The organism is Sphingomonas sp. R-74633, from assembly GCF_013416555.1.
GTDB lineage: Bacteria > Pseudomonadota > Alphaproteobacteria > Sphingomonadales > Sphingomonadaceae > Sphingomonas.
In genome coordinates this window covers 218,922-328,064 of sequence record NZ_JACCFG010000003.1, presented here as the reverse complement: position 1 = coordinate 328,064, position 109,143 = coordinate 218,922, and the positions used below count along the sequence as shown (strand labels likewise).

General features: G+C 67.4%; 113 protein-coding genes, 1 tRNA gene and 1 other RNA gene (2 of these 115 running past the window's edge). 69 read left to right on the top strand and 46 right to left on the bottom strand.

Annotation, left to right across the window (positions count from 1 at the left end):
• The 5 genes from HZY97_RS11745 to HZY97_RS11725 all read right to left on the bottom strand — a co-directional run.
• A protein-coding gene (locus HZY97_RS11745; protein WP_180143764.1) for an SDR family oxidoreductase crosses the window boundary here: on the bottom strand, positions 1–802 show its 5' portion. Its footprint begins 14 nt before the window's first position; 802 of the gene's 816 nt are visible here — the first part of the coding sequence; the start codon lies at positions 800–802; its stop codon lies beyond the left edge, outside the window.
• Entirely contained in the window at positions 799–1,485 is a 687-nt protein-coding gene (locus tag HZY97_RS11740; RefSeq protein ID WP_180143763.1) for a sensor histidine kinase, read from the bottom strand. The genes HZY97_RS11745 and HZY97_RS11740 overlap by 4 nt, the downstream gene beginning before the upstream one ends.
• Before the next feature lie 124 nt (positions 1,486–1,609).
• Positions 1,610–2,239: a response regulator transcription factor gene (locus HZY97_RS11735; RefSeq protein WP_180143761.1), complete on the bottom strand. Its 630-nt coding sequence runs from the start codon at positions 2,237–2,239 to the stop codon at positions 1,610–1,612.
• Positions 2,240–2,310: 71 nt separating this feature from the next.
• Complete coding sequence (locus HZY97_RS11730) at positions 2,311–2,682, bottom strand: response regulator transcription factor (RefSeq protein WP_180143759.1); 372 nt, start codon at positions 2,680–2,682, stop codon at positions 2,311–2,313.
• Between the two features lie 288 nt (positions 2,683–2,970).
• Positions 2,971–3,061 (bottom strand) — tRNA-Ser (locus tag HZY97_RS11725).
• 66 nt (positions 3,062–3,127) lie between these two features.
• Here HZY97_RS11725 and HZY97_RS11720 point away from each other — a divergent pair.
• Complete coding sequence (locus HZY97_RS11720) at positions 3,128–3,973, top strand: peptidylprolyl isomerase (RefSeq protein WP_180143758.1); 846 nt, start codon at positions 3,128–3,130, stop codon at positions 3,971–3,973.
• A 3-nt stretch (positions 3,974–3,976) separates the two neighbouring features.
• Here HZY97_RS11720 and HZY97_RS11715 read toward each other — a convergent pair whose 3' ends face one another.
• From HZY97_RS11715 to HZY97_RS11700, 4 genes are read right to left on the bottom strand one after another with little or no spacing between them, the layout of a single operon-like run.
• Entirely contained in the window at positions 3,977–4,576 is a 600-nt protein-coding gene (locus HZY97_RS11715; protein WP_180143756.1) for an ABC-type transport auxiliary lipoprotein family protein, read from the bottom strand.
• Positions 4,577–4,584: 8 nt separating this feature from the next.
• On the bottom strand, positions 4,585–5,550 hold the full coding sequence (locus tag HZY97_RS11710; protein ID WP_180143754.1) for an MlaD family protein: 966 nt from the start codon (positions 5,548–5,550) through the stop codon (positions 4,585–4,587).
• Positions 5,550–6,413 (bottom strand): ABC transporter ATP-binding protein, encoded by an 864-nt coding sequence (locus HZY97_RS11705; protein ID WP_180143752.1) that lies wholly within the window; start codon positions 6,411–6,413, stop codon positions 5,550–5,552. Before HZY97_RS11705 ends, HZY97_RS11710 begins: the two co-directional genes overlap by 1 nt.
• Positions 6,410–7,522 (bottom strand): ABC transporter permease, encoded by a 1,113-nt coding sequence (locus HZY97_RS11700; RefSeq protein WP_180143750.1) that lies wholly within the window; start codon positions 7,520–7,522, stop codon positions 6,410–6,412. Before HZY97_RS11700 ends, HZY97_RS11705 begins: the two co-directional genes overlap by 4 nt.
• Before the next feature lie 61 nt (positions 7,523–7,583).
• Between HZY97_RS11700 and HZY97_RS11695 the strand changes: the two genes are divergently transcribed.
• Together HZY97_RS11695 and HZY97_RS11690 are read left to right on the top strand one after the other, a co-directional pair.
• The gene (locus HZY97_RS11695) at positions 7,584–8,255 is read left to right on the top strand and encodes an HAD family phosphatase (protein WP_180143748.1); all 672 of its coding nucleotides are present in this window, start codon (positions 7,584–7,586) and stop codon (positions 8,253–8,255) included.
• Between the two features lie 48 nt (positions 8,256–8,303).
• A complete protein-coding gene (locus HZY97_RS11690; RefSeq protein ID WP_180143746.1) occupies positions 8,304–8,750 on the top strand; it encodes a pyridoxamine 5'-phosphate oxidase family protein in 447 nt (148 codons plus the stop codon).
• Positions 8,751–8,795: 45 nt separating this feature from the next.
• Here the strand turns inward: HZY97_RS11690 and HZY97_RS11685 are convergent, their stop codons facing one another.
• From HZY97_RS11685 to HZY97_RS11675, 3 genes are read right to left on the bottom strand one after another with little or no spacing between them, the layout of a single operon-like run.
• Positions 8,796–10,055 (bottom strand): DUF445 domain-containing protein, encoded by a 1,260-nt coding sequence (locus HZY97_RS11685; RefSeq protein ID WP_257215011.1) that lies wholly within the window; start codon positions 10,053–10,055, stop codon positions 8,796–8,798.
• A 37-nt stretch (positions 10,056–10,092) separates the two neighbouring features.
• Positions 10,093–13,245, bottom strand: a complete 3,153-nt coding sequence (locus HZY97_RS11680) for an efflux RND transporter permease subunit (protein WP_180143744.1) — start codon at positions 13,243–13,245, stop codon at positions 10,093–10,095.
• Between the two features lie 12 nt (positions 13,246–13,257).
• Positions 13,258–14,430 (bottom strand): efflux RND transporter periplasmic adaptor subunit, encoded by a 1,173-nt coding sequence (locus tag HZY97_RS11675; RefSeq protein ID WP_180143742.1) that lies wholly within the window; start codon positions 14,428–14,430, stop codon positions 13,258–13,260.
• 263 nt (positions 14,431–14,693) lie between these two features.
• On the opposite strand from HZY97_RS11675, the gene HZY97_RS11670 reads away from it, so the two are divergent.
• Complete coding sequence (locus HZY97_RS11670; RefSeq protein WP_180143740.1) at positions 14,694–14,954, top strand: GlsB/YeaQ/YmgE family stress response membrane protein; 261 nt, start codon at positions 14,694–14,696, stop codon at positions 14,952–14,954.
• Between the two features lie 78 nt (positions 14,955–15,032).
• A complete protein-coding gene (locus tag HZY97_RS11665; protein WP_180143738.1) occupies positions 15,033–15,755 on the top strand; it encodes an SIMPL domain-containing protein in 723 nt (240 codons plus the stop codon).
• A 71-nt stretch (positions 15,756–15,826) separates the two neighbouring features.
• On the opposite strand, the gene HZY97_RS11660 is transcribed toward HZY97_RS11665, so the two are convergent.
• The 3 genes from HZY97_RS11660 to HZY97_RS11650 form a co-directional block, all read right to left on the bottom strand.
• Positions 15,827–16,087: a GlsB/YeaQ/YmgE family stress response membrane protein gene (locus HZY97_RS11660; RefSeq protein WP_180143736.1), complete on the bottom strand. Its 261-nt coding sequence runs from the start codon at positions 16,085–16,087 to the stop codon at positions 15,827–15,829.
• Between the two features lie 177 nt (positions 16,088–16,264).
• Positions 16,265–16,564: a DUF1153 domain-containing protein gene (locus HZY97_RS11655; RefSeq protein ID WP_116839339.1), complete on the bottom strand. Its 300-nt coding sequence runs from the start codon at positions 16,562–16,564 to the stop codon at positions 16,265–16,267.
• A gap of 104 nt (positions 16,565–16,668) precedes the next feature.
• Positions 16,669–16,863, bottom strand: a complete 195-nt coding sequence (locus HZY97_RS11650) for a hypothetical protein (RefSeq protein ID WP_373684343.1) — start codon at positions 16,861–16,863, stop codon at positions 16,669–16,671.
• A gap of 191 nt (positions 16,864–17,054) precedes the next feature.
• On the opposite strand from HZY97_RS11650, the gene mnmA reads away from it, so the two are divergent.
• Both mnmA and HZY97_RS11640 read left to right on the top strand, forming a co-directional pair.
• The gene (gene mnmA, locus HZY97_RS11645) at positions 17,055–18,164 is read left to right on the top strand and encodes a tRNA 2-thiouridine(34) synthase MnmA (protein WP_180143733.1); all 1,110 of its coding nucleotides are present in this window, start codon (positions 17,055–17,057) and stop codon (positions 18,162–18,164) included.
• 225 nt (positions 18,165–18,389) lie between these two features.
• Complete coding sequence (locus HZY97_RS11640) at positions 18,390–18,869, top strand: nuclear transport factor 2 family protein (protein ID WP_180143731.1); 480 nt, start codon at positions 18,390–18,392, stop codon at positions 18,867–18,869.
• A 137-nt stretch (positions 18,870–19,006) separates the two neighbouring features.
• On the opposite strand, the gene HZY97_RS11635 is transcribed toward HZY97_RS11640, so the two are convergent.
• From HZY97_RS11635 to pdxH, 3 genes are read right to left on the bottom strand one after another with little or no spacing between them, the layout of a single operon-like run.
• Positions 19,007–19,798, bottom strand: a complete 792-nt coding sequence (locus HZY97_RS11635; RefSeq protein ID WP_180143729.1) for a PhzF family phenazine biosynthesis protein — start codon at positions 19,796–19,798, stop codon at positions 19,007–19,009.
• A complete protein-coding gene (locus tag HZY97_RS11630; protein ID WP_180143727.1) occupies positions 19,799–20,707 on the bottom strand; it encodes a cation diffusion facilitator family transporter in 909 nt (302 codons plus the stop codon).
• Positions 20,704–21,282 (bottom strand): pyridoxamine 5'-phosphate oxidase, encoded by a 579-nt coding sequence (gene pdxH, locus HZY97_RS11625; protein WP_180143725.1) that lies wholly within the window; start codon positions 21,280–21,282, stop codon positions 20,704–20,706. Before pdxH ends, HZY97_RS11630 begins: the two co-directional genes overlap by 4 nt.
• 90 nt (positions 21,283–21,372) lie before the next feature.
• On the opposite strand from pdxH, the gene HZY97_RS11620 reads away from it, so the two are divergent.
• Entirely contained in the window at positions 21,373–22,230 is an 858-nt protein-coding gene (locus tag HZY97_RS11620; protein ID WP_180144533.1) for a Ku protein, read from the top strand.
• Positions 22,230–24,644 (top strand): DNA ligase D, encoded by a 2,415-nt coding sequence (gene ligD / locus HZY97_RS11615; protein WP_180143723.1) that lies wholly within the window; start codon positions 22,230–22,232, stop codon positions 24,642–24,644. The genes HZY97_RS11620 and ligD overlap by 1 nt, the downstream gene beginning before the upstream one ends.
• Here the strand turns inward: ligD and HZY97_RS11610 are convergent.
• Positions 24,623–25,771 carry an acyltransferase family protein gene (locus tag HZY97_RS11610; RefSeq protein WP_373684342.1) on the bottom strand — a complete coding sequence of 383 codons (1,149 nt, stop codon included), beginning with the start codon at positions 25,769–25,771 and terminating at the stop codon, positions 24,623–24,625. The genes ligD and HZY97_RS11610 overlap by 22 nt on opposite strands.
• A 207-nt stretch (positions 25,772–25,978) precedes the next feature.
• Here HZY97_RS11610 and HZY97_RS11605 point away from each other — a divergent pair, with 207 nt between their 5' ends.
• Both HZY97_RS11605 and HZY97_RS11600 read left to right on the top strand, forming a co-directional pair.
• Positions 25,979–28,141: a TonB-dependent siderophore receptor gene (locus HZY97_RS11605; protein WP_373684341.1), complete on the top strand. Its 2,163-nt coding sequence runs from the start codon at positions 25,979–25,981 to the stop codon at positions 28,139–28,141.
• 62 nt (positions 28,142–28,203) lie between these two features.
• A complete protein-coding gene (locus HZY97_RS11600) occupies positions 28,204–28,830 on the top strand; it encodes a DUF4198 domain-containing protein (RefSeq protein ID WP_180143719.1) in 627 nt (208 codons plus the stop codon).
• A 21-nt stretch (positions 28,831–28,851) separates the two neighbouring features.
• On the opposite strand, the gene HZY97_RS11595 is transcribed toward HZY97_RS11600, so the two are convergent.
• From HZY97_RS11595 to HZY97_RS11585, 3 genes are read right to left on the bottom strand one after another with little or no spacing between them, the layout of a single operon-like run.
• On the bottom strand, positions 28,852–30,636 hold the full coding sequence (locus HZY97_RS11595) for a M48 family metalloprotease (protein WP_180143717.1): 1,785 nt from the start codon (positions 30,634–30,636) through the stop codon (positions 28,852–28,854).
• The gene (locus tag HZY97_RS11590) at positions 30,633–31,037 is read right to left on the bottom strand and encodes a hypothetical protein (RefSeq protein WP_180143715.1); all 405 of its coding nucleotides are present in this window, start codon (positions 31,035–31,037) and stop codon (positions 30,633–30,635) included. The genes HZY97_RS11595 and HZY97_RS11590 overlap by 4 nt, the downstream gene beginning before the upstream one ends.
• Positions 31,034–32,617, bottom strand: coding sequence for a CHASE2 domain-containing protein (locus HZY97_RS11585; RefSeq protein ID WP_180143713.1), 1,584 nt, complete (start codon positions 32,615–32,617; stop codon positions 31,034–31,036). Before HZY97_RS11585 ends, HZY97_RS11590 begins: the two co-directional genes overlap by 4 nt.
• 267 nt (positions 32,618–32,884) lie before the next feature.
• On the opposite strand from HZY97_RS11585, the gene HZY97_RS11580 reads away from it, so the two are divergent.
• From HZY97_RS11580 to HZY97_RS11540, 9 genes are all read left to right on the top strand, one after another.
• Complete coding sequence (locus HZY97_RS11580; RefSeq protein ID WP_180143712.1) at positions 32,885–35,368, top strand: circularly permuted type 2 ATP-grasp protein; 2,484 nt, start codon at positions 32,885–32,887, stop codon at positions 35,366–35,368.
• Positions 35,368–36,258 carry a transglutaminase family protein gene (locus HZY97_RS11575; RefSeq protein ID WP_180143709.1) on the top strand — a complete coding sequence of 297 codons (891 nt, stop codon included), beginning with the start codon at positions 35,368–35,370 and terminating at the stop codon, positions 36,256–36,258. The genes HZY97_RS11580 and HZY97_RS11575 overlap by 1 nt, the downstream gene beginning before the upstream one ends.
• Positions 36,259–36,312: 54 nt before the next feature.
• Positions 36,313–37,257, top strand: coding sequence for a DnaJ C-terminal domain-containing protein (locus HZY97_RS11570; RefSeq protein WP_180143707.1), 945 nt, complete (start codon positions 36,313–36,315; stop codon positions 37,255–37,257).
• Between the two features lie 6 nt (positions 37,258–37,263).
• Positions 37,264–38,211 (top strand): YihY/virulence factor BrkB family protein, encoded by a 948-nt coding sequence (locus HZY97_RS11565; RefSeq protein ID WP_180143704.1) that lies wholly within the window; start codon positions 37,264–37,266, stop codon positions 38,209–38,211.
• Positions 38,208–39,011, top strand: a complete 804-nt coding sequence (fabI, locus tag HZY97_RS11560; RefSeq protein WP_180143702.1) for an enoyl-ACP reductase FabI — start codon at positions 38,208–38,210, stop codon at positions 39,009–39,011. The genes HZY97_RS11565 and fabI overlap by 4 nt, the downstream gene beginning before the upstream one ends.
• Positions 39,011–39,538, top strand: a complete 528-nt coding sequence (locus HZY97_RS11555; RefSeq protein ID WP_180143700.1) for a GNAT family N-acetyltransferase — start codon at positions 39,011–39,013, stop codon at positions 39,536–39,538. Before fabI ends, HZY97_RS11555 begins: the two co-directional genes overlap by 1 nt.
• Positions 39,535–40,605 (top strand): chorismate synthase, encoded by a 1,071-nt coding sequence (aroC, locus tag HZY97_RS11550; RefSeq protein ID WP_180143699.1) that lies wholly within the window; start codon positions 39,535–39,537, stop codon positions 40,603–40,605. The genes HZY97_RS11555 and aroC overlap by 4 nt, the downstream gene beginning before the upstream one ends.
• 71 nt (positions 40,606–40,676) lie before the next feature.
• Positions 40,677–41,189, top strand: a complete 513-nt coding sequence (locus HZY97_RS11545) for a hypothetical protein (protein ID WP_180143697.1) — start codon at positions 40,677–40,679, stop codon at positions 41,187–41,189.
• A gap of 205 nt (positions 41,190–41,394) precedes the next feature.
• Positions 41,395–41,658: a hypothetical protein gene (locus HZY97_RS11540; protein WP_180143695.1), complete on the top strand. Its 264-nt coding sequence runs from the start codon at positions 41,395–41,397 to the stop codon at positions 41,656–41,658.
• 70 nt (positions 41,659–41,728) lie between these two features.
• On the opposite strand, the gene HZY97_RS11535 is transcribed toward HZY97_RS11540, so the two are convergent.
• Positions 41,729–43,018, bottom strand: a complete 1,290-nt coding sequence (locus tag HZY97_RS11535) for an adenylosuccinate synthase (RefSeq protein ID WP_180143693.1) — start codon at positions 43,016–43,018, stop codon at positions 41,729–41,731.
• 214 nt (positions 43,019–43,232) lie between these two features.
• Between HZY97_RS11535 and HZY97_RS11530 the strand changes: the two genes are divergently transcribed.
• Positions 43,233–44,237 carry a fumarylacetoacetate hydrolase family protein gene (locus HZY97_RS11530; RefSeq protein ID WP_180143691.1) on the top strand — a complete coding sequence of 335 codons (1,005 nt, stop codon included), beginning with the start codon at positions 43,233–43,235 and terminating at the stop codon, positions 44,235–44,237.
• 149 nt (positions 44,238–44,386) lie between these two features.
• The gene (locus tag HZY97_RS11525) at positions 44,387–44,989 is read left to right on the top strand and encodes a methylated-DNA--[protein]-cysteine S-methyltransferase (protein ID WP_218943021.1); all 603 of its coding nucleotides are present in this window, start codon (positions 44,387–44,389) and stop codon (positions 44,987–44,989) included.
• Positions 44,990–45,110: 121 nt separating this feature from the next.
• Here the strand turns inward: HZY97_RS11525 and HZY97_RS11520 are convergent, their stop codons facing one another.
• Genes HZY97_RS11520 through HZY97_RS11505 form a run of 4 tightly spaced genes read right to left on the bottom strand, consistent with a single transcriptional unit; the run spans position 45,111 to position 51,631 of the window.
• The gene (locus HZY97_RS11520) at positions 45,111–45,644 is read right to left on the bottom strand and encodes a 2'-5' RNA ligase family protein (protein ID WP_180143689.1); all 534 of its coding nucleotides are present in this window, start codon (positions 45,642–45,644) and stop codon (positions 45,111–45,113) included.
• Entirely contained in the window at positions 45,644–48,985 is a 3,342-nt protein-coding gene (locus tag HZY97_RS11515; protein WP_180143687.1) for an error-prone DNA polymerase, read from the bottom strand. Before HZY97_RS11515 ends, HZY97_RS11520 begins: the two co-directional genes overlap by 1 nt.
• A complete protein-coding gene (locus HZY97_RS11510; protein WP_180143685.1) occupies positions 48,982–50,967 on the bottom strand; it encodes a DNA polymerase Y family protein in 1,986 nt (661 codons plus the stop codon). Before HZY97_RS11510 ends, HZY97_RS11515 begins: the two co-directional genes overlap by 4 nt.
• A complete protein-coding gene (locus HZY97_RS11505; RefSeq protein WP_180143683.1) occupies positions 50,882–51,631 on the bottom strand; it encodes an ImuA family protein in 750 nt (249 codons plus the stop codon). The genes HZY97_RS11510 and HZY97_RS11505 overlap by 86 nt, the downstream gene beginning before the upstream one ends.
• Positions 51,632–51,834: 203 nt before the next feature.
• Here HZY97_RS11505 and HZY97_RS11500 point away from each other — a divergent pair, with 203 nt between their 5' ends.
• From HZY97_RS11500 to HZY97_RS11475, 6 genes are read left to right on the top strand one after another with little or no spacing between them, the layout of a single operon-like run.
• Positions 51,835–53,106: a 3-methyl-2-oxobutanoate dehydrogenase (2-methylpropanoyl-transferring) subunit alpha gene (locus HZY97_RS11500; protein ID WP_180143681.1), complete on the top strand. Its 1,272-nt coding sequence runs from the start codon at positions 51,835–51,837 to the stop codon at positions 53,104–53,106.
• 14 nt (positions 53,107–53,120) lie between these two features.
• A complete protein-coding gene (locus HZY97_RS11495; protein ID WP_180144524.1) occupies positions 53,121–54,125 on the top strand; it encodes an alpha-ketoacid dehydrogenase subunit beta in 1,005 nt (334 codons plus the stop codon).
• Positions 54,126–54,130: 5 nt separating this feature from the next.
• Positions 54,131–55,393 carry a dihydrolipoamide acetyltransferase family protein gene (locus HZY97_RS11490; protein ID WP_180143679.1) on the top strand — a complete coding sequence of 421 codons (1,263 nt, stop codon included), beginning with the start codon at positions 54,131–54,133 and terminating at the stop codon, positions 55,391–55,393.
• A complete protein-coding gene (locus HZY97_RS11485) occupies positions 55,393–55,881 on the top strand; it encodes a GNAT family N-acetyltransferase (protein ID WP_218943020.1) in 489 nt (162 codons plus the stop codon). Before HZY97_RS11490 ends, HZY97_RS11485 begins: the two co-directional genes overlap by 1 nt.
• A 10-nt stretch (positions 55,882–55,891) precedes the next feature.
• Positions 55,892–56,716, top strand: a complete 825-nt coding sequence (locus tag HZY97_RS11480) for a protein phosphatase 2C domain-containing protein (RefSeq protein ID WP_180143677.1) — start codon at positions 55,892–55,894, stop codon at positions 56,714–56,716.
• Position 56,717: 1 nt separating this feature from the next.
• Positions 56,718–57,017, top strand: a complete 300-nt coding sequence (locus HZY97_RS11475) for a YciI-like protein (RefSeq protein WP_180143675.1) — start codon at positions 56,718–56,720, stop codon at positions 57,015–57,017.
• 5 nt (positions 57,018–57,022) lie between these two features.
• Here the strand turns inward: HZY97_RS11475 and HZY97_RS11470 are convergent, their stop codons facing one another.
• Positions 57,023–57,961, bottom strand: a complete 939-nt coding sequence (locus HZY97_RS11470) for a hypothetical protein (RefSeq protein WP_180143673.1) — start codon at positions 57,959–57,961, stop codon at positions 57,023–57,025.
• A gap of 113 nt (positions 57,962–58,074) precedes the next feature.
• Between HZY97_RS11470 and rarD the strand changes: the two genes are divergently transcribed.
• From rarD to HZY97_RS11445, 5 genes are all read left to right on the top strand, one after another.
• Positions 58,075–58,986: an EamA family transporter RarD gene (rarD, locus tag HZY97_RS11465; RefSeq protein ID WP_180143671.1), complete on the top strand. Its 912-nt coding sequence runs from the start codon at positions 58,075–58,077 to the stop codon at positions 58,984–58,986.
• 247 nt (positions 58,987–59,233) lie between these two features.
• Positions 59,234–59,572, top strand: coding sequence for a helix-turn-helix transcriptional regulator (locus HZY97_RS11460; protein WP_180143668.1), 339 nt, complete (start codon positions 59,234–59,236; stop codon positions 59,570–59,572).
• Complete coding sequence (locus HZY97_RS11455; RefSeq protein ID WP_180143666.1) at positions 59,565–59,960, top strand: VOC family protein; 396 nt, start codon at positions 59,565–59,567, stop codon at positions 59,958–59,960. The genes HZY97_RS11460 and HZY97_RS11455 overlap by 8 nt, the downstream gene beginning before the upstream one ends.
• Positions 59,957–60,400: an SRPBCC domain-containing protein gene (locus HZY97_RS11450; RefSeq protein WP_180143664.1), complete on the top strand. Its 444-nt coding sequence runs from the start codon at positions 59,957–59,959 to the stop codon at positions 60,398–60,400. Before HZY97_RS11455 ends, HZY97_RS11450 begins: the two co-directional genes overlap by 4 nt.
• Positions 60,393–60,929, top strand: coding sequence for an SRPBCC family protein (locus HZY97_RS11445; protein WP_180143662.1), 537 nt, complete (start codon positions 60,393–60,395; stop codon positions 60,927–60,929). Before HZY97_RS11450 ends, HZY97_RS11445 begins: the two co-directional genes overlap by 8 nt.
• Before the next feature lie 98 nt (positions 60,930–61,027).
• Here HZY97_RS11445 and HZY97_RS11440 read toward each other — a convergent pair whose 3' ends face one another.
• Positions 61,028–62,221, bottom strand: a complete 1,194-nt coding sequence (locus HZY97_RS11440; protein ID WP_180143660.1) for an acetyl-CoA C-acyltransferase — start codon at positions 62,219–62,221, stop codon at positions 61,028–61,030.
• A gap of 87 nt (positions 62,222–62,308) precedes the next feature.
• Between HZY97_RS11440 and HZY97_RS11435 the strand changes: the two genes are divergently transcribed.
• The gene (locus tag HZY97_RS11435; RefSeq protein ID WP_180143658.1) at positions 62,309–62,671 is read left to right on the top strand and encodes a DUF427 domain-containing protein; all 363 of its coding nucleotides are present in this window, start codon (positions 62,309–62,311) and stop codon (positions 62,669–62,671) included.
• On the opposite strand, the gene HZY97_RS11430 is transcribed toward HZY97_RS11435, so the two are convergent.
• From HZY97_RS11430 to HZY97_RS11410, 5 genes are read right to left on the bottom strand one after another with little or no spacing between them, the layout of a single operon-like run.
• The gene (locus HZY97_RS11430; RefSeq protein ID WP_180143656.1) at positions 62,661–63,437 is read right to left on the bottom strand and encodes a crotonase/enoyl-CoA hydratase family protein; all 777 of its coding nucleotides are present in this window, start codon (positions 63,435–63,437) and stop codon (positions 62,661–62,663) included. The genes HZY97_RS11435 and HZY97_RS11430 overlap by 11 nt on opposite strands.
• 39 nt (positions 63,438–63,476) lie before the next feature.
• Positions 63,477–64,076: a winged helix-turn-helix domain-containing protein gene (locus HZY97_RS11425; protein ID WP_373684340.1), complete on the bottom strand. Its 600-nt coding sequence runs from the start codon at positions 64,074–64,076 to the stop codon at positions 63,477–63,479.
• 49 nt (positions 64,077–64,125) lie between these two features.
• A complete protein-coding gene (locus tag HZY97_RS11420) occupies positions 64,126–65,004 on the bottom strand; it encodes a transposase (protein ID WP_180143655.1) in 879 nt (292 codons plus the stop codon).
• Positions 64,992–65,945, bottom strand: a complete 954-nt coding sequence (locus HZY97_RS11415) for a hypothetical protein (RefSeq protein ID WP_180143652.1) — start codon at positions 65,943–65,945, stop codon at positions 64,992–64,994. The genes HZY97_RS11420 and HZY97_RS11415 overlap by 13 nt, the downstream gene beginning before the upstream one ends.
• Positions 65,942–66,106, bottom strand: a complete 165-nt coding sequence (locus HZY97_RS11410; protein WP_180143650.1) for a hypothetical protein — start codon at positions 66,104–66,106, stop codon at positions 65,942–65,944. The genes HZY97_RS11415 and HZY97_RS11410 overlap by 4 nt, the downstream gene beginning before the upstream one ends.
• A 124-nt stretch (positions 66,107–66,230) precedes the next feature.
• Here HZY97_RS11410 and HZY97_RS11405 point away from each other — a divergent pair, with 124 nt between their 5' ends.
• The gene (locus tag HZY97_RS11405; protein WP_180143648.1) at positions 66,231–66,671 is read left to right on the top strand and encodes a PaaI family thioesterase; all 441 of its coding nucleotides are present in this window, start codon (positions 66,231–66,233) and stop codon (positions 66,669–66,671) included.
• Positions 66,668–67,042: a PaaI family thioesterase gene (locus HZY97_RS11400; protein WP_180143646.1), complete on the top strand. Its 375-nt coding sequence runs from the start codon at positions 66,668–66,670 to the stop codon at positions 67,040–67,042. Before HZY97_RS11405 ends, HZY97_RS11400 begins: the two co-directional genes overlap by 4 nt.
• On the opposite strand, the gene HZY97_RS11395 is transcribed toward HZY97_RS11400, so the two are convergent.
• Positions 67,043–68,275: a PQQ-dependent sugar dehydrogenase gene (locus HZY97_RS11395; RefSeq protein WP_180143644.1), complete on the bottom strand. Its 1,233-nt coding sequence runs from the start codon at positions 68,273–68,275 to the stop codon at positions 67,043–67,045.
• A gap of 137 nt (positions 68,276–68,412) precedes the next feature.
• On the opposite strand from HZY97_RS11395, the gene HZY97_RS21085 reads away from it, so the two are divergent.
• The 9 genes from HZY97_RS21085 (at position 68,413) to rbfA (ending at position 79,466) form a co-directional block, all read left to right on the top strand.
• Complete coding sequence (locus HZY97_RS21085; protein WP_180143642.1) at positions 68,413–70,362, top strand: S9 family peptidase; 1,950 nt, start codon at positions 68,413–68,415, stop codon at positions 70,360–70,362.
• 92 nt (positions 70,363–70,454) lie between these two features.
• Positions 70,455–72,344, top strand: a complete 1,890-nt coding sequence (locus tag HZY97_RS20965; protein WP_180143640.1) for a S9 family peptidase — start codon at positions 70,455–70,457, stop codon at positions 72,342–72,344.
• 392 nt (positions 72,345–72,736) lie between these two features.
• Positions 72,737–73,285 carry a ribosome maturation protein RimP gene (rimP, locus tag HZY97_RS11380; protein ID WP_180143638.1) on the top strand — a complete coding sequence of 183 codons (549 nt, stop codon included), beginning with the start codon at positions 72,737–72,739 and terminating at the stop codon, positions 73,283–73,285.
• Positions 73,285–74,895 carry a transcription termination factor NusA gene (gene nusA / locus HZY97_RS11375; protein ID WP_180143636.1) on the top strand — a complete coding sequence of 537 codons (1,611 nt, stop codon included), beginning with the start codon at positions 73,285–73,287 and terminating at the stop codon, positions 74,893–74,895. The genes rimP and nusA overlap by 1 nt, the downstream gene beginning before the upstream one ends.
• The gene (locus HZY97_RS11370) at positions 74,895–75,122 is read left to right on the top strand and encodes a 4-oxalocrotonate tautomerase family protein (RefSeq protein ID WP_180143635.1); all 228 of its coding nucleotides are present in this window, start codon (positions 74,895–74,897) and stop codon (positions 75,120–75,122) included. Before nusA ends, HZY97_RS11370 begins: the two co-directional genes overlap by 1 nt.
• Positions 75,123–75,185: 63 nt before the next feature.
• Positions 75,186–75,881: a DUF448 domain-containing protein gene (locus HZY97_RS11365; protein WP_180143633.1), complete on the top strand. Its 696-nt coding sequence runs from the start codon at positions 75,186–75,188 to the stop codon at positions 75,879–75,881.
• Positions 75,882–75,889: 8 nt separating this feature from the next.
• On the top strand, positions 75,890–78,613 hold the full coding sequence (infB, locus tag HZY97_RS11360; protein WP_180143631.1) for a translation initiation factor IF-2: 2,724 nt from the start codon (positions 75,890–75,892) through the stop codon (positions 78,611–78,613).
• Positions 78,614–78,630: 17 nt separating this feature from the next.
• A complete protein-coding gene (locus tag HZY97_RS11355) occupies positions 78,631–79,062 on the top strand; it encodes a PaaI family thioesterase (protein WP_218943019.1) in 432 nt (143 codons plus the stop codon).
• Positions 79,059–79,466: a 30S ribosome-binding factor RbfA gene (gene rbfA, locus HZY97_RS11350; protein WP_180143629.1), complete on the top strand. Its 408-nt coding sequence runs from the start codon at positions 79,059–79,061 to the stop codon at positions 79,464–79,466. Before HZY97_RS11355 ends, rbfA begins: the two co-directional genes overlap by 4 nt.
• Before the next feature lie 31 nt (positions 79,467–79,497).
• Here rbfA and HZY97_RS11345 read toward each other — a convergent pair whose 3' ends face one another.
• Positions 79,498–79,983 carry a hypothetical protein gene (locus HZY97_RS11345; protein ID WP_180143627.1) on the bottom strand — a complete coding sequence of 162 codons (486 nt, stop codon included), beginning with the start codon at positions 79,981–79,983 and terminating at the stop codon, positions 79,498–79,500.
• A gap of 53 nt (positions 79,984–80,036) precedes the next feature.
• On the opposite strand from HZY97_RS11345, the gene HZY97_RS11340 reads away from it, so the two are divergent.
• The 7 genes from HZY97_RS11340 (at position 80,037) to HZY97_RS11310 (ending at position 86,785) form a co-directional block, all read left to right on the top strand.
• Positions 80,037–80,612: a thymidine kinase gene (locus HZY97_RS11340; protein WP_180143625.1), complete on the top strand. Its 576-nt coding sequence runs from the start codon at positions 80,037–80,039 to the stop codon at positions 80,610–80,612.
• Positions 80,613–80,653: 41 nt separating this feature from the next.
• Positions 80,654–81,055, top strand: a complete 402-nt coding sequence (locus tag HZY97_RS11335; RefSeq protein ID WP_180143623.1) for a DUF6491 family protein — start codon at positions 80,654–80,656, stop codon at positions 81,053–81,055.
• Between the two features lie 31 nt (positions 81,056–81,086).
• Positions 81,087–81,980, top strand: a complete 894-nt coding sequence (gene truB / locus HZY97_RS11330; protein ID WP_180143621.1) for a tRNA pseudouridine(55) synthase TruB — start codon at positions 81,087–81,089, stop codon at positions 81,978–81,980.
• Between the two features lie 20 nt (positions 81,981–82,000).
• A complete protein-coding gene (rpsO, locus tag HZY97_RS11325) occupies positions 82,001–82,270 on the top strand; it encodes a 30S ribosomal protein S15 (protein ID WP_180143619.1) in 270 nt (89 codons plus the stop codon).
• A 172-nt stretch (positions 82,271–82,442) separates the two neighbouring features.
• Complete coding sequence (pnp, locus tag HZY97_RS11320; protein WP_180143617.1) at positions 82,443–84,827, top strand: polyribonucleotide nucleotidyltransferase; 2,385 nt, start codon at positions 82,443–82,445, stop codon at positions 84,825–84,827.
• 189 nt (positions 84,828–85,016) lie between these two features.
• The gene (locus tag HZY97_RS11315) at positions 85,017–85,598 is read left to right on the top strand and encodes an outer membrane protein (RefSeq protein WP_180143615.1); all 582 of its coding nucleotides are present in this window, start codon (positions 85,017–85,019) and stop codon (positions 85,596–85,598) included.
• A gap of 176 nt (positions 85,599–85,774) precedes the next feature.
• Complete coding sequence (locus HZY97_RS11310) at positions 85,775–86,785, top strand: sensor histidine kinase (RefSeq protein ID WP_180143613.1); 1,011 nt, start codon at positions 85,775–85,777, stop codon at positions 86,783–86,785.
• Here HZY97_RS11310 and HZY97_RS11305 read toward each other — a convergent pair.
• A complete protein-coding gene (locus HZY97_RS11305) occupies positions 86,782–87,675 on the bottom strand; it encodes a LysR family transcriptional regulator (protein ID WP_180143611.1) in 894 nt (297 codons plus the stop codon). The genes HZY97_RS11310 and HZY97_RS11305 overlap by 4 nt on opposite strands.
• Before the next feature lie 108 nt (positions 87,676–87,783).
• Between HZY97_RS11305 and HZY97_RS11300 the strand changes: the two genes are divergently transcribed.
• The 4 genes from HZY97_RS11300 to HZY97_RS11285 are packed head-to-tail and all read left to right on the top strand — an operon-like array spanning position 87,784 to position 90,578.
• Positions 87,784–88,773: an aldo/keto reductase gene (locus HZY97_RS11300; RefSeq protein WP_180143609.1), complete on the top strand. Its 990-nt coding sequence runs from the start codon at positions 87,784–87,786 to the stop codon at positions 88,771–88,773.
• A complete protein-coding gene (locus tag HZY97_RS11295; RefSeq protein WP_373684339.1) occupies positions 88,770–89,258 on the top strand; it encodes a cupin domain-containing protein in 489 nt (162 codons plus the stop codon). Before HZY97_RS11300 ends, HZY97_RS11295 begins: the two co-directional genes overlap by 4 nt.
• Positions 89,258–89,482 (top strand): tautomerase family protein, encoded by a 225-nt coding sequence (locus tag HZY97_RS11290; RefSeq protein WP_180143606.1) that lies wholly within the window; start codon positions 89,258–89,260, stop codon positions 89,480–89,482. Before HZY97_RS11295 ends, HZY97_RS11290 begins: the two co-directional genes overlap by 1 nt.
• Positions 89,483–89,516: 34 nt before the next feature.
• Positions 89,517–90,578, top strand: a complete 1,062-nt coding sequence (locus tag HZY97_RS11285) for an NAD(P)-dependent alcohol dehydrogenase (RefSeq protein WP_180143604.1) — start codon at positions 89,517–89,519, stop codon at positions 90,576–90,578.
• 57 nt (positions 90,579–90,635) lie between these two features.
• On the opposite strand, the gene ssrA is transcribed toward HZY97_RS11285, so the two are convergent.
• Positions 90,636–91,032, bottom strand: a transfer-messenger RNA (tmRNA) gene (gene ssrA, locus HZY97_RS11280).
• A 96-nt stretch (positions 91,033–91,128) separates the two neighbouring features.
• Here ssrA and HZY97_RS11275 point away from each other — a divergent pair.
• The gene (locus HZY97_RS11275) at positions 91,129–91,560 is read left to right on the top strand and encodes an Rrf2 family transcriptional regulator (RefSeq protein WP_180143602.1); all 432 of its coding nucleotides are present in this window, start codon (positions 91,129–91,131) and stop codon (positions 91,558–91,560) included.
• Here the strand turns inward: HZY97_RS11275 and mscL are convergent.
• Positions 91,557–91,985, bottom strand: coding sequence for a large conductance mechanosensitive channel protein MscL (gene mscL / locus HZY97_RS11270; protein ID WP_180143600.1), 429 nt, complete (start codon positions 91,983–91,985; stop codon positions 91,557–91,559). The genes HZY97_RS11275 and mscL overlap by 4 nt on opposite strands.
• A 155-nt stretch (positions 91,986–92,140) precedes the next feature.
• Between mscL and HZY97_RS11265 the strand changes: the two genes are divergently transcribed.
• From HZY97_RS11265 to HZY97_RS11245, 5 genes are all read left to right on the top strand, one after another.
• A complete protein-coding gene (locus tag HZY97_RS11265; protein ID WP_180143599.1) occupies positions 92,141–92,734 on the top strand; it encodes a LemA family protein in 594 nt (197 codons plus the stop codon).
• Between the two features lie 107 nt (positions 92,735–92,841).
• Positions 92,842–93,228 carry a TPM domain-containing protein gene (locus HZY97_RS11260; protein WP_180143597.1) on the top strand — a complete coding sequence of 129 codons (387 nt, stop codon included), beginning with the start codon at positions 92,842–92,844 and terminating at the stop codon, positions 93,226–93,228.
• Positions 93,225–94,097, top strand: a complete 873-nt coding sequence (locus HZY97_RS11255; protein ID WP_180143595.1) for a YgcG family protein — start codon at positions 93,225–93,227, stop codon at positions 94,095–94,097. The genes HZY97_RS11260 and HZY97_RS11255 overlap by 4 nt, the downstream gene beginning before the upstream one ends.
• Position 94,098: 1 nt before the next feature.
• On the top strand, positions 94,099–94,770 hold the full coding sequence (locus tag HZY97_RS11250) for a TPM domain-containing protein (RefSeq protein ID WP_180143593.1): 672 nt from the start codon (positions 94,099–94,101) through the stop codon (positions 94,768–94,770).
• Positions 94,767–95,291: an NUDIX hydrolase gene (locus HZY97_RS11245; RefSeq protein WP_180143592.1), complete on the top strand. Its 525-nt coding sequence runs from the start codon at positions 94,767–94,769 to the stop codon at positions 95,289–95,291. Before HZY97_RS11250 ends, HZY97_RS11245 begins: the two co-directional genes overlap by 4 nt.
• A gap of 138 nt (positions 95,292–95,429) precedes the next feature.
• Here HZY97_RS11245 and HZY97_RS11240 read toward each other — a convergent pair whose 3' ends face one another.
• Both HZY97_RS11240 and hrpB read right to left on the bottom strand, forming a co-directional pair.
• Positions 95,430–95,714, bottom strand: coding sequence for an NADH dehydrogenase ubiquinone Fe-S protein 4 (locus HZY97_RS11240; protein ID WP_180143590.1), 285 nt, complete (start codon positions 95,712–95,714; stop codon positions 95,430–95,432).
• Positions 95,715–95,725: 11 nt separating this feature from the next.
• A complete protein-coding gene (gene hrpB / locus HZY97_RS11235) occupies positions 95,726–98,155 on the bottom strand; it encodes an ATP-dependent helicase HrpB (protein WP_180143589.1) in 2,430 nt (809 codons plus the stop codon).
• 60 nt (positions 98,156–98,215) lie between these two features.
• Between hrpB and HZY97_RS11230 the strand changes: the two genes are divergently transcribed.
• Entirely contained in the window at positions 98,216–98,434 is a 219-nt protein-coding gene (locus HZY97_RS11230) for a hypothetical protein (protein ID WP_180143588.1), read from the top strand.
• Between the two features lie 3 nt (positions 98,435–98,437).
• On the opposite strand, the gene HZY97_RS11225 is transcribed toward HZY97_RS11230, so the two are convergent.
• Positions 98,438–99,451: a polyprenyl synthetase family protein gene (locus HZY97_RS11225; protein ID WP_180143587.1), complete on the bottom strand. Its 1,014-nt coding sequence runs from the start codon at positions 99,449–99,451 to the stop codon at positions 98,438–98,440.
• Positions 99,452–99,527: 76 nt separating this feature from the next.
• Here HZY97_RS11225 and HZY97_RS11220 point away from each other — a divergent pair, with 76 nt between their 5' ends.
• From HZY97_RS11220 to HZY97_RS11195, 6 genes are read left to right on the top strand one after another with little or no spacing between them, the layout of a single operon-like run.
• Positions 99,528–99,812 carry a chorismate mutase gene (locus HZY97_RS11220; RefSeq protein ID WP_180143586.1) on the top strand — a complete coding sequence of 95 codons (285 nt, stop codon included), beginning with the start codon at positions 99,528–99,530 and terminating at the stop codon, positions 99,810–99,812.
• Entirely contained in the window at positions 99,809–100,510 is a 702-nt protein-coding gene (locus HZY97_RS11215) for a hypothetical protein (protein WP_180143585.1), read from the top strand. The genes HZY97_RS11220 and HZY97_RS11215 overlap by 4 nt, the downstream gene beginning before the upstream one ends.
• Before the next feature lie 10 nt (positions 100,511–100,520).
• Positions 100,521–101,642 carry a glycosidase gene (locus HZY97_RS11210; protein WP_180143584.1) on the top strand — a complete coding sequence of 374 codons (1,122 nt, stop codon included), beginning with the start codon at positions 100,521–100,523 and terminating at the stop codon, positions 101,640–101,642.
• The gene (locus HZY97_RS11205) at positions 101,639–103,204 is read left to right on the top strand and encodes an alpha-amylase family glycosyl hydrolase (RefSeq protein WP_180143582.1); all 1,566 of its coding nucleotides are present in this window, start codon (positions 101,639–101,641) and stop codon (positions 103,202–103,204) included. The genes HZY97_RS11210 and HZY97_RS11205 overlap by 4 nt, the downstream gene beginning before the upstream one ends.
• On the top strand, positions 103,201–104,208 hold the full coding sequence (locus HZY97_RS11200; RefSeq protein ID WP_180143580.1) for a glycosyltransferase family 4 protein: 1,008 nt from the start codon (positions 103,201–103,203) through the stop codon (positions 104,206–104,208). The genes HZY97_RS11205 and HZY97_RS11200 overlap by 4 nt, the downstream gene beginning before the upstream one ends.
• Before the next feature lie 9 nt (positions 104,209–104,217).
• Positions 104,218–104,562: a hypothetical protein gene (locus HZY97_RS11195; RefSeq protein ID WP_180143578.1), complete on the top strand. Its 345-nt coding sequence runs from the start codon at positions 104,218–104,220 to the stop codon at positions 104,560–104,562.
• 3 nt (positions 104,563–104,565) lie between these two features.
• Here the strand turns inward: HZY97_RS11195 and HZY97_RS11190 are convergent, their stop codons facing one another.
• The 4 genes in view from HZY97_RS11190 to smc are tightly spaced (at most 23 nt apart) and all read right to left on the bottom strand, a layout consistent with a single transcriptional unit that may run on beyond the window.
• Positions 104,566–105,561 carry a D-cysteine desulfhydrase family protein gene (locus tag HZY97_RS11190; RefSeq protein ID WP_180143576.1) on the bottom strand — a complete coding sequence of 332 codons (996 nt, stop codon included), beginning with the start codon at positions 105,559–105,561 and terminating at the stop codon, positions 104,566–104,568.
• A gap of 1 nt (position 105,562) precedes the next feature.
• Positions 105,563–106,039: a hypothetical protein gene (locus HZY97_RS11185; RefSeq protein WP_180143574.1), complete on the bottom strand. Its 477-nt coding sequence runs from the start codon at positions 106,037–106,039 to the stop codon at positions 105,563–105,565.
• 23 nt (positions 106,040–106,062) lie between these two features.
• Positions 106,063–106,224: a hypothetical protein gene (locus HZY97_RS11180; protein WP_180143572.1), complete on the bottom strand. Its 162-nt coding sequence runs from the start codon at positions 106,222–106,224 to the stop codon at positions 106,063–106,065.
• Between the two features lie 2 nt (positions 106,225–106,226).
• Positions 106,227–109,143, bottom strand: the 3' portion of a protein-coding gene (smc, locus tag HZY97_RS11175) for a chromosome segregation protein SMC (RefSeq protein ID WP_180143570.1). It continues 491 nt past the right edge of the window; only the last 2,917 of its 3,408 coding nucleotides appear in the window; its start codon lies beyond the right edge, outside the window; it ends in the stop codon at positions 106,227–106,229.

Here is a 109,143-nt window from a genome sequence, read left to right as displayed (position 1 = left end):
CCGGATCGCCGTCAAGGCCGTAGCGCGCTGCCGGGCTCACGCGTGACAGGTTGGGGAGCAGCGCTTCGCGTGCGCCGTCGGCGGCGTGCCAATCCGCGGTGTCTGGCAGCGAAGGGATGGTGACCAGCTCGCCCAGGTCGAGCCCGGCAAGCGCGGCATCGACCACTGCCCCGGGCGACATGACGATGTGCTGCGGCAGAGTTTCTACCGCCGTGCCCGATATCGCCCAGAAGTCCGTCGCGGTAGCGCCGGGTAGCACCACCTGTACGCGCACGCCCTTCGGCGCGAGTTCCTCATGGAGCGACTGGCTGAGCGCCAGGACAAAGGCTTTGGTGCCGCCATAGACGCCGTTCAGGATGCGCGGCGCGATCGCGGCGATCGAGGCCATGTTGATGATCGTGCCCTCCTGCCTTGCGGCGAATGCCTTGGCGGCGGCATTGGCGAGGCGCGCCACCGCCGCGACGTTGAGCTCGATCATCTGCGCCATCACGTCCGGATCGGAGTCGAGAAAAGGCGCGGTCGAGCCGAAGCCGGCATTGTTGACGAGCATGGTGATGCGCGCGTCGTCGCGCAGGCGATCCGCCAGCAGCCGCTGGCCGGTCGGCGTCCCCAGGTCGACGGCGATGATCTCGACCGACACGCCGGTTGTACGCCGGATGTGCGACGCGACCTGTTCGAGGCGTTCGCCATTGCGTGCGGCAAGGATGAGGTCGCAGCCGCGCTTCGCTAGCCGATCGGCATAGATTGCGCCGATGCCGGCCGATGCGCCGGTGATCAGGGCGGTTCCGGAAAGGGCGGTCACAGCTTTTCTCCCATCACCATCGTATCAAGGGGCATGACGGGCTCGATGAGCCGCGCGACGCTCGGCAGCGGCAACTGGACGAGCGCGCTGGCGCCGTCGGGCGCGAACGACCATTCGACGCTGCCGCCGAGATCGGCGACCAGCGAGCGAATCAGCCGCTGGCCGCGGCCAGGCGTGCTGTTTGCCCTGGGCTGCCCGGTATCGCGCACCAGGCACATCAACCGCCCGGCATATTCGGTGACATGGACCGCGATTCGTCCGCTCCGGTCGCGCAGTCCGTGACGCGCGGCGTTGCGGATGAGCTCGGCGACGACCAGGCCGATCCGCCAGCAGCGGTCTGCGGGAAGGTCGATATCCGCCGCGTCGAGCGCGAGAAGCACGCCGCGCTCCGCGAGCGTGGATTGCGAGAAGGTGTTGCAGATTCGCCCGATATAGTCGGCGAGGTTCGCTCCGGCCTCGCTTGACGGAGGCAGCAGCGCGCGATGCGATTCCGCATGATCGCGCAACCGGTCGGCAGCCCTCGCCAGGGCCTCCTTCGCGATATCGCTGCCCGCGCGATTCGCCGCGAGTGAGAGCGATGCGATCGCTTCAGAATATTCGTTGACGACCCGGTGGTTGATCTCCTCGACCAGGTGGAGCGAGGTCGGCGGAGCCACCGGTTCCAGAATTGCGGTCTGTCCCAACATCGTCACCTCCCGAGCAGCGGCCCGTACGTACGGGGTCCGATGCGTCGGTTGTGACTCGGCCTGGCGTGAGTCGATATTGGACGTTGGTGCCTGCTAGACCTTGGTATCAGCGGCGTCGCAATTAGCGACGGCCGGTGGTCTCCAGCCCGAGCTTCTCGCTCATCTTGACGAGGTCGGCGAACGACGCCGCTTCCATCTTGTCCATCAATCGGCCGCGATGCGCCTTGACTGTGATCTCGCTAATGCCGAGCTCGCCGCCCACCTGCTTGTTGAGCAGTCCCGCGACGATCAGGTGCATGACTTCCCGCTCGCGCCGGCTGAGCAGGGCGTAGCGTGCCTGGAGCGCCCGATGGCCCGATCGCTGCGCAGTGAGTTGCTCGCTGCGCTCGATGGCGCGTTCCACGGCGGCGAGCAGCACCTCGTCATCGAACGGCTTGGTCAGGAACTCCACCGCCCCGGCCTTCATTGCCCGCACCGTCATCGGCACATCGCCATAGCCGGTCAGGAAAATGATCGGCATCTCGGGCCGCTCGTCGGCGATGCGGGCCTGAAGGTCGAGACCGTTGAGATCGGGCAGGCTCACGTCGAGGAGCAGGCAGCCCGGGCCTTCCGGCGCGGTCCAGTCGAGGAACGCGGTTGCGTATTCGAAGCTGCGGACGCGCCAGCCCGAAAGTTCGAGAAGCGGCTCCAGCGCCTCGCGTATCGAGACGTCGTCATCGACGATTGCAACGAGGGGCCTGGTATCAGCCATGGTCATCGATCCGGGTCTGACAGCAAAGTCTGAACTAGCACGGTGAGTTAGCGAGTACATCGGCAAACTCCTCATTCCTGGTCGAGCGCGGTCCGGACTGCCTCGAAGATCGCGTCTTCGCTGAAAGGCTTGAGCAGGTACGCGACGGCACCGCTGCGCTGAAGTCCCGGCCAGGCTCGCTCATCCGAGTGGGCAGTGATGAACACGATGGGCGTGCGGTTTCCCATCCGCCGCAATTCCTGCTGGAGCTCGGGGCCCGACATACCGGGCATCGAGACGTCGAGCACCAGGCAATCGGTATCGTCGATCACCCCAGACTCCAGAAACGCCTCTGCCGAACCGAACGGCTTTGCCTCGAAGCCGAACGACCTGAGCAGATCGGGCAGGGACTCGCGCACCGACTCATCATCGTCAACGACCGCAATTTTCTTACGATCGCTCATCGCAAGCCTCTTCCCTTTTATCCCGTCACGCCGGCGGACAGGATGCGACCCGCAGTCCACCGCGCCGGGCAGGCAATGCACTGAAATCGATCGTGATTGCTTGCCTGGCGCCCGGGAAGGTTGGGCCATTCGACCAGCAGGGTCCATGGATACTTTGGTGTCGGTTCGCTGCTCATTCGGATCCAAACCGGATCGATCGACGATCCGTTTCAGCGCCTGCGTATCACTAGTGGCCCCGCCCGACGACAGAGGTTGGACCCGGTAGCAGACGATGCGGGAGCGGCGGGGTGGCGGAGCGGGAGGGATTCGAACCCTCGATACGCTTTTGGCGTATACTCACTTTCCAGGCGAGCGCCTTCGACCACTCGGCCACCGCTCCGCATGTCCCGGAAGCTGCGTGCCCTAACGATTGACTGGGGCCGAGGCAAGCAGCAGTCTCAGCGCCATGCTCACGCTGATCCTCGCGCTCGCCGCACTCGCCCAGACCGTCCCGTCGGATGCCGCCCCGGAAGACTGGAAGGCGATCCCCGACAACGAGATGCTGGTGATGACGCTGAAGGGCGGCCACCAGGTCTATATCCGCCTCGCCCCGCGCTACGCCCCCGCGCATGTCGCCAATATCCGCAAGCTCGCCGAGGCGCGCTGGTGGGACGGGACGAGCGTCTACCGCGTGCAGGACAATTACGTCACGCAATGGGGCGGCGGCGACGACAAGACGGCGCTCCCGCCCGGCGTGATCGAGAACCCGCCCGCCGAATATGAATGGCCGGGCTTCGACGCGGTGAAGGGCTTCAGCTTCGCCAAGCCCGACAGCTATGCGGCCAAGACAGGGGTCAGCGCCGACGGCTGGCCGCTCGCCAATTACGGCGCAGTGACCTCGCTCACCCATTGCTATTCGATGGTCGGCGTCGCGCGCGACCTGGCGCCCTCCACCGGCAGCGGCGCCGAGCTCTACACCGTGATCGGCCACGCCCCGCGCGCGCTCGACCGCAACATCGCGATCGTCGGCCGGATCGTCGAAGGGATGCAGTGGCTGTCGAGCCTGGAGCGCGGCACCGCGCAGCTCGGCGTCTATGCCAAGGACCAGGTGGCCACCCCGATCCTCTCGGTCCGCCTCGCCAGCCAGCTGCCCGAGGACGAGCGCCCGCATTTCCAATACCGCTCGACCGACAACCCGCGCTTCGCTGCCTGGATCAAGGCGCGCGAGAATCGCGACGGCGCGTTCTTCACCGTGCCGATGGGCGGAGTCGATGTCTGCAACGCGCTGCCGGCGGTGCGGCGCGCGCAATAAGCGCTACTTCCCGACCCAGTCCGCCACTTCGACCGCGACCTGGTTCGCCGCCGTATTAAGCGCGGCGGCGACGAGGTCGGGCTTCACTTCGGCGAGCGGCGCGCGCGCCTCGAAGCGGCGCTTCTGGAACTTGGCGGGATCGTCGCCCTGGACGAGCAGCGCGTCGAACTGGACCACCGCTTCATTGGTATCGGCATCGACACCGAACTTGCGCAGCTCGCCCGACAGCGTGGCGCCGGGATCGACCTGCGACTGGCGATAGCTGAGCACCGGGCGGCCGGTGCGCGCCGAAATGGTGTCGCCCACCAGCCGGGCGAACAGGCGCGGCGGCGCTTCCACCCACTGCGCGTCCTTCACATAGGCGACGGCATTCTCGCCCTGATGGACGGGCACGCGCGTCGTCGCCAGCTCATGCGGCACGACCGGGAACAGCACGGTGACCGTCGATCCCGAGGCAGGCGTCTGCACGTCGCCGGGCTTGACCTGCTCGGCGGCCTGGAGCGTCATGAACGGCACCTTGGGCGGCTTGCCGCCGAACGAGACGCAGCCGGAGAGCGTGGCGGCCAGCGGGGCGGCCAGGAGCATCAGGGCGAGCTTCTTCATCGCGGGCCTCACTTCTTGGGCTTGTAGTCAGGGAGCTTCGGACTGCCGACCAGGCTGGACGCGCCGCCGGAATCGAGCTTCTCGGCAACCGAGGAGAGCGACTGGGCCATCTGGCGCAGATCCTGGATCAGCTGACCGAGCTCGGGGACGGTCTTCTTGGAGAAGGCCTGCGCGCCCGGCCGAGCGTCGTTGAACAGCAGATCGAGCGTATCCATGCTCTTCTTCGCCGACGCGATCGTCTTGTTGAGATTGGCGATCGTCGGCTTCACGTCCTCGGAGATCGTGCCGTTGGCCGTCTCGGCGAGCTTGCCGATCTGCTCGGTCGCGACGCCGAACTTCTGGATCGCGACGCGCGTCTCGGCGAGCGTGGCGGCGATCTCGGGCCCGCGATCGGCGAGCGCGTCGGTCAGGCGATTGGTGTTCGCCAGGATGCCGGCGATCGAGGCCTGGTTCTTGTCGCCGAGCAGCTCGGTCAGCCGCTCGGTCAGCGTCGTCAGCCGCTCGAGCAGCTTCGGCGCCGAGGAGAAGATCGCGCCGAGGCCGCCGGGCTTGGTCGGGATCACCGGCACGCCCAAGGGGCAGGCGGCGCGCGGGTTCTCGCGCGGGCAGCGGATCGGCGGGGCGCCCTTCACCGCGCCTTCGAGCTGGACGGTGCTCGGGCCCGTGAAGCTGCTCTGGATCGTCGCGGTGGTGCCTTCGAGGATCGGCACTTCGTCCTTCACGGTGATGCGCACGCGCACCAGCTGGGGATCGGGCTTCCAGAACTCGATCGCCTTCACCTGGCCCGAGGGCACGCCCGAAAAGGCCACGGCCGAGCCCGGGTTGAGCCCGTCGACCGCCTGGCGGAAGAAGATGTCATATTCGCGCTCATTGCCGCCGGAGAGGCGCGCGAGCCAGACGATGAACAGCGCGAGCACCGCGAGCAGGATCAGCACGACGGCGCCCACCAGCACGTGATTCGATCGAGTTTCCATCAGCCCCTGTCCTCAGTCACGTTCTCGGCCTCGGCATGGACCTTGGCGCTGGAGACCGCATTGCGCCCCCGCGGTCCGTTGAAATATTCCTGGATCCATGGATGGTCCAAGGCGAGCAGCTCGGGAATCGTTCCCACTGCGATAACCTTCTTGTCCGCCAGCACCGCGACGCGGTCGCAGATGGCGTAGAGCGTGTCGAGATCATGGGTGATCAGGAACACGGTGAGCCCCAGCGTTTTCTGGAGCGATTCGGTGAGCTCGTCGAACGCTGCCGCGCCGATCGGATCGAGCCCGGCGGTGGGCTCGTCGAGGAACAGCAGCTCGGGGTCGAGCGCAAGCGCGCGGGCAAGGCCGGCGCGCTTCTTCATGCCGCCCGAAAGCTCGGCGGGGTATTTGGGCGCGGCGTCCGGCGGCAGGCCGGTCATCACCACCTTGTATGCCGCGATCTCGTCGAGCAGCGCCTGATCGAGCCCGGGGTAGAATTCCTTGAGCGGAACCTGGACATTCTCGGACACGGTGAGCGTGGAGAAGAGCGCGCCACCCTGGAACAGGATGCCCCAGCGCTTGCGGATCGCCGTCGCCTCGGTCTCGTCGCGACCGATCGTGTTCTCGCCGAACACTTCGATCTCGCCCTCGACCGGCGGTTGCAGGCCGATGATCGAGCGCATCAGCACCGATTTGCCGGTGCCCGAGCCGCCGACCACGCCGAGGATCTCGCCGCGGTGCACGTCGAGATCGAGGTCCTCGTGGACGACCTGCTCGCCGAAGCAATTCTTCAGGCCGCGGACGCGGATGACGATGTCGCCGTCATCGGTGCGATCGTCGCGATCGGTGCGATCCTCGGGAGGCGGGAGCGTGCTCATATCCACCCGATCTGGCTGAAGAAGACGGCGAAGAAGGCGTCGAGCACGATCACCAGGAAGATCGCCTGGACGACTGCGATCGTGGTGCGACGGCCGACCTGCTCGGCATCCGCCTCGACCTGCATGCCCTGGAAGCAGCCGGCGATCGCGATGATCGCGCCGAACACCGGCGCCTTGATCAGCCCGACCCAGAGATCGGTGAGCGGGACGACTTCGCGGATGCGCTGGACGAAAGTGATCGGCGGAATGTCGAGCTGGATCCAGCAGAGCAGCCCGCCGCCGATGATCCCGATCAGCGCCGAATAGAAGCCGAGCAGCGGCAGCATCAGCACCACCGCCAGCGTGCGCGGGACGACGAGCGCTTCCATTGGCGAGACGCCGATCGTGCGCATCGCGTCGATCTCTTCGGTGAGCTTCATCGTGCCGATCTGCGCGGCGAACGCGGAGCCGGAACGCCCGGCGACCATGATCGCGGTCATCAGGATGCCGAGTTCGCGCAAGGTGATCCGGCCGACCAGGTTGATCGTATAGACCTCCGCGCCGAACTGGCGGAGCTGGACCGCGCCCTGCTGCGCGATGACGATGCCGATCAGGAAGCTCATCAGTCCGATGATGCCGAGCGCCGAGACGCCGACGACTTCGAACCGGTGGACGGTGGCGTGGTAGCGGAAGCGCTGCGGGTGGACCGCGACGTTCCAGAAGGCGACGATCGTGGCGCCGAAAAAGCCGAGCAGGCCGTAGAGCGTCTGCCCGGCGGTGACGACCGCATCGCCGATCTCGGCAAGGAGATGGACGAAGGGCGAGGCCGGCGGGCGCGGCAGTTCGATCGGATGTTCGGCGGCGACGACCTGATCGAACAGATGCTGGCTGGCGGGCTTCAGCCCCTCGACCGCGGCATCCTTCTCGCGCGCGAAGCGATGGACCACCCAGGCGCCGACCGTGTCGATCCGGTCGATGCCCGACAGATCGATCTTCGTGACCTGGCCGTCGACCGCGCCGAGCCGGTCGGGCAGGTCGCCAAGCGCCGCGAGCGACAAATTGCCGGAGAAGCGGAGGACGGCGCCGCCGGCATCGGAATCAACCCGTTCGAAATTGGCCGCGGCGCTCATATCGCGCACCTTTCCGCGATTCGGGCTGGATCGGCAAGCGTCCCCGCTCGTAGATGCTTCAATGCACAATCTCGCAATCTACGACATGGACAAGACGATCACCGCCGCGCCGACCTGGACGCGGTTCCTGATCGCGGCGGCGAAGGCGCGCGCGCCTTGGCGGCTGGCGCTGTTCCCGGCGGTGGGCGTGGCCGGCCTGGGCTATATCCTCAAGCTGGTCGACCGGGCCGGGCTCAAGCAATTCTCGCAGCGGCTGCTGCTCGGCCAGGCGCTGACGCCGGCCGAGATGGAGCGGGTCGCGGACGTCTTTGCCGCGCATGAGGTCGCGCACGGCGTGCTCCACGGCGCGCGCGACCGGATCGCAAAGGACCGGGCGGACGGCTACCGGCTGGTGATGGCGACCGCCTCGCACGGCTATTATGCCGCCGCGATCGGGCGCCTGCTGGGCTTCGACGATGTCATCGCCACGGAGGCGAAGCGCGATGGACAAGGGCGGATTCTCTCGCTGATCGAAGGCGATAACTGTTACGGGCCCGTAAAGCTCCATCGTATCGAGAGCTGGATGGCGGGGCAGGGTATCCCGCGGGGCAGCACGCATGTCCGCGCCTATTCGGATCATGTCTCGGATGCGCCGTTGCTCGGCTGGGCGGACGAGGGGTTCGCGGTCAATGCGCATGGGCCGCTGCAGAAGCTTGCGGGCGAAAAGGGCTGGCCGCTGCTCGATTGGAGATAATTCGCGCGGCATGCGTTCTTGGCCGACAATCCAGAACCGGAGAGGGTCATGGCCAAGAGTCTGAAAGAGCTCGCTGAATTGATGAAGGACGTCGATTTCGCGATGCTGTCCACGCATACCGAGAATGGCGCGATCGCGGCGCGCCCGATGAGCAACAATCGCGATGTCGACTATGACGGCGACAATTGGTTCTTCGCCTGCGAGGACACCAGGCTGATCGCCGATATCGGCGCGGATGCCAATGTCGGCCTCGCCTTCCAGGCCAAGTCGGGGCTGCTCGGGATGAAGCCGGTCTTCGTCCATATCGAGGGACGTGCCGAGCTGATCCGCGACAAGGCCGCGTTCGAGGAACATTGGACCAAGGGCCTGTCGATGTGGTTCAAGCAGGGCGTCGACACGCCCGGGCTGGTGCTGATCAAGGTACACGGCACGCGCGCCCATTATTGGGACGGCGAGGATCAGGGCGAGATCGTGCTGGAGCGCGAGGCGGCGTGATCGCATAAAGCGTCATCCCGGCCGACGCTGGGATGACGCCTCCGATTAGAGCAGCGTGTCGACGGCGTGGATGGCGACGCCGACCAATCCGCCAACCACAGTCCCGTTGATCCGGATGTACTGGAGGTCGCGCCCCACGGCGTTTTCGAGCCGGCCGGTGATCGTCTGCGCGTCCCAGCCCTTGATCGTGTCCGAGACCAGCCGGACGATGCCGTCGCCATAATCGGTCGCGGCACCGACCGCGCTGCGCCGGGCGAAGCGGTTGATCGTGTTCGCGAGCTTGCGGTCGTTCTGGAGCGTCTGGCCGAGCTGCCGCAGCGCGTCGCCGAACGCACCCGTGCGCAGCGTGTCCGGGTCGCGTGCCGCGCGCAGCAGCGCCGCGCGCCCGGTTTCCCAGATACCCATCCACCAAGCGGCGAGCGCGGGATTGTCGAGCAACTCGTTCTTGAACGCCTCGACCTGGGCGCGGCGTGCGGGATCGTGCTGGAGGTCCTGGGCGAGATGGGCGATGCCTTCCTCGGCCTTGGCGCGCAGCGGGTGCGACGAGTCTTCCGCCATGTCGACGATCAGCTTGGCGAGGCCCTCGATGATCTTGTTGGCGAGCGTTTCGTCGAGCCCGGTCCAGCGCATCACCGAGCCCGAGCGCTCATGCACCATCTGGCGGATGAGATGCTCGTTGGCGTCGAGCACCTTGGCGGCCCAGCGGACGATGCCGTCGAGCAGCGGGCGGTGGCGGTCCTCCTGCATCGCGGCTTCGAGCGCGCGGCCGATCAGCGGGGCGATTTCGAGCGCGCGCAGCCGGCCGGCGATCGTCTGCTTGACCATGCCGCCCAGCCGGTCCTGATCGAGCGCTTCCAATATGTCGGCGGCGAGCCGGCCCAGGCCCGCGCGCAGCCGGCCATGTCCGGGGCCTGGACTGGCGAGCCAGCGCCCCGCCGCGCCGGCGAGGTCCAATTGCTGCATCCGGCGGGCGACGACCTTGGGGGTGAGGAAATTGTCGCGCAGGAACTGGGCGAGCGTGCTGGCGATGCGGTCCTTGTTGCGCGGGATGATCGCGGTGTGCGGGATGGGCAAGTGGAGCGGGTGGCGGAACAATGCCGTCACCGCGAACCAGTCGGCCAGTCCGCCGACCATCGCCGCCTCGGCAAAGGCGCGGACATAGCCGATCGCCGGATGGAGATGATCGAAGGCGCGGGCGAGCAGGAACAGGGCGGCCATCGCCACCAGCAGGCCGGTTGCCACCAGACGCATCTGGCGCAGGCCGAGGGAGACCGGCTCGGATGAAGAAAGGGGAGCGCGTGGCATAGTCACGCACTCCCCAATACATCAGACGGGTTCAAGTTCACTCCGCGGGCTGCGGCGCATCGTCCCCGGGCTTGTGTTCGATCGTCCCGCCATGGCCATGGCCGATCACGCGGCTGCCATCGTCGCCCGGCCGGAAGGTGAGCAGGCGGCGCGACAGGCGCGGTCCGAGCCAATGCTCGAGGCCGACTGCGAGGCTGAACAGCGCGGGCACCATCACCAGGGTGAGCACCGTCGACAGGATCAGGCCGCCGATCACGGTGATGCCCATCGGCGCGCGCCACGACGAGTCGCCGCTGAGCGAGAGCGCCGTCGGCACCATGCCCGCGACCATCGCGACGGTGGTCATCACGATCGGCTGGGCGCGCTTGTGCCCGGCGTCGACGATCGCAGTGAACTTGTCGACGCCCTTGGCCATCTCCTCCAGCGCGAAGTCGACGAGCAGGATCGAGTTCTTCGCGACGATGCCGAACAGCATCAGCGCGCCGATCAGCACCGGCATCGAGATCGGCTGGCCGGCGATCCACAGCGCGAGCAACCCGCCCAGCGGCGCGTTGAGCAGCGAACCCATGTTGACCAGCGGCGACATGAAGCGGCGATAGAGCAGCACCAGCACGGCGAAGACCAGGAACACACCCGACATCAGCGCGATGATGAAGTTCTTGACCATCTCGGCCTGCCACTTGGCGTTGCCGACGGTCATTTCCGCCACGCCGATCGGCAGGTTCTTCATGATCGGCAGCTCGTGGATCTTCTGCAGCGCGACGCCCGAGACCACGGCCTTGCCCGTCTTGGGATCGGTCGCGAGATCCGCACCGACGACGACGCGCCGCTGCAGGTTCAGGCGCTCGATCTTGGTCGGGCCGGTGCCGAAGGCGATCTCCGCCACGGTGCCGAGCTGGACCGAACCGCCATTCTGCGTCTGCACCGGTAGGTTCTTGATCGTGTCGAGCTTGGCGCGGGCATCCTCCTCCAGCGCCACGCGGATCGGGATCTGGCGATCGGACAGCGAGAATTTCGCGCTGTTCTGATCGATGTCACCCAGCGTCGCGATGCGGATCGCGTTGGACAGCGCCGCAGTCGTGACACCGAGGTTCGCCGCCAGATCGAGCCGCGGCTTGATCACGATCTCGGGCCGGTTGAGGTCGCCCGCGATGCGCGGCGCCACCAGCTCGGGCATCTTTGACATCTGATCGACGAGCTTGAGCGCAGTCGCGGTGAGCAAAGCGGGATCCTCGCCACCCAGCGTGACCGTCAGCGCGCGGCCGCTCGAACCCCAGCCGCCCTGCGAGCGGAAGCCGACACGGGCATCGGGGATCTTGAGCAGGTCGGGCGCAAGGCGACGGGTGAATTCGTCGCTCGTCTCGGTGCGCTTTTCCTTGAAGATGACCAGCACGCGGCCATTGCCGACGCTGGCGCGCTCGTAGAGATTTTCGACGTTCGGCTCGCTGCGCAGCCGCGCGGCGACCTGGTGGACGATGCGGTCGGTCTGCTCGAGCGTGGTGCCCGGCACCATTTCGACATTGACCGAGACCTGGTCCTCGTCCTGCGTCGGCTGGAAGGTCATCGGCAGGATGAAGAACATCCCGACCGTCAGCGCCAGCGACAGGAAGAAGCCGAGGATGGCCGCCCAGCGATGGTGCAGCGTCCAGCGCAGCAGCTTCACATAGCCGCGCATCAGCATGTTGTCGCCGTGCTTGGCCTCGCCATGCGCCTTGAGGAAATAGGCCGCGATCATCGGCGTGACGAGACGCGCAACGGCAAGGCTCATCAGCACCGAGGCGACGACGGTCAGGCCGAAATTCTTGAAGAACTGGCCCGAAATGCCCGGCATCAGGCCGACCGGCAGGAACACCGCGACGATCGACATGGTGGTGGCGAGCACGGCGATGCCGATCTCGTCCGCCGCGTCGATCGACGCCTGATAGGCGGATTTGCCCATCCGCATGTGCCGGACGATATTCTCGATCTCCACGATTGCATCGTCGACCAGCACACCGGCCACCAGCGAAAGCGCCAGCAGCGTCATCTGGTTCAGCGTGAAGCCGAGCAGGTCCATGAACCAGAAGGCCGGGATCGACGAGAGCGGGATGGCGAGCGCGGAGATTACCGTCGCGCGCCAGTCGCGCAGGAAGATCAGCACCACGACGACGGCGAGGATCGCGCCCTCGATCATCGCTTCCATCGCCGAATCATATTGCTGCTCGGCATACTTGCTCCAGTTGGCAAGCAGCTCGAACTTCACCTTGTCGTTGTTCTTCTGGAGCTTATCGAGCGCCTTCTGCGCCTCGTGATAGATCGTTACGTCCGACGCGCCCTTGGCGCGCTGGATGTCGAATGAAATCACCGAATGGCCGTTGAACCGCGCACTGCTGCGCAGCTCGGCATAGCTGTCCTGCACATTGGCGATATCGGCCAGCCGGACAGTACGGCCGTTGCCGACTGCGATTTGGGTCTGGCCGAGCGCATAGGCGTCCTTGGCGTTGCCGAGCACGCGGACCGACTGTTCATAGCCCGAAATCTCGGCGCGGCCGCCGGCGGCGTTCATGTTCACTGCGCGCAGCTGCTGGTTCACCTGGCTCGCGGTGAGGCCATAGGACTGGAGCTTGGCGGGATCGATCTGGACGCGGATCTCGCGGTTGACGCCGCCGTTGCGGTTCACCGCCGACATGCCCTCGATCGAGAGCAGGCTCTTGGCGACCGTATTGTCGATATACCAGCTGAGCTGCTCGACGGTCATGTCGGGCGCGATCGCCGTGAAGCTGGCGATGTCGTTATCGCTGGCCGAATCGACGCGGCCGATCTGCGGCTCGAGGATGCCGTCCGGAAGGTTGCCGCGAACCTGCTGGATCGCGCTGCGCACGTCTTCCACCGCGCGATCGATCGGAGTGCCGATCGCGAGCTGGACCACGGTCTGCGACTGGCCCTCGGTCACCGTCGAGTTGATCTCGTCGATGCCCTGCAGGCTGCGCACGGCGCTTTCGACCTGCTGGGTGATCTGCGTCTCGAGCTCGCTGGGCGCGGCGCCCGGCTGGCTGATCGCGATCCAGACGATCGGGAAATCGATGTCCGGATTGTTGTTCACGTCCATCCGGTTGAAGCTGACAAGGCCAGCCACCGTGAGGAACAGGAACAGGACGATCGGCGGAACCGGATTCCGGATTGCCCAGGCGGATATGTTCCGGAAGCTCATGAGACGCGTCCCTTACTGCTTCTTGAGGGCCTGGGGGATGACCTTCTGCCCCGGGTTGAGGAAGGCGCCGGCGGTGAGCACCACGCGCTCGCTGCCGTTCAGCCCCTGCGTGATCGACACGCCGGCATCGGTCACTTCGCCGGTGGTCACCGGGGTGCGAACCGCCTTGTTGTCCTTGTCGAGCGTGTAGACGTAATTGCCCTGCGCGTCGCTCTGGATCGCCGATTGGGGCAGGATCACCGCATCGCTCGAGCCGACGATGATCTGCGCCGAGGCGAAGCCGCCGGGGCGCAGCGCCGGATTGTAGCTGAGCTCGACGCGGGCGATGCCCTGGCGGGTGTTCGGATCGATCACCGGCGAGACCTGCCACACCGTGCCGCTGAACACCTGGGTGCTGCCGGTCGGCGTGATCTGCGCGGTCGAGCCGACGCGGGTGCGCTGGAGATCGGCTTCGGCGAGCTGCGTGCGCAGCTCCATCTGGCCGCCCATCGCCATGCGGAAGAGCACGCCCGAACCGGCGCTGACGATCTGGCCCGGCTCGACCTGGCGCGTGAGCACCAGCCCGGCTTCCGGCGCGCGGATGTCGAGACGGCCGTTGCGCGCATTGGTCTCGGCGAGCTGGGCGCGCGCGACGCGGACACGGGCCGAAGCCTGGTCGCGGGCCGCGGTCAGCCGGTCGATGTCCGCCTTCGAGACGAAGCCGTTGGAGACGAGGCTCTGCGCGCGGTCGAGATTGGCCTGGGCGAGCTTGGCATCGGCTTCGGCGACACGCACCGAAGCGGAAAGCGAGCTGGCGGTCTGGACCTGGACCGAGCGATCGACGGTGGCGAGGACCTGGCCCTTGCCGACCCAGGTGCCCGGCTCGACGAGCACGCGCGTGACCAGGCCGCCTTCGCCGGCGACCCCCACGGGCATCTCGCGCTTGGCGGCAAGGCTGCCGGTGCCGCTGATCACCGTCTGGATCGACTGGCGACCCGGCGACGCGACCGTGACGGTCGGGATCTGCGAATCATTCTTGGCAGTGGCGGCAGGACCCTTCTTGGTCGCCGCCCCGTCCCGATTGCCCAACATGAAGAAGGCAGCGATGGCGAGAACCGCCATCACGGCCAGAGTGATCCACAGCCAGCGCCGCGACTTCGGCGCGTCGTCACCCGTATATTCCAGCCGATCCTGTCGTCCGAACATCCCTGCCTCGTAATTCGTGTGCGAGATCCGATCCGGCCGAAATGACCGGTGCCCCCCAAAGATCGCACTGTATTAGATGAATAAGGCACCAGCTACAAGAGCCGTTTCGCAAGTGCGGCGCGAATGCCCGTTTCGGCCATTTTCCGCAAGTGTCCGGATGGTTTCTGCAACCGTTTCCGACAAGAAACGGTTGCAATGGAGTCGCAGTAGCGCAACGTTCTCGCGTGGCCCGGGGGAGACCGGCCGAATCAAGGAGGGATCTAATGCCTCATGGGATTATTGGGTGGCTGCTTATCGGTCTTGTCGCCGGTGCGCTCGGCAAGCTGATCATGCCGGGCAAGGACCCGGGCGGCGTGATCGTCACGATCCTGATCGGCATCGCGGGCGCGCTGCTGGCATTCTATCTGACGCCGATGCTCGGGATCGAAGTGCGTGACAGCACCTGGCAGGCCTATGCCGCGGCGACTGCCGGCGCAGTGGTGCTGCTGGCGCTTTACCGGCTGATCATGGTCCGCCGCGCCTAATCGCATTTCCGTTCAGGTTGCATTTGTCCCGCGCGCGGCATGGCTGTGTGCGGGACAAATCGTTTTGGGAGCCTTTGGATGATTCGCATTGCCCTTGCCACCACTGCCGCGCTGATGGCCGTCGCCGTGCTGCCCGCTGCCGCGCAGCAGGCAGTGCAGCCCGTGCTGCTCGACGGCACCGTGCTCGACGTGAGCGCGACGGGCACCAGCACCCGCGTGCCCGATCTTGCGGTGATCCAGGCCGGCGTCGTCACCCAGGCGGCGAGCGCGGGGCAGGCGATGCAGCAGAACAGCGCGCAGATGGCCAAGGTGCTCGCGGCGCTGCGCAAGGCGGGGATCGCCGAGCGCGACATCCAGACCGCGACGGTCAACCTCTCGCCGCAATATCGCTATGTCCAGAACGAAGCGCCGGTGATCACCGGCTATCAGGCGTCGAACCAGGTCTCGATCCGCTTCCGCGACGTGGCGAAGAGCGGGACGATTCTCGACACGCTGGTCGCCGAGGGCGCCAATGATATTTCCGGGCCGAACCTGACGGTCGACAAGCCCGAGGGCGCGCTCGACGAGGCGCGGGTGGACGCCGTGAAGAAGGCGCGGGCGCGGGCCGAGCTCTATGCCCAGGCGGCGGGGCTCAAGGTCGACCGCATCCTGGCGATCTCGGAGAATGGCGCGCTGCCGCCGTCGCCGATGCCGGTGATGGCGATGCGGGCCGGCAAAAGCGAAGTTGCGGACTCGCTCCAGGTGCTCGCCGGCGAGCGCGAGCTGAACGTAACCGTCTCGGTGCGCTTCCTGCTCAAATAAGCGCCCGGACGCGGCACATGAAAAAGGGGCCGTCCCTTGCGGGGCGGCCCCTTTTTGCGTCCTGGACCTAGTTAGCGCAGCGAGCCGCGGCGAACCAGATTGACCAGCGCGAGCAGGATGATCGCGCCGACCAGCGACACCAGGAACGTGGTCGGAGTGATCACGCCGCTGTTGATGTCGCCACCGCCGAACAGCCAGCCGCCCACAAAGGCGCCGACGATACCGACGATGATATTGAGGAAGATGCCCTGCTGGCCATCCGTACGCATGACGATGCTGGCGAGCCAGCCGACGACACCGCCGATGACCAGCCAAACGATAAGACCTACCATAAGTCCCTCCTTTGTTACGGCCCGGCGGACCCGGGCGACGGAAGGAAAAATGAGCGGATAGTCATGTTGGTTCCGTACCGATATTTTGCACCGGCTCGGGAACTTTCGGTATTTACATAGAAAATGGCCCGCCCCGGTTTTCCGGGACGGGCCGAATTTGCTCCTTGAGGGAGGAGCTCAATATTTCTGCTGGCGCTCGTAGAGCGAGCGGTAATGCTGGATGCGCGTGACGCGCAGCCCCGGCATGCCCGAACGGTCGATCGCGCGCTGCCAGCCGGCGAATTCCTCGACGGTCAGGCCATAGCGCTCGCAGACTTCATCGACGCTGAGCAGGCCGCCATTCACCGCGGCCACCACTTCGGCCTTGCGCCGCACGACCCAGCGGGTCGTCTCGGGCGGCGGAAGCGTATCGAGCGTAAGCGGCTCGCCGAGCGGGCCAATCACTTTCGCCGGACGGATCTTCTGGTTCTCAATCATCTACTCGCCTTTCGGGGCGGGGGGCCCCCGCTACGCAACTCAACAAAACGACCCTTATTCGCCGCGTTTGAACCGGGGCTAAAACAGCTCGGTAAACACGCCATTCATTCCTTCTGCCATCGGATAAGTGCCGCCGCGGCGAGACCGTGAAAGGCCCCGTGCGCCGGCGCGAGCAGCTGCTCGACCGGTGCAACCAGCGCCAATCGGGCCTGTGCGCGGGCCGTGGGACTCGCCGCCTGGCGCGCCGCCACGCCGACCAGCAATACCGCCAGTTCGGTCGGCATGGCGGTAACCGCCACATCGCGTTCCAGTCTGGCGAAACTCAAGTCCACGCTGTTTTACCCATCCGACAAAAGGTGTTCGGATGACTGCTTGTACGCCGAAGTCTTGAAGGGTCCGTAAAGCAGGTGAAAACGTGCGCTTAACCAGGGTTACCGGAATCCGACCAAGACTGGCGCCGCCGGGCACGAACGCCTAAATGCCCGCGATCATGACCGCAGGAGACTTCCAGCTCGAAGGGCCGATGAAGGCCAGACGCATCGTCGTCGCCATGTCCGGCGGCGTTGATTCCTCGGTCGTGGCCGGGCTCGCCGCGGCCACCGGCGCGGAGACGATTGGGGTCACGCTGCAGCTTTATGACCATGGCGAGGCAGTGGGCCGCGCCGGCTCGTGCTGCGCCGGCCGCGACATCCGCGACGCCCGCGCCGTCTGCGACATGCTGGGCATCGCGCATTATGTTTTCGACCATGCGTCGAGCTTCAAAAGCGAAGTGATCGACGATTTCGCCGACGAATATCTTGCCGGCCGCACGCCGATTCCCTGCGTGAAGTGCAATATGGGGCCGAAATTCACCGATTTGTTCGCGCTTGCCCGCGATCTCGGCGCCGACTGCCTGGCGACGGGCCATTATGTCCGCCGAGTCGTCGGCGCGCATGGCCCCGAGCTGCATCGCGCGCAGGATCCGGCGCGCGACCAGAGCTATTTCCTGTTCGCCACCACCGCCGCGCAGCTCGATTTCCTGCGCTTCCCGCTGGGCGGCATGCCCAAGCCGCAGGTGCGCGAACTCGCCGCGCAACTCGGGCTGGGCGTTGCGGGCAAGCCCGACAGCCAGGACATCTGCTTCGTGCCGGACGGCGACTATGCCAGCCTGGTCAAGAAGCTGCGCCCCGAGGCGGAAACCAGCGGCGATATCGTCGATGAGGCGGGCAAGGTGCTCGGGCAGCATCGCGGGTTGATCCATTTCACCGTCGGCCAGCGCCGCGGACTCGAAATCGGCGGTGCGGCCGAGCCCTATTATGTGCTGCGACTCGATCCTGTCACCAAGCAGGTGATCGTCGGTCCCAAGCGCGCGCTCGCGGTGCGTGCGGCGCGGATCGAGGGGATCAACTGGCTGGGCGACGGTTTTACCGGCCCGATGACCGCCAAGGTGCGCAGCCTCGCCAAGCCGGTGCCCGCGCGGCTCGAGGACGGGCGGGTGATCTTCGAGACGCCCGAATATGGCGTGGCGCCGGGCCAGGCCGCGGCGCTCTATGCCGGCGACCGGGTGCTCGGCGGCGGCTGGATCGCCGAGACCGAGCGGGCGGAGCTGCTGCCGGCCTGATTCGGCGGCGAAAGTCACGAAAGTCACGACACTCACGCGCGGGCGCGCGCGAGCTTCTGCAGGACCGGCGCGCGCGGCCGTGTCCGGTCACGGGTGATTTGGCGCGGAGGGGGTGCGGCAAGCCTGCATCGACCAGCCTAGATCAGACGAAATCCTACATTGCCAGTGCATTTGCGTCCGGACCGGACATGTGTATTATTCAAATAACACACATCGGAGACCCGCATGTTGCTTGCCGCCGCACTTCTGCTCGCGTTCCAGTCCGCCCCCGCTTCGCCCGATCCCGCTCTGCTCGCCGAGGTGAAGGCCGCCGATGCCGCGCTGTTCGAGACCTTCTTCGAGCGCTGCGATCCGGCGCGGATGGCGTCTCTGGTGACCCCCGATTTCGAGATGTACCATGACCGGGACGGCGTAGTGGCGACGAGCGGGGAGGCGTTCGTCGCGCAATATGCAAAGGGATGCGAGGCGAAGAAGGCGCCCGATGCGTGGCGCAGCCGCCGTGCGCTGCTGCCCGGGACGCTGCACGTCGATCCGGTACCGGGATTCGGCGCGATCGAGGAGGGCGACCATGTCTTCTACGAGCGCAAGGGCGACGGGCCGGAGAAACTGGTCGGCAAGGCGCATTTCGTCCAGTTGTGGAAGAAGGCGCCCGATGGCTGGCGGGTGTCGCGCATCCTCAGCTACGCGCATCAGGCGGTGGAGTGATCATTCCCTCTCCCAATGGGAGAGGGAGGGAGCCGACGCAGTCGGCGGAAGGGTGAGGATAGAGAGGTGAGGCTGCCCTCACCCTTCCCACGCGCTGCGCGCGCGGGCCCCTTCCCTCTCCCAAGGGGAGAGGGAGCCTACAGCGCGAATTCGCCGACGATCACCGTCACGCATTTGCCGCCCAGGATCACCCGGTCGCCGGCCAGTCCGCACAGGACATGGCCGCCGCGCTTCGAGGCCTGGAAGGCGCTGAACGTGTCGCGGCCGAGGCGCTTGGCCCAATAGGGCGTCAGCACCGAATGCGCCGATCCGGTCACCGGATCCTCGTCGATCCCCGCTGCGGGGGCGAAGACGCGGCTGATCACGTCGGTGCCGGTGCCCGGTGCGGTGACGATGTTGAGCGTGTGGCCGATCGCGGCGAGCGCCTTGAAATCGGGGCGCACCGCCAGCACGGCCTCGGCGCTTTCGAGCACGGTCAGGTCATAGCCATTGGGGTGGTGGAGCGTCTCGCCGAGATCGACGCCGAGCGCGTCGAGCAGGCCGGGGACTTCGCCGGGTTCGGGCGGATAGGCGGGGAGCGCCATGGCATAGGCCTCCCCGTCGCGGCGCACTTCGAGCACGCCCGCCTTGCGGGTACGGAAGGTCACGCGCTCCCGCGCCGGGTCGGCCGAAAGCACGAAATGGCCGCTCGCCAGCGTGGCATGGCCGCACAGCGCAACCTCGACCGCGGGGGTGAACCAGCGCAGCTCGAAATCGGCCTCGCCGGTCGCGTCGGGAAGGATGAAGGCAGTCTCGGCGACCGCATTCTCTTCCGCGATTGCCTGGAGCGCGTCATCCGCCAGCCAGTCTTCAAGCGGCATCACCACGGCCTGGTTGCCGGTGAAGGGGCGGTCGGCAAAGGCGTCGATCTGGGCGAATGGCAGCTTCACTCAATTGTCCTTCAGCAGATTGGCTTCGGTCATCGGATTGTCGGGCTCGTCGACATGGCCTTCGGGATCGACATGGATCAGGATCTCGGTGCCCGGGAACGCCTCGCACAGTTGCTTTTCCAGCGCCTCGACCACGTCATGCGCCTCGAGGATCGTCATCGACGGGCGCATCGCGATGTGGAACTGGACGAAATCGCGATTGCCGCTCGAGCGGGTGCGCAGGTCGTGCAGGCTCTTGAGCGCGGGGTTGCGCGCGGCGACTTCGACGAAGGCGGCGCGCTTCGCCTCAGGCCATTCCTTGTCCATCAGCTGGTCGATCGCCGCCTCGCTCGCGCGCCACGCGCCGAACAACAGCCAGAAGGCGATGGCGATGCCGAACACCGGATCGGCGCCGCGCACGCCCCAGGCATCGATGACCAGCGCGGCGATCACCGCGGCGTTGAGCAACAGGTCGGAGGTATAGTGGATACGGTCGGCGCCGATCGCGACCGAGCCGGTCTGGCGGATGACATGCGCCTGGTAGCGGGTGAGCGCGAGCGTGACGGCGATCGCGACCAGGCTGACCGCGATGCCCGATTCGGGCGCGGCCGCTACATCACCGCTCTGGAAGCGCTGGATCGCGCGGACGAGGATGGCGAGCGCGGAGACGGCGATGACGACGACCTGGAACAGCGCGGCCAGCGCCTCGGCCTTGCCATGGCCGAAGCGGTGATTCTCGTCCGCCGGCTGCGCGGCCCAGTGGACCCCGCCGAGCGTGACCAAAGAGGCGAACAGGTCCAGCGCCGAATCGGCGAGGCTGGCGAGCATCGCCACCGATCCGGTCTGTACCGCCGCCCATGCCTTGAGCGCGCCGAGCAGCAGCGCGCTGCACACGCTGGCGATGGCGGCGCGGCGGGCGAGGTTGGTCACGGGTACAGCAGGCCCTCGGACCAGCCGGTGCCGGTGCGGGTGAACAGCCGGCGTTCGTGGAGGCGGTGGGCGCGGTCCTGCCAGAATTCGATTGCGCTGGGCGTCACGCGGTAGCCGCCCCAATGCGGCGGGCGGGGGACGTCCTGCCCCTCGAAGCGGGCCTTTGCGGCCTCGAAGCGCGCCTCGAAGGTCTCGCGATCGGCAAGCGGGCGTGACTGGTCCGAGGCCCAGGCGCCGAGCTGCGAATCGCGGGCGCGGCTGGCGAAATAGGCGTCGCTCTCGGCATCGCTGGCGAAGCTGACCGGACCCTCGATGCGGATCTGGCGGCGCAGCGACTTCCAGTGGAAGAGCAGCGCGACCTTGGCGCCGTCGTGCAGGTCCTGCGCCTTGCGGCTCTCGCGGTTGGTATAGAAGACGAAGCCGTCGGGGCCATGGCCCTTGAGGAGCACCATCCGCACCGAGGGCTGGAGGTCGGCACTGACCGTGGCCAGCGCCATCGCGTTCGAGTCGTTGGGCTCGGTTTCACGCGCTTCGCGGTACCAGGCGTCGAACAGGTCGAAGGGATCGGTGCTCATGCGCAGGGGCTCTAACTCTCCCCCGAATGGGTGTCGAGGAACGACTCCTTTGCTGGCACATTGAATCGGCTTCGCAACGAGGAGAGCGAGATGGCGGCGCGCGCCTATTGGCAGGGACAGATACGGCTGGCGCTCGTGTCGATCCCGGTCGAGATCTACACCGCGACCAAATCGGGCGCGCAGATCAGCTTCCACCAGATCCACGAGCCGAGCGGCAAAAGGATCAAATATGAGAAGGTCGCGCCCGGCGTCGGCGCGGTCGAGCCCGACGAGATCGTGAAGGGGTTCGAGGTCGAGAAGGGCGAATATGTCCTGCTCGAGCAGGACGAGATCGACGCGGTGAAGCTTGAATCGAAGAAGACGCTTGAGCTCACCCAGTTCGTCGACGCCGACGAGATCGACGTGCTCTATTATGAGCGGCCCTATTTCGTGGTGCCGGCCGACGACCTCGCCGAGGAAGCGTTCATCGTGCTGCGCGAGGCGCTGAAGCGCACGCGCAAGGTCGGGCTGGGCCAACTGGCGATGCGCGGGCGCGAATATGTGGTGAGCCTGAAGCCGTGCGGGCGCGGTATGGTGCTCGAGACGCTGCGCTATGCCGATGAGGTCAACAAGGCGCAGGGCTATTTCCGCGACATTCCCGACGATGCGCCCGATCCCGAACTGCTCGGGCTGGCGGAGAGCCTGATCGAGAAGAAGGTGGCGAAGTTCGATCCGAAGGAATTCCACGATCGCTATGTCGATGCGCTCAGGGAGCTGATCGAGCGCAAGAAGAAGTCGAAGGGCAAGAAGATCATCGAGGACGCGGGCGACGGCAAGGAGAGCCGCGGCTCGAACGTGGTCGACCTGATGGCGGCGCTCAAAAAGTCGCTCGAGAAGCCCGGCGCGAAGGAAAGCAAGGCCGTGAAGACCAAGCCCGTCACCAAGGCCCCGGCCAAGAAGCGCGCCTGATGCCGGTCGATCCGCTCGCCAAGTATAATGCCAAGCGCGATTTCGCGAAGACCGCCGAGCCCGAGGGCAAGATCGCGCCGGGCAAGGGCCATCGCTTCATGGTCCAGAAGCATGACGCATCGCGGCTCCACTGGGATTTCCGGCTCGAGATCGACGGGGTGCTCAAGAGCTGGGCAGTGACGCGCGGGCCGAGCCTTGACCCGAACGAGAAGCGCCTCGCGGTGCGGACCGAGGATCACCCGCTCTCCTATGCCGATTTCGAGGGGACGATCCCGCAGGGCCAATATGGCGGCGGCACGGTGATGCTGTGGGACGACGGGGTGTGGGCGCCGATCGAGGGCAAGAGCGCGAAGGATCTCGAGAAGGGCCATCTCCACTTCACGCTGCAGGGCGAGCGGATGCAGGGCGAATGGCTGCTGATCCGGCTGAAGCCGCGCGGCAAGGAAAAGAGCGAGAACTGGCTGCTGCGCAAGATCGACGACTGGTTCGCGGGCGCGACCGATGCGCTGGTCGAGACCGCGCTGACCAGCGTGAAGACCGGGCGGACGATGCAGGAGATTGCGGAAGGGGTGAAACCGGCGAAGTCGGCGGCCAAGAAGAAGGCGGGCGGCAAGAGCCCTGCCTTCCAGAAGCCCCAGCTCGCGACGCTGGTCGACAGCGTGCCGGCGGGAAACCAGTGGCTGCACGAAGTGAAGTATGACGGTTATCGCGCGTTGCTGAGCATCGGCGCGGGCGGGGCGAAAATCTATACGCGCACCGGGCTCGACTGGACCGAGCGCTTCCCGGGGATCGCCGAGGCGGCGGGCTCGCTCACCGGGCCGGCGCTGATCGACGGCGAGATCGTCGCGTTCAAGGACGGCAAGCCCGACTTCTCCTCGCTGCAGGAAGCGCTGTCGAATGGCGGGCAGGGGCTGACGATGTTCGCCTTCGACCTGCTCGACGAGGGCGGCGAGGACCTGACCAAACAGCCCCAGCTCGCCCGCAAGGAACGGCTGCGTGCGCTGCTGGACGGGGCGGATCCGCGGATCCAGTTCTCGGAGCATGTGCTCGGCGCCGGCGAGAAGCTGTTCGAGACGATGTGCCGCGAAGGCTATGAGGGCGTGGTCTCGAAGCGCGCCGATGCGCCCTATCGCGGCGCGCGGACCAAGACCTGGCTCAAGACCAAGTGCATCCGCCGGCAGGAATTCGTGATCCTCGGCTGGTCGCCGTCGACCGCGAAGGGGCGCGGGTTCCGCTCGCTGCTGCTCGGGGTCCATGGGCCTGACGGGCTGGTTTATGCTGGCAAGGTCGGCACCGGGTTCAGCACCGCGACGCTGCACGATCTGCGCGAACGGTTCGACAGGATCGAAGCCAGGAAGCCCGCCGCCGAGGTGCCCAGGGCAGAGGCGCGCGGGGCGCATTGGGTCAAGCCCGAGCTCGTCGCCGAAATCGCCTTTGCCGAGTTCACCGCCGAGAATGTCGTGCGCCATGCCAGCTTCCTCGGGCTGCGCGAGGACAAGCAGGCGAAGGACGTGGTGGCGGAGAAGCCGGCGGCGCTAGCCGAGGCGCCGCAATCGAGCATCAGGATCAGCAGCCGCGAGCGCGTGATCTTTCCCGGCGACGACCTGACCAAGGGCGACCTGGCGGACTATTATCTCGCCACCGCGCCGATCGTCCTGCCCTGGCTCGCCAACCGCCCGATCAGCCTGGTCCGCTGCCCGCAGGGCCGGGCGCGGCAATGTTTCTTCCAGAAGCACGACGCCGGCTCGTTCGGCGAGCAGGTCCATCATGTCGACATTCGCGAGAAGGACGGCTCGGTCGAGCCCTATCTCTATGTCAGCGATGCCGACGGGATCATGGCCTGCGTCCAGATGGGCACGATCGAATTCCATGGCTGGGGCAGCCTGGTCGCCGATGTCGAGAAGCCCGACCGGCTGGTCTTCGACCTCGATCCCGACGAGGGGCTCGACTGGGACGAGGTGAAGAAGGCGGCGGTCGATTTGAAGGATCACCTCGCCGATATCGGACTGACCAGCTGGCCGTTGCTGTCGGGCGGCAAGGGCGTGCATGTCGTGGTGCCGCTGGTGCCCAGGGCCGAATGGCCCGAGGCACGGAGCTTTTGCGAGCGCTTCGCCCGGGCGCTGAGCGAGGCGGAGCCCGAGCGGTTCACGGCGAACCTCAAAAAGGTCAATCGCAAGGGCAAGATCTTCATCGACTATCTGCGCAACCAGCGCGGCAGCACCGCGGTGCTCCCCTATGTCGCGCGCGCCCGCGAAGGCGCGCCGGTGGCGGCGCCGGTCACGTGGAGCGAGCTGCGCGGCATCGACAGCCCCAAGCATTTCTCGATCCGCGACGCCGCCACCCTGCTCGAACGCGCCACAGGCCGTGCGCTGCAGGGCTGGGGCGTCGCCGATCAGGAACTGCCCGACGTCTGACGCCGACGGCGCAGCCAGCCGCCCAGCCGGGTGCGGATCGGCACGTCCCAGAACGCATAGGCCGCCCAGGCGACCAGCAGCAGGAACGGCACCAGCGCAGTGCCGATCGCGACGAGTTCGCCCTGCGAGACGCGGCCGGTCGCGACGAAGTTCATCCAGATATAGAGGAAGGGGAAATGGGTGATGTAGATCGGATAGGAGATGCGCCCGCTCGCCTTGCACAGCCACAGCATCCCGCGCCCGGGCTCCGAATGGCGGCCGGCGATGAGGATCGCGGGGAACAGCAGCAGCACGACCAGCGCCTCATATAGCCCGTTGAGCTTGACCCCGCCGACCACCGGCAGCGTCGGGGCGGCGATCGCGGCGAGCATCGCCAGCGACAGCGGCAGCCAGCCGATCCGCACCTGCGGCAGCCGCTCGCGCACCCGGTAGAGCCACAGCCCGGTGACGAACGGGAAGCATAGCCGCACCGGCGCCATCCAGAAGGTCTCCCAATAAGAGCCCTGGTCGAGCGAGCCGAGCAGCGTCGCGCTCACCACCAGCACCCCGCCGCTGAGCATGGCGATCACGGCGAGCCAGACGCTCGGCAGGCGGCGCAGCAGCAGTGCGTAGGCGAGGTTGCCGATATATTCCTGGAAGAGCGTCCAGATCGGCCCGTTCAGCGGGTGCGTGTCGGTCCAGCGATTGGGCAGCGACCAGCTCGGCAGCGCGAAGAGGCAGAGGGCAAAGGCGCCGAGCACGGCCCTGAGCGGTGCGGCCTGGGCCTGTCCGGCAAAGGGATCGAGCAGATAGCTCGCCAAGCCGAGCAGCGCGCCGAGGATCACCAGCGGATGTAGGCGGACCAGCCGCAGCGCGACGAAATGGCCGGTACGCATCCGCTCCCAGCGGTCGTCATAGGCATAGGCGATGACGAAGCCCGAAAGCGCGAAGAAGAAGTCGACCGCGAGCGGGGCGTGGTGGAGCGCGATCTTCGCGCCTTCCCATTTCACCGTGATGCCCTGGATATGGAAGAGCACGACGAGCAACGCCGCAGTGCCGCGCAGGCCGTCGAGAACTTCGAAATGCTCCTTGCCCGTCGCCGTGCGATCCGGCGCGTCCGCCGTGGCCGTGTCCGCGATCTCCGCCACAGGCTCCCCTCCTTCCTGTTCTTGCCCGATTGGTGTCGGCTCCGGCCGCAAATCGCAAGCCCGGCGGGCGCGGTGTGGCCGATCCGCAACTACCGGGTCTCCAAAGCGACGGGGTAGTTGCAAACCATTCGCAATAGCACTAGGGCGCCTGACCAGTGCCTGAGGCGGCGCATGGTCCAAGGAACAAGGGGTCCCGCAAACGTGACGTTGAAGCTTTCTCTCTCGCTGGGCGTCGCGCTGTGCGCGCTCGCCACGCCCGCATTCGCCCAGACGGAGACGGCTCCGCCGGCCGATGACAGCGGAGAGATCGTCGTCAGCGGCCGCTATACGCTTCCCGACAAGATCGACACGGCGACCGGCCTTGGCCTCACCGTGCGCGAGACGCCGCAGTCGGTGAGCATCGTCACCGCGCAGCGCATCCTCGACCAGAATCTGATCACTGTTGCCGATGTGATCGAGAATGGCGTGGGCGTCGCGGTCAACGAAGTCGATGACGTGCGCAATTCCTTCTACGCCCGCGGCTTCGAGATCCGGAACACGCAGATCGACGGCGTGCCGGCGGCCTGGACGCTGGCCGGCGCCAATGGCGAGACCAGCATGGACGTGTCGGTCTATGAGCGCGTCGAGATCGTCCGCGGGGCCACCGGCCTGCTTTCGGGCGCCGGCGACCCCTCGGCCTCGGTCAATCTCGTCCGCAAGCACGCCGATGCCAAGGACCTGACCGGCTATGTCAGCGGCTCATACGGCAGCTGGAACACCTGGCGCATCTCGGGCGACATCGGCGGCGCGCTGACCGCCAATGGCCGCATCCGCGCCCGCGCCGTCGGCCGCTACGAGCAGGGCGACAGCTATATCGATCTCTATCACAACAAGAAGTACGTGCTGTACGGCGTGGTCGATGCCGATGTGACCGACAGCACGCTGGTCCGCGCCGGCATCAGCTATCAGGATACCAAGCCGCAGGGCGCGCTATGGGGTGCGCTGCCGACCTTCTATACCGACGGTACCACCACGCATCTCAACCGCTCGCAGAGCACCGCGGCGGACTGGACGCGCTGGAACAGCACCAACCTCAACGTCTTCGCGACGGTGCGCCAGCAGATCGGCGAGAAGTGGAGCGTGACGCTCAACTATAACCGCCTGCGCAACGCGAGCGACACCCAGCTGCTCTATCTCTATGGGAACGTCGACAAGGCGACGGGCACGATCGAATCGAGCAACCCGTACAAGTCGAAGGGCGAGAGCACGCAGGACAGCTTCGACGGGCAGATCAAGGGCGAAGTCACCTTGTTCGGCCGCGACCATGAAGTCGTGCTCGGCGCGCTGCACTCGATCCTCAACCGCCACACCGACAATTATGTCGCGCCGTACACGCGCAACAATCCGGCCTGGGGCACGGGGCTGAACGACTGGGCGGCGAACGTGCCGCTGATCGGCGAGGGCGGCGCGGCCTTCCCCGAGCCGGTCTGGGGCACGACGCCGGTGCGCAACGAGCAGGAGCGGATCGAGCAGAACGGCTATTATGGCGCGGTGCGCCTGAACGTCGCCGACCCGTTCAAGATCATCGCCGGCGGCCGCATCGCGAGCTGGCACCAGACCGGCTTCGCCTGGAGCGGGCCGAGCGATTACGGCGACGACAATGTATTCATTCCCTATGTCGGCGCGCTGCTCGACGTCACCTCGAACCACCGGCTCTATGCGAGCTACACCAAGATCTTCCAGCCGCAGAACCTGTACGACCGCAATCTAAACCTGCTCGACCCGCTGCAGGGCAAGGCCTATGAAGTCGGCCTGAAGAGCGCCTTCTTCCACGAAGCGCTGCAGACCTCGGTCGCGCTGTTCCGTATCGAGCAGGACAATGTCGGCCAGATCGACGGCGCCCCGATCCCGATCGCCGGCGGCCAGACCCTCCAGCCCTATCGCGCCGCCGACGGCGTGGTGAGCCAGGGCTTCGAGCTCGAAGTGACCGGCCGGCCGCTGCCGGGCTGGAACATCAATGCCGGCTATAGCCAGTTCAAGGCCGAAGACGCCAATGACCGGCCGGCGAACACCGATCAGCCGCGCCGCCTGCTCAAGCTGTTCACCACCTACACGGTCGATCGCTTCACGATCGGCGGCGGCGTCAATTATCGCAGCAAGGCCTATTCGACCGGCACCAACCCGGTCACCGCCGCGCCCTTCACCTTCCTGCAGGACGGCTATGCACTGGTGAACCTGATGGCGCGCTTCGCAGTCACCGAGAAGCTGCAGCTCCAGGCCAATGTCGAGAACCTGCTCGACAAGACCTATTACAGCCAGGTCGGCTTCTACAGCCAGTATCGCTACGGCGCGCCGCGCAACTTCACGGTCGGCGCGAGCTATCGGTTCTAAGCGACCCGGGCGGGAGGCGGCGGTTGCCACGCCGCTTCCCGTTCGAACCAGGAGAGACGAGCATGAAGACGCTGTTGCTTGCCGCTGCCGCACTGCTGATCGCAGCACCCGTGGCCGCGCATGAAGTGTGGGTGGAAAAGGACGCCAATGGCCCCGCGCGGATCTATCTGGGCGAGCCCAACGAGGCGGTGCCGGCCAAGGGCGATCCGGAATTCCCCAAGCTGCAAAAGCCGCAGCTCGTCGGCGCGACGGGCGCGCTGACGCGGCGCGACAATCATATCGAGGCAGTGGTCGCGGGCGCGGGCGACGTCCGGGTGCGCGACGATGCGGTGTTCGCGCCCTGGGTGGCCGGCGAGGGCAAGCAAGGGGCGATCTTCTATGCCCGCGCCGGCCGCGCCGAGACCAGCCACCAGCTCGATCTCGAACTGGTGCCGGTCGCGGCGAATGGCGACAGCTTCACGCTGATGTTCCGCGGCAAGCCGCTGGCCAATGCCAAGCTCTCGATCATCACGCCCGATCGCTGGCAGAAGCATTTCACCACCGATGCCGAGGGGCGGGTCACCGCGCCGCAGCTCGGGGCCGGTCGCTACCTGCTCAGTGCCTCGCACACCGAGCAAGTGCCGGCCAAACTAGGCGGGCAGGACGTGGCGAGCGTGATGCACATCTCCACGCTCACCTTCGTCCGCTAGCCATGGTCCTGGCGCGCCGGCTCAGGTCGGCGCGGCCTGCGCCTGCATGGCGGCCAGGCCGTTGGCGCAGGCCTTCTTATACTCCTGGATCGCCTTGACCTGGCAGGTCTGGGCAGTCTGTTGGGCGCCGGCCATGTCGCCGTCTCCCGCGCGGATCGTCATCTCGGTGGGATAGAGTTCGCCCTCTGGCCAGCGCGCCAGCCCGTTCGAGGTGGTGCGCAAGGCGGCGTCGATCTGGCCCATTCCGGCTTGGGCGAAAGCGACGTTGCGATAGGTGTCGCAGTCCGCGGCGGGATCGCTCAGGCCCTGGGCGAGCAGCATATCGGCTTCCTTGTCATACCCCACCCGCGCAAAGGCCATGCCGCAGGCGAGCGCGAGCTTGGGGATCATCACCTTGGCGCGGCAGAGCGAGGCGGCTTCCTGCGCGGCGGCGTCGCCCTGTGGGCCGTCCTCGTCCTGCACCGTGGTGTGGCCGAGCAGGTCGCGGACATGGTTGGCGAGGATGGTCTGGGCGATCGGCCCGGGCTCGGCGAGGAAGCGCTGCCAGCTGTTGAGCGGGATCTCGGCGATGGGAGCGACAGCCTTGGGCGGGCGTGGACGTCCGCGCTTGCTGCCCTTGCCCTTGCCCTTGGCGGGCAATTCCGCCTCCGCGACCGCGACGGGGGCCGGCTCGGGCGGCGTTTCGGCGAATAGTTCGGCGGCCTCGTCCTTGCCCGATGCGAGGCGGGTGGCCGCGTCCTTGTCCTTGACGAAATCTGCGATGGTCTCGGCGCGCTTGTTCGGCTGGCGGTGATAATGTGCCTTGGTGCCTTCCTGCGCCCAGCCCGAAAAGGCGCCGCCGAGCGCACCGATCAGAATGCTGGTCTTGTCGCCGCCGCTTATCAGCCCCTGGAAGAGTCCGTTCGTGCCGGCACCCTTCAGGATCGCGCCCGCGGCGGTGGTGCGCATCTTGTTCTTGCGCAGGATGCGATCGATGCTGGACAGAAACTGCGGGCCCTGATGGATGTCGAAGCCGGCACGCTGCATCAGGATCATCGCAAAGGCATCGGCTTCCTCTTCGTCCTCCTTGGCCCAGGAGGGAGCGACCAGCCCGTTGGCGAACTCGCTCAGGTTGAGCCCCGTGCCGAGCGCGGCGAAGAAGATGTTCCGCGACTTGTTGTTGGCCTGCATCTGCCAGCTATTGCCCTGCTTCTTCCAGTCGCTGAACACCGCGAGCCCGATCAGCGAGGCGCCGACGCCGGCCGTGATCACATCCTTCTTGAGCTTGTCGCTCTTGCCGAAGCGCTTGCGGTGATCGGCGATGGTGACGTGCGCCAGTTCGTGCGCGAGCAGGAAGGCGAGCTGGTCGCGCCCGCGATCGCCGGCGGCGACCAGCTGGTCGAACACGCCGCGGGTGCACACGACTGCCGCGCCGGTGGGCAGCGTCGAGCAGTTGATGTCGTCGCCATCGATCACGAAGAACAGCAGGCTGGACGGCTTGACCGGCGCCTTTTCGATCAGCTTCAGGAAGATGTCGTGCGCCGCGGTCTCCATGAGGTTGTCGCGGATCGTGTCGAACCCCTCGAGCTGGTCGAGCGTGAAGGGTTTGAGCGGCTCGGAGGTGAACACGATCTCGTTCGCATCGAGCTGTTGCTCGAAGCTCATGTTCTTGGTGCGCTTCTTGCGGTCCTTCTCCTCCTGCTGCTCCTTCTTCTTGCGCGCTTTTTCGGCAGCGGCGTCCTGGCGCGGGCCGGCGCCGGCCAGGCCGGGCAGCGGCGCGAGCAGCAGCGAAAGCGCGGCCAGCGCACCGATCGCGGCGCGGATCACTTCCGCTTCTTCCCGGCCGGCTTGGCCGATGTCGCCGCGGCGGCCGGCTTCGGCGCCGGCGCGCAGGCCACGGTGTCGATCCCGTTCATCGTGCGGGCGCTCGACCGCTCCTCCGTCTTGCCGCCGCTGCCACTGCAGGTGATCACCGTGGTCTCGCGGATGACCACCTGATAGCGATCCGCGCGTAGCCGCTGGCCCTTGTAGAGCACCAGCACCATCGTCGCGGTGCACTTCAGGATCGGCAGCGGTTCGGCCAGGCTGTTGTCCTTGACCTTGAGGTCGGCAACCTTGGTGTTCGCGCTGTCATAGAGCGAGACGATCGGCCCGGTGCCGCTGACCACGGTGCTCCCGCAGGTGGGGTCGGTGGCCGTGAGGCTGGCCCAGAGCAGGAAGGGCATCATTTCGCATTCTCCGCTTGATCGACGGCGGGCGCTGCACGTGCGGCGCCAAGCCTGCGAGTGAGATGAACCGAGAGCGCCACCAGCGCGGCGAGCGTTGCGAGGAGTGCCAGCGCGGGCAGCAGCGCCGGCGCGAGCAGTGCCATCGCCGCCACGCTGAAGAGCGCGAGCAGCACGGCGGCACCGCGGCGATCGGCGAACGGCCGCAGCGCGCGGTGGAAATGCGGCCCCGAGAGCAGATTGGCGACCAGGGTCGACATGCCGGCGATGGTGAGCGCCACCGATAGCGGCCAGGCGAAGGCGGCGGCGCAGGCCAGCGCGGCGAGGACCAGCACCGCCGACCCGGCGAGCGCCACCGCCGCCGTGCGCCACGCGATCGCGCGGGAATCGCGCTGGCCCGCGCAGAGCCGGGCGGCGGCGTATGAGAGCAGCCAGGGAAGTGCGAGCAATGCGAGTAGTTTGAGGAGCTCGTCGGGGCCGATCTTGAGCACGAAGTCGGCCGGCCAGCGCGGATAGCTGGTGCCCCAGCTCAGCAGATTGTCGAGCGCCATCGCATGTACCGCGACGCCGGGAATCCGGCCGACACCGGGAATGACATGGTCGTCGCCCATGCCGGGGCCCGCGCCGATCATCACCACGCGGCCCTTCAGCATCGCGGCGAGCTCGCCGAACTTGTTCTGCGCGAGCAGCAGCCAGGCGGCGGGGATGACGAGATGGTGGGTGCAGGGCGTGGCAGGCTCCGAGCCCCAGAGCTCGCGACGTAGTGCCGGCAGCAGTGCCGGGCGATTCCTGCACGCCGCCTGTTCCTCGGTGCCCGAGAAACGCCATTGCTCAGCGGGATAGCTGCCGCCGAAGCGCAGCGCCATCGGCGCGGCGGCGCCGCGATCGATGCGGTGCAGCAGCGAGGGCGAGCATTCGGGAAGGGGATCGCGTCCAGAACAAACGACCCGGTAGAGCGCGGCGGCGGCGGTGTCGCCGGCCTCGTTGCGCAGCGCGTAATCGGCGAGATGGTCGACGCTCCAGCTCACCTCGGTCCGGCTCGCGGCGCGCCGCAGCCTGTCCAGGTCGTCGCGCGGGCCGATCGGTCCGGTAAGCACCGCCACGCCCGCCGCCCGCGCATCCATGATTGCCGCAGCCAGCACGTCCGGTCCCTTGCGCGGCTGGCCGGCGCCGGGATCCGCGAAGATGTCGCCAGCCGATGCGGCGGGATTACGGAACTCGCTGTCGATGAATATCGCGCGGACGCCCGCTGCGGTCAGCGCCCGGACCATTTGCTCCATGACCTCGGGCGAGAGCGGGAAGCGCAGGTCCAGATTGGGCTGGTCGATGTCCGCGGCCGTTACTTCGATCAACGCGATATGGCGCGCGGCTGCATCGGGATAGCGATTGGCGAGCAGGCGCTGCGCCATCGTCTCGGTGGTCGTCTCGACGCGCGAATCGAGGCCGAATGGATCGAAACAGGCGATCCAGAGGACAGTGAGCGCCCAGATCAGCCAGAAGGCGCGGCCGAGCGGAGTCGCGGCAAGGTCGGCGGCGAGCCCGCGGTTCCTTTCAGCGCTGGCCGACTGCGTGCCCCCCGGCATCCGCGTTCCCCCAAACGACGAATCCAGCGGAGAGTATCTACGACTCCGTGAAGCTTTCAAGCATGGTGAAGCGAAGTGTAACCAGTATCGAGCAAATAGCCGGCAGTAACGGGTAGAAATTATGCCGGATGTGGCTGAAGTGTTTCTACCGGCTTGGCCGATGCCCGGCGCCGGTGCGCGACATCGGGCCGGGGCTGCGTATGCATCCTATGTTGCCATGCAGCAGGGATTGGCCCACTAGTCGCCCCGGGTTTTTGGGGACGACGCTTGGCGAGCAGCGCCGCATCTCTGTTCGACGCGGGAACGATCGCCGACCGGTGGATCGCGGACTATTGCGCTTCGGGCAGCGCGGACGATGTGCTCTGCGCCCGGACCAAGGGGGACGCCGCCTGGACCGCGGTGTTCGAGGAGCTGGCGGCGCTGGCCGGCGACAATCTCGAAACCGCACGCGAGCGCGCGCATCGCCAGGCCGAGGATATCGGCACCGGCTTCCGCATTGCCGGCGAAGGCGAGGAGCGCCCCTGGCCATTGTCGCCGATCCCGTTGCTGATCGCCGAGGCCGAATGGCACGGGATCGCAGCCGGCGTCGCCCAGCGCGCCGAAGTGATGGAGGCGGTGCTTGCCGACATCTATGGTGAGGGGAAGCTGGTCGCCGACGGGCATGTGCCCGCCGCGGTGGTCACCGGCAGCCCCTTCTTCCTGCGCCCGCTGACCAATCTCGTGCCGCCGGGCGGCTATCACCTCCAGGCGGTTGCCTTCGATCTGTGCCGCGGGCCGGACGGCAGCTGGCGCGTGCTCTCCGATCAGCTGCGCGCGCCCGCCGGCGCCGGCTATGCGCTCGAAAACCGGCTGGCGATGGGGCAGACGCTCGACGGGCTGCAGGGCCGGCTCAACATCGCGCGCCACGCCCCCTTCTTCGCCGCCTTCCGCGAGGGGCTGGCGGCGCGCTGCCGCCGAGCCGAGCCGCGCATCGCCTTGCTCACCCCCGGCCGGCTCAACCCGAGCTATGCCGAACAGGCGCATCTCGCGCGCTATCTTGGCTGGCTGCTGGTCGAGGGTGCCGATCTCGCGGTGCTCGATGACCTTCTCTATGTCCGCACGATCGCGGGGCTGAAGCGCGTCGATGCGCTGTGGCGCCGGCTCGATCCGCGGCTGCTCGATCCGCTGGCGCTCGACAGCCATTCGACGATCGGGGTGCCGGGCCTCGTCGACGCGATGGTCGCCGGCAATGTCGTGATCGCCAATGCGCCCGGCGCCGGGCTGATCGAGGCGCCGGCCTTTTCGGCCTTCCTGCCGCGACTGGCCGAGCTGCTGACCGGCGAGGGGCTCAAGCTCCCGAACATCGCGACCTGGTGGTGCGGGCAGGACGGCGCGCGCATCCACGTCGAGGCGAATCTGGACAGCCTGCTGATCGCGCCGGCCTTTGGTGTGGCGCCGCTCGGCCTGCCCGGGGGTGCGCCGGTGCTGGGCGCATCGCTGACCGGCGAGGCGCGCGCGGCACTGCTCGCCGACCTGACAAGGCGGCCGCAGGATTATGTCGGGCAGGAAGTCGTCCACCTCTCGACCATGCCGGTGGTTGCCGAGGACAGGCTTGCCGCGCGGCCCTTCACGCTGCGCGTGTTCGCGGCGCGGGGCGCGGACGGGAATTGGGAAGTGCTGCCCGGCGGCTTCGCCCGGATCGGCGAACATGCCGATGCGCGTGCCGCTGTGATGGGCGAGGGCATGTGGTCGGCGGACGTCTGCGTCCATGGTCCCGAGCCGGTCGAGCCGGTGTCGCTGCTGCCCTCGGGCGATTCGACCCAGCTGCGGCGCAATCCCGGCACGCTGCCGAGCCGCGTCGCCGACAATCTCTTCTGGCTCGGCCGCTATCTCGAGCGCGGCGAAGCGCAGCTGGGGGTGATCCGCGCGCTGCTCGGCAATTCGATCAGCGCGGATACCGGCGCGGCGCTCGCCGCCGATACGGTGCGCCGGCTTTCCGATATCCTCGTCGCGAGCAATGCGGCGGCGGCGCCCAGCGGCCTGAAGCGCGCCGACCTCACCCAGCTCGCGCGGACCGCGCTTGAGGATATGGACGGCTGGTCGAGCGTCGCCGCGATCAACGGCCAGGCGCGGCGGATCGGCGAAGTCTCGCGCGACCGGCTGGCGGCGGACATGGTCCGGCTGCTCGACGCGCCTTTCCCGGCGCGCGGCGGGCTGCTCGAAAAGGCCGGGTCGCTGCAGCGGCGCTATTCGGCGCTGGCCGGGCTTGCCGCCGAGCATATGGGCCGCACCGACGCCTGGCGCTTCCACGATATGGGCCGGCGGATCGAGCGCGCGGTGCAGACGCTGCGCTTCCTGCGCGCCTTTGGCAGGATCGACGCGACCAGCGACGATCTCGGCACCTTGCTCGACCTTGCCGACAGCCAGATCAGCTATCGCCAGCGCTATCTGACCGGGATCGCCCGGGTGCCGGTGCTCGACCTGATCACGCTCGATCCGGGCAATCCGCGCGGCATCGCCTATCAGGTCGCGGCGATCTCGGGGCATCTCAACAAGCTGCCGGTGCTGTCGGATGACGGGCTTGCCGAGCCGCAGCAGGAGCAGGCGCGCGAGCTGGCGGCGATCCTGGTGACCGCGCACGCGACGCGGATCGACGATATGCTGCTCGGCGGACTCGAGCTGCGGCTCGGCCTGCTCTCCGATGCGATTGCGCGCCGCTATTTCCTGCAGGGCGCCGAGCCGCTGCGCGCCGCCGGGCTCGTTCTCGCCTGATGCTCTACCGCATCCGCCATGTGACGCGGTTCAACTATGCGCATCAGGTGGGCTTTGCCCGCTGCAATTTGCGGCTCAAGCCGATCCTGTGGTCGGGGCAGGAAGTGCTCGACTATGCGCTGTCGGTCGAGCCGGGCGGGCGGACCTTTCCGGCGCGCGCCGAGGCGGGACTCGCCAATGTCGTGCGGCTGGTGGTCGAGAATGCGACCAACACGCTGACGATCGAAAGCACCGCGCGCATCCGGGTGAACCGGCCGATCCCGGTGCCGCAGGCCTCGGATCCGACTCTGGCCGAGATCGCGCGGCTCGCTCGCGAAAGCCGCGACATGTCTCCCGCCGGGCCGGCCGCCTATCTCTTTCCCTCGCCGCAAATCCCGCTCGATCCCGCGATCGCCGCCTGGTGCGCGCCCGATCTGGCGCCGGAGCGCGGGGTTCTGGAAGCGGCCTATGCGCTGGCGATCCGGATCCAGCGCGAATTCGATTTCGATCCCAGCGCCACGTTGGTCGATACGCCGCCGCGCGCCGCCTTCGACAAGCGCCGGGGTGTCTGCCAGGATTTCGCGCAGATCATGATCTCTGGCCTGCGCGCCGCCGGGCTGCCCGCCGCCTATGTCTCGGGCTATCTCCGCACGCTGCCGCCGCCGGGCCAGCCGCGGCTGGTCGGTGCGGACGCCACCCATGCCTGGGTGCTGGTCTGGGCCGGCCCCGCGCTCGGCTGGGTCGGCATCGATCCGACCAACGGCATCTGGATGGCGGAAGATCATGTCGTGATGGCGATCGGGCGCGACTATGCCGAGATCGCGCCGATCGACGGCATCGTGCTCGGATCGGGTGCGCAGGACATGCATGTATCGGTCGATGTCGAGCCGCTGGACGAACCTGCGGCCTGACCCTTGCGTTACGCCTCCGACGCGCCGAAATACGGCGCGTCCAAAGGGGTTTTAATGGCTGCTGATCCGTATTCCGTTCTGAATGTCGCGCGGGGCGCGAGCGAGGCCGATATCAAGAAGGCCTATCGCAAGCTCGCCAAGGAGCTGCACCCCGACCGCAACAAGGACAATCCCAAGGCGTCGGAGAAATTCAGCCAGGTCACTCAGGCCTATGACCTGCTGACCGACAAGGACAAGCGCGCCCGCTTCGATCGCGGCGAGATCGATGGCGAGGGCAATCCGACCAATCCGTTCGGCGCGGGCTTTGGCGGCGGCATGGGGGCGGGCCAGAGCGGCTTTCGTCCCGATTTCGCGGGCGGCGGCGAGGCGGGCGGCTTTGGCGACATCTTCGAGGGGCTGTTCGGCGGCGGACGGCGCGGCGGCGGCTTTTCGGGCGGCTTCGGCGATTTCGGCCGGCGCCAGGCACCCAAGGGCGCCAATGTCGCCTATCGCCTTGCCGTGAGCTTCGAGGATGCGGCCCGGCTCGCGCCGCAGCGGATCACGTTGCGCGACGGCAAGACGATTGACCTCAAGCTGCCCGCCGGCGTCGAGACCGGCACCCAGATGCGGCTCGCCGGCAAGGGCGAGGAAGGGCCGGGCGGCGCGGGCGACGCGATCGTCACGATCGAGATCCAGCCGCACCGTTTCTACGAGCGCCAGGGCGACGATATCCGCCTCGAGCTGCCGGTCACGCTCTCCGAGGCCGTGCTCGGCGCCGAAGTGCGCGTGCCCACGCCCGATGGCGCAGTGATGCTCAAGGTGCCCAAGGGATCGTCTTCGGGCAAGACGCTGCGCCTCAAGGGCCGCGGCTTCCACAAGAAGGCGCCGGGAACCGGTGGCGGGCGCGGCGATCTGCTCGTCACGTTGATGGTCGAGCTGCCGGTAGATGACGATGCGCTGATCGAGTTCGCCCAGGGCTGGAACGACAAGGGGAACCCGCGTGGCCGAATGGGCGTCTGACCCCTTGTGAACACAGGGGAAGATGCAGCAGCCGAAGCGAAGCCGGGACTCGGATCCCGGATTCTCGCCCTGCTCGCGCGCATCGGCCTCGGTCCCAAATTCTGGCATGTGGTCAAGCGGGTGGTGGTCGGCACCTTCCAGGACGGCTTCACCTATGCGGGCAACCTTGCCTATCTGAGCCTGGTCACGCTCTTCCCCTTCTTCATCGTCGCCGCCGCGATCGCCCAGCTGTTCGGACGCAGCTCGGAAGGGATCCACACACTGGAGGCATTTCTCCGCACCGTGCCGCCCGATGTCGCGACCCTGCTGCGCAAGCCCGTGTCCGACGTGCTGATGGCGCGCACCGGCAATCTGCTGTGGTTCGGCGCGATCGTCGGGCTGTGGACAGTCGCCGGCTTCATCGAGACGATCCGCGGCATATTGCGCCAGGCCTATGGCACCCCGTCGCGCACGCCCTTCTGGCGCTATCGGCTCGGCGCGATCGGGATGATCATCGCCTCGGTGATCATCACCATGGCGGCATTCAGCTTCCAGGTGATCCTGACCGGCGTCGAGCAGTTCCTCTACACGATCTTTCCCTGGGCATCCGAGGCGCAGCGCATCGTCTCCTTGAGCAAGATCGCGCCGGCGATTGCGCTGTTCGGCGCGCTCTACATCCTGTTCTATTCGCTCACGCCCAGCCACTACCGGAAGAGCAAATGTCCGAAATGGCCGGGCGCGCTGTTCACCGCGGTGTGGTGGCTGCTGGTCACGGCGCTGCTGCCCAAGATCCTCGGCACACTCGGCAGCTATGACCTTACCTATGGCAGCCTGGCGGGCGTGATGATCGCGCTGATCTTCTTCTTCCTCGTCGGACTGGGGCTCGTTGTCGGCGCCGAGTTGAACGCGGCTCTGGCGGAAACGCCCGAAACGGGTTTAGAGGAGCCCGGCAAGCAGGAGAATATTGCGTCGTGACCGGATTGATGCAGGGCAAGCGCGGGCTGATCATGGGCCTGGCAAATGATCGCTCGCTGGCGTGGGGAATCGCCAAGCAGCTGCACGAACAGGGCGCCGAAATGGCGTTCAGCTATCAGGGCGAGGCGCTGGAGAAGCGCGTCCGCCCGCTCGCCGAGCAACTGGGCTCGAGCATATTGATCGATTGCGACGTGAGCGACATGGCCTCGCTCGACACCGCGTTCGAGACGCTCAAGGGCCATTGGGACACGATCGACTTCGTCGTCCATGCGATCGGCTTCTCGGACAAGAACGAGCTGCGCGGCGGCTATGTCGATACCAGCCTCGACAACTTCCTGATGACGATGAACATCAGCGTCTATTCGTTCGTCGCGGTGGCGCAGCGCGCGCAGAAGATGATGCCGAACGGCGGCAGCCTGCTGACGCTCAGCTATTACGGCGCCGAGAAGGTGATCCCGCACTATAACGTGATGGGCGTCGCCAAGGCTGCGCTGGAGACCAGCGTCCAGTATCTCGCCGTCGATCTCGGCCGCGAGAATATCCGCGTCAATGCGATCTCGGCCGGACCGATCAAGACGCTGGCGGCCAGCGGCATCGGCGATTTCCGCCTGATCCTGAAGTGGAACGAGCTCAACTCGCCGCTGAAGCGCAACGTCACCATCGAGGATGTCGGCGGTGCGGGCGTGTATCTGCTCTCCGATCTCGCATCGGGCGTGACCGGCGAAATCCATCATGTCGATGCCGGCTACAACGTTATCGGCATGAAGGCCGAGGACGCGCCCGACATCTCGCTCGTCTGATGAGTATCGTGGTGCGCCCCGCCAATGGCGGGGACGTGGCGGCGATCGACGCGCTGCTGCGCCGGTCGTTCCCGGCCGAGGATGAGGCCAAGCTCGTCCAGCGGCTGTGCATCGACGGCGACATGGTGCTGACCCTCGTCGCCGATGACGAGGAGACCGGCGGGCTTGTCGGCATGATCGCGTTCAGCCGGATGGACGTCGCTATCGGCGACAAGGCGATCGCCGCCGTCGCGCTGGCGCCGCTCGCGGTCGAAAAGGCCTGGCGCCAGCAGGGCGTGGGCGAGGCTCTGGTCCAGGCCGGCCTCGCCCAGCTGGGTGCGGCCGGCGCAATACTGTGCTTCGTGCTCGGCGAGCCCGGTTACTATGAGCGCTTCGGCTTCGCGGCCGAATGGGCGCAGGGATTTGCCTCACCCTATGCCGGTGAGTATCTGATGGCGCTGCCGCTGCAGGGTGGCGCCATGCCGTGCGGTTTGCGCGGCGCCGCGACGCACGCACCGGCGTTCGCGCAACTGGGCGGGGAACAGTGAGCTTCAACACCTTCGGACGCGTTTTCCGGTTCACCACCTGGGGCGAGAGCCACGGCCCTGCGCTCGGCGCGGTCGTCGACGGCTGCCCGCCGGGGCTGACCCTGTCCGAGGGCGACATCCAGCCCTTCCTCGACAAGCGCCGCCCGGGCCAGTCGCGCTTCACCACCCAGCGCCAGGAGCCGGACCAGGTCCGCATCCTGTCGGGCACCTTCGAAGGCCGCACTACGGGCACCCCGATCGCGCTCCATATCGACAATGTCGACCAGCGCTCGAAGGATTATTCGGACGTCGCCAAGGCCTATCGCCCCGGCCATGCCGATTATGCCTATGACGCCAAATACGGCTTCCGCGACTATCGCGGCGGCGGGCGCAGTTCGGCGCGAGAGACCGCGGCGCGCGTCGCGGCGGGCGCGGTGGCGCGCGCGGTGATCCCCGAAGTGACGATCCTCGCCTGGGTCGAGGCGATCGGCGGCGACGCGATCGACTATGCCAATTTCGATGTCGCCGAGATCGGCAACAACCCGTTCTTCTGCCCCGACGCCGAAGCCGCGAAGCGCTGGGAGGCGCTGGTCGACGGCGCGCGCAAATCGGGCTCGTCGCTCGGCGCGGTGGTTACCTGCGAAGCCATGGGCGTGCCACCAGGCTGGGGGGCGCCGCTCTACGCCAAGCTGGACAGCGAGCTGGCCTCCGCCTGCATGTCGATCAACGCGGTGAAGGGCGTCGAGATCGGCGACGGCTTTGCGGCGGCGGTGCTGACCGGCGAAGAGAATGCCGATGCGATGCGCCCGGGCAATGACGGCAAGCCGCACTTCCTCGCCAACCATGCCGGGGGGATTGCGGGCGGCATCTCGACCGGCCAGCCGGTGCGGGTGCGCGTGGCGTTCAAGCCGACCAGCTCGATCCTGACGCCGGTCGAGACCGTCACCCGCGAAGGGGAAGCCACCGAGATCATGACCAAGGGCCGCCACGATCCGTGCGTCGGCATCCGCGGCGTGCCGGTGGTCGAGGCGATGGTCGCGCTCGTGCTCGCCGATCAGAAGCTGCTCCACCGCGCCCAGATCGGCTGAACGCCGCATTAAGGAACGAGTGCGCGCGCCAACACGTTCTATTTCTGCAAAATAATGCAGGAGTGGATGTGATGCGTATTCTTCTTTCGATGGCGGCAGCGGGCGCGCTGTTCGTGCCGGCACTGGCTTCGGCACAGGTCCTTGGTGGGCAAGCGGGCGGCAGTCTCGGCGGCAGCGTCGGGGCGCCGGTCGGTACGGTCGGCGGCATGACGAGCGGAAATCTCGACGGTACCGTGCGCACCGACACGATCGATCGTACCACCAATACGGTGCGCGATACCGGCGATCAGGCCACGCGCACGACCAAGCGCACCGCCGACAAGGCGCGCGAAAAGGCCTATGACACCAAGAACCGTGCGGTGGACACCGCCGATCGCACCCGCGACCGGACGACGGGCGCGGTCAATTCGGCCGCAAATTCGAATGTCGGCGCGAGCGGCAGTGCCGGCGCGAGCGGCAGCGCGAACACGCCGGGCCGCAGCACCGCGACTGGCAGCAATGCCGGCGTGTCGGCCGGCGCGAGCCGCAACGGCGCCAGTGCCGGCGTCAGTGCGGGTTCGAGCAGCAGCACCGAACCGCGCTGACCACAGATAGGTTGAGGAGAAAGGCGGCCGTACCTGCGGGTGCGGCCGCCTTTTCCTTGTCGGGCGAATTCGGCCCGTCCCCTCTCTGGCTCGCCTCGCTGCCCAGCCGTGCGCCGGGCAGGGTTGGGCGAAATCACTGGAAACAAGCCAGACATGTGCAGCGGCTCGAAGGGACCTCGGCAAAAACCGAGGAGGATTGCCCTGTATGTTGCTCAAGACTTTGATCGGCGCTGCGGCGCTGCTGGCCGCTCCGGCGGCCTTCGCCCAGACCACCACAACCCCGACGGACCCGTCGGCAACGACGACGGCGCCAGCCCCCGCGCCGGCTCCCGATCCCGCCCCGGCACCCCAGCCGGACGCGACTGCCCCCAATGCCCCGGCGCCTGATGTGGCAACGCCGAACCAGGACCCGACCGCCGCTGAAGCGGACAAGTCCGACGCCAAGAAGGGCAAGAAAAAGCCCCATTAAGCAGGGCTGAGATCAAAGAAGCGCGCTGCCCAAGTCCGTGGCCGGATGGGCAGCGCGCTTTTTCTCGTGCTCAGTCCGCGAACGGATCGCGGACCAGAATCGTGTCCTCGCGCTCGGGGCTGGTCGAGACCAAGGCCACCGGGCACTGGATCAGCTCCTCGACGCGGCGGATATATTTGATCGCCTGGGCCGGAAGCTGCGCCCAGCTGCGCGCGCCGGCAGTCGATTCGGACCAGCCGGGCATCGTCTCATAGACCGGCTCGACCAGCGCCTGATCGGCAGCATTCGCAGGGTAATAGTCGATCTCTTCCCCGCGCAGCTTGTAACCGGTGCAGATCGCGACTTCCTCAAGCCCGTCGAGCACGTCGATCTTGGTCAGCGCGATGCCGGTGATCCCCGAGACCGCCGCCGACTGGCGCAGCAGCACCGCGTCGAGCCAGCCGCAGCGGCGCTTGCGCCCGGTGACGGTGCCGAATTCATGGCCGCGCGTGCCGAGCCGCTCGCCAATGTCATTGTCCTGCTCGGTCGGGAAAGGCCCGGAGCCGACGCGGGTGGTATAGGCCTTGGCGATGCCGAGCACGAAGCCGACGGCATTGGGGCCGAGGCCCGATCCCGCCGCCGCGGTGCCGGCCACGGTGTTCGACGAGGTGACGAACGGATAGGTGCCGTGATCGATATCGAGCAGCACGCCCTGCGCGCCCTCGAACAGGATGCGGCGGCCGCGGCTGCGCGCCTCGTGGAGCATGCGCCAAACCGGCTGGGCGAAGGGCAGCACGAAGCCGGCGATCTCACGCAGCTCGGCGACCAGCGCGTCGCGGTCGATCGGTGGCTCGCCGAAGCCGGCGCGCAGTGCGTCGTGATGCGCGGCGATGCGGTCGAGCTGCGGCCCGAGATCGTCGAGATGCGCCAGGTCGCACACCCGGATCGCGCGGCGGCCGACCTTGTCCTCATAGGCCGGGCCGATGCCGCGCCGCGTCGTGCCGATCTTGCCGGCGCCGCTCGCGTCTTCGCGCATCCCGTCGAGATCGCGGTGGAAGGGGAGGATCAGCGGGCAGGTGTCCGCGATCTTGAGCGTGTCCGGCGTAATCTCGACGCCCTGGCCGCGCAGCTTCTCGACTTCGGACTTGAGGTGCCAGGGATCGAGCACCACGCCATTGCCGATCACGCTGGGGGTGCCGCGGACGATGCCCGAGGGGAGCAGCGAGAGCTTGTAGACCTTCTCGCCGACGACGAGCGTGTGGCCGGCATTATGCCCGCCCTGGAAGCGGACCACGACATCGGCGCGCTCGGCGAGCCAGTCGACGATCTTGCCCTTGCCTTCGTCACCCCATTGGGCGCCGATAACCGCAACATTTGCCATGAATACACGTCTCCGCCTGCCGGGGCGGACCCTGGCCGCCCTTCGACAGGGCTCGGCGACCGGGCGGTACAGTGGCTTGGGGGCAGGGCCCGAAGCCGCGGCGCGAATGGCGCGGGCGGCCGCGAAGGTCAAGCGTTTATGCGCCCGACACGGCCGACAGATCGCCTCGACTTGGCTGCGGACCGAGGTCTATGGTTGGGCAAAGGAGAGACAAATGAAGCTCGCAAGCCTGAAGAACGGCCGGGACGGCAAGCTGGTCGTCGTATCGAGCGATCTGGCCTGGTACGCCGGCGCCGACATGATCGCGCCGACGCTGCAGGCGGCGCTCGACAATTGGGACCAGGTGGAAGCGGACCTCCGCAACCTCGCCACCGACCTCGATCATGAGGTGATCCCGCGCGAGCGCTTCCACGAACGCTTCGCCGCCGCCCCGCTGCCGCGCGCCTATCAATGGGCCGACGGCTCGGCCTATGTGAACCATGTCGCGCTCGTCCGCCAGGCCCGCAGCGCCGAGATGCCCGACAGCTTCTGGCATGATCCGCTGATGTACCAGGGCGGCAGCGACGGTTTCCTCGGCGCGCGCGACGCGATCCCGCTCGCCGACGAGAGCTGGGGCTGCGACCTCGAAGGCGAAGTGGTGGTCGTCACCGGCGACGTGCCGCTCGGCGCCTCGCGCGAAGAGGCATTGGCCGCGATCCGGCTGGTCGGCCTCACCAACGACGTTTCGCTGCGCAACCTGATCCCCGGCGAACTGGCCAAGGGCTTCGGCTTCTTCCAGTCCAAGCCGGCCAGTGCCTTCTCGCCGGTGTTCGTCACCCCCGATTCGCTCGGCGACTGGTGGCAGGACGGCAAGCTCCACCGCAAGCTGATGGTCGATGTGAACGGCAAGGCTTTCGGCAGGGCGGATGCCGGCGTCGACATGACCTTCGATTTCGGCACCTTGGTCGCGCACGCCGCCAAGACGCGCAAGCTGGGTGCCGGCACGATCATCGGCTCGGGCACCGTCTCGAACCGCGGCGAGGATGGCGGGCCGGGCAAGCCGGTGGCCGATGGCGGCGTCGGCTATTCGTGCATCGCCGAGCTCCGCACGATCGAGACGATCCGTAGCGGCAAGCCCGAAACCCCCTTCCTCAAGGCGGGCGACACGGTGCGCATCTGGGCCGAGGACGACAAGCACCACCCGATCTTCGGGGTGATCGAGCAGACCGTCGGGGGCTGACCGGAATTTTCTATTGTCACCCCGGCCTTGTGCCGGGGTCCACTGCGCCGCGCGTGACGCCCTTGCGCCTCTTGTGCATGACTTGCCCTCGGTGGACCCCGGCACGGGGCCGGGGTGACGGGTTGGAGCTGCGGGGGAACGGCTTGCGCATGTCGGGTCGCACCCCGATCTTCAGCATCATGACGGGCGAGAGCTTCTATACCCTGTTCGAAACCGTGGCGGGCTTCGTCGCGATCGGCTGGAACGCGAAGGGCATCAACAGCTTGCGGCTGCCGGCGGGCTCGAAGGCGGAGGCGGAGCGGGCGCTGCTTCGGCGTTTGCCGAGCGCGCAGCGCGTGGTGCCGCCGCCAGCGGTACAGGCCGTGATCGATGATGCGGTGCGCTATTTCGCCGGCGAGCGCGTCGATTTCGCGCAGGTGCCCGTCGATCTCGGGCGGCAGGAACCGTTCTTCGAGCGTGTCTATGCCGCTGTGCGCCAGCTCGGCTGGGGCGAGACGGCGACCTATGGCGCGATCGCCAAACTACTCGAAGCGGGCCCCGAGTTCGCCCGCGATGTCGGCCAGGCGATGGCGGGCAATCCGGTGCCGCTGATCGTCCCCTGCCACCGCGTGACCGCCGCCAATGGGCGGATCGGCGGCTTTTCGGCGCCCGGCGGCGCGCATTCAAAGGCGCTCATGCTGGGGATCGAGGGCGTCGAGGTGCGCGACGGCGTCGTCACGCGCGACATGCCGCAGCTGGGGTTGGGGTTCTAGATTTCCCACTTGCTGCTCCCCGGCGAAAGCCGGGGCCCAGTCTCGGCGCAATTGGTGAGGCGGAAAAGCCTCTCGAACTACCTGGCAACTGGGCCCCGGCCTTCGCCGGGGAACAGTTACGCTAGAACCCGAACGCGCCCTGGCGGTCCTCCAGCGGCCAGCGTCCCAGCTCGATATGGCGGTGCGCGCCGAGGATCGAATGGATCAACACGAAATCGGTCGCATCCCAGCCGATCGGATCGATCGTTCGGGTGAAGGGCCGCCCCTTGCGATAGAGCAGGGTGACGTGCGGGTGGAAATCCCAGGCGCCGCGCAGCAGCCCGGCGTGTGACAGCGCCTCCTGCAGCTTGCGGCCCAGCTCCCCCAGCGCATCGATCTTGCGGCTCGGGCGCAGCGCAACCGTCTCGTTGCTGCCCGATACACGGTCCAGCTTCACCGGCACCGGCGCCGCCGAGACCTGCGCGCCGATCTCGATCAGCCGCTGCACCTTGTCATAGGGCTGGCGCGCGAAATCCTCGGTGATACCGAGCGTGATGTGCAGCCGGTCATTCTCGACAACCGTCTCGGCAAGCCCGAGCTGGTCGCGCTGCACGCCGATCAGATTGCGCGGCAGCGGCGGCGGCACGAGGGCGTAGAAAAAGCGGTTCTTCGACATCAATGAAAGTCCCTTGAGCGCACCGGGATCAGGTCCGGCGCCTTGAGGCTGCGGCGCGGCGGCCAGCTTTCGAGCGCGCGCTGGCGCGGCTGGAGGCGGTCACGCGGATCGATCGTGCCGCCATGCGTCGCGCCGTCGCCCGGCATCGTCATGCGCGGCAAATCGAGCTCGCCGACTTCGCGCAGCCAGGGGGTGAGATCGGTGATTTGCTCGGCGACGAGGTGGATGACGATGCCTTCGCGCTGGACCTTGCCGCGGATCGCCAGCATCGTCGCCGACATCACCGTGCGGCGATTTTCCTCGAACCGGTCCGCCCAGAGCACGGCATTGGCGATGCCGGTCTCGTCCTCCAGCGTGACGAACACCACGCCCTTGGCGCTGCCCGGGCGCTGGCGGACGAGGATCAGCCCGGCGACTTCGACCCGGGCGCCGTCCTTCATGTTGAGCAGGTCGCCGCACCGCGCGATCCGCCGCGCCGCCAGCCGATCGCGCAGGAAGCTCAGCGGATGCGCACGGAGCGACAGCTGGGTGGCACGATAATCCTCCACTACTTCGCGCCCCGCACTGAGCGGCAGCAGCGTCACCTCCGGCTCGATCACTTCCGCCACGGTCTGCGCCTCGCGTGCGTCGGCGGCGGCGAACAGGTCGAGTGGCGCCTGGCCCAGCCCCTTGATCGCCCAGAGCGCCTGGCGCCGGTTGAGCCCCAGTGCCTGGAACGCATCGGCGCGCGCCAGCTTCTCGAGCGCAGCAGGCCTCACGCGCGAGCGGCGCCAGACATCCTCGATCGACGTGAACGGCGCTTGCCTTCGTGCCTTCAGGATCTCGATGACGTCGGCTTCGGAAAGCCCCTGCACGATCCGCATGCCCAGCCGGATCGGCTGCAGGCTCGCCCAGTCTTCGTCGGTGCCGCAGAACTTTTCGTGCCGATCACGTGGGTTCGCGCCTTCGGACACCATCCGCGTGTCCCAGTCGCTGTCGTTAATGCATACCGGCCGCGCTTCGACGCCGTGGCTGCGCGCATCGCGGATCAGCTGGGCGGGGGCATAGAAGCCCATCGGCTGCGCATTCAGCAGCGCCGCGCAGAACACATCCGGATGATGGCATTTCATCCAGCTCGAGGCATAGGCGATCTTGGCGAAGCTGGCGGCGTGGCTCTCGGGGAAGCCGTAATTGCTGAAGCCCTTGATCTGCTCGACCAGCCGCTCGGCGAAATCCTGGCTGATCCCGCGTTCGAGCATGCCGCTGATCAGCTTCGGCCCGAACTCGCCGATATCGCCGCTCGACTTGAACGTCGCCATGGCGCGGCGCAGCCGGTCGGCCTCGCTGGCGGTGAAGCCGGCCCCCTTGATCGCCACCTGCATCGCCTGTTCCTGGAACAGCGGGACGCCGAGCGTCTTTTCCAGCACTTCCTTGAGCGCCGGCGAAGGATAGTCGACCAGCTTCGGGTTCTGCCGGCGCTTGAGATAGGGGTGGACCATATTGCCCTGGATCGGTCCGGGTCGGACGATCGCGACCTGGATCGCGATGTCGTAGAAACAGTCGGGCTTCATCCGCGGCAGCATCGACATCTGCGCGCGGCTCTCGATCTGGAATACGCCCAGCGTATCGGCCTGCTGGATCATCTTGAAGGTCAGCGGGTCCTCGTCCTGCATCCGCGGCGAGGCCAATGTCAGATGCGTCTGCTTGTGCTGCGCGAGAAGATCGAAGGTGCGCCGCATGCAGCCGAGCATGCCGAGGCCGAGAATGTCGACCTTCATGAAGCCCAGCTCCTCGATGTCGAGCTTCTCCCATTCGACCACGCGGCGATCGACCATCGCGGCGGGCTCGACCGGGATCAGGTCGTGCAGCTTGTCGCGGGTGAGCACGAAGCCGCCGGGATGCTGCGAGAGGTGCCGCGGCGTGCCGATCAGCTGGCGGGCGAGCTCGAGCGTCAGCGCGAGGCGGGGATCGCTGCGATCGAGATTGAGCGCATCGGCATGCTTGTCGTCGACATCGTTCGACCAGCCCCAGACCTGCGAGGACAGCGCCGAAGTCAGGTCCTCGGGCAGGCCCATCGCCTTGCCGACTTCGCGCAGCGCGCCGCGCGAGCGGAAGCGGCTGACCACTGCGGTGAGCGCGGCATGGTCATGGCCGTAATTCTCATAGATCCACTGGATCACTTCCTCGCGCCGCTCATGCTCGAAATCGACATCGATATCGGGCGGCTCCTTGCGCTCGGTCGAGATGAAGCGCTCGAACAGCAGCTGGTGCTTGATCGGATCGATCGAGGTGATGCCGAGCGCGAAGCAGATCACCGAATTGGCCGCACTGCCGCGTCCCTGGCAGAGGATATGCTGGCTGAGCGCGAACTGGACGATCGAATTGACCGTCAGGAAATAGGGTGCGTATTCCATCTGCTCGACCAGCCCGAGCTCGTGCTTGAGCAGGTCCTGATGCGCCTGGCTGGGCTTGCCGGCGAAGCGCTGCCTGAGCCCGTTCCAGGCGAGTGCGGCGAGCGCCTCCTGCGCGCTGCGGCCATGGATGACTTCTTCCTCGGGATATTGGTGCTTCAGGTCGCGCAGGCTGAAGGTGCAGCGTTCGGCGATCGCTTCGGTGGCGGCGAGCGCATGCGGATAGTCGCGGAAACGCCGCGCCATCTCCTCGGGCGACTTGAGGTGCCGGTCGGCGCTGCGCTCGCGGCGGAAGCCGAGTTCGTCGATCGTGCATTTCTCGCGGATTGCCGTCACGACGTCCTGCAGCATCCGCCGGTCGGGCGTGTCGTAGAGCACGTCGCCGGTGGCGAGCGCGGTCAGGCCGAAGCGCCGGGCGGCGAGGTTCAACTCGTGGAGCCGCATCGCGTCGCCCGGGCGGCGATGCTGGGTGAGGCAGACATGGCCGCGCTCCCCGAACACATCGGCCATCCAGCCGAGCGCCTGCGGATCGCCGGTATCGGCCAGCCCGGGAACCAGCGCGCCGATCATGCCCTCGGCCGCGCCGGCAAGATCGTCCCAATGGAGGAAGCACTGGCCCTTCTCGCCCTTTTGCGCATCGGCGCGCGCCTTGCCGAGGGTGAGCAGCCGGGTGAGCCGGCTCCACGCCGCGACATCCTCGGGCCAGACCAGCACCGAACTGCCATCGACCAGGTCGAGCCGGCAGCCGGCGATCATCCGGATCGGAATCCCAAGCTTGCTGAACTGCTCGGCCGCGACCAGCGCGCGCACCACCCCGCCCACCGAATTGCGGTCGACGATGCCCAATGCGGGCAGGCCGAGCAACGCCGCCTGGCGGAACAGCTCCTCGGGCGAGGACGCGCCGCGCAGGAACGAGAAATGCGTCGTCACCTGGAGCTCGGAATAGCTCATCCGAACACCCCGTGGAGATACCAGCTGAGGTCGCCGGTCATTGCACGCTCGCCATCGCCGGCGCGGAACAGCCAGTAGCGCCGGCCGGCCTCGTCCTCGACGCGGAAATAGTCGCGCACGCTCAGCCGCTCGGCACCCCGCTTCCACCATTCACCCTGGATGCGCTCGGGTCCGTCGGCATGGACGACGCGGTGCGCCAGCCCCCGCCAGGTGAAGCGGCGCGGGGCATGGTCGGGCAGTTCGGCCATGACATGGTCGAGCCGTTCGGGCCGGGCGAGCAGCCGCGCCGGCTTGGGCCAGCCGGGATGCCAGGGCGGCAAGGGCGGGTTGCGGTCGAGCTGGCGGATGTCGTCGCGCTTGCCGGCCTGGGCGGCGCGCACGGGCGGGTCGAGCACGGGCATGCGCGTGGCGGCGCGCTCGGGCACGTCGCTCTCCACCGGGCGCATCCGCCACATCCGCCGCTGGCCGATCCGCGTCGCCAGCGTGTCGACCAACGTGGCGATGTCCGGCCCGGCCTCCTCGTCGAGCCGCTCGACCATTGGCTCGGGGCCGAGCACGCCGGCGCGGCGGACATGGAGGGTGATCGCATCGATGCCATAGCCCGGCTCGACATCCTCGATCCGGCGCTTGAGCAGGCGGAGCAGATGCGCGGGATCGCGATTCGGCCGGGCCAGCCCGATGCGGATGCGCTGCGGCACGCCGTCGATCCGCTCGGCAATGCATTCGAGCGCCTGCACCCCCAGCCCCTCGGCCTCGAGCGCGGCGGCGAGGCGCGGGACGAGCGTGCCCAGCCAATGCTCGATCGCCTCGGCGGTGGCGATCGGCTCGGCGAAGCGCTGCTGGACGGCGATCGCCTCGGGCGGGATCACCGGGTCGAGTGGCTCGGCGATATGGCCCAATGCCTGGTCGAGCCGCAGCACCACGCCTGCACCGAAGCGGCGGACGAGCGGCGCGCGAGGCAAAGCGGAGAGCTGGCCGATCCGGTCGACGCCGAGACGCTTGAGCAATTCGACAGCAGCCTCGTCGATGCGCAGCGCCGGGGTGGGAAGCTCGGCAAGCGCGCGCGCCTGGTCGCCGGGCGGGCAGAGGTAATTGCCATGAAACCGCGCCAGCGCCCAGGCGGCACCCGGCGTGTCGGCGATGGCGATGCGCGCAGTGAAACCGGCGCGCGCGAGCAGGCGGACGATCCGCCGCGCCATCGCCGCCTCGCCGCCGAACAGATGCGCGGTGCCGCTCAGGTCGAGCAGCAGCCCGTCCTCGCCCGATACTGCCACCGTCGGCGACCAGCGCCGCGCGGCGAGCATGGCGAGGCTCTTCAGCGAGGCGCGATCGCCCTCGGGATCGGCCGGGCGGATATCGAGTCCCGGCACCTGCGCGCGTGCCTGGGTGACCGCCATGCCGGAACGCAGCCCGAGCGCCTGCGCGGCGGGGCAGGCGGCGGCGATCTCGATGCGGCTGCCGTTGCGGATGCTGGTGATGAGCGGCGGCAGTTCCTCCCCGAGCTTGTCTCGGGGAGGGGGACCATCGCGCAGCGATGGTGGAAGGGCGTGCCGGGTACTGGCGCGCTGCGTCGGCCCCTCCACCACGCCCTGCAGGCGCGGTCCCCCTCCCCGAGCGAGCTGGGGGAGGAATTTGGCGGGAGCCCCGCCATCGTCCGGCCGCAGCGGGCGAAACGGATTCGCCGCCGCCGCTTCGTCGCGCCGCCCGACTTCATGCTTCGCCTTGGGCCGCGTCACCGGCGGCAGCGCGACCTTGCCGAGTTCGTCCTCGCGGGCCCAGCGCGCCCCGGGGCGCCAGCCGCCGCCGCGCGGGACCGAACAGGCATGTTCCTGCTCCTTCGCCGCCGCTTCGAACAGCGGATCGAGCGAGGCCTGGGCGAAGGAAGGGGCGCGCGGATCAGGCCGCGCGCCGGGGCGCGCTTCCGCCCGCCACAGCCTTTCGATCGGCCATAGCGGAAGGAAGAGCGCAGCGACCCGTTGCATCGCATGCCTCCAATATCGTCTCGAAACCTTCCCCGCCCTTTTGCCGCGCCAGTGCCAGCTTCCAGCGCGGCCGCCCGACGCCCGCCACCGGTAGCGGCGTCGAGGGCGCGCAGCTCACCCGCCAGCGCGTCACTGCCGCCGAGGGCATGGCGATCGGGTCGCTGCCTTCGCGTGCGGCGCGCTTGAGGAGCAGGGCGATCGTCCGTCCGCCCTCGGCCGCGAGCTGGAGCCGCCGCGTCGCGGTCATGTCCGCCCTTTTGGCCTCGCCGATCACCGCGCCGAGCCCGCGATGGCGCAGCCCTTCCTCCATGATCGCCAGCAGCTCGGCATCGTCCTGTGCCTCGGCATAGATCAGGCGCTTGTGATCGAGCCCCGACTGGGCGAGCCCGGGCGCGAACAGGTCGCGCCGCCGCACCACCCACAGCACCGGGCCCCAGGCGCGTGCGGCGATTCCCGCGAGAAACAGGGTCGCCGCGCAATCATCGGCCATGTCGCTGGTGCCCGCCGCAACCTCGTGCAGCGCATCGAGCCGGAGGCCGCCATCGGCGAGTCGCGAATCGACTGGCTCGATCCCGAAGGGCAGCGCCGGGCGCCGGCGGAATCCGCCGGTTTCCAGACCGCTCAGGGTCTCGCGCAATTGCTTCAGGACGGCAGGATCGGCCATTGTCTCACGACTCGGGGAACAGGATCGTTCCCATTTTGTTCCATATCGGACCAGAGTCAATGCCATTCCAATTCCCATCGGAACGGGCGGCATTTCAGGTCAGCAACACTGACCTTGTTGCATCCGCCTTTGAAATTTTATAACAAAGGCCCCGAACATGATTCCCGCGCGTTTGGTGACGGGAACCTTTGCCCGGAGAGCCCATGTCGATCGAGCGCGATCGCGCCAATTTGCCCCCGCTTGCGCTGCACGTGCCCGAGCCGCGATTCCGGCCGGGCGACGAGGCGGACTTCAGCGATGTCGACGTGCCGCCGGCCGGCGCCACGCGGCGCCCCGATACGGCCGATGCCGCGTCGAGCTTCCATGAACTGGCTTACGGCCTGGTCCGGGTGCTCGACGAGAACGGCCAGGCGGTCGGCCCCTGGGACCCGCGGCTCGACGCCGACGCCAAGCGCCGGATGCTCCGCTCGATGGCGCTCACCCGCGCCTTCGACGAGCGCATGTTCCGCGCCCAGCGCCAGGGCAAGACCAGCTTCTACATGAAGTCCACCGGTGAGGAGGCGGTGTCGATTGGCGCGGCGATGGCGCTGGCCGGCGACGACATGTGCTTCCCCTCCTATCGCCAGCAGGGGATCCTCATCACGCGCGGCTATCCGATCGTGACAATGATGAACCAGATCTACTCGAACAAGGCCGATCCGCTCGAGGGCCGGCAGCTGCCGATCATGTATTCGTCGAAGGAATATGGCTTCTTCTCGATCTCGGGCAATCTCGCGACGCAGTACCCGCAGGCCGTGGGCTGGGCGATGGCGAGCGCGGCCAAGGGCGACACGCGCATCTCCGCCACCTGGTGCGGCGAAGGCTCGACGGCGGAGGGCGACTTCCACTCGGCGCTGACCTTCGCGACGGTCTACAAGGCGCCGGTTATCTTCAACGTCGTCAACAACCAATGGGCGATCTCGAGCTTCTCAGGCTTTGCCGGGGCCGAGGCGACGACCTTCGCGGCGCGCGCGATCGGCTATGGCATTGCGGGCCTGCGCGTCGACGGCAATGACGCGCTGGCCGTGTACGCGGCCACCCAATGGGCCGCCGAGCGCGCGCGGACCAACCAGGGCCCGACGCTGATCGAGCATTTCACGTACCGCGCCGAGGGCCACTCCACGTCCGATGACCCGACGGCGTACCGCTCGGCCGGCGAGCCCAATGCCTGGCCGCTCGGCGATCCGATCCGGCGCCTCAAGGAGCACCTCATCGCGATCGGCGAATGGGACGAGGAACGCCACGCCGCGCAGGACCTTGAGCTCGCCGAACTGGTCAAGCGCGAGCAGAAGGAAGCCGAGAAGAACGGTATCCTCGGCCACGGCATGCACCAGCCCTTCGAATCGATGTTCGAGGGCGTGTTCGAAGAGATTCCCTGGCATTTGAAGGAGCAGCAGCAGCAGATGCTCGACGAGCAGAAGGCGGCTGGCCTGTGAGCGACACCATCCACATGAACATGATCCAGGCGATCAATTCCGCCATGGACGTGATGATGGAGCGCGATCCCAATGTGATCGTGATGGGCGAGGATGTCGGCTATTTCGGCGGCGTGTTCCGCGCGACGGCGGGGCTCCAGGCGAAGTATGGCAAGGGCCGCGCCTTCGACACGCCGATCACCGAGATCGGCATCATGGGCGTCGCGATCGGCATGGGCGCCTATGGCCTGCGCCCGGTCCCCGAGATCCAGTTCGCCGACTATATCTATCCCGCGCTCGACCAGCTCGTCTCCGAAGCCGCGCGGCTGCGCTATCGCTCGGCGGCGGACTTCACTGCGCCGATCACGATCCGCTCGCCCTATGGCGGCGGCATCTTCGGCGGGCAGACGCACTCGCAGTCGCCCGAGGGCATTTTCACCCATGTCTCGGGCATGAAGACGGTGATCCCCTCGACGCCCTATGACGCCAAGGGGCTGCTGATCGCGGCGATCGAGGACAATGACCCGGTCCTCTTCCTCGAGCCCAAGCGCATCTATAACGGCCCGTTCCACGGCCATTATGACCGCCCGGCCAAGACCTGGGCCGATCATCCCGGCGCGCAGGTGCCCGAGGGGCATTACCGCGTTGAACTCGGCAAGGCCGCGGTCGTCCGTCCGGGCGAGGCGGTGACGATCCTCTGCTACGGCACGATGGTCCACGTGGTGGCCAACACGGTCGAGGAAATGGGCGTCGATGCCGAGATCGTCGATCTGCGCACGCTCGTCCCGCTCGACATCGAGACGATCGAGGCCTCGGTGAAGAAGACCGGCCGCTGCATGATCGTCCATGAGGCGACGCGGACCTCGGGCTTCGGCGCCGAGCTTTCGGCGCAGGTGCAGGAGCGCTGCTTCTATCATCTCGAAGCCCCGATCGAACGCGTCACCGGCTTCGACACGCCCTATCCGCATAGCCTGGAATGGGCCTATTTCCCCGGCCCGGTGCGTATCGGCACGGCGCTCAAGAAAATCCTGAAGGACTGACCGCGATGGCTCGTTTCACCTTCCGCCTTCCCGATATCGGCGAAGGCATTGCCGAGGCCGAGATCGTCGCCTGGCACGTCAAGATCGGCGACAAGGTGTCGGAGGACCAGCAGGTCGCCGACATGATGACCGACAAGGCCACCGTCGAGATGGAATCGCCGGTCACCGGGATCGTCGTCGAACTGGCCGGCGAAGTCGGCGACCAGGTCGCGATCGGCTCGGCGCTGATGGTGATCGAAGTCGAGGGCGAGGATGCCGTCGTCGAGACGCCGGTCGAAGAGCAGGTCGAGGCGGAAACGCCGGGTGTCGAGGAAGTGGTCGAGGCCGCTCCCGCGCCGACGCCTGCCCCGGCTCCTGCTCCCGCGCCGGCCCCCGCACCTGCGCCGGTTCCCGAGCCCGTCGCGCAGGCGCACGTCCTCGCCTCCCCCGCGGTCCGCGCCCGCGCCAAGGATCTCGGCATCGACCTCGCCACGGTGAAGGCCGACGGCAACCATGTCCGCCACGCCGATCTCGATGCGTATCTCCGCTACGGCAGCGGCCAGGGCTATCACGCCCCGCACGCCAGCCGCGCCCGCGAGGACGAGCCCGTAAAGGTCATCGGCATGCGCCGCCGCATCGCCGAGAACATGGCCGCCTCGAAGCGCGCCATCCCGCACTTCACTTATGTCGACGAGCTCGACGTGACGGCGCTCGAGGCGATGCGCGCCGACCTCAACGACAATCGCGGGGCACGCCCCAAGCTGACGATGCTGCCCTTCCTGATCGTCGCGATCTGCCGGGCGCTGCCCGACTTCCCGATGATCAACGCGCGCTATGATGACGAGGCCGGCGTGGTCACCCGCCACGGCCGCGTTCATCTCGGCATGGCGGCGCAGACCGACGCCGGCCTGATGGTCCCGGTGATCCGCGATGCGCAGGACAAGAATGTCTGGCAGCTCGCCGCCGAGATCACCCGCCTCGCCGAGGCGGCGCGCACCGGCAAGGCGAAGAGCGAGGAGCTGTCCGGCTCGACGCTCACCGTCACTTCGCTCGGACCCCTGGGCGGCATCGCCACCACGCCGGTGATCAACCGGCCGGAAGTGGCGATCATCGGCCCGAACAAGATCGTCGAGCGTCCCATTTTCCACGGCGACGAGATCGTCCGTGCCAAGCTGATGAACCTGTCGATCAGCTGCGACCACCGCGTCGTCGATGGCTGGGATGCGGCGAGCTTCGTCCAGGCCGTGAAGAAGCTGGTCGAGACGCCCGTGCTGCTGTTCGCCGACTGATGCACTGGCGGGCGATGCGCGAAGGCGATCTCGACGGTGTCGTCGCGGTCGCCGCCATCGCCTTTCCCGACCATCCCGAGGGCCGCGCCTGCTTCGCCGAGCGGCTGGCGCTCGCGCCCGACAGCTGCTTCGTCCTCGCAGGCGAGCGCGGGGTGGCCGGCTATCTGATCGCCTATCCCTGGCCGCTGGAGGCGATCCCGCCGCTTGATACGCTGCTCGGCGGCCTGCCCGAGGCGCGTGACGCCTGGTATCTCCACGACCTCGCCCTGCTCCCCGAGGCGCGCGGCGGCGGCAATGCCCGGGCCGGGCTCGCCTTGCTGTTCGACCGCGTCGACGCCCCGATCGCGCTGGTCTCGGTCAACGACTCCGCCGCCTTCTGGCAGGCGCAGGGCTTCGAATCGCGCGAAAGCCCTGCGCTGAAAGCCAAGCTCTCAAGTTATGGCCCCGATGCGCGTTACATGGTGCGGAGCGTCACAAATCCGGGCTAGGTTCGCGGCCATGCATTTCGATCTCCTCCAGTCGATCAGCCTCGCCGGCGCGCTCTCCGTTCCCAATGACGACCGCACGGGCAGCGCCCGCGCCCATGCCTGGGTGATCGACGGCGCCACCGATCTCGGCCCGCCCGGGCTGGTCGGCGCGCAGGGCGGCGCGGCCTGGCTGGCGAGCATCGCCCAGGCAGCCTTCACTGCTTCGACTGCCGAGACGATCGACACGCTCTATGCCGGCGTCGCCGCGCAGATCCTCGCCGCCTGGGAGCGCGACCGCACCCGCGATCCCGAGGACCGCTGGGAATATCCGCTCGCCTCGTCGCTCGCCGTCCGTCTCGATGGCGAAGGCCTGGAGATCGGCTGGCTCGGCGATTGCGTCGGCTTCCACTGGTCGGCGGGCACGGTCACGCGCCTCGGCCCGCAAAAGGAAATCCGCAATTCTGAGGCCGAGCGCGCCGCCAGCCTCGCCGAGCATGGCCTCGGCAGCCCCAAGCGCTCCGCCCCGATCCTCGCCAATCTCCGCTCGACCCGCGGCCGACCGGGCATGCGCGTGCTGAGCGTCGATCCCGAGCATATGGCGCAGGTCGACAGCGCCCGCATCGCCTGCGCGCCCGGCGACGAGGTGCTGCTGATGAGCGACGGCTATGCCGCGCTGATCGACAGCTATGCCGCCTATGACGACAGCGCGCTGATCGAGGCGATCCGCGCCCGCGGGCTGGCGGCGGTGGGCGAGGAGCTGCGCGCGATCGAGCAGGAGGACGAAGCCTGCACCCGCTTCCCGCGCTTCAAGAAATCGGACGACGCCACTGCCTTGTGGCTCCGCATCGGAGGCTGAGATGCACTGGATCCTGCGCTACACCACTGCACCCGACTATCTCGAGCGTCGCGCCGCCTTTCGCGATGTGCATCTGAAGCTCGCCTGGGCGAACGTTGAATCCGGCGATCTGCTGCTCGGCGGCGCGGTCGGCGATCCGCCCGAAAGCGCGCTGCTGCTTTTCGCCAACGAGTCCGCCGCGCGCGCCTTTGCCGCTGCCGATCCCTATGTCGCCAACGGGCTGATCACCCGCTGGGAAGTGCTGCCGTGGAACACCGTGGTCGGCGATCAGGCGGCGAACCCGGTACGGCCCGCCGCCTGAGGGCTTTACTCCTTCGTGTAGATCGAGTGGCTCAGCGCATCGCGCACCTGCTCGCGCCCGGCCAGGATCCGCGCGCTCTCGGCGCGGGCGATCGCATCGGCATCGGCGGAAAGCGCGACGCGCTTCTGGCCGATCGCCTTGAACGCCGCCCCATCGGCCCCGTTCGGGAAGCCGAAATAGGCATTGGCGTTCACCCAGGTCTTGCGCGCAAGCAGTTTGCAGAGCTCGGCGGTGGCGTCGAGCAATGCCTGCTGGTTGCCCAGCGTCGGATCGAGTTTCGCATCGCCGACGATCTGGACGACGCCCTGCTTCGCCGTGACGGGCAGGCTGGCGCTGCCGATCGCCCGGGCCAGCGCCGCGCGGCGGTCGAGCCGCTTGGCGCTCTGCGCCACGGCCAGCGCGCGAACATTGTCGAGTGCGGCGCAATCCTGGATCGGCTTGGGATTTTGCTGGAGCAGATAGGGGCTGTTGAGCGCGGGCGCGCCGAACTTGGCAAGCGCATCGGTGAAGGCGCGCTTGTCCGCCGCCTCGGCCTGCACCGCCTCGGCATAGAGCGCGGAGACCGGGCCGCGCCCGGCCACGCCCTGGGGCAGCATCACCGCACCGTCGGGGGTCAGCTCGATCTCGGCGAAGCTGCTCGCATCGGCGCGCGAGCGGGTCTGGAACTGGCCGTGCGCGACCATCGCAGCGCCGGCGCCGGCGGCGATCAGCAGCACCAGCGAGCCGAGCTTCCAGACCAGGTTCGAATGGCGCGTGGTGATCAGCAAGCCGATCAGCCACAGCACCAGCCCCGCCGCGGCGCCGCCGATCAGCAGCGCGGGCAGCGGCAGCGGCGATGCGAAGCGCGGACCGAGCAGCGCGGCCAGCACCAGCACGGCGCCTCCGGCCAGGGTCGCGACGATCGGATGGCCGTACCGGCCTTCCTCTTCCCAATGTTCAGACATGATTCCCCCTCTTGCCCGGCCAGCCTAGCGGGGAAGTGTTTCCACGCAATCGCTTTGCTGGTCCAAAGCGGGGCTTGCTTGCTTGTCGCGCACGCCCCGCGCAAGGAGCCCGCATGACCAGCACCACCACCCCAGCCGCACGCGCATCCGGAAACCGGGGGCTCGCGCTCGCGATCGGATCCTATGTGATCTGGGGCGTGCTGCCGGTCTATTTCCACATCCTCGCGCAGGTGCCGGCGCTGCAGATCCTGTCGCACCGCGTGGTCTGGTCGGTGCTGTTCCTCGGCGTGCTTGTCGTCGCGCTCGGCCGGGCGGGCGCCATCTGGCGGGCGGCGCGCGGGCGCACTCTGTTGCTGCTCTGCGCCAGCGCGGCGCTGATCGCTATCAACTGGTACCTCTATATCTGGTCGGTCGAGAGCGGGCATGTGCTCGAGGCGAGTCTGGGCTATTTCATCAATCCGCTGGTCAATGTCGCGCTTGGCATGCTCGTGCTCGGCGAGCGGCTGCGGCGCTGGCAGGGCGTGGCGATTGCCATTGCCGGGGCGGGCGTGCTGGTGATGGCGGTGATCGGCGGCGGCGCGATCCTGATCTCGCTGTCGCTGGCGCTCAGCTTCGGGCTCTACGGGCTGGTCCGCAAGGTGGTGGCGATCGATTCGCTCGGCGGGCTCACCGTCGAGACGATGCTGCTCGTGCCGTTCGCGGCCGCCTGGCTGCTCTATTCCGCCAGCCACGGGACCAGCGGCTTCGGCGTCTCCGCCGGGCAGAACGCGCTGCTGCTCGCTGCGGGCGTGATCACCGCCACGCCGCTGCTGATGTTCGCCGCCGCCGCGCGGCTGCTGCCGCTGTCGATGATGGGGCTGCTCCAGTACATCGCGCCGACGCTGCAATTCTTCGTCGCATTGGCGCTGGGCGAGCCGCTGCGACCGATCCACCTGATCACCTTCCCGCTGATCTGGGCTGGCTGCGCGCTCTACGCCTGGGACAGCCTGCGCGCGGCACGGGCGCCGCGCCCGGTGGAGAGATAGGTCCGTTTCGGGCCTCAACACGCTTTAAATGTTGGATTTTGTCTGATGGAGTCGGCCCATGCCCGACACTGTCAAACCCCTTGTCACGCCCGAAGCCCGTGCCGCCGCCGAGCGTGAGCGCGACCTGTGGTTTGCGCGTAGCGAGTCAACGGAATCAACATCCGCACAAGCGGACCCACGCAATTCTGCCAAAAATTATTCAACCGATCGGTTGACTATTCCGCCGGTCGCGCAGATATTAAACCACATGGTTGAATATCGACTCGACGCCACCTTCCACGCCCTTGCCGATCCCACCCGGCGCGGGATGCTCGCCCATCTGGCATTGGGGGAGAAGTCGATCGGCGATCTCGCCGAACCCTTCGCGATGACCTTCGCCGGTGCCGCCAAGCATGTGAAAGTGCTCGAGGGCGCGGGCCTGGTCGCCCGCCGCAAGGTCGGACGCAGCTATATGTGCGCCTTGAAGCCCACACCCCTCGCCGAGGCCGAACAATGGCTGAAGCAATGGGAGAAGTTCTGGACCGTCCGCCTCGATGCGCTGGAAGCGATCATCGCCGCCGACCAGCAGGAGAAGCCGCATGGCTGAAGCAACGCCCTTCCTGATGTTCCAGGGCGGCAAGGGCCAGGCCGCGCTCGATTTCTATGTCGAGACAATGCCCGGCAGCCGGATCGAGAAGCTGGAGCTTTTCGGCCCCGAAGGTCCCGGCCCCGAGGGCACGATCCTGCGCGGCCATGCGGTGATCGCCGGGCAGAAGGTGATGATCCACGACAGCTTCATCCGACACGGCTTCGATTTCACCCCGAGCTGGTCCTTCTTCCTCGATGTCGCGGACGAAGCCGAATTCGATCGGCTGTTCGCAGCGCTGTCGGAGGGCGGCGCGGTGCTGATGCCGCCCGACAATTATGGCTGGAGCAGCCGCTTCGGCTGGTGCTCGGACAGGTTCGGCATCTCGTGGCAGGTCAATCTGGCATGAGCGTCGTCGTCCTCACCGTCACCCGCACCTTCGCCGCGCCGCCCGAGCGCGTGTTCGATGCCTGGCTCGATCCGAAGGACGCCGCGCGTTTCCTCTTCGCCACCCCCGACGGCGAGATGCTGACCTGCGAGATCGACCCGGTGGTCGGCGGGCGCGGGCTGATCGTCGAGCGGCGTGCTTCCGGCGATGCGCATCACCGCATCCGGTTCGAGCAGATCGACCGGCCGCACCGCCTTGCCTTCCTCTTCTCGGCCGATCCGGCGGAGGAGGGGGAATGGACCCGCGTCTCGATCGACATTGCGGCCAGCCCCGATGGCTGCACGCTCACCCTCACCCATGAAATGGACCCCGCCTGGGCCGCTTATGAGGACCAGACCCGCAAGGGCTGGACGATGATCCTCGAAAGCCTGGGCCGCATCACGGAGAAGCAAGATGACTGATACGCTTGTTGCCGACACGATCACCCCGCAGATGCTCCGCTTCGAGCGCGACCTCGCTGCGCCGATCGAGACGGTGTGGCAGTACCTCATCGACCCCGAGCTGCGCGCGCGCTGGTTCATGGGCGGGCCGACCGAGCCCTGCGTCGGCGGCAAGCTCGGCATGACCTTCAACCACCAGAATCTGTCCGATGGCGACGTGCCCAACCCCGAGCGTTATGCGAAGAACCAGGGCAAGGCTTGGTCGGAGGAGATCACCCGGATCGAGCCGCCGCATTTCCTCGCCTTCACCTGGGACAATGGCGATGCCGGCGAAGTGAGCATCGAGCTGTTCGCCTTTGCGCCGGACCGCACCCGGCTGGTCCTGACGCACAACCGCCTGCGCGGCGCGGCGGATGCCCGCAGCTTCGGCGGGGGCTGGGGCGCACATCTCGAAGTGCTGCAGAAGCGTCTGGCCGGCGAGCGTGTCGAGAATTTCTGGGACCTGCATGCTGCCGCCGAAAAGCGCGCGGTGGCAGCGGTGGGGCTCTGACTTTCTCCGTCATCCCCGCGCAGGCGGGGATCCAGGGTTTCTCTGCCGTCGGGCTTGTGACGCTGGGTCCCGGCTTGCGCCGCGATGACGAAACAGGATCAGATTATCTCGAACAGCCCCGCCGCGCCCATCCCGCCGGCGGTGCACATCGAGACCACGACATAGCGCACCCCGCGCTTGCGTCCCTCGATCAGTGCATGGCCGACCAGCCGGCTCCCGCTCATCCCGAACGGGTGGCCGATGGCGATCGCGCCGCCATTGACGTTGAACTTGTCGGGATCGATGCCCAGCGTGTCGCGGCAATAGAGGCATTGGCTGGCGAACGCCTCGTTGATCTCCCACAGGCCGATGTCCTCGACCTTGAGCCCGGCGCGCTTGAGCAGCTTGGGCACCGCGAAGACCGGGCCGATGCCCATCTCCTCGGGCTCGCAACCGGCGACCTGGAAGCCGCGGTAGATGCCCAGGATCTCCTTGCCCTCGGCCTCGGCGGTCTCGCGGTCCATCAGGATCTGCGCGGCGGCGCCGTCGGAGAGCTGGCTGGCATTGCCCGCGGTGACGTTGCGGCCTTCCTTGACGAACTGGCCGTCCTTCCACACCGCCTTGAGGGTGCCGAGCACCTCGGCAGTGGTGCCGGCGCGGATGCCTTCGTCCTGGGTGACCGTGACGGTCTCACTGCCGGTGCGGTTGCCTTCCTTGTCGAACAGCGCCTTGGTCACGGTGATCGGTGCGATCTCCTCGGCAAAGGCGCCGTTGGCGAGCCCGGCGGCGGCGCGCTGCTGGCTCGCCGCGGCAAAGGCGTCCTGCGCTTCCCGGCTGATCCCGTAGCGCTCGGCGACGATCTCGGCGGTCTCGATCATCGGGATGTACGCCGCGGGCACCTTGTCGGTCACCGACCGGTTCGCATAGCGCGGCGCATTCTGCATCGTCAGGCTGATCGATTCCATGCCGCCTGCGAGTGCGACATCGATCTCGTCGGTCATGATCGAGCGGGCGGCGAGGGCGATGGCGGTAAGCCCCGATCCGCATTTCCGGTCGAGGCTGAAGGCGGGAACGCTGTGCGGCAGTCCGGCGGCGAACAGCGCCATCCGCGCCATGTTGCCGCCTTGCGTGCCCCATTGATTGCCCATGCCGTAGAACACGTCGTCGATCCGCGCCGGGTCGATGCCGGCGCGCTCGACCGCGGCGTTCATCACATGCGCGGCGAGTACCGGCGCTTCGGTGTCGTTGAAATAGCCGCGCCCCGCCTTGCCGATCCCGGTACGTGCGGTCGAGACGATCACTGCTTCCCGCATATCGGCGTTCCTCTCCATTTTTCGAGGGTGCGGTATGGCGTTTGCAATAGCCCGCCGCAACCCCATATCGGTCGCTGGAGGTGGCGCATGGCGAGCAGGCAGATATTGATTCCCGGGCCCGATCATCCGATCACGGTCACACCCTCGGACGCGCATGTCGTGGTGCGTGCCGGCGGCAAGGTGATCGCCGATACCCGCCGCGCGCTGGAATTGCGCGAGGCGAGCTATCCGCCGGTCTTCTACATCCCCCGCGAAGATGCCGACATGGCGCTGCTCGCGCGCAGCGCGCATGCCAGCTATTGCCCGTACAAGGGCGAGGCCTCCTATTTCTCGGTCGAGGGCGGCGAGAACGCAGTGTGGAGCTATGAGTCGCCCTATGAAGCGGTCGGGCAGATCCGCGACCATCTCGCCTTCTACCCCGACCGCGTGGAGATCGAGGTCAGTCGGTAAAGGCGGGCGGGCGCTTCTGCATATTGGCCATCACCGCCTCGATCTGATTGGGCGTGCGCAGCAGCGCCGCCTGCTCCCGGCTTTCGGCGAGCAAGGTCTCGCCGGCATCGGCCTCGAGATTGGCCAGCCGCTTGGCGGCGCGGACCGCATGCGGGTTACGCCCAGCAATCGCCTTGGCCAGCGCCATCGCTTCGGCGCGCGGATCCTCGGCGATGCGGGTGATAAAGCCGAGCGCCTGGCCCTCCGCAGCGTCGAATTCGCGGGCAGTATAAGCCAGCTCGCGAAGCGCATCGTCGCGGACATTGCCGCGCCACAGCGCATAGCCGGCCATGTCGGGGACGATGCCCCATTTCATCTCCATCACCGACAGCCGCGTGCCCGGCGCCGCGATCCGCACATCGGCACCGCTTGCGATCTGCAGCCCGCCGCCGAACGCCACGCCGTGCACTGCGGCGATCACCGGCACCGGCAGCGTCCGCCAGCCCCAGGCGACCGCCTGGAAATCATTGGCCAGCCCCCGGGTCCGCGCCATCAGGTCGGTGCCCGTGCCGGCGGAGGCCATGCTCGCCATGTCGAGCCCCGCACAAAAGCCGCGCCCCTCGCCCGAAAGCACCACCGCGCGCAGCCCCGGCTCCTGCTCCAGCCGGGCGATCGCATCGACGATCCCGGCGAACATCGCCGGATCGAGCGCGTTCATCTTGTCCGGCCGCGCCAGCCGCACGTCGGCAATGCCCTGGCTGACCTCGATGCTGACGCGCGCTTCCATGGCTATTCTCCTCAAGTCGAGCGCCTTGATAGCGCGGGATCACGCCGCGCACAGCCGGTAGCCACGCCCCTTGTCGGTGCGTAGCATCGGCACGGCGAAGCCGCGGTCGAGCTTGGCGCGCAGCCGCGAGACATGGACCTCGACGACATTGGTGCCCGGATCGAAGCGAAGGCCCCAGACCGCGGCGAGCAGCTCGCTGCGCCCCGCCGGCCGCTCGCCCTGGCGGATCAGGTGGAGGAGCAGCGCATATTCGCGCGGCAGGAGGGCGATCGCCTGGCCGGCGCGGGTCACCCGGCGTTCGACAGGGTCGATGCGTAGCTCGCCGAGCACGATCTCGGGCCGCTGGCGCACCCGGGCGGCGAGGCGCGCGGCGATCTCGTCGGGCAGGGTCGCGGCGAGCATGGCGTCGTCCGCCCCGGCATCGAGCGCCTGCGCCACGCAGCCGCCCTCGGGCAGCACGAGCAGCAGCGGCCCATGCCAGCCCTGCGCGCGGATTCGCGCAACGCTCTCGCCCCCGCCGGTCAGCAAGGCTGCCGCTGCGTCCACGCCCGGCGCGAAGGGCGCCAGGCCCAGGCCGCGCACGGCCGCCGCCGCGGCAAGCTCGGGGGTATCAAGCGTACAGGCGACGAGAACAGTCACAGGGGAAAGCGTAGAGACGATTGCTCCGTTTCGGCGGGAACCGTGTCCGTTACGGAGACAGTCGTGCCCGCGCATGTCCGGCGACGAAGCGATCGGGATCGCCCGCCGCCCGTGCGAACAGCGCGGGCGCCTCGTGCGGCAGGGCCGAGGCAAGCGCATCGAGCGCAGTCACTCGCATCCGCGCGCAGGGGTGATGCCGCGCGAAACGCTCGGCGAGGTCGAGCCCGTTGCCGATATGCACCGCGACCGCGACCAGCGCCTCGGCGGCGGTGAGGGTCAGCCCTTCCGCGATCGTGCCGCGCTCCATGTCGAATCGATACTGATCGAGCCAAGGTTGCGCCGGATCGGAACCGAGGATGTTGAGCGAAACCGACAGGCTGTCCGGCGGCAGCTGGACGTGCACGTCCTTGCGCATCCGGTAGAGCATCAGCCGGCCGGGCTCGAGCCGGGAACGCTCGGTGAAGCGCAGGCCGGCCGTCTCGCCGGGCAGGCCGGCCAGCGGCGCGACGTCATATTCGTAATAGTCGCTCCAATAGCCCGGCCCGAGATAGCCATAGGTGAGGAAGGGGAAATTATGGTCGTGCGGCAGGTCGTAGAAGAATGCCGCCGGGCCGCTGGCGCGAGTCACCGAATCGTCGCGTGCCGGCCAGAAATTGGCGCGCAGCACATAGCGGCCATTGGGCGGGCGCAGCAGGAAGACCTGAGCGCCATAGCCATTGGTGCGCGCCTGTCCGGCACAGCGCGTCTTGAGCTCCTCGATCGCGAGATCGGCGAGGAAATCCGGGTTGCGCCCCAACCTTGCAAGCAACGGCCCCCAGCTCGCGAACGCATCTTCGTCGCGCACGTCGAGCGGGTTGGCCTCGAGTGCGTCGATCAGTTCGTCCAGCCCGATCGCCGCGCCCTGGCCGGGATCGATCAGGCGGGGCATGCCGCCTCCAGCCGGGGTCGCACCGCCGCCAGCGTGCATGTCGCCGCGTCGCGGATCTCGCTATGCGGGTCCTCCGCTGCCATCGCTTCGAGCCGCGGCAGCGCGGTGCGGGCATCGAGCCCGAGCCACTCGCGCATCGCCGCCCAGCGCAGGTAGAAGATGGGGTCGCGCGTCGCTTCCTCGAAGCGCTCGCTCGTATCGGCGCGGCCAGCGACGCGGAGAAAGGCGAGCAGCATCTCGGTGCGCGAGGCGCGCTCGTCGCCGCTCGCCACACGGAGCAGCCGGCCATCGTCGATCGCATGCTCGCGCATCAGCGGCGCCGCACCTGCGCGGATCGTGGCGACCAACGTGACGACATCGCACGCGGCCTCGCCAAGCAGCTGCGCCTCGCGGTGCCCGTCGGTCGCATGGACATCGCCATCGGCGAGGCGCAGCGCGGGTGTCTCGCGGCAGGGCGGCGCGCCATCCGAACGGAAATCGGGGCCGGCGGGGTCGGTTTGCCAGCGCCGCAGCACAGCGCCGCCGGCGCGCACATAGCGTGTTACCGCCAGCCGGCCGGAAAAGGTGATGCTCGCCGGTACGTGCAAGCGCCGCATCACCGCGGCGCTGGTGCGGCAGGCAGTGATCGAGATGGCGGGGCAGTCGAACAGCACCGCGCCGATCCGCATCGCATCGCGAGTCACCTTGAGCGGCGGCTCGAACAGCGGATCGGCGGAAAGCGCCCTCAGCAGCGGATCGAGCAGTGTGCCGGCCCAGTCGTCATTGCCGAGCAGCCGTGCCGCACGCGCCATTGCGGGGGCCGGGTCGTCCGCCGGACAATCCGCGAAGGCCGTCTCCAATCCACGATAGGCAGCGCCACCGCGCCACGCCCGGATCGTTTCGCGCGCCTTCGTCCGCGCCGTTAGGATCGCCGCGCGCGTCGCGCCATCCACGGCGTTCATCCGGCGAAGTCAGGCGCGATCTCGTAGATCAGGATGGCAATGCCGACGACCAGCTCGAACAGGTCATCGGCGCTCACCAAAGCAGTCTGCAGCGCGCCATGCGTCGCCACGCTGGTGCCCAGCTCGACGATCCCGCTCAGCTCGATTCCGATCAGTCCCATGCTTCCCCCCTCGCAACGGCGTTTCGATGGGGAAGGCTAAGCCCGAGGCGCGCGGCGGTGCATGTTACAACGATGTAATTGCCGCCATTTGCGTGCTTTCCGCCGTCGCGCTAGGGCCGGGCGGATGAGCGAAACCGCCCCTTCCGGCTTCGATGTCCGGCGCTTCTTCTCGCTGCGCTATGCCAGCCATGGCAGCCGGCTGGGCGTGGGCTACCGCGCCCACGGGGCCGACTGGGCCGAACTCGAGCTGCCCTACCACACGGACATGATCGGCGATCCGGCATCGGGCGTGCTCGCTTCCGGGCCGATCCTGGCGCTGATGGACATGGCGACCGCCACTTCGGTCTGGCTCAAGGCCGGAGCCTTTGTGCACCAGGCGACGCTCGACCTGCGTATCGACTATCTGCGCCCGGCCACGCCCGGCCGCACCGTGATCGGGCGCGGCGAATGCTATCGACTGACGCGCTCGATCGCGTTCGTGCGCGGCCAGGCGCATGACGGCGATCCTGAGAATCCGCTGGCCCATGTCGCGGGCACCTTCATGGCGATCGAGGGCTATCGATGATCCTGCCCCCTTATGCGGAGCTGCTGGGCCTCACGCTCGAGCCGGGCGATGAGGCGCCGGTGTTCGTGATGCCGTTCGGCGACGATGTGCTCGGGCGCCCCGGCTTCCTGCATGGCGGCGCGATCGGCGGGCTGCTCGAGATGGCGGCGGTGGGCGCGCTCAAGCAGGCGCTCGGTGCCGAGGACGCGCAGATCAAGCCGATCAACATCACCGTGGATTACATGCGCGGCGGGCGCGACAAGCCGACGCGGGCGCGCGGCACCGTCACAAGGCTCGGCACGCGCGTCGCCAATGTCGAGGCGATCGCCTGGCAGGATGAGCCCGACCGGCCGATCGCCGCGGCGCGGATCAACTATCTGATCGTGCGCTGATCAGCGCTTCGGGGTGAGCTTGAACAGTCGCCCGTTCGTCTTGCCGGCATCCTCGAGCAGCCACACCGCGCCGTCCGGCCCCTGGACGACGTCGCGGACGCGCATGTTCAGGTCCCACTGCTCGGCCTTGTTCGCCTTGTCACCGTCCAGCGCCACCCGGATCAGCCCGCGCCCCGAAAGCGCGCCGACCAGCAGCGAGCCCTTCCAGGCCGGGAACAGCTTCCCCGAATAATAGATCATCCCGCCCGGCGAGATCGACGGGTTCCAGAAGACTGCGGGCGCCGCATAGCCGTCGCCGGCCTTGTGATCGGGGATCGGGGTGCCGTCATAATTGTCGCCGTTGGACGCGTTGGGCCAGCCGTAATTCTGGCCCTTGCGGATCAGGTTGATCTCGTCGCCCCCCTTGGGGCCCATCTCGTTTTCCCAAAGCCGCCCGGCAGTGTCGAACACCAGGCCATAGGGATTGCGATGGCCGAGGGTCCAGGTCTCGGCGGGGACCAGGTTGGTACCCTCGACCTGCTGGACACGCGTCGGTGCGGTCTTGGCGATCTCGGTGTTCTTGGGAGGATCGGTAACCGTCACGGTCGCCGTGCCGGTCTTGCCCGCCCAGGGATTGCCGGGGGCCGGCTTGCCGTCGAGCGTGAGGTGCAGGATCTTGCCCAGCGCCTGGTTGGGGTCCTGCGCGGGCGTGAAGCGCTGGCGCTCGCCCGAGGTGAGGAACAGCGACTTGCCGTCGGGCGCGAAGGCGATGATCGCGCCGAACTGGCCGCCCTTGCCGTCCGCGCCCGCGCGCCACAGCACCTGCAGATTGGTGAGCGCCGGCGTTGCGCCATCGACGAAGGTCGCGCGCGCCATCGCCAGGCTCGAGCCTTCGGGGCGCGGTTCGGCATAGGTGTAATAGACCAGATGGCTCTTCGCGAAGTCGGGCGCGGGGATCACGTCGAGCAATCCGCCCTGGCCCTGGAAGGCCACGTCGACAGTGGCGATGGTCTGCTGCCGCGCGCCGTCCGCCGAGACGAGCAGGATCTTCCCCGCTTTCTCGGTCACCAGCATGCGGCCATCGGGCAGGAAGGCCATCGCCCAGGGCGTGTCGAAATCGGCGACCTGGGTCATGTTGAAGGGCATGTCGCCGGTCGCGGCGGGGGTGGCGCTCTGCTGGGCGGAAACGCCGCTGCTATTGCAGGCCGCGAGCAGTGCGAGCGCGGGCAGCGCCATGCGGAAATGCGATCGCATCGGAATCCTCTCTTCCAGTTCGTGGCGGAACGCGCGGACCCTGCCGTGGCTCCGCTTCCATCAACCTGGTGTCAATTCTGCTTGCAACCGGGCCGCCTGCCAAGTGATGGATGCTGCAAGAAGAAGGGGGCAAGACAGTGGGGTACAAGGTTTTTCGGACGATGGCGCTTGCCTGCGCCGTCGCACTGGCAGGTGTCGCGACCGCGGCGGACAATGATCCGCCCGTGCCGAGCGCGGCGGATTTCGGTGAGCGTCCGATGCTCAAGGATCCGATCCTGTCGCCCGACGGCGCAATGGTGGCCGCCGAAGCGAAGCGCGGCGACAAGGATGTGGTGGCGCTGGTCGACCTCGATCCGACCAAGGCCAACAGCACCCGGACAATCCCGATCCCCGGCGACTTCAGCGTGCAATGGGTGCGCTGGGCAGGGTCGGACAAGGTGCTGGTCAGCCTGCTCGGCACCTCGAAGATCTATGACATCGAAGTGCCGATCACCCGGCTGATCACCATCGACGTGCATAGCGGCGTGGCGGCCTATATCGGACTGAAGTCGCAAGGGCTGGTCGGCGACGACGTGCTCTATGTCGATCCTGCCGGCGCCTTCCTGCTGCTCAGCACCCAGCCCAGCATCTTCGATTTGCCCGCGGTCTACCGGATCGACCTCGCCACGCTGAAGTCCGAGAAGGTCGTCAAGGCGCAGGACGGCGTGTGGAGCTGGTACGCCGACGACAAGGGCGTGGTGCGGACCGGGATAGCGGGCGAAGGCAAGAAATGGTGGGTGGTCTACCGCGAGCGCGCCGACCAGGAATTCACCCGGACCAAGCGCCGCGAATATGACGAGGACGATGTCGGCGTCGACAAGTTCCTGCCGATCGGCGGCAGCGACACCGGCTATGCCATGGCGGCGGGCAAGAGCGGGCGCTTCGGCCTCTACAAATATGACTTCCGCGCCGACGCGATCGGCGAACAGGTCTATGAGAATCCCGAAGTCGACATCGACGATTTCGATGTGGGCAAGGACGGGCATCTGAGCGCGGTCTATTTCACCAACGACAAGCCCGAGATCGAGTGGTTCGATCCCGAGCTGAAGAAGCTCCAGGCCCGGCTCGACCGGGCGCTGCCCGGCCATGCCAACCGCGTGATTTCGCGCAGTGCCGATAATATGCGCCTGCTGATCCTCAGCGCCTCGGCCGATGATCCCGGCACGGTCTATTTCTACGATCGCAAGACCAACAACATGTCGCCTTTCGCTGCGCTCTACCAGAAGCTTGGCGGCAAGCGCCTCGCCCCGATGGAGCCGGTCCGCTACAAGGCGCGCGACGGGCTCGAGATCCGCGGCTACCTCACCTTGCCGCCGGGCCGCGGCGACAAGAACCTGCCGCTGGTGGTGATGCCGCATGGCGGTCCGTTCGTCCGCGACAGCTGGGGCTATGATGCCTGGGTCCAGTATCTGGCATCCCGGGGCTATGCGGTGCTCCAGCCCAATTATCGCGGCTCGACCGGCTTCGGAAAGGCGTTCGTCGACAAGGGTATCGGCCAGTTCGGGCGCGGCATGCAGGACGATGTCGACGACGGCGTGAAATGGCTGGCCACCCGCGGCACGGTCGATGCGAAGCGCGTCTGCATCATGGGCGCCTCGTACGGCGGCTATGCCGCGATGCTCGCGGCGGTGCGCAATCCGGAGATCTATCGCTGCGCGATCAGCTTTGCCGGCCTGTCCGACGTGTCGGCGCAGCTGCGCTATGACCGCAAGTCGTTCGCCGCGAGCCGCTATTACCGCAACTGGCGCGACAAGGTGCGCGGCGACAAGGATTTCGAGCTCGACACGATCTCGCCGCTCAAGATGGCCGAGCGGATGACCGTGCCGATCCTGATCGCCCATGGCACCAAGGACCGCACCGTGCCCGTCTCGCAGTCGCAAAAGCTGCACGATGCGCTGGTCAAGCTGAAGCGGCCGCATGAGTTCGTGCTCTACAAGGACGAAGCGCACGGCTTCAGCGATCCGGCGCACGCCACCGACTTTCTCAACCGGGTCGGCGCGTTCCTCGACAAGAACAATCCGGCGGACGGCAAGCCCAGGGGATCGTAACGCTGGCGTTTCAATAAGTTGCGCAAATCTACGGTATTGCGCAACTTCCTTTCTCGCTTCATCCTCGCCCTCGGGAATCGGGTGGGGTTATTGTGGCTGGTCTTCACTGGGTAAGTGCTGCCGCGCTGGCAGCTATTCTCGCGGCTTCGGCGCCGGTCCGGGCGGATCCCGACCGTGCGCCGGCAAGCGTTGCCGACCTGCTCGCCGCCCCGGCGATCGAGGAGCCCGAACTCTCGCCTGACGGCGCTGCGATCGCGGCGCGGATCGGACCGGAGGGACCGCTGGCACTGTTCGATCCGCTGCGTCCCGATCTCGGCGGCCGTGCCGTCGCGCTGCCGGCGGGTGAGCGCGCCGAATGGTATCTCTGGCTCGCGCCGGGCCGTCTCCTCGCCAGCCTGATCCGCGAGGGCGAGCAGCCGCGCACCCGGCTGGTCGAGATCACGCCCGCCAATGGCCATATCGCGCAGCTTGGCGCGGCACGCGCGCCAGGGGCGGGCGACGAGCTTGTCCATATCGACCGCAAGGCCGGCTTCCTGCTCCTCAAGTCGCGCGACCGCCGTCACGACACCCCGGCGATCTGGCGGGTCGACCTTGCCACCGGCAGCTTCAGCCAGATCGTCGCCGCGCAGCCGCATGTCCGCGACTGGGTGGTCGACGGCGCCGGCGTCGTTCGTGCCGGCATGGGCGAGAAGGACGACAAGTCCTGGCTGGTCTATCGCCGCGGCGAAGGCGACCGGTTCGCCAAGGCGAGCAACGGCGCCGCCGATACCGATCCCGACTCGGTCCAGTTCGCCCCCGTCCAGGGCAGCGACCAGGGCTATGCGCTGGCCGAGGCGCCCTCGGGCCGAATCGCGCTCTACGGCTATGACTTCCGCAAGGGCCGCCTGGGCGCGCTGGTCTATCAGAACGACAAGGCCGATCTCGACGGCTTCGAGCTGGGCCCGGACGGCAAGCCCGCCGGCGTTGCCTATACCGACGACCGCGACCGGATGCTGTGGTTCGATCCCGCGATGCGCGCCCGCCAGGCGATGCTCGACGCGGCGCTGCCCGGGCGGACCAACCGGGTGATCTCGGCGAGCGACGACCAGAGCCGATTGCTGGTCTACAGCGCCAATGCGAGCGATCCCGGCACCTATTATCTGGTCGAGAACGGCCAGGCCCACCGATTCGCCGCGATCAACCCCGCGCTGGACGGCAAGTCGCTCTCGGCGGTCACCACGATCAGCTATGCGGCGCGCGATGGCCTTAAGATCGATGGCTATCTGACGCTGCCCGCCGGGCGCGACGCACACGATCTGCCGCTGATCGTGATGCCGCATGGCGGCCCGTTTGCGCGCGACAGCTGGGACTATGATCCCTGGGTCCAGTATCTGGCGGGCAAGGGCTATGCGGTGCTCCAGCCCAATTATCGCGGCTCGACCGGCTTCGGCCGCGCGATGATCGCGCGCGGCGACGGTGAATGGGGTCGCGGCATGCAGGACGATGTCGATGACGGCGTTGCCTGGCTGGCGAAGCGCGGGACGATCGATGCCAAGCGCGTCTGCATCATGGGTGCCTCGTACGGCGGCTATGCGGCGATGTGGGCGGCGGCGCGCGACAATCCGGCCTATCGCTGTGCGATCAGCTATGCCGGCATCTCCGATGTCCGCGCCCAGCTCGATTTCGACCACAAAACCTTTGCCGAGCGTGCCTTTCGCGCCTGGCGCCACCGCATCCAGGGCAAGGCGGCCTCGCTCGAGGCGCTGTCGCCGGTCACCTATGCGGCGGGAATGACCATGCCGATCCTGATCGCGCACGGCACCGCGGACCAGACGGTACCCGTCGATCAGTCCGAGCGGCTGCACGATGCGCTGAGCCGGGCGGGCAAGCCGCACGAGTTCGTCGAATATGCGGGCGAGGATCACACGATGCGCGATCCGGCCAATGAAGCGGATTTCCTGGCGCGAGTCGGCAGGTTCCTCGACGCGCATAATCCGAGCTGATGCGGATTTACCCGAAAAGGGTATGAAAAGTCACGAAAGTCTCGACACGTAAGGAGAGGCGAAACGCGCCGCCGCCCGGCGCGTCGATTTCCCGTTCCGAGTAAACCGCTTTTATCCGAATCGCTCTGGCCCGCCGACCCGGTTTTCGCGGGGGAGCGGCAGGGCGTCACGGTACGAACATATTCCCGATGAGAAAGAGCGCGCACACGCTCTCACGCGAAATCCTACATTGGAAGGGGCGGGGAGCGGAAAAGGTCCGCTTCCGATGGGACTTGCCGCCGCCCGGCCAAGTGCGTATATCGCACGTGCTTTCTCGACATCGTCAAACATGCCGAGGTCGGGGCCCGCAGGGCTCCGGCGCTGAAGCTGCTTGACCAATCCCGGAGTGCCGCGTGGCGAATATTGCCGACATCACCAAGCTGATCGAACCCGAAGCCGCAGCGCTCGGGCTCGCGCTGGTGCGCGTCAAGATGTTCGGCGGCACCAGCGATCCGACGCTGCAGGTGATGGCCGAGCGCCCCGACACCCGCCAGCTGACCATCGACGATTGCGCCGACCTGTCGCGCCGCATCTCCGATGTGTTCGACAAGCTGGAAGAGGCGGGCAAGGACCCGTTCGACTATGCCTATCGTCTCGAGGTCAGCTCGCCCGGCATCGACCGGCCGCTGACCCGCGCGCAGGATTACGAGGACTGGAAGGGCCATGAGGCGCGCCTCAACCTGGTCGAGCCGCTCGAGGACGGGCGCAAGCAGCTCACCGGCGACCTGATCGGCGCCGAAGGTGACATGATTTCGATCGATGTCCGCAAGTACAAGGCCGTCAGTGTACCGTTCGGCGCCATCGCCGACGCCAAGCTGCTGATGACCGACAAGCTCATTGCCGCAACCGTGCCGCTCTCCGCAGAGGGCGCCGAAGAATACGAAGCAGAGGAAGAAAACTGATGGCCACCGCCATTTCCGCCAACAAGGCCGAGCTGCTTGCCATCGCCGATTCGGTCGCGAAGGAAAAGCTGATCGACAAGGCCATCGTCATCGAGGCGATGGAAGACGCGATCCAGCGTGCCGCGAAGAACCGCTACGGCATCGAGAACGACATCCGCGCCAAGCTCGACCCGCAGTCGGGCGATCTGCGCCTGTGGCGTGTCGTCGAAGTGGTCGAGGCGGTCGATGACTATTTCAAGCAGGTCGATGTCGCCCAGGCGCAGAAGCTGCAGAAGGGCGCCGTGATCGGCGACTATATCGTCGATCCGCTGCCCCCGATCGAATTCGGCCGCATCCAGGCCCAGGCGTCGAAGCAGATCATCTTCCAGAAGGTCCGCGACGCCGAGCGCGAGCGCCAGTTCGAAGAGTTCAAGGATCGCCAGAACGAGATCATCACCGGCGTGGTGAAGCGTGTCGAGTTCGGCCATGTGGTCGTTGACCTGGGCCGCGCCGAAGGCGTGATCCGCCGCGATCAGCAGATCCCGCGCGAAGTCGTTCGCGTCGGCGATCGCGTCCGCTCGATCATCCTCAACGTCCGCCGCGAGAACCGCGGGCCGCAGATCTTCCTGAGCCGCGCGCATCCCGAGTTCATGAAGAAGCTGTTCGCGCAGGAAGTGCCCGAAATCTACGACGGCATCATCGAGATCAAGGCCGCTGCCCGCGATCCGGGCTCGCGCGCCAAGATCGGCGTCATCTCGCATGACAGCTCGATCGATCCGGTCGGCGCCTGCGTCGGCATGAAGGGTTCGCGCGTCCAGGCCGTCGTGCAGGAGATGCAGGGCGAGAAGATCGACATCATCCCCTGGTCGCCCGACACCGCGACCTTCGTCGTCAACGCGCTGCAGCCGGCCAATGTCAGCCGCGTCGTGATCGACGAGGAAGAGGACCGCATCGAAGTCGTCGTTCCCGACGATCAGCTCAGCCTCGCCATCGGCCGCCGCGGCCAGAATGTGCGCCTGGCGTCGCAGCTGACCGCCAAGGCGATCGATATCCTCACCGAGACCGACGCCAGCGAGAAGCGCCAGGCCGAGTTCGTCGCGAACAGCGAGCTGTTCCAGAACGAGCTCGACGTTGACGAGACGCTGGCCCAGTTGCTGGTCGCCGAAGGCTTCAGCAGCCTCGAAGAAGTCGCCTATGTCGAGCTGGACGAGATCGCGTCGATCGAAGGGTTCGACGAGGAGCTCGGCCAGGAGCTGCAGAGCCGCGCCAGCGAAGCGCTGGAGCGCCGCGAGGAAGCCAATCGCCAGCTGCGCCGCAGCCTCGGTGTCGAGGACGACCTCGCCACCATGCCTTACATGACCGAAGCGATGCTGGTCACGCTCGGCAAGGCGGGCATCAAGACGCTCGACGATCTCGCCGACCTGGCGACCGACGAGCTGGTGCAGAAGAAGCGCGCCGAGCCGCGTCGCCGCAATGAGGACGCGCCGAAGCGCGAGCAGGACAAGGGCGGGATTCTCGCCGAGTACGGCCTCAGCGACGAGCAGGGCAATGAGATCATCATGGCCGCCCGCGCGCACTGGTTCACCGATGACGACGCGGCAGCTGCTGCGCCGGCGGAGGGCGACGCCTGATGCCATTCATCGACATCCGTCTGGCCGGCCCGGCCACCCGCGAGCAGAAGGCCGGCATCGTCGCTGATGTCACGGCCTCGATGGTCGCGCGTCTGGGCAAGCCGGCGGGTGCCGTGCAGGTCAACATCACCGAGCTCAGCTTGGAGAATTACGGCGCGGGGGGGCAACTGATCGCTGACCGCAACGCGCCGGTGCAGGGAGACGCGCATGCGGATTCCTCACAATGACACGGCGCGGCTAACTACCGGTTTTCGGCACTCGCGCGGCAGCGCGGGGCGGGAGGGGCGCGCATGAGCGATCCCGTCCGCACTTGCGTGCTCAGCCGCGAAGAGGCCCCGCGCGACGGGCTGATCCGGCTCGCGCTCTCGCCCGACGGCGAAGTGTGGCCCGATGTCCGCGCCAAGGCGCCGGGCCGCGGCGCCTGGATCGGCGTGACTCGCGCCGAGCTGGAAGCCAGCGGCAAGAAATTGAAGGGCGCGCTGTCGCGGGCCTTCAAGACCACCGACATCCGCATCCCCGAGGATCTGGGTGCGCGGATCGCCGAGCAGTTGCAGCGCAATGTGCTCGATCGGCTCGGCCTCGAGTTCAAGGCGGGCAATGTCGCGATCGGCGGCGACCGTATCCAGGAGGCGGCCCGCAGCGGCCGGCTCCACTTGCTGCTCCATGCGAGCGACGCGGGCGAGGACGGGGCGCGCAAGCTCGCCCAGGCCTGGCGCGTCGGGCGCGATCAGGAAGGCAGCGGGCTTCAGGGCTTAACATTGCCCATCCCGCGCACCATATTGTCCTTGGCGCTGGGCCGCGAAAATGTGGTACATGCCGGCCTGACCGACGCCAAAGCAGCGGCCCGGACGAGCGAAGCGCTCGATCGGTGGCTGCACTTTATCGGACCCGATTCCACCCCTCGCCCTTGCGAAACCGCTTCGCAAGGCGCATCGGCGCTTCCGTCGGAAGCGTCCGTAGACGAACGACAGACTGAAGGACTTTAGGCAGCCGCATGAGCGACACCGATAACGATAAGCCGAAACTGGGCATGCGCGCGCCGCTGGGGCTGAAGCGCACTGTCGAGACGGGCAAGGTGAAGCAGAGCTTCAGCCATGGCCGCTCGAACACCGTGGTGGTGGAAGTGAAGCGCCGCCGGGTCCTCGGTCCGCACGGCACTCCGCAGGAAGAGGCACAGGCTCCCGAGCCCGTCGCCGCGCCCGCACCCGTAGCTGCGCCGGCGCCCGCGCCGGCCCCGGCGCCGCGTCCGCCGGTCTCGAACGAGACCGCGCAGGAGCGCCAGACCCGTTTGCTGCGCGAAGCCGAAGAGCAGCGCATGCAGGCGAACGAGGAATCGCGCCGCCGCGAGGAGCGTGAGCGCGCCGAGGCCGTAGAGGCCGAAGCGCGCCGCGCCGAGGAAAAGGCACGTGCCGAGGCGGAAGCCGCCAAGGCGCCGCCGGCCCCCGAGCCCAAGGCCGAGACGGTCGAGAAGCCCGTCGAAGCGGCAGCGCCCGTTGCCGCGGCGCCTGCGCCGGCTCCGGCTCCCAAGCCCGCACCGACTCCGGCCCCGCCGCCGGCGCCGGTCCCGTTCGGGCTCGATCCGAGCCGTCCCGCGCCGCGCCTGTTCACCCCGGTGCAGCGCCCCGAAATCCCCAAGCCGCAGCCCAAGCCCGAGCCGCAGGCCCCGCAGCAGGAAGCGGCCTCGTCCGCGCCCGCTTCGGCCGCCCCGCGTCCGGCGGGTGGTGGCGCGGCTGCGCGTCCCGCCCCGACGGGCGGTGCGCCGGTGCGCCGTGGCCCCGAGCCCGCGCGTCCGCAGCAGCGTGACCGCAAGGGCGACGATCGCCGCCAGTCGGGCAAGCTCACCGTCAATCGCGCCCTGGGCGGCGAAGATGGTGCGCGTGCACGTTCGCTCGCCGCGCTGAAGCGCGCGCGGGAGAAGGAGCATCGCCGTAGCTATGGCGGCGGCTCGCAGATCCGCGAGAAGCAGGTCCGCGACGTTGTCGTCCCCGAGGCGATCACGGTGCAGGAGCTCGCCAATCGTATGGCCGAAAAGGGCAGCGACCTGGTGAAGGCGCTGTTCAAGATGGGCATGCCGGTCACGATCACCCAGACGATCGACCAGGACACTGCCGAGCTGCTGGTCACCGAATTCGGCCATAACCTGCAGCGCGTCAGCGAGAGCGACGTCGATCTGGTCGAGGCCGATGCCGACGCCGTCGAGACGCTGCAGCCGCGCGCGCCGGTGGTGACGATCATGGGTCACGTCGACCACGGCAAGACCTCGCTGCTCGATGCCCTGCGCGGCACCGATGTGGTGAAGGGCGAGGCCGGCGGCATCACCCAGCATATCGGCGCCTATCAGGTCACGCTGAAGGACAAGTCGAAGATCACCTTCCTCGACACGCCGGGCCATGAGGCATTCACCCAGATGCGCGCCCGCGGTGCCGACATCACCGACATCGTCGTGCTCGTCGTGGCTGCGAATGACGGCCTGATGCCGCAGACGATCGAGGCGATCAATCACACCAAGGCGGCCGGCGTGCCGATGATCGTGGCGATCAACAAGGTCGACCTCGACAGCGCCAACCCGCAGCGCGTGCGCGAGCGTCTGCTCGAGCATGAAGTGGTGGTCGAGGAAATGGGTGGCGACACCCAGGACGTCGAAGTCTCCGCGCTCAAGAAGATCGGCCTCGATGACCTGATCGCCAAGATCCAGATCCAGGCCGAACTGCTCGACCTCAAGGCCAATCCGGACCGCGAGGCCGAAGGCACCGTGATCGAGGCGAAGCTCGACAAGGGCCGCGGCCCGGTCGCGACCGTCCTGGTCAACCGCGGCACGCTCAAGGTCGGCGACGTGTTCGTCGTCGGCGCCGAGAGCGGCAAGGTCCGCGCGCTGGTCAATGACAAGGGCCAGCAGGTCAAGGAAGCCGGCCCGGCCGTTCCGGTCGAGATCCTCGGTCTCTCCGGCGTGCCGATGGCGGGCGATCCGCTCCAGGTCGTCGAGAACGAGGCGCGTGCGCGCGAAGTCGCCGAGTATCGCTCGGGCGTCGCGCTCCAGAAGCGCACGACCAATGCACCGGCCAGCCTCGAGAGCATGTTCTCGGCGCTCAAGGAAAAGCAGGCGATGGAATATCCGCTGGTCGTCAAGGCGGATACCCAGGGCACGGTCGAGGCGATCGTCGCGGCGATCAACAAGATCAGCACCGACGACATCAAGGCGCGCGTGCTCCATGCGGGTGTTGGCGGCATCACCGAGAGCGACGTGACGCTCGCAGGGGCCGCCGGTGCGCCGATCATCGGCTTCAACGTCCGTCCGAACGCCAAGGCGCGCGAGATCGCCGAGCGCAACAAGGTCGCGTTCAAATATTATGACGTGATCTACGACCTGACCGACGAGATTCGCGCGGGCATGGCCGGCCAGCTTGGTCCGGAAGCCTTCGAAACCGTCGTCGGCCGCGCCGAGATCAAGGAAGTCTTCTCCGCGGGCAAGCACGGCAAGGCTGCCGGTCTGCTCGTCACCGAAGGCGCGATCCGCAAGGCGCTCAAGGCGCGTATCACCCGGGACGATGTCATCATCTACCAGGGCGAGATCGCTTCGCTTCGCCGCTTCAAGGACGATGTCCCCGAAGTGCGCGCGGGCCTGGAGTGCGGTGTGACGTTCAGCCAGAACTTCACCGACATCAAGGCGGGCGACTATCTCGAAACCTTCGAAGTCGAGATGCGCGAGCGCACGCTCTGAGGCATTGAGGAGCGGCATTGGGAACGGCATCGATCTTCGACGACTTCCCGGTGCCCTCCTCGGCCCGGCTGATGGGCTGGGAAGTGCTGGCGGTCGATGTCGCGGCCAAGACGATCGCGATCGGCTTCACGATCGATGACCGGTTTCTCAACCCGGCGGGCACGGTGCAGGGTGGCATTCTCGGCGCCATGCTCGACGACACGCAGGGGCCGGTGCTCTTCGCCTCTACCGAGGGCGCGGTCTATGCGCCGACGATCGACTATCATGTCGTATGCCTGAAGCCGGCACTGCCCGGGCGCTTCACCGGCAAGGCGCGGGTGGTAAGCCTGGGCAAGACGATCGCGGTTACCGAGGCGGAATTGTTCGATGAAGGCGACAATCTGGTCGCCCGCGGCACCTTTACGGGCCGCGTGATGCAGGGCGCAATGGCGCGCCGGGGTGAGAAATGAAGGTCACGACCACTACCGAGGAACGTTCGGTCCGCCTGCTGCGCGTCGGCGAGCAGGTGCGTCACATCCTGAGCGAGATCCTCCAGCGCGGCGAGGTGCATGATGATGTGCTGGCCAAGCACCTGGTCTCGGTCACCGAAGTGCGCATGTCGCCCGATCTGCGCCACGCCACGGTGTTCGTGAAGCCGCTGCTCGGCAAGGACGAGCCGGTGGTGCTCAAGGCGCTCCGGACCAACACCGCCTATCTCCAGCGCGAAGTCGCCGCCCGCGTGAAGATGAAATACGCCGCCAAGCTCAAATTCCTGGTGGACGAGAGCTTCGACGAGGGCAGCCATATCGACAAGCTGCTGCGCGATCCCAAGGTGGCGCAGGACCTGGGCGACGAGACCGAAAAAGGCGCCTGATCTCCTGCCCGCGCATGCGCGGGACCTTGGATCAGCTATCCCATTCCACGACCGGCTCGACAACGCGCCATGCGCCGTCGCGGCGTTCGAGCAGCAAAATCTCGCCGTGCCCGCACAGGCCGCCGCAGATCATGCCGACATGGACATAGGCATAGTCGCCAAGCTTCACCGGCGCCGCCACGAAATAATGATATTTGCAGGCCGGAGACTCCGACGGTAGCTCCAGGCGCTTCAGGTCGAACGCGAGCGTCGTGCCTTCGCCTTTGGCGATGCGGCGAAGACGCGCGGGATTCGGCCGCTGATTATCGTCGTCCTTGGCGATCATGTCGCGGAACATCAGTCCGGGCTTGCGGATATCGTCCGCCACCGTTTCGCCATCGGCTTTGACACAGGCATTTTCCGCCGGGACATTGTCCTTCAGCCGGCGTTCCCAGGCGATCGCGACGATCGCGTCGCCGTCACTGAGCTGTTGCGGGAGCGGCGATGCCGCGGCGAGGGCGAGGAGCAGCATGGGCATGCGCCGGATGGTGCGGGCTTACGTTGCGCACGGCAAGTCACTATGCCGCCGATATGGCCAAGCTCTATTTCTACTATGCCTCGATGAATGCGGGCAAATCGACCACGCTGCTCCAGGCCGATTTCAACTATCGCGAGCGCGGCATGCGCACCTTGCTGTTCACCGCCGGCATCCATGACCGGGGCGGCAAGGGCGTCATCGATTCGCGGCTCGGCATCAGCGTCAGCGCGATCCCCTTCGAGGAAAGCACCGACCTGCGCCGCATCGCCGAGGACGCGCACTACGAAGCGCCGCTCGCCTGCGTGCTGGTCGACGAGTCGCAATTCCTCTCGGCCACCCAGGTCCGCCAGCTCGCGCACCTCGCCGACGAAGTGGGCATCCCGGTGCTCTGCTATGGCCTGCGCACCGATTTCCAGGGCGCGCTCTTCCCCGGTTCGGCCGAGCTGCTCGCGCTTGCCGACTCGCTCGTCGAGATCAAGTCGGTGTGCGAATGCGGGCGCAAGGCGACGATGAACCTGCGCGTCGATGATGCGGGCAATGCCGTGCGCGAGGGCGAGCAGCGCGAGGTGGGCGGCAATGAACGCTATGTCGCCCTGTGCCGCCGCCACTTCATGCAGCGTACAGCCTGACTATGCTAGGCACGGGGTCGAGAGTGCACAGGAGAAGCCCCATGTTTCGCAAGACTGCGCTTGCCCTCGCGCTGCCCGCTTTGTTCGTCGCCACCGCCGCCTCGGCGCAGAAGGCCGGCCCCACACCCGGGCCCAAATCGGGCGAGCAGGCGACAATCCCGTTCCTGACGCGCAGCGACGTGCGCACCTTCGAGGCGACCGACAATGGCGAGGGCGTCTATATCGAGGACAGCCGGCGCAACTGGTATTATCTGACCTTTTTCGGGCGCTGCAACGAGCTGCCCTGGGCGTTCGGCGTCGGCTTCAAGACCTTCCCGGGCGCATCGCGGATCGACCGCGGCGACACGATCTTCGCCGGCGGCGAGCGCTGCACCATCTCCAGCATTGTCCATAGCGGCCCGCCGCCCGAAAAGCCGAAAAAGGCGAAGAAGACCAAGGCCTGACTTTGTCCCGCGCCTCGGCTAGGGCGCGGCGATGCATGGCTGGATCATCCTCGACAAACCTTTGGGCCTCGGCTCGACGCAAGGCGTGAGCGCCGTCAAGCGCGCGCTGCGCGACGGCAAATACGGCAAGTTCAAGGTCGGGCATGGCGGCACGCTCGATCCGCTGGCGACTGGCGTGCTGCCGATCGCGATCGGCGAGGCGACCAAGCTCGCCGGGCGGATGCTCGACAGCGACAAGGTCTATGATTTCACGATCGGGTTTGGCGTGGAGACCGACACGCTCGATCTCGAAGGCAAGGTGATTGCGACGTCCGATGTCCTGGTCGATGGTGCCGACGTCGAGGATGTGCTCGTCGACTTCATCGGCGAGATCGATCAGGTGCCGCCTGCTTATTCCGCGCTGAAGATCGACGGGGAGCGTGCCTATGACCTCGCCCGGGCCGGCGAGGAGGTAGTGCTCGCCACGCGTCGCGTCACCATTCACGAACTGGACTATCTGTCGTCGTGGAGTGAGAACGGGAAGCACTTCGCCACCCTGCGCGCCCATGTCTCCAAGGGCACCTATATCCGCAGCCTCGCGCGCGACATCGCGCAGGCGCTCGGCACCGTCGGCCATGTCACGATGCTGCGCCGGGTGAAGGCCGGGCCGTTCACCCTCGATTCCGCGATTTCGCTGGACAAACTGGACGAAGCCGCTAAGGCGCGCTCCCTTGAACACCTCCTCCTGCCATTGAGGGCGGGGCTGGACGACATCCCGGCTCTATCCCTCACCCCCGACCAGGCAGGGCTGCTCCGACAGGGGCAGGTTCTGGCCGGGATTGCCAAGGAAGACGGCCAATATTTCGCGTGCCTGGGGGAAACTCCGATCGCGCTGGTAGAGGCTCTATCCGGTGAAATCCGGGTCGTCCGTGGCTTCAATCTGTAAGCGATGTCGAAGGAAAGCATATGTCGATCACTGCAGAGCGCAAGGAAGCGCTCATCAAGGAACATGCTCGCGGCGGCACCGACACCGGCAGCCCCGAAGTGCAGGTTGCGATCCTCTCGGAGCGCATCTCGAACCTCACCGAGCACTTCAAGACGCATGCCAAGGACAACCATTCGCGCCGCGGCCTGCTCATGCTGGTCAACAAGCGCCGTAGCCTCCTCGACTATCTGAAGAAGAAGGACGAGGGTCGCTACACCGACCTGATCGCGAAGCTCGGTCTTCGCAAGTAACCGGAAAGGCGGCCTTAGGGTCGCCTTTTTGTCATCCCGGCTCGCTAGTGCGGCCGGGTGCCTCCCATGGGGAGGCGAAGGGGAGCGGCAATCCGGCCGATCCCGCGGAGCCCAAAAAGGCTCACACTCATAGGCCCCCGCTGCATCGGGCAGCGGGAGTGAAGGAAATCCAATGTTCGACAAGAAGACTGTATCGATCGAGTGGGGCGGCAAAACGCTGACTCTCGAAACGGGCAAGGTTGCCCGTCAGGCCGACGGCGCGGTGATCGCGACGCTCGGTGAAACCGTGGTTCTCTGCGCGGTGACTGCCGCCAAGAGCGTGAAGGAAGGCCAGGACTTCTTCCCGCTGACCGTCCACTACCAGGAAAAGTTCTCGGCTGCCGGCCGTATCCCGGGCGGCTTCTTCAAGCGCGAGCGCGGCGCCACCGAGAAGGAGACCCTGGTCTCGCGTCTCATCGACCGCCCGATCCGCCCGCTGTTCCCCGAGGGCTTCTACAACGAGATCAACGCCATCGCTCAGGTGCTGAGCTATGACGGCGAGAACGAGCCCGACATCCTCGCGATGGTCGCCGCTTCGGCAGCGCTCACCATCTCGGGCGTGCCCTTCATGGGCCCGATCGGCGCGGCGCGCGTCGGCTATGTCAACGGCGAGTACATCCTGAACCCGACCGACGCACAGGTTGCCGAGGGCGAGCTCGATCTCGTCGTCGCCGCTACCTATGACGCCGTGATGATGGTCGAATCGGAAGCCAAGGAGCTTTCGGAAGAGATCATGCTCGGCGCCGTGCTGTTCGCGCACGATGCGTGCCGCGAGATCGTCAAGGCGATCGTCAAGCTCGCCGAGCAGGCTGCCAAGGATCCGTGGGAAATCGCGTCGTCGAACGACAATGCCGCGATCAAGGACAAGCTGAAGAAGCTGATCGGCAAGGACATTGCCGCGGCCTACAAGCTGACCGACAAGTCGGCCCGCTCGAACGCGCTCAACGAGGCGCGTGCCAAGGCCAAGGCGAAGTTCGCCGAGGACGGCCTGAGCCCGCAGGAAGTCATGGCCGGCATCAAGCTGACCAAGAAGCTCGAAGCCGAGATCGTCCGCACCGCCATCCTCAAGGACGGCAAGCGCATCGACGGCCGCACGACCACGCAGATCCGTCCGATCGAGGCAGAGACGCACTTCCTGCCGCGCGCGCACGGCTCGGCGCTGTTCACCCGTGGCGAGACCCAGACGATTGCCACGGCAACGTTGGGCACCCGCGATGCGGAGCAGATGATCGACGGCCTGGGCGGTCTCTCGTACCAGCACTTCATGCTGCACTATAACTTCCCGCCCTATTCGGTCGGCGAAGTGGGCCGCTTCGGTGCGCCTGGCCGCCGCGAAGTCGGTCACGGCAAGCTGGCATGGCGCGCGCTGCACCCGGTGCTGCCGACCAAGGAAGAGTTCCCCTACACGATCCGCCTGACCAGCGACATCACCGAGTCGAACGGCTCGTCGTCGATGGCGTCGGTCTGCGGCGGTTCGCTCGCGATGATGGACGCCGGCGTGCCGATCAAGCGCCCGGTTTCGGGCATCGCGATGGGCCTGATCCTCGAAGGCAAGGACTATGCGATCCTGTCGGACATCCTGGGTGACGAAGATCACCTCGGCGACATGGACTTCAAGGTCGCCGGCACGTCCGAGGGCATCACCACGATGCAGATGGACATCAAGATCGCCGGCATCACCAAGGAGATCTTCGAGGCGGCGCTCAACCAGGCCAAGGCCGGTCGTGCGCACATCCTCGGCGAGATGAACAAGGCGCTGGGCGAAGCCCGCACCGAGCTCTCCGCGCATGCTCCGCGTATCGAGACCTTCACGATCGACAAGTCGAAGATCCGTGACGTCATCGGCACCGGCGGCAAGGTGATCCGCGAGATCGTCGCCACCACCGGCGCCAAGGTCGACATCGACGACGAGGGCGTGATCAAGGTTTCGTCGTCGGACGTCTCGCAGATCGAAGCCGCGATCGTCTGGATCAAGGGCATCGTCGAAGAGGCCGAGGTCGGCAAGATCTACAACGGCAAGGTCGTCAACCTCGTCGACTTCGGTGCGTTCGTGAACTTCATGGGCGGCAAGGACGGTCTCGTCCACGTCTCGGAGATCAAGAACGAGCGCGTCGAGAAGGTCTCGGACGCCCTGACCGAAGGCCAGGAAGTCAAGGTCAAGGTCCTCGAGATCGATCCGCGCGGCAAGGTTCGCCTGTCGATGCGCGTCGTCGATCAGGAGACCGGCGAAGAGCTGGAAGACACCCGTCCGGCCCGCGAACCGCGCGAGCCGCGCGGTGATCGTGGCGACCGCGGCGATCGTGGCGACCGTCGTCGCGACGGTGGCGGCGGCCGTGGCGGCGATCGGGACCGTGGTCCGCGTCGCGAAGGCGGCGGTGATCGTGGCCCGCGCAGCGAAGGTGGCGATCGCGGTCCCCGCACCGGCGACCGTGGCCCGCGCCGCGAGCGTTCGGAGTCGAAGGACGAAGGCGGCGAGAATATCGGCCTGCCGGCGTTCCTGACCGGCGGCGACGACTGATCGTCCGCCAGTCTGGCTAGAGAATTGGGGGTCCGGGAAACCGGGCCCCTTTTTCTTTTCGGTTCAATCTGGATCGAAAATCCACTGGACCCCCGGAAAAGTCGTTTCTATGCGCCAACGACCGCGCTTCCCCAAGAGGAGTGCGGCGCTAGTGCTTATAATATTTCAAGATTTTCAAGGGGGACTTCCATGACCAAGTTTTTCGCGGCTGCGGCTGCCACGCTCCTGCTCGCGCCCGTCTCGGCCTTCGCGCAGGACGCGGAGCCCGCGCATGACTTTGCCGGCCCGCGCATCGAGGCACGTCTCGGCTATGAGACGCCGACGATCAGCGACGGCAGCGGCAGCATCTGGAAGATCGGCAGCGCCGTCTCCTATGGCGGCGAAGTCGGTGTCGACATCCGCGCCGGCAACAAGGTCGTCGTCGGCCCTTATGCCAATTACGAATTCTCGAGCGTTTCGCTGTGCGACGGCGCCGTCTGCCTGAACGAGACTGGCAATCTCAGCGCCGGCGGCCGTCTCGGCTTCGTCGTCGGCAGCAAGTCGCTCGTCTATCTGAAGGCCGGCTATGCCAGCATCACGCTCGAAGCCAAGGCCGGCAGCGTGACGGACTCGGAGAGCAAGGGCGGCGTCCAGGGCGCGATCGGCTTCGAAATGGGCATCGGCAAGAAGGCCTATGCCTTTCTCGAGGGCAGCTACGCCGATTATGGCGATTTCTACGGCATCAACCTGCAGCGCCGCCATGTCGCGGGCGGTGTCGGCATCCGCTTCTGAGCAACCGGTGTCATCCAGAATCCGGTGAAAAAAGAGGGGCGTCCGCCAGCTGGGCGCCCCTTTTTGTCGGCTTTTTCCTAGGCCTGTCTGGGAAAATACCCGCATTGTCCTGCCTTGGATCAGCGTGCCAAGCGTGAGGGTGCGCTATCATCGGGATAGGCGGGGGGTGCGGGCATATGGAAATGGCCCATGGCGATATTCGCTGGCTGGAGACGCTGCCGTTTCTCCAGGGCAAGCCATGGTTGCAGCTCGTCCTGACGCTGGCGATCACCGGCGCCGCGCTGCTCGGCCGCTTCGTGCTCGGCCCGCATCTGCCGCCGGGCCTGCCCTATGCGACCTTCTTTCCCGCGGTGATCGTCACGGCCTTCCTGCTCGGCGTGCGCGCCGGGCTGCTCGCGGCGGTGCTCGGCGGGATATTGGGCTGGATATTCTTCGTCCATGATCCAATGGCCGCGCCGCTGCCGGGCACCGCGCCGTCGGTGTTCCTCTACGTCATGGCCGATGTGCTGATCCTGCTGCTGTTCCACTGGATGCAGACGACCACCGCGCGGCTGATCGAGCAGCGCGAGCATAACCACCGGCTGGCCGAGACCCGCACCTTGCTGTTCCACGAACTCCAGCACCGCGTGTCGAACAACCTCCAGGTCGCCGCCGGGCTGCTCGCGCTCCAGAAGCGCCATGTCGGCGATGCCGGCGCCCAGCACGCGCTCGACGAGGCGGTGCGCCGGATTGCAACGATCGGGCGGATCAGCCGCCAGCTTTATCGTCCGAACGGCGAGGCGCAGGGCGTGCGCGAGCTGTTCGAGCCGCTGATAACCAGCGTGATCGAAGCCAATGGCAAGCCGGTCGCCTTCGGGATCGAGGACCCCGACGCGCTCCGTCTCGGCGCCGATGCCGCGGTGCCGGTGGCGCTGATCGTTGCCGAGGCGGTGGCCAACGCAATCGAGCATGGCTTTGCCGATCGTGAGGAGGGCAGCATCGCGATCCGCTGTACCAAGCTCGAGCCGGGCCTGGTCATCGAGATCGAGGACAATGGCGCGGGCCTGCGCGACGATTTCGAGCTGACTCGCCACGCCAGCCTTGGCCTGCACATCGCCGCCACGCTTGCCGGCCAGCTGGGCGGGCATTTCGAGATGGTCCAGCGGCCCGGCGGCGCGCTCGCCCGGCTGGTGACCTATATCGACTAGGCGCGGTAGCGCAGCGCCTCGACGATCGCCGCGAACGCCGGCGTCGGCTGGCGCCGGCTCGGATAATAGAGGTGATAGCCCGAAAAGGGCGGCGACCAGTCGTCGAGCACCGTCTCGAGCGCGCCGCTGTCGAGATCGCCCTGTACCAGGCTCTCCATCAGATAGCCGATCCCGAACCCCGCCAGCGCCGCCTCGCGGATATGGAAGATGCTGTTGAAGGTCAGCTGCCCCTCCACCCGCACGCGCTGCGCCCGGCCGGCCCGCTCGAACTCCCAGGCGTAAAGGCCGCGCAGCGTCGGCAGGCGCAGATTGATGCAGCGATGCCCGGCCAGCTCCTGCGGCGTGCGCGGGCGTCCTGCCTGCGCGAAATAGGCAGGCGTCGCCACCGCGAGCATCCGCATCGGCGGGCTGATCGGCACCGCGATCATGTCCTTGTCGATGATGTCGCCCAGCCGCACACCGGCGTCGAAGCGCTCGGCGACGATGTCGACCAGCTTATAGTCGGTCTCGATCTCCACCTTGATGTCCGGATACTGCGCCAGCACGCCGCGCAGCCGCGGCCAGAGCACGGTCTGGAGCGAGAATTCGTCGGCGGTGATGCGGATATTGCCCGCGGGTCGTTCGCGCAGGTCGTTGAGCGCAGTGACGTGCGTATCGATCTCGTCGAGATGGAAAGCCACCGAGCGCAGCATCCGCTCGCCTGCCTCGGTCGGCGTCACGCTGCGGGTGGTGCGATTCAGCAGTCGTACCCCCAGCCGCTCCTCAAGCCCGCGCATGCAATGGCTGAGCGCGGAGGGCGTCACGCCCAGTTGTGCCGCCGCGCGAGTGAAGCTGCGCTCGCGCGCCACCGCGACAAAGGCGGCAAGGTCGGCCAAGTCCTGACGGTTCATTGATGAGAAATACTCATAAACCCGTTCAGATTGCAGCCCCTAATCGCGGGGCCGATCCGGCCTATCTCTGCTGGGTACGGGGCACCCCAATCTCAGGAAGACATGAACATGCAGAAGCGCACTCTCGGCAGCGGCCTCGAGGTTTCGGCCATCGGTTATGGCTGCATGGGACTCGACCATGCCTATGGCACGCAGTTGAGCCCGGCCGAGGCCAACAGCCTGCTCCGCGCTGCGGTCGAGCGCGGGGTGACCTTTTTCGACACCGCCGAAGTCTATGGCCCGTTCAGCAATGAGAAGCTGGTCGGCGAGGCGCTGCGCCCAGTGCGCGATCAGGTGGTGATTGCCACCAAATTCGGGTTCAACATCGAAGGCGGCGTGCAGCAGTCCGGCCTGAACAGCCGGCCCGAGCATATCCGCGCGGTTGCCGATGCCTCGCTCCAGCGGCTGGGCATCGATCAGATCGACCTGTTCTACCAGCACCGCGTCGACCCCGCGGTGCCGATCGAAGATGTCGCCGGCGCGGTCAAAGACCTGATTGCCGAGGGCAAGGTCAAGCATTTCGGCCTGTCCGAGCCGGGTGCCGAAACGGTGCGCCGCGCGCATGCGGTCCAGCCGGTCACTGCGATCCAGAACGAATATTCGCTGTGGACGCGCGGCGTGGAGACCAACGGCATCCTCGCGGTATGCGAGGAGCTCGGCATCGGTCTGGTGCCGTACAGCCCGCTCGGCCGTGGCTTCCTCACCGGCGCGATGACCCAGGACACGGCGTTTGGCGAAGGCGATTTCCGTGCCAAGCTGCCGCGCTTCACCCCCGAGGCGCTGGCGAAGAACCAGGCACTGGTCGACCTGCTCAAGCGCATCGGCGCGGCGAAGCAGGGCACGCCGGCGCAGGTCGCGCTCGCCTGGATCCTTGCCCAGCGCCCGTGGATCGTGCCGATTCCGGGCACCACCAAGCTCCACCGGCTCGAGGAGAATCTCGGGGCCGCGGATCTTGCGCTCGGCACCGCCGACCTGACCGAGATCGCCGCCGCGCTCGCCGAGATCCAGGTCGAAGGCGAGCGCTATCCCGCGCAGCTGCAGGCAGTCGTCGGCCGATGAGGCTGGCGCTCGCCGCGCTCGCGCTGCTCGCCGGGCCGACCAGCGCCCAGTCCATCTCACAGGAGAAACCCGTCATGAAACTCAACCGCAGCGGCTCGCAGCCTTCGCAAAAGGGACCGGCGGAATGGTTCACCGGATCGGTGCGCATCGATCCGCTGACGATCGCGCCCGATCCGCATTACGGAGTGGCCACCGTCACCTTCGAGCCTGGCGCGCGCACCGCCTGGCATAGCCATCCTCTCGGCCAGACGCTGATCGTCACCTCGGGCATGGGCTGGACCCAGTGCGAAGGGGAGGCCGTAGTCGAAATCCGCCCCGGCGACGCGATCTGGTGCCCGCCCGGCCATCGCCACTGGCACGGCGCCAGCCCCACCACTGCAATGACGCATATCGCGATCCAGGAAGCACTGGACGGCAAGATGGTCGAGTGGTTCGAGCATGTGGCCGACGCCGAATATCTCGCCGGCCCGGCGAAGCAGGACTGATGCCGCACGTCGCGCTGCATCTCGCCTCCGGAAGGTCCGATGCCGATAAGCAAAGACTGGCCGATGCGTTCGCCGAAGCACTGACCGCGACGATCGGATCGCCGGCGGACAGCATCTCGGTTTCGATCGAGGACGTCGCGATGGACGACTGGCCGCAATTCTACCGCCGCGAGATCGTTGCCTGGCCCGAACTGCTGTTCAAGCCGCCGGGCTACACGCTCTGACCGCCTTTCCCCCGAACCAACAAAGGACCTCCCCATGACCAGCCAAGCCAAGGCCTATGCCGCCCAGTCGGCGAGCACGCCGCTCGCGCCGTTCAGCTTCGAGCGCCGCGACCTGTTGCCCGACGACGTCTCGATCGACATCCTGTTCTGCGGCGTCTGCCATTCGGACCTGCACACTGCGCGCAGCGAGTGGGACGGCACGATCTTCCCCTGCGTGCCGGGCCACGAGATCGTCGGCCGCGTCAGCGCGGTGGGCGATGAAGTGAACAACTTCGCAGTGGGCGATCTGGTCGGCGTCGGCTGCATGGTCGACAGCTGCGGCCATTGCCCGTCGTGCAAGGAGAGCGAGGAGCAGTTCTGCGAGACCACCGGCTTCGTCGGCACCTATAACGGCCCGGACAATGTGCTCGGCGGTCACACCTTTGGCGGCTATTCGGACCATATCGTCGTCAAGCAGGGCTTCGTGCTCAAGATCGGCCATGACGAGAAGGACCTCGCCGCGGTCGCGCCGTTGCTCTGCGCCGGTATCACCACTTACTCGCCGCTCAAGCATTGGGGCGCGGGCCCGGGCAAGAAGGTCGGCATCGTCGGCATCGGCGGCCTGGGTCACATGGGCATCAAGATTGCCGCGGCGATGGGCGCGCACGTGGTCGCCTTCACCACCTCGCCCGCCAAGATCGAGGATGCGAAGAAGCTCGGCGCGCATGAAGTAATCGTCTCGCGCAATGCCGACGAGATGGCCGCGCATGCCAACAGCTTCGACTTCATCCTCGATACCGTTGCCGCCAGCCACGACCTCGACGCGCTGACCGGCCTGCTCAAGCGCGACGGCACGCTCACCTTGGTCGGCGTGCCCGAGCACGCCCATCCGTCGCCCAATGTCTTCAACCTGGTGTTCAAGCGCCGCTCGATCGCCGGCTCGCTGATCGGCGGCATCGCCGAGACGCAGGAAATGCTCGATTTCTGCCACCAGCACGGGCTGGTCGCCGATATCGAGATGATCGACATGCAGGAGATCGAAGGCGCGTACGACCGGATGGTGAAGAGCGACGTGAAGTATCGCTTTGTCATCGACATGGCGTCGCTCAAGGCCTGAACCAGACGCCCGAAACAACGCGAGGGGCGCGGCCTGGCGGCTGCGCCCCTCGTCGTAAGTGGGGGACTTCTGTTGCCCGGTGTCCCCCGTACCGCTGGATTCCGCTTCTGTTGCCCGGTGCGGTCCAACCGCGCATTTTAGAATAACCTTAGGCCGTTAAGCCTTGGGGTTACGCCGCAATAGCGAGTGCTTCGTTATCGTTGGCACTTGTGTTTCAGGCCGTCACAGTGGCCCACGCTGAGAGATAGATGGCGCTTTTCAACACACGTCGATCCTAGTTCGGCCCCGTCATCAACTGCCTGAGCAGGTAGCTGGTGGTGGAGCCGGCGGGTACTGCCCCCGCGTCCGCTGCGCCTATTGCACGCCTTCGTTTATCCCCATAGCCGGCCGAAACCGGCAGCCGGCCGAAGCCGACGGATCTCCATATAGGGCTTTGGCGATTAATGAAAAGGTCAGGTGCGGTGACCTAGGCCCGATTATGCGGAATCTGCGAAATGCCACCCAAGGCCTTCACAGTGCCGCAAACACTTGGCATGGATGATTTTAACCCATGTTGACCCAGCGTTCCCGTTACGCCCTTCGTGCGATGCTCTTCCTGGCCGGCCAGCCGGCCGCCGGCGCGCCGACGCCGATGAACCGCATCGCGGCCGAAGCGAACGTGCCGCGCAAGTTCCTCGAACTGATCCTGGCCGACCTGCGCGAGGCGGGCTTTCTCGGCTCGACCCGCGGCAAGGCCGGCGGCTATCGCCTGGCGCGGCCGAAGCACCTCATCTCGCTCGGCGAGATCATCCGGGTGATCGAGGGGCCGCTGGCTTTGGTCCCCTGTGTCAGCCGCACTGCCTATCGTCCGTGCAACGATTGCAAGGACGAGGCGAGCTGCGCGATCCGCCACGCCATGGCGCGGGTGCGCGACGAGACCGCGCGCATCCTCGACGGCACCAGCCTCGCCGATGCCGTCGCGGAAGACTTGGCCGCGGCCTAGGCCGCTTTCTTCTTCAGTTCGTCGCGGATTTCGCGCAGCAGCGTGATGTCGGCCGGCTCGGCCGCCACCGCCTCTTCGGGCTTGGGCATCACGCGGTTCACCGCGCGGATCAGCAGGAAGATGATGAAGGCGACGATCAGGAAATTGACTGCCGTGGTGAGGAACGCGCCATAGCCGAACAGCGGCACGCCGGCCTTTTTGAGCGCGGCATAGTCGGTCGATCCGGCCAGCGCCGCGGGGACCGGCCCCAGCACGACGAAGTAGCTGGAGAAATCGAGCCCGCCGAAGACCTTGCCGATCAGCGGCATGATCAGATCGTCGGTGAGCGAAGCGACGATCTTGCTGAACGCCGCGCCGATAATGACCGCCACGGCCAGGTCGAGCACATTGCCGCGCGCAATGAACGTCTTGAATTCCTTGAACATTTCTGGGGCTCCCACCAGCTGCCGACTGGGCGCGGCATCGCGGCCATGATGCACTTCTGCGCCGCCCGCGCAAATCCACCTTGTCCGATTTCGCTTTCAGGCGGTGGTGTTGCCACTGTATAAGACACTTCGAACAAGATCCGGAGGATCATGCAGTGAAGAAGTTTCGTGCCGTTATCGCCCTTGCCGCCGTGGCGTTGCTCTCGGCGTGCGGGCTCAACAGCGTGCCCACCGCGGAAGAAAATGCGAAGGCGCGCTGGGCCGATGTGCAGGCCGCCTATCAGCGCCGCGCCGATACCATTCCGGCACTGGTCAACACGGTGAAGGGTGCCGCCGCGTCGGAAGGTAAGATCCTGACCGACGTGGTCGAAGCGCGCGCCAAGGCAACCTCGATACAGGTTAGCGCGACCGATCTCACCGATCCCGCCAAGGTCCAGGCCTTCCAGGCGGCGCAGCAGCAGCTGAGCGGCTCGCTCGGCCGGCTGATCGCCAGCGTCGAGGCTTATCCGCAGCTTCAGAGCCAGCAGGCGTTCAAGACGCTGATGGATCAGATCGAGGGCAGCAACAATCGCATCAACGTCACGGTGCATGACTACAACATCGCGGTGCAGGCCTATAACACCCGCATCCGCACCTTCCCCGACGCGATCGGCGCCAAGATCTTCTACGGCTCCAAGCCGATCACGCCGTTCCAGGCAGCACCCGGTGCCGAGAAGATGCCCGACGTCAGCTTCGGGAACAGCAACTGATCCTGCGAGCGCTCCTCCTCTGCGGAGCGCTCGCGGCCTGCTCGTCCGCGGCGCCGACCAAGCAGACCCCGCCCGCCGGGTATGATTTCCCGGCGCTCAGCGGGCGCGTGGTCGACGGCGCGAGCGTGCTGCCGCCCGAGACCAAGACGATGCTCGAAACCCGGCTGGCCGATGTCGAGCGGCAGTCGAAGCACCAGTTCGTGGTGGTTACGGTGAAGAGCCTCGGTGGCCACGTCATCGAGGATTATAGCCGCACACTGCTCAACAGCTGGGGCATCGGCCGCAAAGGCTATAATGACGGCGTCGGCCTGATCGTCGCGCCCACGGAGCGCAAGGTCCGGATTCAGGTCGGATACGGCCTCGAAAAGTCGCTCACCGATGCCGAAGCGGGCGCGATCATCGAGAAGGACATACTGCCCCGCTTCAAGGCGGGCGACGTGCCCGGCGGCATCACCGCCGGCAGCGAAGCCATCATAGGCGAGATCACTCAATGACCCTGTTGCGTAGCCTGCTTGCGTGCCTGCTCGTCTTGGTGCCGCTCTCGGCCCAGGCCCAGTCGCAACCCAATTTCCCCAAGCTCACCGGCCGCGTGGTCGATGACGCGCATCTGCTTTCGGTCACCCAGGTGGCCGAGCTCACTCAGCTCTCCGAGCAGGTGGAACAGGCCTCGACGCGCCAGTTCGTCATCGCGACCATCCCCGATCTCCAGGGCTATGAGATCCAGGACTATGGCTATCAGCTCGGCCGCGCCTGGGGCATCGGGCAGAAGGACGCCAAGAATGGCATCATCCTTCTCGTCGCGCCCAAGGAGCGCAAGGTGCGGATCGAAGTCGGCTATGGCCTCGAGCCGATCATGACCGATGGCCTTTCCAGCCAGATCATCAACGAGACGATCATCCCCAAATTCAAGGCCGGCGACATGGCCGGCGGCATCGTCGCGGGCGCGCAGGCGATCGGCGCGCAGATGAAGCTTCCCCTCGAAGCCGCCGAGCAGCGCGCGCAGCAGACCCAGGTCAAGGTCACCCAGACCCGCCAGCGCAGCCACGGCAGCGGCGGTTTTCCATTCGGGCTGCTCTTCTGGGGAATCATCTTTCTCTTCGTGATCCTGCCGATGCTCGGGCTCGGCCGCCTCAGCCGGCGCGGGCCCTGGGGCCGGAGCTATCGCAGCCATGATGGCGGCGCGCTGCCGATCATCCTCTGGTCGATCGCCAACGAGATCGGCCGTGAGGCCAGCCGGGGCGGTGGCAGCAGCTGGGGCGGCGGCGGAGGCGGCAGTGGCTGGGGAGGCGGCGGCGGTGGTGGCGGCGGCTTCTCAGGCGGCGGCGGATCATTCGGGGGCGGCGGCGCTTCGGGGAGCTGGTGACATGCACTTGACCGATCAGGACCGCCAGGCCGTCACCGACGCCGTCACCGCCGCCGAACTCACCACCAATGGCGAGATCGTCACCGTCGTCGCGGGGCGCTCGGATCCCTATCATGATGTCGCGCTGCACTGGGCGGTGCTGGCGATGCTGCTCGTCCTCGCGCTGCTCGCCTGGCAGCCCTGGCCGGCCGAGTGGCTCCACACCCGCTTCGTCGACAGCTGGGCGCAGGTCGTGCCCGCGCGCTGGTACCTCACCATTGCGCTGGTGCTGATGGCGGTCACCTTCCTGGTCGTGCGTATCGTGCTCGCGCTCGATGCGCTGCGGCTGTTCCTCACGCCGAGTGCCACCAAGAACCGCCGGGTGCATCGCCGCGCGCTGGCGCTGTTCCGCACCGCCGCCGAGAAGCGCACGCGCGGCTCGACCGGTGTGCTCGTCTATCTGAGCCTCGCCGAGCACCGTGCCGAGATCATCGCCGACGAGGCGATCCACTCGAAGGTGACCGCCGATGTATGGGGCGCGGCGATGGCGGCGCTGATCCAGGGCGTGAAGGACAAACGCGCCGGCGAAGGCATGGCCGAAGCGGTCCGCCAGATCGGTATCGTCCTCGCCGAGCATTTCCCGCGCAGCGACGACGATGTGAACGAGCTCCCCGACCGGCTGATCGAGCTGTGAGCGAAGCACCCGAAGAGATCGCGTGGTCCGGCAAATGGATCACGGCCAAAAGGCGCGGCAAATGGGAATATGTCTCGCGCGCCAAGGGCATCCGCGCCGCCGTGATCGTCGCGATCGACGAGGACGATCATGTCCTGCTCGTCGATCAGTACCGCGTGCCGCTCGGCAAGCGCTGCCTCGAGCTGCCTGCCGGCCTGGTAGGCGACGAGCATGACGACGACACTGCACTCAGCGCGGCGCGGCGCGAGCTGATCGAGGAAACCGGCTATGACTGCGCCGCGGTCGAGAGCCTGGGCGAATTCTATTCCTCACCGGGCATGGTCACGGAGAGCTTCACGCTGGTGCGTGCCACGGGGCTGACCAAAGTCGGCAAGGGCGGCGGGCTGGAGGACGAGGACATCATCGTCCACCGCGTGCCGCGGGCCGACATCGCCGGGTTCGTCGCGATGAAGCGCGCCGAAGGGCTGGGAATCGACGTGAAAATCCTGCTGCTGCTGTCGGGCGCGCTGCTGGGCAACTAGGCCAAATCCGTCACCCCGGCCTTGTGCCGGGGTCCACCGGGAGGCTGGCCATAAGCAAGAGCTTCTGGCGGAGCAGGTGCTGCGCCGTGGACCCCGGAACAAGTCCGGGGTGACGATGGCGGGTGCGCGGCTCGCTACTTAGCGGAAGTTGTCCGCGTAGGCCTGCAGCTTCAACTTCCGCTCCGGCGCCGCGATCACATGGAATGCGATGCCTTCGCGCTCGGCATAGCCGGTGGCGGCTTCGAGTGTCGGGAAGCTCATGCGCAGCTGCGTCGCGGTCGCATCGCCGCCGGCCCAGCCGGTCAGCGGATCGGCCTGCTGCTGGCGCACCGGCTCATATTCGAGGATCCACACGGTCGTGCGCGCGCGGCCCGACTGCATGGCGTTCTTGGGCTTCTGATAGATGCGGGCGGTCTTGGTCATGGTGAGTCGCTTTAACGCGGTCCGGCGCCCCTTGCATCTGCCTTTTTCGTCCGGAGCGTCGCGGAGGCAGCGGCGGGATCCTCGGGCCAGGGATGGCGCGGATAGCGCCCGCGCATCTCCTTGGCGACCGCGGCCCAGCTTCCCTTCCAGAAGCCCGGCAGGTCGCGCGTCGTCTGGATCGGCCGGCCGGCGGGCGAGGTGAGGCTCAGCACCAGCGGCGTGCCGTCGCCGAGCACCGGATGCCGATCGAGCCCATAGAGCGCCTGCACCCGTACCTCCACCGTCGGACCGCCCTCGGCGGCATAGTCGATCGCATAGGTCGAGCCTTCGGGCGTCTCGAAGCGGGCAGGGGCCAGCCGGTCGAGCGCCTTCTGCCCGTCCCAGCCGAGCAAATTGTTGAGCGCATTGGTCAGCCCCTCGACCGCGTCGAGCCGGCGCTTGCCCGCCAGCAGTCCCGGCAGCCATTCGTCGAGATCGGCGAGCAGCCGCGCGTCGGAGAGCGAATCATTGCCGGTAAACGCCGCGCGGTTGCGCAGCGCTTGGGCAGGGTCGGACCAGGGCAGCATCGCCAGGCCATGTTCGCGCACGCCTTCGAGCAATGCCTTCTCGATCTCGGCCGGGTTCGCCGCCGAATCGGGGCCGCTCGAAAGGCGTATCGCGCCGAGCCGGCGTTCGCGCAGCGCCTCGATCCGGCCGGTGCCGGGATCGAAGCGTACGCTGCGCTTGGTCTTGATCCGGTCGGCGAACAGCGATTCGACTTCGGCGGGATCGATCGGCGCGGCGGAAAGGATGCGCGCGCCAGACGCCATGCCCTGCGTCTCGGCGACCGCCAGCCATTCGGCGCGGGCAAGCGGGGAAGTGGGATCGAGCTTGAACCCGCGTCCGCCCGCCGAGGCCCAGGTCTCGCCCGAAGCGTCGCGGCGCTTGGCGATACGGTCCGGAAAGGCGAGCGCGACGCAGGCGGCGGGGTCGCCGATCCCGTCATCGCCGACCAGCCTCGCCCAGCGCTGCGCCAGCCGTCGGCCATTCTCGGCGCGCGGTCCACGCTCGCTGCGCCAGCGGCGCAGGCGCAGCTCGAGGTCGGCGTCATTGCCGCCCAGCCCGCGCTCGCCGAGCAGCACCGCGATCTGCGCCGCCGTCCCCGCCATGCCGCGCTCGGCAGCGCGGACCAGCATATGGCCGAGCCGCGGCGGCAGCGGCAGGCCGGCAATCGCCTTGCCATGCGCAGTCGGGCGGCCGTCCTCGTCGAGCGCCTCCAGCGAGCCGAGCCGCTTGCGCGCCTCGGATACCGCAGCCTCGGGCGGCGGATCGAGCCAATTGAGGTCGCGCGGATCGCTCACGCCCCACAAGGCGCAATCGAGCAGCAACGCGGAGAGATCGGCTTCCAATATCTCGGGCGGATCGAAGCGCGGCAGGCCGGCGGTCGCGGCCTCTTCCCACAGGCGATAGGCGACGCCCGGCCCCTGTCGCGCGGCACGTCCGGCGCGCTGGGTGACCGAAGCCTGGCTCGCCCGCTCGGTAACCAGCCGGGTCATCCCCGCGGCTCGGTCATAGCGCGGGCGGCGCGCCAGCCCCGAATCGACCACCACCCGGATGCCGTCCAGCGTCAGCGAGGTTTCGGCGATCGACGTCGCCAGCACGATCTTGCGCCGCCCCTGCGGATCCGCCGCGATCGCCGCGCGCTGGGCGCCGGGCTCGAGCGAGCCGTGCAGCTTGTGCACCACCGCGCCCGGCACCTCGCCGATCCGCTCGGCGGTGCGCTCGATCTCGGCGACCCCGGGTAGGAAGGCGAGCACGCCGCCCTCGGCCTCGCGCAGCGCGAGCCGACAAGCCGCGGCCATCGAGTCCTCGATGCGCGCTTCGGCGGCGCGGCCGAGGTGGCGCAATTCGAGCGGCCAACTCCGCCCTTCGCTCTCGATCACCGGCGCGCCGCCCATCAGGTCGGAGAAGCGCGCGCCGTCCAGCGTCGCCGACATCGCCACGATCCGCAGGTCCGGTCGCAGCGCCGCCTGCGCGTCGAGCGCGAGCGCCAGCCCGAAATCGCTGTCGAGGCTGCGCTCATGGACTTCGTCGAACAGCACCGCCGAGACGCCGGCCAGTTCGGGATCGCCCTGGATGCGATTGACGAAAATGCCCTCCGTGACGACCGTCACCCGCGTCGCGCCCGAGCGCTTCGAATCCATCCGCGTCGCATAGCCAAAGGTCTGGCCGACCTGCTCGCCCGCCAGCGCCGCCATCCGCTCGCCCGCCGCGCGCGCCGCCAGCCTGCGCGGCGAAAGCAGCAATATTTCACCGGTGCACCAGTCCTCGCCGAGTAGTGCCGGCGCCAATGCCGTCGTCTTGCCCGCACCCGGCGGCGCGACGAGCACGGCGTTGCTCCCGGCGCGCACCGCAGCGAGCAGATCGGGCAACACGGCATGAATCGGCAGGGCGTCACTCATTGCGCGCAACCAATTCCCCGAAGCCGGGTTTGGCGCAAGCGAAGCCTAAGGAGCGAAGACATGGCGAGAACCCTGGCACAGTTCAGCATCACCCCCGACAGCGATGGCGACTATACGCTGCATCTGGAGGACGACGACGGCGAGACGCTGGAGTTTACCGCCAGCTTCGAGCAGCTCGACCTGATCACCGAGGCGATCGAGGAAGTGCTCGACGAGGACGAGGAAGATGCACTCACCGCCGACGATGACGACGACGATGAGCCGTCGGACGACGAGTAAAGCCTAATAGGCGCGGGCGACCGCAAACTCGACGGCCTCGATCATCGCATCCTTGGCCGCGCCCGCCGCGAAGCCGCCCAGTGCGTCGATCGCGCGCTGGCCGTAATGGCGGGCGCGGGCGAGCGTATCATCGACCGAGCGGCTGGCCTGGACCAGCCGGATCGCCTCGGCGAAATCCTCGTCCGACGTGCGATGACCCGAGATCGCCGCCTTCCAGAAGGCACGCGCGCTCTCGTCGCCGCGGGCATAGGCCAGGATCACCGGCAGGGTCATCTTGCCCTCGCGGAAATCATCGCCCGCGTCCTTGCCCATCGTGCTCGCATCCGAGACATAGTCGATCGCGTCGTCGACCAGCTGGAAGGCGATGCCGAGGTTGCGGCCATAGGCGTCGAGCGCGGCTTCCTCGGCTTCCGAACGCTCGGCAACCACTGCGGCGATCTTGCAGGCGGCGGCGAACAACGCGGCGGTCTTGGCGCCGATGATGTCGAGATAGCGCTGCTCGCTGAGGTCGAGCCGGCGCACCGCGGTGAGCTGGTTGACTTCGCCCTCGGCGATCACGGCGCTGGCGTTGCTCAGGATCTTGAGCACCTTGAGGCTGCCGTCCTCGACCATCAGCTCGAACGAGCGCGAGAACAGGAAATCGCCGACCAGCACGCTTGCCGGATTGCCCCAGATGATGTTGGCGGTGCGGCGGCCGCGGCGCAGGTCCGATCCGTCGACGACATCGTCGTGGAGCAAAGTCGCGGTGTGGATGAACTCCACCGCGGCGGCGAGCCTATGGTGGCGGGCGCCCGAATAGCCGAGCAGCCGCGCCGACGCCAAGGTCAGCATCGGGCGCATCCGCTTGCCGCCGCCAGCGATCAGATGTCCGGCCAGCTCCGGGATCAGCGGAATCTCGGACTGCATGCGATCGAGGATCACAGCGTTGACGAGGTTCATGTCCTGGGCGACCAGCGCCATCATCGGATCGAGCGAAGGGGCGGGGCCGCCGCCGAGGCGATGGATCGTAGCGCTCATGCCCAAGCCTCTGGCGGGTGCGGCGCGCAAAGGCAAGGCTTGCGTGACCTTACGTCCCCGAGCAAAGAGAGCCCGCATGTCCGACGAAACGCTCAACCGCTTCCGCCAGAGCATCGACAATATCGATGCCGCGCTCGTGTTCCTGCTCGCCGAGCGTTTCAAGGTGACGCAGGCGGTGGGGCGCTACAAGGCCGAGTCGGGCCTGCCGCCCGCCGATCCCGGCCGTGAGGACCGCCAGATCGCCCGGCTGCGCGAGCTCGCCAAGACCGCGGACCTCGACCCGGAATTCTCCGAGAAGTTCCTGCGCTTCATCATCGACGAAGTGATCCGGCATCACACGCAGATGCAGGACGGGAAATGAAGGCGCCCGCCGCCCTGCTGCTGCCGGCACTGATGCTGGCGGGGTGCGGCGGCAACGAGGCGCCGAAGCCCGCGCCGACGCCGACCCCCAGCGCGACGCCCGCGCCCGATCCCGCCGCGCGGCTGGATGCGGCAGTGAAGGCTGCCTGGCCCGAGGGTGTGAAGCAGGGCCCGATCGTGTTCGACGACAACAAGCTCATCGACACGGCCTTTGGCCCGGTGCTGGTCAGCCACGGCCATGTCCCCGACGCCGCGCATGTCGATGCCGGGACGATCGCCGCGACCTATCTCGACCCCGCCGGCACCGGCTTCCGCGTCCGCAAGGCCTGGCCCAAGGCAGCGGAGAGCGGCAGCTTCGGCGACCTCGCCGAATGGTCGATCACCGACAAGTTCGCCGCCAATCCGGTGATCTATGTCGAAGGCGGCGGCACTTGGCAGGGCTATACCTGCAGCTACACCAGCCTCGTCGAGCTGCGTCCCGAAGGGCCCGTCGAGATCGCTTCCTTCCAGTCGGTCTATGACGATGGCGGCGCGGTCGAGGACAAGCCCCAGTCGATCCGGGGCAAGATCGCGACGATCCGAAAGGGGCAGGATTTCACTGTGAAATTCGAGGGAACCCGATCCTTCGCCGAGCGATATTTCTGGCGAGGCGGCAAGTACCAGCGCGAAGGCGGGGAAAGCCAGATTCCGACCTGTTGAGGGGGTAGATGTGGCGGCGGACGACGATTTCCTGATCTTCCGCCCCGACGATGTCGACCTCAGCCGGTCGCCGCTCCGGAACGGCGTGGACGAGCCGACGCACGTGCTCGGCGCCTTCAATCCCGGCTTCACGCGGCTGCCCGGCGGCAACCTCCTGCTGATGGTGCGCGTGGCGGAAGCGCTGCGCGCTCCGGTCGATGGCGATCATGCCCGCGCGATCCGCTGGACCCCCAAGGGCTATGTCCTCGATCGCCATCATCTCTCCGGCATCGAGATGGACGACCCGCGCCAGTTCGCATTGAAGGACCGCAACCCGCGCCTGCTCGGCCTCACTTCGCTCTCCTGGCTGCTCCCCGTCGAGCTCAGCAAGGACGCGAGCAGGATCGTGAAGATCCATTACGACAAGGCGATCCAGCCCTCGGCCTCGTTCCTGGATTACGGCGTCGAGGATGCCCGGATCAGCCTGGTCGGCGGCAGCTGGTGGATGACCGTGTGCGGCGTCTCCGCCGAGCGCCACTGCACCGCGATGTACCATTCTGTGAACGGGCTCGATTACAAGCTGCTCGGCGTGGTCCTCGACCATCAGAACAAGGACATGATCCTGTTCGAGGGCAAGCCGGGCGGCAAATACATGGCGCTCACCCGGCCGCTGGGCGAATGCTATTTCGCCTATCCCGATGACAGCCCATGGCTGGGCGGCCCCGCGATCAACATGGCGCAGTCGCCCGACGGCCTCCACTGGAAGCCGCTCGACACCCCCGGCATCCGCGCGCGGAAGGGCACCAGCTCGACGCAGCGGATCGGCGGCGGCAGCCAGCCGGTGCTCACGCCCGAGGGCTGGATGCTGATCTATCACGGCGTCGAGAAGCAGGGCGCCGTCGGCGTCTATCGCAGCTTCTGGGCACTGCTCGACAAGGACGATCCCTCGAAGATCCTGCGGCTCGAGGACAAGACGCCGCTGCTCGAGGCCAACCCCGCGCTCACCGATCCGATCGCGCACCAGCTCTATCTACCCACCCCCGTCGTGTTCACCACCGGCGTGGCGGATGCCGGCGACCATTATATCGCGGCGAGCGGCGAGGCCGATCTCGCCTGCCGGATCACCCGCATTTCGAAGGAGCGTTTCCGTTGACCGAATGGTGGAAATCGGCCGTCATCTACCAGATCTATCCGCGCTCCTTCCAGGATTCGAACGGCGACGGCGTCGGCGACCTGAAAGGCATCCAAAGCCGCCTCGATGACCTCAAGGCGCTGGGCATCGACGCGATCTGGATCTCGCCGATCTTTCCCAGCCCGATGGCGGACTTCGGTTATGACGTCGCCGATTATTGCGGGATCGACCCGCGCTTCGGCTCGCTCGAGGATTTCGACGCGCTGCTCGCCGCCGCGCACGAACGCGGCATCAAGCTGTTGCTCGATCTCGTCCCCAACCACACGTCGGACCAGCATCCCTGGTTCCTCGAAAGCCGCTCGGCCCGCGACGATCCCCGGCGCGACTGGTATATCTGGCGCGATCCCAAGCCCGACGGCTCGCCGCCCAACAACTGGATCAGCGATTTCGGCGGCTCGGCCTGGGAATGGGACGAAGCCACCGGCCAATATTATTACCATGCCTTCCTCAAGGACCAGCCCGACCTCAACTGGCGCAACCCTGCGGTGCGCAAGGCGATGCTCGACGTGCTGCGCTTCTGGTTCGCGCGCGGGATCGACGGGTTCCGGATCGATGTGCTGTGGCACATGGTCAAGCATATCGACCTGCCCGATAACCCCGCCAATGACGAATGGGCGCCGGGCCAGGCGGACTATACCCGCGTCCACCAGCTCCACTCGACCGACCAGCCCGAAGTCCATGACATCGCCCATGAGATGCGTGTCATCGCCGACGAATATGGTGCGCGCGTCCTGATCGGCGAGATCTACCTGCCGGTGCCCAAGCTGGTCGGCTATTACGGCACCGTGGAGCGGCCGGGCGTGCATCTGCCCTTCAATTTCCAGCTGATCGGCGCCGCGTGGAACGCGCGCAGCCTGGCGAAGATGATCGCCGATTATGAAGGCGCGCTCCCCGTGGACGGCTGGCCCAATTGGGTGCTCGGCAACCACGACCGCCCGCGCATCGCCACGCGTGTTGGGGCGGAACAGGCGCGCGTCGCGATGATGCTCCTGCTCACGCTGCGCGGCACGCCGACGCTCTATTATGGCGACGAGATCGGCATGGCGGACGTGTCGATCCCCGCGCACCAGGTCCAGGACCCGCGCGAATTGAACGAGCCCGGCATCGGCATGGGCCGCGATCCGGTGCGCACCCCGATGGCCTGGGATGCGAGCGCCAATGCCGGCTTCAGCCCCGCCGACCCCTGGCTGCCGCTCCACCCCGACTGGCTGGAACGCAATGTCGAAGCGCAGCGCGGCGACCCCGCCTCGCTATGGCGGCTGACCCAGAAATTGCTGTTCCTGCGCCACGAGCACCCTGCGCTGGCGCTCGGCGACTATCACCCGATCGACGCCGGCGGCGACCTGCTCGCCTTTGAGCGCCGGCTCGACCACGACCGGCTGCTGGTCGTGCTCAACCTCGGCGACACGCCCCAGGGTTTCGCCATCCCCGAATGGGCGGAGAGTTTCACCGTGCTCGCGTCCGCACGCGGCGGCCACGACCCCGCTCTGCTCTCCCCGAACGAAGGCTATATTCTCGGATGAAGATCGCGATGCTGGCGCCGATCGCATGGCGCACGCCGCCGCGGCACTATGGCCCATGGGAGCTGGTGACGAGCCTGCTCACCGAGGCCTTGGTCGCGCGCGGGATCGACGTGACTTTGTTCGCCACGAAGGACTCGTTCACCCGCGGCAAGCTCGATGGCGTGGTGCCCGGCGGCTATGAGGAAACGCCCGAGGTCGATGCCAAGGTCTGGGAATATGCCCATCTCGCGCATCTGTTCGAACAGGCCGACAGGTTCGACCTGATCCACAACCAGGCCGATTTCCCCGCCCACGCCTTTTCGCGGCTGGTCGACACGCCGATGGTGACGACGATCCACGGCTTCTCCTCGGCGCGGATCCTGCCGATGTACAAGCCGTTCGAGGATCGGGTGCATTATGTCGCGATCAGCGACGCCGATCGCAGCCCGATGCTCAACTATGCCGCGACGATCCATCACGGCATTCGCCTCGACGAATTCCCCTTCGAGCCCGATGGCGGCGAGGACCTGCTCTTCTTCGGTCGCATGCACCCCGACAAGGGCGCCGCCGAGGCGATCGAAGTGGCGCGCGCCACCGGTCGGCGGCTCAACCTCTACGGCATCATCCAGGACCAGGGCTATTTCGACCGCGAAGTCGCGCCGTTCCTGAGCGAGCAGATCGTCTATCACGGCCCCGTCGGCGGCGAGGCGCGGCTGCGCGCGCTCGGCAAGGCGCAGGCGCTGCTTCACCTAATCAACTTCGACGAACCCTTCGGCTTGTCGGTGGTCGAGGCGATGGCCTGCGGTACCCCGGTGATCGCGATCGACCGCGGCTCGATGCCCGAGCTGATCACGCCCGAGACCGGCCTCCTCGTCGGCTCGACCGGCGAGGCGATCACTGCGCTCGGCCAGATCCACACCATCGACCGCGCCGCCTGCCGCGCGCGGGTGGCGGAGCACTTCTCGGTCGAGGCGATGGCCGACAACTATATCCGGTTGTATGAGCGGATCCTGTCGAGCGGATAGGGGTGGCGGATGGAGACGCGTTTCGAGCTGCGGATTTACCGGGACCGCATGGTTCTCTCCGACGGGAAGACGGGGCAGCAGCTTGATCGCCGGGCCAGCATGCCTTTCTCTTCGACCCGGTTGCTCGTAGCGGATACCGATGCAGCGGGGGAGTTGCTCAAAACGATGATCCGCGAGATGGCCGGGCACGCGCGCTGGCTGAGCTGGCCGAGCGCGATGATGGTTCCGATGGATCTGTGCGAGGGCGGCCTGAGCGCGGTCGAACTGGGCGCGCTCCGGACGCTCGGTGGGGAAGCGGGTTTTCGCAAGATTCTCGTGCACGAAGCCGGGCACCAGCCCTTCGCGCTCGCTTAGGCGCTAAGCAAACGCCGGCTGGTACGCGTACAGCCCCGGCGTTCCCCCGGTCATCACGAACAGCACATCGCCGGTGAACCGCCCCTCGGCCAGCCCCGCCAGCACGCCGGCAAACGCCTTGCCGCTATAGACCGGGTCGATCAGCAGCCCCTCGGCCCGTGCCATCAGCCGCACCGCCGCGAGCATCGCCTCGGTCGGGATGCCATACGCCTCGCCGCGCTGCGAACCGTCGATCCGGATCGCATCGGGGTGGATCTCCCAGCCGCCGAGCAAGGCGTGGGTCTGATGGGCAAGTGCCAGCGTTTCGCGCTCGGCCTCGGCCAGTTCTGCGAGCACGGTGAACGACAATATCCGCCGCGGGTCGTCCTCTGCCGAGGCCATCCCGGCGACCAGCCCGGCATGCGTGCCGTGGCTGCCATTGGCGACGATGATCGTCTCGAACCGCAGGCCCATCTCGGCCTCCTGCGCGCGGATCTCCGCCGCGCACGATGCATAGCCGAGCGCGCCGACCGGCGAGGAGCCGCCCGCGCCGACGACATAGGGCTTGCGCCCCTCGGCACGCAGTTCGTCTGCGCGGACGTGCGCAGCGGTGAGCGCATTGGTCCCGCGCGGCAGGTGATGCACCGTCGCGCCGAACAGTCCGTCGAGCAGCTGGTTGCCGTTATGGAGGTAGCTCGGATCGTCGCGCGGCACCGTGTCGGTGAGCATCAGCTCCGCCTTGAGCCCCATCCGCGCCGCCGCCGCCGCGCTCAGCCGGGCGTGATTGGATTGGCGCGCGCCGGTGGTCACGAAGGTATCGCAGCCCTGCTCGATCGCCGCGCCAAGCAGATATTCGAGCTTGCGCAGCTTGTTGCCGCCGCCGCCCAGCCCCATCAGATCGTCGCGCTTCACGAACAGCCGCGCGCCCTTCAGGCCGAGCGCCGCCTCGATCCGCTCGAGCCGCTGGATCGGCGTCGGCGCGTCGAACAGCGTGACGCGGGGGAATTGCTGGCGTCCCATCTCAGAGCGCCGGCTTGCAGCTGCGCGACTGATAGACGCCGCGCAGGAACCCGCGGCGCGCAAAGCCTGCGCTCGCCGCCGCAAGCAGCTCGCGCTGTGCCGCCGCCGCGCCGCTGACTTCGCGGACGACGCCGCGGAACGGCACGATCAGCCCGGCGACGGTATCGCCATTGACCTTGACCTTGCGGCTCTTCTTGCGATCCGCCCCTGCGACGAAGTCGGGGCCGAGCGCATCGCTAAGATCGTCAAAGGCCGCGGCGATGCCCGTACATTTGGACAGGCCGTCCAGGCTGTAGGGCGCGGCGGCGGCACGCTGGAGCACCGGCGGGATCCTGGTCTTGACGACACCGACGTCCTTGGCCGGCTGCTCGGCGATGTCGCCTGCAGCCTGGGTAGTCGATTGATGCTTATCCTGCGCAAGCGCCGGGCTGCTGATAAGCGCCGCCACGGCCAGGCCGATCCAAAGACTCGATCGCATGTCTTTCCTTCCGCTGCTCAGGGTCAAGGGCTCGCCCAGACCAGCATCGCGATACCCAGCACGATCAGCGCGACGACGCTGAACAGCACCAGGCAGGCGATCGCCTGACCATAGCGTTTCTCGAGGATCCAATAGACGCCCTCGAAGCAGACCTGAAACACGATCTCGACCACGCCCTGGAGCATGGCTATTCCGCCGCCAGCAAATTCTCGGCCCCGCCGAGATCGACCGAGACCAGCCGGCTCACGCCGCGCTCGACCATCGTCACGCCGAACAGCCGGTGCATCCGGCTCATCGTCGCGGCATTGTGCGTGACGATCAGGTAGCGCGTCGCGGTCTCCTCGGTCATCTTCTCGAGCAGGTCGCAGAAACGGTCGATATTGGCGTCGTCGAGCGGCGCGTCGACTTCGTCGAGCACGCAGATCGGCGCCGGGTTGGTCAGGAACAGCGCGAAGATCAGCGCGACCGCGGTCAGCGCCTGCTCGCCGCCCGAAAGCAGGGTGAGCGACTGGAGCTTCTTGCCCGGCGGCTGCGCCATGATTTCGAGCCCGGCCTCGAGCGGGTCGTCCGAATCGATCAGCTCGAGATGCGCCTGGCCGCCGTTGAACAATGTCGAGAACAGCCGGCGGAAATGCTGGTCGACCGCTTCGAACGCTGCGAGCAGCCGTTGCCGGCCCTCGCGGTTTAGCGTGCCGATCGAGCCGCGCAGCTGGTTGACCGCCTGGTGCAGTTCGTCGCGCTCGGCGGCGTTGGTGGTGAAGGCGGCTTCGAGCTCGGCCAGCTCGGTCTCGGCCACGAGGTTGACCGGCCCGATCCGCTCGCGTTCGGCATTCAACCGCTCATGCGCCGTCGATTCCTCCTCGGGCGCGCGCACCGTCGCTTCGTCGAACCCTGCCTTTTGCGGCAGGATCGGCGGCGGGCATTCGAAGCGCTCGCCCGAGATGCGGCCCATCTCGATGCGGCGCGATTCCTGGTTCTCGGCGCGCGCCACCGCGCCGGCGCGGGCCTCGCGCGCCTGGGCAAGGATCTCGTTGGCGCCGCGCACCGCGCCTTCGGTATCGCGCACCGCCATTTCGGCCTCGCGCTCGGCGGCTTGGGCGGCGGCGCTTTCGATCCGCGCCTTCTCGGTCGCGGCCTCGGCCTCGGCGAGCTTTGCCTCGAGCTGGGCGGGCTTGCCGGCGAGCGCCTCGCTCTCCTCGGCCAATTGAGCGCCGCGCTTTTCCATCTCGTTCGCGCGCCGCGCCGCATCGCCGGCGCGCGACTTCCAGCTCTTCGCCTCCGCACCCGCCGCGGCATGGCGTTCGCGCGCCGCGCCGATCTCGCGCTCCAGCGTGCCGCGCTCGGCGCGGGCGGAGGCAGAGGTGGCACGCTTGGTCTCGGCATCGCTGGAGAGCGAAGCCACGCGGGCGCGCGTCTCGGTGCCGTCGGGCAGCGCTGCCTTGGCCGCCTCGGCGCGGTTGAGCTCGGTCGCGGCCTCATCCTGCTCGGCGGCGACGCGGCGGATGCGCGTATCGAGATCGGCGCGCTGCGAATCGAGCCGTTCGAGCTGCGACGTTGCGCGGTCCTCGGCGCGGCCCGCCTCGCGTCCGGCATTGTCGGCATGTTCGAGCACGCGGCGGCAATCCGCCGCAGCCCGCCGTGCCTCGGCGATATTCTCTTCGATCCGGCCCAGCTCGGCATCGGCGCTCTCGACCGCGCGCACCGCCGCCGGCCGCGCCTTCTCGATCGCCGCCAGCCGGTTGACCCGGACCAGCCGCTCCGCCGCCGCCGCGCCGCCCGACTTGGCGACATAGCCGTCCCAGCGCCGCAGCACGCCCGCGAGCGTCACCAGCCGCTGGCCGACCGCGAGTGTTTGGCCCTTGTCCTCCTCGGCGACCAGCACCTGCGCAAGGCGCCGTGCAAGGCCTGCCGGCGCCTGGACATGGCGGCCGAGCGGCGTGGTATCCGCCGCCGCGCCCGGATCGCCCGCCTGCGGCTCGGCGCCGGCCCAATAGCGCTCGGCATGGGTGTCGAGCCCCGCCTCGAGATCGTCGCCCAGCGCGGCGGCAAGCGCGCGCTCATAGCCGGCATCGACCTTGAGCTTGTCGAGCAGCCGGTCCTTGTCCGAAGGCCGCGTCGCCTTGGCGAGCGCCGCCGCTTCGCTGTCGAGCTGCGCCAGTTCGGCATGCGCGCCCGCCCGCTTGGCCTGGGCGTGATTGCGCGCCTCGACACCCGCGCGCTCTTCGGCATCGGCGCGCGCCATGCCGGTGCGGGCGCTCTCGGCTTGGCGGACCGCCTGGGCACGCGCCTCGGCCGCGCGCTTCTTCTCGGCCTGCAGCGGCTCGGGGTCGGGCAGCGCCTTCAGCTCCGCATCGATCCGCGCCCGGTCGCGCTCGGAGCGTTCGGCGCGGGTGCGGGCGGCAGCCAGCGCCGCCTCGGCAACGCGGGCCTCGGCCGCTTCGCTCGCCTGCGCCGCCAGCGCCTGCGCCAGCGCGACTTCGGCATCGCGCGCGGCGCGCTCGGCATCGGCCAGCGCGGCGTCGAGATGCGGCATCCGCGCGCTCGTCTCGGCGATGCGCGTGTCGAGCGCCTTCACTTCCTCGTCGAGCCGCGCCAGTGCCTCGGCGGCATCGCGCGCCAGCGCGCCTTCGCGGCCACGATCTTCTTCGAGCCGGCGCACCGACTCCTGCACTTCGGTGATCCGCCGCTCGACCGCCGCCTTGTCCGCGCGCAGCGTCGCGAGCCCGTGCATCGCTTCGGTCGCCCTGTCGCGCACCGCCAGTGCCTCGGCGCGTAGCGTGCCGAGCTTCTCCGCCGCGGCCTGCTGTACCGCGACCGCCGAATCATGCGCCTGGGTGCGCGCGGCGACGAGCACTTCGGCCGCCACCGCTTCCTTCTTGGCCGCATCCGCCGCCGCCGCCGCATCGCGCCAGCGCGCGAAGATCATCCGCGCCTCGGCAACGCGGATCTTGTCCGAAAGCTCGCGGTAGCGCTCGGCCTGGCGCGCCTGGCGCTTCAATTGCGCCGCGCGATTCTCCTGGTCGCCGATAACTTCGTCGAGCCGGGTCAGGTTCGCTTCGGTCGCGCGCAGCCGCTGCTCGGCATCCTTGCGGCGGACATGCAGC

Excerpts from the sequence above, each read along its gene's own strand:
- HZY97_RS11230 (WP_180143588.1), top strand. The coding sequence starts at position 98,216 with ATGGCGAGAACCCTGGCACAGTTCAGCATCACCCCCGACAGCGATGGC.
- HZY97_RS11585 (WP_180143713.1), bottom strand. The coding sequence starts at position 32,617 with ATGCCGGGGGGCACGCAGTCGGCCAGCGCTGAAAGGAACCGCGGGCTC.
- mnmA (WP_180143733.1), top strand. The coding sequence starts at position 17,055 with ATGACCGCAGGAGACTTCCAGCTCGAAGGGCCGATGAAGGCCAGACGC.
- HZY97_RS11400 (WP_180143646.1), top strand. The coding sequence starts at position 66,668 with ATGATCCTGCCCCCTTATGCGGAGCTGCTGGGCCTCACGCTCGAGCCG.
- HZY97_RS11640 (WP_180143731.1), top strand. The coding sequence starts at position 18,390 with ATGTTGCTTGCCGCCGCACTTCTGCTCGCGTTCCAGTCCGCCCCCGCT.
- HZY97_RS11525 (WP_218943021.1), top strand. The coding sequence starts at position 44,387 with ATGTCGGGTCGCACCCCGATCTTCAGCATCATGACGGGCGAGAGCTTC.
- rpsO (WP_180143619.1), top strand. The coding sequence starts at position 82,001 with ATGTCGATCACTGCAGAGCGCAAGGAAGCGCTCATCAAGGAACATGCT.
- HZY97_RS11395 (WP_180143644.1), bottom strand. The coding sequence starts at position 68,275 with ATGCGATCGCATTTCCGCATGGCGCTGCCCGCGCTCGCACTGCTCGCG.
- HZY97_RS11685 (WP_257215011.1), bottom strand. The coding sequence starts at position 10,055 with ATGCCACGCGCTCCCCTTTCTTCATCCGAGCCGGTCTCCCTCGGCCTG.
- HZY97_RS11480 (WP_180143677.1), top strand. The coding sequence starts at position 55,892 with ATGCATTTCGATCTCCTCCAGTCGATCAGCCTCGCCGGCGCGCTCTCC.
- HZY97_RS11420 (WP_180143655.1), bottom strand. The coding sequence starts at position 65,004 with ATGCCCCGCCTGATCGATCCCGGCCAGGGCGCGGCGATCGGGCTGGAC.
- HZY97_RS11570 (WP_180143707.1), top strand. The coding sequence starts at position 36,313 with ATGGCTGCTGATCCGTATTCCGTTCTGAATGTCGCGCGGGGCGCGAGC.
- HZY97_RS11575 (WP_180143709.1), top strand. The coding sequence starts at position 35,368 with ATGCTCTACCGCATCCGCCATGTGACGCGGTTCAACTATGCGCATCAG.
- HZY97_RS11285 (WP_180143604.1), top strand. The coding sequence starts at position 89,517 with ATGACCAGCCAAGCCAAGGCCTATGCCGCCCAGTCGGCGAGCACGCCG.
- HZY97_RS11305 (WP_180143611.1), bottom strand. The coding sequence starts at position 87,675 with ATGAACCGTCAGGACTTGGCCGACCTTGCCGCCTTTGTCGCGGTGGCG.
- HZY97_RS11665 (WP_180143738.1), top strand. The coding sequence starts at position 15,033 with ATGATTCGCATTGCCCTTGCCACCACTGCCGCGCTGATGGCCGTCGCC.
- HZY97_RS11275 (WP_180143602.1), top strand. The coding sequence starts at position 91,129 with ATGTTGACCCAGCGTTCCCGTTACGCCCTTCGTGCGATGCTCTTCCTG.
- HZY97_RS11730 (WP_180143759.1), bottom strand. The coding sequence starts at position 2,682 with ATGAGCGATCGTAAGAAAATTGCGGTCGTTGACGATGATGAGTCGGTG.
- HZY97_RS11695 (WP_180143748.1), top strand. The coding sequence starts at position 7,584 with ATGCACAATCTCGCAATCTACGACATGGACAAGACGATCACCGCCGCG.
- HZY97_RS11410 (WP_180143650.1), bottom strand. The coding sequence starts at position 66,106 with ATGGGACTGATCGGAATCGAGCTGAGCGGGATCGTCGAGCTGGGCACC.
- HZY97_RS11255 (WP_180143595.1), top strand. The coding sequence starts at position 93,225 with ATGACCCTGTTGCGTAGCCTGCTTGCGTGCCTGCTCGTCTTGGTGCCG.
- mscL (WP_180143600.1), bottom strand. The coding sequence starts at position 91,985 with ATGTTCAAGGAATTCAAGACGTTCATTGCGCGCGGCAATGTGCTCGAC.
- truB (WP_180143621.1), top strand. The coding sequence starts at position 81,087 with ATGCATGGCTGGATCATCCTCGACAAACCTTTGGGCCTCGGCTCGACG.
- HZY97_RS11700 (WP_180143750.1), bottom strand. The coding sequence starts at position 7,522 with ATGAGCGCCGCGGCCAATTTCGAACGGGTTGATTCCGATGCCGGCGGC.
- hrpB (WP_180143589.1), bottom strand. The coding sequence starts at position 98,155 with ATGAGTGACGCCCTGCCGATTCATGCCGTGTTGCCCGATCTGCTCGCT.
- HZY97_RS11705 (WP_180143752.1), bottom strand. The coding sequence starts at position 6,413 with ATGAGCACGCTCCCGCCTCCCGAGGATCGCACCGATCGCGACGATCGC.
- HZY97_RS11190 (WP_180143576.1), bottom strand. The coding sequence starts at position 105,561 with ATGGGACGCCAGCAATTCCCCCGCGTCACGCTGTTCGACGCGCCGACG.
- HZY97_RS11620 (WP_180144533.1), top strand. The coding sequence starts at position 21,373 with ATGGCGGCGCGCGCCTATTGGCAGGGACAGATACGGCTGGCGCTCGTG.
- HZY97_RS11655 (WP_116839339.1), bottom strand. The coding sequence starts at position 16,564 with ATGATTGAGAACCAGAAGATCCGTCCGGCGAAAGTGATTGGCCCGCTC.
- HZY97_RS11495 (WP_180144524.1), top strand. The coding sequence starts at position 53,121 with ATGAACATGATCCAGGCGATCAATTCCGCCATGGACGTGATGATGGAG.
- HZY97_RS11690 (WP_180143746.1), top strand. The coding sequence starts at position 8,304 with ATGGCCAAGAGTCTGAAAGAGCTCGCTGAATTGATGAAGGACGTCGAT.
- HZY97_RS11370 (WP_180143635.1), top strand. The coding sequence starts at position 74,895 with ATGCCATTCATCGACATCCGTCTGGCCGGCCCGGCCACCCGCGAGCAG.
- HZY97_RS11445 (WP_180143662.1), top strand. The coding sequence starts at position 60,393 with ATGACTGATACGCTTGTTGCCGACACGATCACCCCGCAGATGCTCCGC.
- HZY97_RS11510 (WP_180143685.1), bottom strand. The coding sequence starts at position 50,967 with ATGCAACGGGTCGCTGCGCTCTTCCTTCCGCTATGGCCGATCGAAAGG.
- HZY97_RS11195 (WP_180143578.1), top strand. The coding sequence starts at position 104,218 with ATGGAGACGCGTTTCGAGCTGCGGATTTACCGGGACCGCATGGTTCTC.
- HZY97_RS11430 (WP_180143656.1), bottom strand. The coding sequence starts at position 63,437 with ATGGAAGCGCGCGTCAGCATCGAGGTCAGCCAGGGCATTGCCGACGTG.
- HZY97_RS11335 (WP_180143623.1), top strand. The coding sequence starts at position 80,654 with ATGTTTCGCAAGACTGCGCTTGCCCTCGCGCTGCCCGCTTTGTTCGTC.
- HZY97_RS11450 (WP_180143664.1), top strand. The coding sequence starts at position 59,957 with ATGAGCGTCGTCGTCCTCACCGTCACCCGCACCTTCGCCGCGCCGCCC.
- HZY97_RS11485 (WP_218943020.1), top strand. The coding sequence starts at position 55,393 with ATGCACTGGCGGGCGATGCGCGAAGGCGATCTCGACGGTGTCGTCGCG.
- pdxH (WP_180143725.1), bottom strand. The coding sequence starts at position 21,282 with ATGAGCACCGATCCCTTCGACCTGTTCGACGCCTGGTACCGCGAAGCG.
- HZY97_RS11540 (WP_180143695.1), top strand. The coding sequence starts at position 41,395 with ATGTTGCTCAAGACTTTGATCGGCGCTGCGGCGCTGCTGGCCGCTCCG.
- nusA (WP_180143636.1), top strand. The coding sequence starts at position 73,285 with ATGGCCACCGCCATTTCCGCCAACAAGGCCGAGCTGCTTGCCATCGCC.
- pnp (WP_180143617.1), top strand. The coding sequence starts at position 82,443 with ATGTTCGACAAGAAGACTGTATCGATCGAGTGGGGCGGCAAAACGCTG.
- HZY97_RS11720 (WP_180143758.1), top strand. The coding sequence starts at position 3,128 with ATGCTCACGCTGATCCTCGCGCTCGCCGCACTCGCCCAGACCGTCCCG.
- infB (WP_180143631.1), top strand. The coding sequence starts at position 75,890 with ATGAGCGACACCGATAACGATAAGCCGAAACTGGGCATGCGCGCGCCG.
- HZY97_RS11250 (WP_180143593.1), top strand. The coding sequence starts at position 94,099 with ATGCACTTGACCGATCAGGACCGCCAGGCCGTCACCGACGCCGTCACC.
- HZY97_RS11505 (WP_180143683.1), bottom strand. The coding sequence starts at position 51,631 with ATGGCCGATCCTGCCGTCCTGAAGCAATTGCGCGAGACCCTGAGCGGT.
- rarD (WP_180143671.1), top strand. The coding sequence starts at position 58,075 with ATGACCAGCACCACCACCCCAGCCGCACGCGCATCCGGAAACCGGGGG.
- ligD (WP_180143723.1), top strand. The coding sequence starts at position 22,230 with ATGCCGGTCGATCCGCTCGCCAAGTATAATGCCAAGCGCGATTTCGCG.
- HZY97_RS11590 (WP_180143715.1), bottom strand. The coding sequence starts at position 31,037 with ATGATGCCCTTCCTGCTCTGGGCCAGCCTCACGGCCACCGACCCCACC.
- HZY97_RS11295 (WP_373684339.1), top strand. The coding sequence starts at position 88,770 with ATGAGGCTGGCGCTCGCCGCGCTCGCGCTGCTCGCCGGGCCGACCAGC.
- HZY97_RS11455 (WP_180143666.1), top strand. The coding sequence starts at position 59,565 with ATGGCTGAAGCAACGCCCTTCCTGATGTTCCAGGGCGGCAAGGGCCAG.
- HZY97_RS11200 (WP_180143580.1), top strand. The coding sequence starts at position 103,201 with ATGAAGATCGCGATGCTGGCGCCGATCGCATGGCGCACGCCGCCGCGG.
- HZY97_RS11500 (WP_180143681.1), top strand. The coding sequence starts at position 51,835 with ATGTCGATCGAGCGCGATCGCGCCAATTTGCCCCCGCTTGCGCTGCAC.
- HZY97_RS11220 (WP_180143586.1), top strand. The coding sequence starts at position 99,528 with ATGTCCGACGAAACGCTCAACCGCTTCCGCCAGAGCATCGACAATATC.
- HZY97_RS11470 (WP_180143673.1), bottom strand. The coding sequence starts at position 57,961 with ATGTCTGAACATTGGGAAGAGGAAGGCCGGTACGGCCATCCGATCGTC.
- HZY97_RS11515 (WP_180143687.1), bottom strand. The coding sequence starts at position 48,985 with ATGAGCTATTCCGAGCTCCAGGTGACGACGCATTTCTCGTTCCTGCGC.
- HZY97_RS11300 (WP_180143609.1), top strand. The coding sequence starts at position 87,784 with ATGCAGAAGCGCACTCTCGGCAGCGGCCTCGAGGTTTCGGCCATCGGT.
- HZY97_RS11490 (WP_180143679.1), top strand. The coding sequence starts at position 54,131 with ATGGCTCGTTTCACCTTCCGCCTTCCCGATATCGGCGAAGGCATTGCC.
- HZY97_RS11670 (WP_180143740.1), top strand. The coding sequence starts at position 14,694 with ATGCCTCATGGGATTATTGGGTGGCTGCTTATCGGTCTTGTCGCCGGT.
- HZY97_RS11460 (WP_180143668.1), top strand. The coding sequence starts at position 59,234 with ATGGTTGAATATCGACTCGACGCCACCTTCCACGCCCTTGCCGATCCC.
- HZY97_RS11600 (WP_180143719.1), top strand. The coding sequence starts at position 28,204 with ATGAAGACGCTGTTGCTTGCCGCTGCCGCACTGCTGATCGCAGCACCC.
- HZY97_RS11185 (WP_180143574.1), bottom strand. The coding sequence starts at position 106,039 with ATGCGATCGAGTCTTTGGATCGGCCTGGCCGTGGCGGCGCTTATCAGC.
- rbfA (WP_180143629.1), top strand. The coding sequence starts at position 79,059 with ATGAAGGTCACGACCACTACCGAGGAACGTTCGGTCCGCCTGCTGCGC.
- HZY97_RS11710 (WP_180143754.1), bottom strand. The coding sequence starts at position 5,550 with ATGGAAACTCGATCGAATCACGTGCTGGTGGGCGCCGTCGTGCTGATC.
- HZY97_RS11290 (WP_180143606.1), top strand. The coding sequence starts at position 89,258 with ATGCCGCACGTCGCGCTGCATCTCGCCTCCGGAAGGTCCGATGCCGAT.
- HZY97_RS11405 (WP_180143648.1), top strand. The coding sequence starts at position 66,231 with ATGAGCGAAACCGCCCCTTCCGGCTTCGATGTCCGGCGCTTCTTCTCG.
- HZY97_RS11535 (WP_180143693.1), bottom strand. The coding sequence starts at position 43,018 with ATGGCAAATGTTGCGGTTATCGGCGCCCAATGGGGTGACGAAGGCAAG.
- HZY97_RS11240 (WP_180143590.1), bottom strand. The coding sequence starts at position 95,714 with ATGACCAAGACCGCCCGCATCTATCAGAAGCCCAAGAACGCCATGCAG.
- HZY97_RS11365 (WP_180143633.1), top strand. The coding sequence starts at position 75,186 with ATGAGCGATCCCGTCCGCACTTGCGTGCTCAGCCGCGAAGAGGCCCCG.
- HZY97_RS11675 (WP_180143742.1), bottom strand. The coding sequence starts at position 14,430 with ATGTTCGGACGACAGGATCGGCTGGAATATACGGGTGACGACGCGCCG.
- HZY97_RS11315 (WP_180143615.1), top strand. The coding sequence starts at position 85,017 with ATGACCAAGTTTTTCGCGGCTGCGGCTGCCACGCTCCTGCTCGCGCCC.
- HZY97_RS11680 (WP_180143744.1), bottom strand. The coding sequence starts at position 13,245 with ATGAGCTTCCGGAACATATCCGCCTGGGCAATCCGGAATCCGGTTCCG.
- HZY97_RS11555 (WP_180143700.1), top strand. The coding sequence starts at position 39,011 with ATGAGTATCGTGGTGCGCCCCGCCAATGGCGGGGACGTGGCGGCGATC.
- HZY97_RS11310 (WP_180143613.1), top strand. The coding sequence starts at position 85,775 with ATGGAAATGGCCCATGGCGATATTCGCTGGCTGGAGACGCTGCCGTTT.
- HZY97_RS11735 (WP_180143761.1), bottom strand. The coding sequence starts at position 2,239 with ATGGCTGATACCAGGCCCCTCGTTGCAATCGTCGATGACGACGTCTCG.
- HZY97_RS11225 (WP_180143587.1), bottom strand. The coding sequence starts at position 99,451 with ATGAGCGCTACGATCCATCGCCTCGGCGGCGGCCCCGCCCCTTCGCTC.
- HZY97_RS11345 (WP_180143627.1), bottom strand. The coding sequence starts at position 79,983 with ATGCCCATGCTGCTCCTCGCCCTCGCCGCGGCATCGCCGCTCCCGCAA.
- HZY97_RS11415 (WP_180143652.1), bottom strand. The coding sequence starts at position 65,945 with ATGAACGCCGTGGATGGCGCGACGCGCGCGGCGATCCTAACGGCGCGG.
- HZY97_RS11340 (WP_180143625.1), top strand. The coding sequence starts at position 80,037 with ATGGCCAAGCTCTATTTCTACTATGCCTCGATGAATGCGGGCAAATCG.
- HZY97_RS11530 (WP_180143691.1), top strand. The coding sequence starts at position 43,233 with ATGAAGCTCGCAAGCCTGAAGAACGGCCGGGACGGCAAGCTGGTCGTC.
- HZY97_RS11520 (WP_180143689.1), bottom strand. The coding sequence starts at position 45,644 with ATGTCGAAGAACCGCTTTTTCTACGCCCTCGTGCCGCCGCCGCTGCCG.
- HZY97_RS11215 (WP_180143585.1), top strand. The coding sequence starts at position 99,809 with ATGAAGGCGCCCGCCGCCCTGCTGCTGCCGGCACTGATGCTGGCGGGG.
- HZY97_RS11660 (WP_180143736.1), bottom strand. The coding sequence starts at position 16,087 with ATGGTAGGTCTTATCGTTTGGCTGGTCATCGGCGGTGTCGTCGGCTGG.
- HZY97_RS11180 (WP_180143572.1), bottom strand. The coding sequence starts at position 106,224 with ATGCTCCAGGGCGTGGTCGAGATCGTGTTTCAGGTCTGCTTCGAGGGC.
- HZY97_RS11440 (WP_180143660.1), bottom strand. The coding sequence starts at position 62,221 with ATGCGGGAAGCAGTGATCGTCTCGACCGCACGTACCGGGATCGGCAAG.
- HZY97_RS11715 (WP_180143756.1), bottom strand. The coding sequence starts at position 4,576 with ATGAAGAAGCTCGCCCTGATGCTCCTGGCCGCCCCGCTGGCCGCCACG.
- HZY97_RS11475 (WP_180143675.1), top strand. The coding sequence starts at position 56,718 with ATGCACTGGATCCTGCGCTACACCACTGCACCCGACTATCTCGAGCGT.
- HZY97_RS11435 (WP_180143658.1), top strand. The coding sequence starts at position 62,309 with ATGGCGAGCAGGCAGATATTGATTCCCGGGCCCGATCATCCGATCACG.
- HZY97_RS11545 (WP_180143697.1), top strand. The coding sequence starts at position 40,677 with ATGCGTATTCTTCTTTCGATGGCGGCAGCGGGCGCGCTGTTCGTGCCG.